Consider the following 115,343-nt stretch of genomic DNA (forward strand, 5'->3'; position numbering starts at 1 on the left):
AAAAGCAAACGCGATTCAGGCGTCGCGGCAGAAACGCGCTATACCGGCAGCGGTCTCCCGGCTGATCTCCGGACAGGCGATAACAAATACATCGCTGCCGTGAATGGTGCCCATCAGCTGCACGCAGCGTGCCGGCACACCGGCGCGCAGCAACAGGCGATAAAACTCAATGCCCTCGTCGCGCAGTGGGTCGCACTCATTAACACTGATCACCACCGGGGGCAGGCCGCGCACATCGTCCTCGCTGGCAAAGGCGGGCCAGGCCAGCGGGTCACGCTGTTCAAAGGCCTCTATACCGTAGGCCATTGCTCCCGTGTTGTTGTGCAGGTCCAACAGCAGGCCGTTGTTCTCCACCGATGAAGGGTACTGCTCCTGAGGCCAGGCTCCGGCGATGTAAGGGCACAGCGCATAGAGGCCCCGCACCAGGTCGGCCTTGCCCTCGCGCAGCAGGCGCATGCCGGTGGCGAGAGTGAGGTTGCCGCCACCGCTTTCGCCGGCAATGATGATGTGTGCGGGGTCGATTCCCAGCTCGCCGGCACTGTCCGCGAGCCACTTCACGCCGGACACACAGTCATTCAGGCCGGCAGGATAGGGCGCCACCTCCGGCGCACTGGACGGCGTCACGCAATTGCGGAAATCCACCATCGCGACCGCCACGCCCTGGTTGGCGATCAACTTGCCCCAGGCACGGTAGATGCCATTAAAGCAGGACATGGATTGCATGCCGCCGCCGTGAATGTAATACACGCAGGGCAACGTCTCATCGGATTGCGGGCGGATGAACTGTACCTTGATCGTGTTGCCATCAGGCGCGGAGGTGAATTCGCGCTCGCTGATGTCCAGCCCTGCCGAAGTGGCGACCTGGTCATTATCCACCAGTTCGAACAGCGCTACCGTCTCCTCCATCCTGGCCAGTGCCCTGGGGCTGGTGGCGCGGGCGAGGTACTCCTCCCTGGAGGCCACATCTTCCTGCGGCTGCGGTGGCACCGCGCCCATGATTTGCTTTATGCGCGGGTCGATTCGGGGGTCCTGTTCGAGTTTTGACATCATTTTTTTCCAGTCAACATGAGCGGGCACAAGCCTAGCAACGTTTGCCCGTGCAAAGGAACCCCCGGAGCATTTTTCAGACTATCGCGTTAAAAACGCCGCACAAAGAGGCTATGATGGCGCACCAGCACTGAAGACGAACAGCAATGCCAGCACTTGATGTATTCAGCCAGCACCTTGCCGGCCTGATACCCGCCACCGGCCAGTCGACGTTTCCCGCGCAACTCGTGGCGATGTTGCGCGCACTGGTGCCGGTGGACGACGCCAGCATCATTTTCTACCCGGAGCGGGACCTGCCGGTGGTGGAGTACTTCGAGGAACACGAGACTGCCGGGGGCTCGACACTGGACGTGTTCGCCAAGGGCGCTTTCCTGCTCGACCCTTACTATCTCGCCGCCACACGCGACCGGCAGTTCGGCGTCTTCCGCCTGCGTGAACTCTCGCCCTCGGGCTTCAAGGACAGTGAGTACTACAAGACCTGGTACCGCAATTGCGGTTACCAGGACGAATGTGGGTTTCTCATACCCACCTCGGAACAGGGCTTCGTCAATATCGCCCTGGGCAAGACCGCGGCCCGGGCCAGCTTTACCCAACGCGAGCGCAAGCTGCTGCAGGACATTCATCCCTCGGTGGCAGCGCTGTGCCAACAGCACTGGGCGCAAAGTGAAGGCAGCAAGGATGGCGTCGACCTGCGGGCACAACTACACAGCGCACTGGAATCCTTTGGCTCCAGCCTGCTCACGGAGCGGGAAACCCAGGTTATCAACCTGGTCCTGCACGGCCACAGCACCAAGACCGTGGCCGACAAGCTGTCGATTTCCATGGAGACCGTCAAGCTGCATCGCAAGCACGCCTACGCCAAACTCGAGGTCTCCTCGCAGGCGGAACTGTTCTACCTGTTCCTCGACTCACTCATGAGCGCCAAGGACTACGCCGGCGGCGACACGCTGGTCGCCTACCTGCAGCCACCAGCGCGAAGCCAGACCTGACATCATGACCCAAAACACTTCTGACGCAGCGCTGCAGTCGCTGCTAAAAAACGGCTTCAGCGCGCTGTCACGCGGCGACTTTGCCAGCGCCGGTGACTGCTGTCGCGAGATCTTGCAGGCACAGCCGGACCTGCCACAGGGTCATTTTCTCGTTGGCCTGCTCGGCCTGGAGAGCAAGGACAGGAAAACCGCGTTCAGCGCATTCCAGTCCACGGTCAGGCTTGACCCCGATCACGCCGCGGCATGGGCGCAACTGGCGCGGCTGTACATGACCGAGGGGCAGGTCAACCGGGCCGACGCGGCGCTGCGCGAAACCCTGCGCATCAAGCCGGGTGACCCCATGGTGCTTGACCTGATCGGCACCACACTCACCCTGATGGGCGAGCACAGCGCAGCCCAGGCTTTCTTTGCCCGCGCCAACCAGCAGCAGCCGAATTTCCCGCCATTCATGCAAAACCTGGCCAACAACCTGGTCTATCACGGCGACACTGCAGACGCCGACACGATTTTCCGCGACATCATCCGCCTGCAGCCAGACAGCCCACAGGCGCACTGGGCACTGGCCAGCTCCACCCGGGCGGAAGATGACAGCCATATACAGGCCATGCAGCAATGCGTGGCGCGACGCGGCGACGACCCGCGCGCCAATGCCTTCTATTACTATGCCATCGGCAAGGAATTCGAGGACCTGCAACAGTGGCCCGATGCGTTCGATGCATTCGCCAACGGCGCCGCCGCCCGGCGCGCTACCGTCGACTACGATGAAGCAGCGGAAATCGACATGTTTCGCTGCCTGGAGGAAACCTATACGGCGCAGTGGCTTAGGGAAAATGCCGGCGGCAATCCCGACAGCTCACCCATTTTCGTACTTGGCCAGCCACGCACCGGCACCACACTGGTAGAACGCATTATCACCAGTCATTCGCAGGTTCACTCGGCCGGTGAGCTACAGCAGTTCGGCCTTGGGCTCAGGCGACTGGCGGACTATCGCAATCCAAAGCGCTTCACCGCGGAGTTGTTCACCGCTGCAGCGGAGCTGGACGCCGCCAGGCTGGGCGCCCTCTACCTGCAAACCACGGCCAAGATGCGCGGCAATACGCCGCGTTTTGTTGACAAGTTGCCGCAGAACTACCTGATGATCCCGCTGATTCTCAAGGCGCTGCCCAATGCCCGGATCGTACACCTGGTACGCAACCCGATGGACGCCTGCTTTGCCAGTTTCAAGCAACTGTTCGCCGACGCCTACCTGCACTCCTACGAGCAAGGCGAGATGGCCCGCCATCACGCGCGCTATCGCCGGCTGATGCAGACCTGGCGCGAACGCTTTCCGGGGCGCTTCTTCGATATCGAGTACGAGGACACGGCCCGCAACCTCGAACCCAACGCGCGCGCTTTGATCGACTACCTGGGCCTGCCCTGGGAAGATGCCTGCCTGGAGTTTCACCAGCAGGCCGGGGCCGTCACCACAGCCAGTGCGGTACAGGTGCGGGAACCCGCCCATACCCGCTCCATCGGCCGCTGGCGCCGCTATGAAAAGCAGCTGCAGCCCATGCTGGACGCGCTGGGGAAAGAGGGAATTACTGTGGAATAATCCCCATTCCGTGCGCCTACCCCATAGGGGTATATTATTGGCTGGCCACATTGGCTAGTTTAAAGTCGCAAAATATACAAGCAGGCAACCCGAAGCAGGCAGCCTGCATAATCATTAGCACCGCCCGTAAGAGCGCTCACATCCAACGCAATCAAATGGGGATACCATGACTCGCAATCCGGCAAAATCGTTGCCCACCGCAGCAACACCCAACGGCAAAACCAGCCTGGCCATGGCCGTTTCGGCAGCTGTGTTCGCCTCGGCCATCAGCACACCCGCCTTCTCCCAGACCCTGGAAGAAGTCATTGTCACCGCCACCAAGCGCAGCGAATCGGTACAGGATGTACCGCTGGCGATTACCGCGCTCTCCGGCGAGTTCATGGAAGACGTGAATCTCTCGGACGTGAAGGACCTGGTGACCTACACCCCTGGCGTCACCGGCAACAGCCAGGACAGCTTCATCGATGCCATCAGCATTCGCGGCATCCGCACCCAGGATTTCGGCGTCGGCCTTGACCCCTCTTCCGCGTTCTTCAAGAACGACCTCTACGAAGGACGCAACGGCTCAGCGGTGACCAGCCTTTACGACCTGGACCGTGCGGAAGTACTGCGTGGGCCGCAGGGCTTCCTGTTCGGCCGTAACTCCATCGGCGGCGCTTTCAGTGTGCACACGCGCCGCGCCGTGATCGACAGCACAGAAGGTTTCGTTAACCTGGACGTGGGCGAACGCGACCGCGCCGTGGTCGATGGCGCCATCAACGTACCGGTCAGCGACAACTTTGCCATGCGCCTGGCGGGCCTGTACTCCCAGGAAGATGGCTTCGTGAAGAACAACTTCCCCTCGGAAGACCTGATCGAACATGAAAACTGGGCGTTGCGCTGGTCTACCACCTACGAGACCGGCAACCTCGGCATCTACACCATGGTCGAGTACGAAGAGCGCGAGCAATCGGGTTCTGTCTACCGCGCGGTGACCGAAGGCGATGTCTGGGACACGCTGGAAGCGGCCCTGGGCCCGATCGATGTGCGCGGCTCGGATGAAGAAGTGGACGTGGACCGCTCCGGCGGCGACAACGACGACTCCGACATCCTCACCCTGGGGCTGCGGGTGGATTATGAGTTCGACTTCGCCACCCTGACCTCCAACACCGGGTACAAGGATCACGACTACTACTACAACGAAGACTATGACGGCACCCCGCTGAACCTGGAGACTTACCGCCAGGACCAGGAAGGCGACTACTTCCAGCAGGAGCTGCGCCTGACCTCCAACGCGGAAGGGCCGCTGTCATGGTATGCGGGTGTTTCCTACTACAAGGAAGACCTGACCACCAAATACCGTTTCGCGGGCGAGGAAGATTTCTTCTGTCAGTACTACGGTTACTACTACAACTCCGGTATGACCTTCTCCGGCTGTGAAGACCTCTACGCCTACTACGGCAGCGAGTTCACCCCCAGCGCCAACGGCCTGCTGGAAGAAACCGCCACCATCAAGGGCAAGTATGAGGGCTGGGGCGCGTACCTGAACCTGGCTTACTTCATCACCGAAAACCTGCAGATCGAAGGCGGTGTGCGCTGGACCGACGACGAGAAAGAGTTCACCACCAACGTCCCCACCCCGGTAAGTGACCTCGGCCCCTACTGGGCTTTCGGTTACTCCACTGCGGAACCCCTGACGGCCAAGGAATCCTGGGATGACGTGACGCCGCGCTTTATCGTCAAGTGGACACCCACCGAAACCGCCCTGCTGTTCGCCTCTTACACGGCGGGCTACAAGTCCGGCGGCTTCGGCACCTTCTCGCTGGCCGACAACCCGGACGGTGACATTGCTATTGGCAACGTGGACATCGTACGCGCCGACGGCTTCCTGCCCGACCCGGTTGACCCGGAAGAGGTCGACTCCTATGAGATCGGCTACAAGGACACCTTCCTCGATGGCACCATGAACTTCGACATCGTTGCCTTCTACTACGATTACACCGACTTCCAGGTCACCGTGGGCACCGAATCCGGCGCCACCCTGATCGAGAACGCGGGTGAAGTAGAAGCCTACGGTGTGGAGAGCTCGTTGACAGCCGGCATTGGCGACTACCTGACCGCCTACCTGACCGTTGGCTACTTCGACTCCGAGGCCAACAAGCTGGGCGACGTCTGCGGCCTGGAAGACCCGCTGGGTTGTGAAGGTACGCACCTGTTCTGGGCCCCCGAATGGTCCGGCTCCTTTGTACTGCATGGTGCCTACCCGATGGGTTCCGGCGCGATTACCGGTGCCTTTGAGCTGACCTTCGAGTCCGAGCGTGGCGGCGGCTGGGAAGAACTGGACGAAACCATGATCGATTCGTACGAGGAGATGTCCCTGCGCGTGGGCTGGGAGTCAGACAACAACTGGTTTGTGGAAGCCTATGTGGAAAACCTCACCGACGAGTTCACCTGGGACGGCATGAACAACCTGGGCGGCAAGGAGCCCAATGCCTTCTTTGGCCCACGCCGGCCGCGCACCTTCGGCCTGCGTACCGGCATCGCCTGGGACTAGACGTTCCCGACATCCGCATCAAGGCGCCGCAAGGCGCCTTTTTTGTTTGTCACCGCGATCGAATCGCACCATGGCGTGGCGACATCATCCGGCACTCGCCAGTGCCATGCTCTGTGCAGTAGCGCTACAGGCAACCCTCGTATTCCAGCACGGTGACCTGCCGGTCATGCTCATCCAACTCCTGCTGTTTGAGAATACTGAATACTTTCTGGAAGTCCTCGCCGAAGCGGGCGCGCACAACTTCGGAACCCTGGAAATACGCCAGCGCATCCGGCCAGTAGCGTGGCAGCGAGGGCGGCACCTGGTCGTAGGCGTTGCCCTCCAGCGGTGTCGGCGGTTCGAGTTCGCCCTCGATGCCATGGAGGATGCCGGCAAGGATTCCGGCGATAACCAGGTAGGGATTGGCGTCGGCGCCGGCGACGCGATGCTCGATGCGCCGCGCCGAGGGCGCATCCGCGGGCACGCGTATAGCGACGGTGCGGTTTTCGTAACCCCAGGTGGGCGCCAGTGGCGCATGCGTGCCGCGCTGGAAGCGGCGGTAGGAATTCAGGTTGGGGGCAAACAGCAGCATGCTTTCCTGCAGCATATCCAGGCAGCCGGCAATGGCCTGGCGCAACAACGGTGAACCCTGGTCAGTGCCGTCGTCAAAGGCATTACCGCCGTCCGCGCCCTGCAGGCTGCAGTGCACGTGCATGCCGTTACCGGGAATATCGGCAAAGGGCTTGGCCATGAAGGTGGCGCGGTAACCATGCTGCCGGGCCACGCCCTTGATCGCGCGCTGCAGCATCACCGCCTGGTCGGCCGCGAGCAGTGCATCCGCGGTGTGATAGAGGTTGATCTCATACTGGGATGGCGCTGACTCCTTGATCAGCGTATCCACCGGTAATCCCTGCGCGACACAGGCATCGCGGATGGCATGCAGCACGGGGGCCTGCTCCGCCATGGCGTCCATACCGTAGGTTTGCCCCGCCGCCAGGGTTCCGCCCAGGCGATCGGATTGTGTGTGTTGGGGCAGCCCGCTGGGATCCATCTCTGCCTGCAGCAGGTGGAATTCCATTTCCGTGGCCATGACCGGCGTCAGGCCGTGTTCCGCCAGGCGCTCTACCAGCCCGGTGATAATCATGCGCGGGTCATAACGGCAGGGCATGCCGTCGATCTGCGCCATGGACATCAACACCTGCCCGCTGGGCCGTTCAGCCCATGGCGTTGGCACCAGGGTGCGAATATCGGGCCGGCAGTAGCCATCCCCGTCACCGGTTGCGAACACCCACTCCTCGCCATCGCGACCCCAGATATCAAATGCCAGCGTGGACAGGGGCATTTTCAGCTGCCCCGCCATCACCTTGTGGATCTTGTCCCGCGTCACCCACTTGCCGCGCAGCCCGCCGCAAAGGTCCTTCAGCATGACTTCAAATATCTCGATGTCAGGGTTTTCGTCGAGGAAGGTTTGCAGTGTTGCTTGGATATCAGGCATGCGCGGTTTCCTGTTGCTGCGGCGTTCAAACACCACTTTTGGGGTAATTTATTGTCCCTATGGCTGTGCCACACTCTACCAACGATCTATCACCCTCGGCCATACCACTTCCGGGTATCAACGCCGCGGGATCACCTGCGTTACACCAGGGAGGCAAGGCAATGAACATGCAAGCGAACAGTGGCAACCTGAAACAGCTGGACCGGTCTCACCACCTGCACCCGTTCACCGACTTCAAGGACTATGCGGAGCACGGCGGCCGCGTGTTTTCGCGTGCCGAACACATCTACATCTACGACAGCAACGGCCACAGGATGCTGGATGGCATGTCCGGTCTGTGGTGCTGCAACCTCGGTTACAGCCAGCAGTCCATCGTTGACGCCGTCACCGAGCAGATGCAGCAACTGCCCTACTACAACAACTTTTTCCAGTGCTCCAACCAGCCCGCCATCGAACTCGCCAAGGCGCTGGTGGATGTCACCGAGGAACGCTTCAATCACGTGTTCTTCACCAACTCCGGCTCCGAGGCCAACGATACCAACCTGCGCCTGGTGAACCGCTACTACCAGTTGCAGGGGCGGCCGCAGAAGAAACTCATCATCAGCCGCAAGAACGCCTACCACGGTTCCACCATCGCCGCCGCCTCACTCGGCGGTATGGGGCCGATGCATGACCAGACCAACGGCCTGGACTACGTGCATCACATCGAGCAGCCACACTGGTTTGAGGTGGGTCCTGACGAGGACCCGGATGCCTTCGGTGTGCGCATCGCGCGCCAGCTCGAGGAAAAAATCGATGAACTGGGCGAAGACAACGTGGCCGCCTTCATTGCCGAGCCTGTCCAGGGCGCCGGTGGCGTTATCATCCCGCCGGACAGCTACTGGCCGGAGATTCAGCGTATTTGCGATGAGCGCGATATCCTGCTGATTGCGGACGAGGTCATCTGCGGCTTCGGTCGCACCGGCAAGTGGTTCGGTTCGGAAACCTATGGCATCAAGCCGGACCTGATGACCTTCGCCAAGGCCGTCACCAACGGCTACCAGCCACTCGGTGGCGTCATGGTCAGCGACAAGATCGTCGACGTACTGCTGGCGCACGAGGGCGAGTTCGCCCACGGCCTGACCTACTCCGGCCACCCCGCCGCTGCAGCCGCAGGGCTGGCGACGCTGAAGATTCTCAAAGAAGGCAATGTGATTGCCGACGCCGCCGCCAATATCGCCCCGCATTTCCAGTCGCGCCTGCGTGAACTGGCTGACCATCGCATCGTCGGCCAGGTGCGCGGTCGCGGCATGTTCGCCGCCGTGGAGCTGGTACGCGACAAGTCATCGCGCGAGAAGCTGGCGCCCGAATCCGCCGGAGCCGTGTTCTGCCGTAACACCGCCAACGAGCTCGGCCTCATGGTGCGCCAGACCGGCAACGCCATGATCATGGCGCCACCATTGATCTGCAGCACCGAAGAGATCGATGCGCTGGCCGACATGCTGGCACAGGCGCTGGATGAGACGGCAAAACACTACGGTGTTTCCTGAGTAGAATATCCAGTCCCGGCCACGCGCCGGGATTTTTTTGTCGATGGCAGGGGCCGTCGTTCGTACAATCAGGCCTGGTAAGTGAGTCATCGCGGCTGTAGCCGCTCCTACAACAACTAGAACAGGTCCCGTAGGAGCGGCTACAGCCGCGATGATTCGAACGGCACTGGCACCCTGTAGGAGCGGCCACAGCCGCGATGTCCAATCAGCAAGGGAACAACAATAAATGTCTGAGCACATAAAGACCCTGAAGCTTCGCGACCTGGTGCTGTTCACCGTGTCCGCCATCCTGCTCGCCGACACACTCACAGCCGCGGCATCAGTAGGCGCGTCTGCAATATCCTGGTGGATCATCCTCGGGGTCCTGTTCTTCGTGCCCTTCGCCATGATCTGCGCCGAGATGGGCTGCGCCTACCCTGAACAGGGAGGCATCTATGCGTGGATTCGCGACGGTTACGGCGGGCGCTGGGCATCACGGGCCACCTGGTGCTACTGGGTCAACACCGCGGTATGGATACCCGCCATTTACATCCTCTTTGCCGGCGTGTTCAAGCAGATGTTTTTCCCCGACCTGTCCATGGCGGCACAGATCGCCATCGGTATCGGCCTCACCTGGGTGGCGGTTGCCGTCAACGTGATCACCCTGGACGTGGGCAAGTGGGTGCCCAATATCGGCGCCATCCTCAAGGTGGCGATCTTCATTGCCATCATTATCGGCGCCGCGGTGCACGTCACCGATGCCGGGATGGCCAATCCACTGACGGTGGAAACCTTGACACCGGACTGGAGCGGCAGCGCCCAGTACATTCCCGCCATCATCTACGGCATGCTCGGTTTCGAACTGGCCAGCGCCGGCAGCGAGGAGATGAAGGACCCCGCACGGGACGTACCGCGAGCCATTTTCATCTCCGGCGTCATTATCATCCTGTTGTACACGCTGGGCACCATGGCCGTGCTGGCGGCTATCCCGGCTGGCGACATCAACCTGGTAGAGGGCCTGGTAGACACCCTCACCCTGTTTTTTGGTGACAGCGCCGCCGGCCGCACACTGGTGCTGCTGCTCGGCCTGGGCGCACTGTTTTCCTTTTTCTCCAATGGCGTAACCTGGGCGCTGGGTTGCAACCGGGCGGCGGCAGAAGCGGCCACCGAGGGTGAATTACCCCGCATTTTTGCCCTTGAGGACCCGCAACGCGGTACGCCGGTGGGCGCCGCCGTGCTGATGGGACTGGTCAGCACCCTTTGCCTGCTGCTCTACGGCTTCCTGGCCGGCACCAACGAAGACCTGTTCTGGTCGCTGTTCGCGTTCAGCGCGGTGATCTTCCTGCTGCCCTACCAGGGCATGCTGTTGACCTTCCTCAAACTGCGGCGGGAAGACGCGGACCATCCGCGACCCTACCGCGTCCCGGGTGGCAGCGGTTCGGCACACCTGGCCGCGGGTCTGTGTATCACCATCCTGGCGCTGTCGATATTCCTGTTCCTGTATACACCCGGCGCCGGCTTCGAATGGGCCGTGGTGAGCGGTGTGGTCGTTACCCTGCTGATCGGCGAGGTGGTCATCCGCTTTGCCGAGAACCATCGCCGCCCCACCCGCGGCGCGGCGGAAACCGGCTAATCCGGAGTACCCGACCGGATCAGGCTGGACTTGATCGCATGCCGACTGGCCTCTCCGGAATCGCGGTTCAAACAGCGAAATTCACTGGCTACCAGCGAGCGCTCCCGCAACAGTCGCGAGAGCACGTCAACCGGTAACGACAGCTCTACATACCTGGACTTCATTATATTCTCCCGTTCTTCGTGGCCTGGTGGCGTCGAAAACTGGCTAATACCCTGGCGGCTGTGCCGGATTCAGCCCGGTGCTGTATCACCTTCCCGCTCTGACTCGAATCTCAGGTAAACGGGCACAGGTCATACAGCACGTTGCCGTGTTTTCGCCCTAAGATTAATGCGAATGGTTATCATTTGTAAATAGGGGTCTACCGCAAGCCGTAAACAGCGCGGGTCCTCGCTTACGACTGATCGAAAAAGTGGCCCCGGGGCGTATACATCCCGTAATCAAACCCGTACAAGCTGATGACGCCGGCCATCGACGCCCGGCAGGGACCCGCAATAGCACTCGCGGGCAAAAGCCGTCATCATTGCCACCCCCAACCAGGAGATTGCTAGAGGCCATGCTTCGTATCCAGCTACTGAGTGTTTTTGCGCTGGCATTATTTGCCCTTCCAACGCTGGCACAGCCGGCTACGGCACCTGTGTCTGTTGAAGTTGCCAGCGAACGCGACATCACCCAGGTTATCCAGTTGTCCGGCACCGTCACCGCGGAGCGTCATGCAGAACTGTCTGTGGCGACCTCGGGACTGGTCACAGCACTGGCCGTGGATGCCGGCACGCAGGTCGATGCAGGCCAGCCGTTGCTGGAGCTGGATGCAGAACTCGCGCAGTACCAGTACCGCAGCGCGCTCGCCGCGGAATCCCAGGCCGAACGCGCACTGGCTGACGCCAGACGCCGCCTGGAGGAAGCGCGCAGCCTGGCGCCGAACCAGAGCATCGCCAAAACCGTGGTGCGCGACCTGGAGGCAGAGGTCGCCGAGGACGAGGCCGCGCTTGAGCGTGCGCGTGCCGAGAGCGGCTATCGACGCGGCATCCTGGCGCGACACGAGCTCAAGGCACCTTTTGCCGGCGTGATCAGTGACCGCAGCGCGGAACTGGGTGAGTGGGTCACCCCCGGGCAACCGGTACTGACACTGATCTCCACTGCAAGCCTGCGCCTGGACCTGCAGGTGCCCGAGGATTACCTGGGCATGGTGGACACAGACACACCAGTGGCTTTCAGCCTTGGCGCGCAGCGGGACAAACTCTACCGCGGCAAGGTCTTATCCCGGGTACCGGCACCCGACCCCAACCTGCGCACCTTCCTGGTACGGGTGGGGCCCGCGGAGTCGATACCGAGAATGCTGCCGGGCATGTCCGCGCGCGCCGAACTGCGGCTGCCTACCGGGCAACGCAGGGTGACTGTGCCGCGCGATGCGGTGTTGCGCTACTCTGATGGACGCATCGTGGTATGGGTGGTGGAAGAGGTCGATGGCGTGCCCACCGCGGCCGAGCGCCTGGTGCAGGTCGGCTTTCGCTTCGATGGGCGCATCGAAATTACCAGTGGCATCAGCGCGGGCGAGCAGGTGGTGATCACCGGCAACGAGTCACTGCGCAACGGCCAGGCGGTCAGCGTTTACCAACCGGAGGGTTAAAACCGTGTTCGAGCATATCGTGCGCAACGGCACACTGGTTACGGTCAGCGTCCTCATCATCGCGGTACTGGGTATTGTCGCGGCCACCCGCATACCGGTGCAGATGATCCCTGACCTCGACGTGCGCACCATCAGCGTGCGCACGGTGTGGCCCGGCGCCACGCCCCAGGACGTGGAAAAGGAGATCCTGATCGAACAGGAAGACTACCTGCGCAACCTGCCCAACCTGAGCCGCATCACCGCCACCGCCTCCACGGGTTCGGCGCGCATCGAACTGGAATTCCCCCTCGGCACCGACACCACCGAGATGATGATTCGCGTGAACAACGCGCTCAACCAGGTTCCCTCTTACCCGGAAAATGTGGACGAACCGCAGATCTTCGCCAGCTCTTACTCCAGCAACGCCTTCATGTTCTTTACCATCACGCCGCAGCCCGGCAACCCCCGGCAGCTGGATATGGACCTGATGCGCGATTTCCTCGAGGACAACGTCAAGCCGCGCATGTCCAGTGTTCCCGGCGTATCGGATATCACCATCTGGGCGGGCTCGGAGCGACAGATCCAGATTCTGGTCGACCCCGCGCGACTGGCCCAGCGCGGGCTCAACCTCATGGACGTGCGCAGCGCCATACGCGAGCGCAACCGCGATCGCTCCGGCGGTGACCTGGAGTCGGGGAAACGCCAGTACCTGTTGCGCACCATCGGCCGTTTTGCGGATCTTGAAGAACTGCAGCAGCTGATCATCACCCGCCGCGGCGACACCATTATCCGGCTCGGCGATGTCGCCGATATCCGCATGGACCATTTCGAGAAGCGCGGCACCTCCAGTTTCAACGGCTCCCCGGGCCTGATGATGGGGGTACGCCGCGAATCCGGCTCCAACGTGATCGACATCAAGCGGCAGATGATCGCCGAGGTGGAACTGCTGCAGAAGCAGGTGATGGCACCGGCGGGCATGGACATACGCCTGATTGCCGACGACGTGGTCTATGTCGAGGACTCCATCCGCACGGTATGGCAGAACCTGTTCCTGGGCGCTTTGTTCGCCACCGTGGTGATGTACCTGTTCCTGCGTTCCGGCCGCGCCACGCTGGCCGGCGTGATCGGCATTCCGCTGTGTGTGATCGTGGCTTTTCTCGGCCTGCTGCTGGCGGGGCGCACCATCAACGTGATCTCCCTGGCCGGCATCGCCTTTGCGCTCGGCATGACCCTGGATAACAGTATCGTGGTGCTGGAAAGCATCGAACTGGAACGGCGCAAGGGTGCCGAGCGTTTGCGTGCGGCGGTGGAGGGCGTGAGGAAGGTCTGGCCGGCGGTATTCGCCTCGACCATGACCACCGTGCTGGTGTTCCTGCCGGTGGCGTTTATCGAGCAGGAGGCGGGGCAGCTCTATTCCGACGTCGCCATCGCCATCTCCGCCGCCATCCTGGCCTCCATGCTGGTGGCCATTACGGTACTGCCCACGGCGGCGGCGCGGCTCGAGTTTGTCAACGAGGCCAAGCGCACTGGCAACAGCGGCGCCAGTGACGGCAGGCTGCGTGCGCGCACCCTGGCGGCAGTGGAATGGCTGCTGCAGACGCCGCGCCGGCGCCTGGGCACAGTACTGGTCGCCGCGGCCACCAGCACCGCCATCATCATGCTGCTGACACCGCCGGCGGAGTACCTGCCCGAGGGCGAGGAGCCAAAAATTTTCGCCAACATGAGCGCGCCGCCCGGCTACAACATGGCCGCCATGACAGAGATAGGCGCCGAGGTGGAACGTTATTTCCTGCCGCACGTGGACGCCGATCCGGAACTGTACCACCGTGGTGAAACCGAGGTGCCGGCGATCAAATACATGAACCTGCGCGTGATGACCGACAGCCTGTTCGTCATTGCCGAGCCGGTGGAGCCGCGCGACATCGAGGACCTGATGGACGTGCTGGGCGAAAAATTCAGGTCTTTCCCCGGCATGCGTGCCTTCGCCGCGCGCGGCTCCATTATCACCAGTAACAATGGCGGCACGCGTTCCATCAACCTGGATATCTCCGGGCCGGATCTTGAGTCCATTTACCGGGTGGCGCAGCGCGCCGAAGAGCGCGCCCGGGAAGTGTTCGACAAGCCGCGCATCCAGAGCCAGCCGCGGGCGCTCAGCCTGGCCCAGCCGATGATGCAAATCCGCCCACGCTGGGAGCGCGCGGCGGAACTGGGCCTGGGAGCGGAGGCGCTGGGCTACACCATTTCTGCCATGACCGATGGCGCCTATGTGGACGAGTTCTTCATGGGCGACGACAAGATCGACATGTACCTGTACAGCGATTCGGGACTGGACGTGGAGATGGACAACCTCAGCCAGCTACCCCTGTATACGCCGCTCGGTAACGTGGTGCCGCTGGGAGCCCTGGTTGACTTCGAGGAAACCATGGACACCAGCAGCATCCGCCGCGTGGGCGGGCGACGCACTGTCACCCTGAACATCATTCCGCCGCGCGAGGTGCCACTGGAAAGTGGCGTCGTCCAGGTCCAGGATGATGTGGTGCAGTACCTGCAGGAACGCGGTGACATTCCCTCCGACGTGAATATCGTCATCTCGGGCGCGGCGGATCAACTGGACGCCACCCGCGAGGCACTGCTGGCCAATTACCTGGTCGCGTTGTTCATCGTCTACCTGCTGATGGTGGCGATCTTCAACCACTGGGGCTATCCGCTGCTAATCCTCGCCTCCATACCCCTGGGCATCGCCGGGGGCATTGTCGGCCTGTCGCTGCTAAACGGCGTTGGCGGCCTGCTGCCACTGGTAGGCTTGTCGGAAATCGTGCAGCCCTTCGACATGATCTCCATGCTGGGCTTTCTTATCCTCATGGGCACCGTGGTCAACAACCCGATCCTGGTGGTGCATCGCTCGGTAGAGAATTTCAACAATGGCGACACGCCGCTGGCGGCCGTGGTGGAGGCGGTGCATGCGCGCTTGCGGCCAATTGCCATGTCCACGATCACAACACTGTGTGGCCTGGCGCCGCTGGTACTGTTGCCGGGCGCAGGCACCGAGCTGTATCGCGGCGTCGGCGCCATCGTCCTGTTTGGCATCCTTGGCGCCATGCTGGTCACCCTGACCATGCTGCCGGCCCTCACGGTGATGACACTGGAGTTCCAGGCCCGCCGCGCCGGCCGCCCCGTGCCCGCCTGACTCACCCGGCCCCGTCGTCGCTGTGCTCGCTGCACAGCTGCAGCCAGCGACGCAGGGTTTCGCTGTGAAACTTGTCCCGGTGCAGGATCAGGTTGAGCTGGCGGCGAAAATCGCGCTGGGGCACCGCCAACGGTACCAGGGAGCCGCGGGCAAAGGCCTCGCGCAGGCTGATGCGTGACAGGCAACCCACGCCCAGCCCCGCTTCCACCGCGCGCTTGATGGCCTCCGTGTGCTGCAACTCCATGCTGATATCCAGCCCGGTGAGAATACCGGCCATAGCGCGTTCGAAGACCTGGCGGGTGCCCGAACCGGGCTCGCGCACAATCCACGCCTGCTGCTGCAACTGCCTGTCGGTCACCCTGGCACGCTGCGCCAGCGGATGATCGGGTGCGGCAAACACCTGCAGCTCGTCATCGCGCCAGCGCAGGGTCTCCAGGCTGCGGTGGCTGACCTCCCCTTCTATCATGCCCACGTCGAGCTCAAAATCTGCCACGCGGTTGACAATGGCGCGGGTATTGGCGACATGCAGCGACACATCCGTCCCCGGGTAGCGCTCGCGGAACTCGGCAATCATCGGCACGGCGAGATAATTGCCCACGGTCAGGGTCGCCCCAAGCCGCAGTGAACCCGCGGTATCCCCACTCATGGCCTGTTCCAGGGCCTCGGCCTGGGCCAGCAGGTTCTCCGCCTGGGGGCGCAACTCCCGCCCCAGCTCACTGAGTTGCAGGCGCTTGCCCACACGATCAAACAGCTGCACACCGAACTGGTGCTCCAACTCCTTGAGCGCGCCGCTGGCGGCGGACTGGGACATGGATAACTGTTGCGCCGCACGGCTGATGTTCTCGTCGCGGGCTGTGGCCAGGAACACCTGTAACTGCCTGAGGGTAAATCTCATATCTGCATTTCCGATTACATATATCTAATATATCGTTTTTACAGATATCTGGACAGTGCCTATCATGCCCCCCGTTGAACACAAATCAGACCCGCGGGTGCCGGACCGGCGCGCGCGTTGCAATGCAGCACGGGAGAACACCATGGCAACACTGCTCAGGGAACAGGTGACCGAAGTACACCACTGGACCGACCGCCTGTTCAGCTTCAAGACCACCCGCGACCGCGGTTTCCGTTTCAAGAACGGGCACTTCACCATGATCGGCCTCGAGCACCAGGGCAAGCCGCTGATGCGCGCTTACAGCCTGGCCAGCGCCAACCACGAGGACGAACTCGAATTCTTCAGCATCAAGGTGCCGGACGGCCCGCTGACCTCGAAGCTGCAAAACATACAGCCCGGAGATGAATTGCTGGTGAACAGCAAATCCACCGGCACCCTGGTGCAAGACAACCTGCTGCCGGGCAAGCACCTGTACCTGATCGCCACCGGCACCGGCCTGGCGCCCTTCCTCAGCATTATCCGCGATCCGGAAATTTACGCGTCCTATGACAAGATCATCCTCACCCACGGTTGTCGCGAGGTGGACGAACTGGCCTACCAGGAGTTGATCACCGAGCACCTGCCCCGGCATGAATACCTGGGCGATGATGTGCGCGAGAAGCTGATCTACTACCCCACGGTCACCCGTGAAAAATACATCAACAACGGCCGCCTCACCGACCTGCTGCGCTGCGGCAAACTGGAGCGTGACATCGGCCTGCCACAGGTGGACCCGGAGCAGGATCGCTTCATGATCTGCGGCAGCCCCACCATGCTCAAGGATATTTGCGGGCTGCTGGACCAGCGCGGCTTCAGCGAATCACGCAATGGGCACATTGGCGAATACGTGATCGAGCGCGCGTTTGTTGAAACCTGACCCCGGCTAGGGCGCGACCCTGCCGACCGCAAGCGGGAAGTAATCGTAGCGCTGGGTACCGACGCTGGCTTCCAGCATCAGCCCGCCGCGCACTTCCACGAACATGGCCACGTCCGGGTTGTAGCCGGGCGTGACCGCCTTGCCAACGGTGGCCACGCTGGCGTTGGCCTGGCCGGTGAACTCAAAGCGACCGCGCTTGAACTGGTCCAGGGCGGACTCGCTGCGGAAGAACAGAATCTTGCGGTCACCCTGAAGCCCCAGGTTCGCGCCCACAAAGGCTTCGACCATCAGCGCGCGGCCCGTTACTTCTCCGCCCTCCAGCAGCCAACCGGTACCGAACGCGCCGCCAAAGCCGGTGCCGGCACGCCAGTTGGCAGGGAATACGGCATAGGCCAGGGCCTGCTCAAAAAACGGGGTCAGTTCCTCGCGGGCGCGAAATGCTGCCAGCGCGTCGTCTACCGCCTGCGCGCGCTCCTCGTCATAGACCACCGGCTGCATGACACAGGCACTGGTAAGAAACAGTATCAGCACGACAAGACCGTGTTTGCAGCTTTTCATCGCTTGCACTCCAGGTGACCGGTGACCACGTCTGAGCCACCGGAAACGTTCCCCAGGATATCGACCCTGCCGAAGATGCCAGAGCGATGCACCAAGGTGAGGCCACTGTAACAGTGCCGCCACCAACCGCGATCACCGAAAAGATTGCGCAGCGGGAAATCCACCGTCGCCTCCAGGTAGTTGAGGAAATGGGAGGTGTCGCGGTCGCGTTTTTCCTGCTTGACCTGCTCCACGATAGGCACGCTGTCAGCATAGGAAAAACCGTAGCCAAACCCGTAGCGGAACAGTTCGCGATTGCTCCACGGCGAGTAGCCCGCACCCATCAGCATGATATAGGGGTTAATCTCCCAGAAATCGTCCTGCAGATCATTTTCCAGCCTGCGGTTGACCGAGACCCTGCCCCATACATCCAGGCGCTTGCCGTCCAGTGCCAACTTGCTCAGGGTGAGTCCGGCCAGGTAGGTGTGCACGTCGTCACTGCGTTTGAGCTGACCGCGATGCACCGTGTGGAAGGTCTCTTCCGCGGTATAGCCGTAATTGACGCGCCAACTCCATTCCCCTTCCCGTTCTGCATCGCGCCGGCCCGACTGGCGGTCATCAAGAACATTTCCGAATGCGTAGGCCAGGCCGATGGTGGTCGCGGGCAGCCAATCCTCATCTACCAGCGGCGAGTCGGCGACCACGTCGTCGAGACGGTCTACAGAGAGATTGGCAAACAGCCGCAGGCGCTTGGACATGCGATAGCTGGTGTTGACGCCGGCTCGCCAGGTTGTGGATGCACCCGGTCGATAGACCGGCAGGTCGTCCCGGGCTTCGCCCGCTGAAACACCGTAGTAATAGTCGGTGAGCGACGCGTCCCAGTGCACATAGCTGGCAAAAGGCGAGATGGTCCATTTTTCACCCACCCAGGTGAAGCGGTAGGTCAGGTCGATTTCCTCGCCATTGTGGCGATCCAGGGTATCGGTCAGCCAGGTTAATGAAACCTTGCCCCAATCCCCTGTCACACTGCCGCGAAGGCCACCGTCCAGGCTCTGCTCACGCTCCTCCACCCCGGCAAAAAAATCGTCGCGCTCGGGCTCCAGGCGGTCGAAGCGATAGGCGATCAGGGCGTCAACAGTGAAGCCCCCGGTGTCAATGAGGTGTACGCCTGCGGCACTGCCATGGGAAAAGAGGTACTTGCCCTCATAGAAGTAGAACGGCAGCAGGTCCGAGTCCTGTTCCGTCTCCTTTGAGGATATGTCGTCTATACCGCGATAGGGGCTGTTGCCAAAACGCCAGCCAAATCCCAGGCCCAACGTACCTTTGGGGATGTCTCCCGTGGCAATCTCGGTGACTGGATTGGTGGCGGTGGCCCACGGGGCACTGGCTGCCAGGCAGGACAACAAGAGAGCGCGAACAACGCCCACAATGGGTCGCACGCTAATCCGCACAAAAGACCCTGTTTTTTATCAGACGGCTGATTTTCAACTCCGATGGGCTACACTAAAGGCACGATATCCTAGCCGCTCGCGAGGCCATAACAAAGTGAATAAACGCCCACTCTTGACCCTGATCACCACATTCCTGTTGGCCAGTGCACCGGTGCACGCCCAGGCCCCCGCGCCCGGCAAAGCCAGTCTGGACGAGGCCTGGCCAGCCCAGACCCGCTTTTCCCCCTATGCCGGGCGCAACTTTCCGGGCCAGGTCTACTGGGGCGATACCCACCTGCACACCTCCATGAGTTTTGACGCCGGCGCCTTCGGTGCCCGACTGGACCCCCACGATGCCTACCGTTTCGCCAGGGGTGAGGAAGTCACCTCTTCCGGCGGGCTGAAGGCGCGGCTATCGCGCCCCCTGGATTTCCTGGTAGTCGCGGACCACTCCGACAACATGGGCTTCTTCCCCACCCTGCTGGGCGGTGAGCCATCCTACCTGGCCAACGCAACCGGCAAGCGCTGGTACGACATGGTACAGGCCGGCGGCGAAACTGCCGTCAACGCGGCGCTGGAGATTATCGCGTCTTTCTCCGACGGCAGTTTCCCGCCGGAGCTGGCGTCGCTGCCCGGTTCCCCGGTGTACAGCTCCGCCTGGAAGCTGGCCATTGACGCCGCGGAACAAGCCAACGACCCCGGTCAATTTACCGCTTTCATCGGTTACGAATGGACCTCGAATACCAACGGCGCCAACCTGCACCGGGTGGTGATCTACCGCGACGGCGGCGACGTGGCCAGCAAAAGCCTGCCCTACACCACGCTCAAGCCCGCTGGCAGTGACAACCCCACAGATCTCTGGAAGGAGCTGCAAAGCGTGCACGACCGCACCGGCGCTAACCTGCTCGCCATCGCTCACAACGGCAACCTCAGTAACGGCATCATGTTTCCGCTGGTGGACTCCTTTACCGGTCGCAAGATCAACAAGACGTACGCACAGACACGTATGAAATGGGAACCGCTGTATGAAATCACCCAGATAAAGGGTGACGGCGAAGCCCACCCCTTCCTGTCGCCCAACGATGAGTTCGCCGACTACGAGACCTGGGACATGGGCAACCTCACCCTGACCGAGGTCAAGACTGAGGACATGCTGCAATACGAGTACGGGCGTTCCGGTCTCAAGCTGGGCCTGCAACTGGAGGACAAGCTCGGCGTGAACCCCTACCAGGTCGGGTTTATCGGCTCTACCGACAGTCATACCGCGCTGGCCACCGCCGCCGAGGAAAACTTTTTTGGCAAGCACTCGGGCACAGAGCCCGGCCCCGAACGCATGACACACCCGGTGGGCTGTTTCGGCGACATGTGCATCTTCGGCTGGCAGCAGGCCGCAAGCGGCCTGGCCGCGGTATGGTCCACGGAGAACACCCGCGGCGCGCTGTTCGACGCCATGAAACGTCGCGAGACCTATGCCACCACAGGCTCACGCATAGTGGTGCGCTTTTTCGGCGGCTGGGAGTTTGACGCAGACGATGCGCGCTCCCGCACGCCCGGTGAGGCCGGCTACAGCAAGGGTGTACCCATGGGCAGCCTGCTGGGCAAAGCGAGAGGCGACGCACCAAACTTCCTGGTGGCCGCGCGCAAGGACCCATTCAGCGGCAACCTCGACCGCATCCAGATCGTCAAGGGCTGGCTGGACCGGAAAGGCAAGCCGCAAGAGCAAGTGTATGACGTGGTCTGGGCAGGCGAACGCCAACCCGGGAACGACGGCAAGCTGCCGCCGGTGGGCAATACCGTGGATGTGGCCAATGCGACCTGGACCAATACTATCGGGGCGCCGGAACTGATCACTGTATGGCAAGACCCCGACTTTGACCCCGAACAGCGCGCTTTCTACTACGCCCGGGTTCTGGAGATCCCGACCCCACGCTGGACGGCCTATGAGGCCAAACGCTTCACCGGCGCCGAGGTCCCGGAGGGCACACCCATGGTGCAGCAGGAGCGGGCCTACACCTCGGCGATCTGGTATTCGCCCTGATAACCCGCTCCTACAGTCATTGTCGCCCTTGATGTCAATGCAAGTGACCGCTTCCGCCTACTGAGCCCGGTCTGTACTGCTCTATAATGCACGGAAAAATAATGGAGCAAACGCCATGAGTGAAGACAGAATGATACTCAACAAGGCCAACATGGGCATTACCGAGGGGCTGCCCCTAGAGGCCAGCACGGGTGGTATCGATGAGCTGCGCAAGAATATCCAGATGCTAATGGATATCGAGGCGATCAAACAGCTCAAACACGCCTACTTCCGCTGCGTGGATACCGCCAACATGGACGAACTGGCCACCCTGTTCCACGAGGATGTGACCGTGGATTTCAAGGGCGGGGATTACCACTGGCAACTGCAGGGTAAAGACGAGTACCTGAAGAACATCGGCTTTTCCTTCAGCAAGCAGTCCATCGGGCAGCACCACGGCCACCACCCGGAGATCCAGATCCTGTCCGAGACCGAGGCCACCGGTATCTGGTATCTCGAGGATCGCTTCTGGGTGCTGAATCACAAGGCCTTCACCGAGGGCACTGTGCTGTACTGGGACCGCTATGTGAAAGAGAACGGCAAGTGGCTGATCCGGGAAACCCGCTATGAGCGCCTGTTCGAGTTCAGCGACATCCTGGATGAGGCGCCCACCCCGAAATCACACTACCTCGGCACCCACGGTACGGAACCGCAGTTCTAGGCTGCAATCGCCAGGGCCGCTCACTTCATCTTGCAGGAGCGGCCACTACCGCGATACGAGGCTAAAACGCCACGGCGGGAGGCGTCGAAGCTAGCCCAGTGCATCCTCGGCGACGAAGTACTTGGGATCCTCAATCACGTTGACCTCCACCAGGTTACCGGCCTTGCGCAGCAACTGCTTGCACTCTGCCGAGAGGTGGACAAGGTGCAGGGTCTTGCCGGCATTGAGGTAGCGTTCCGCCAGCGTGTCGATCGCCTCCAGACCGGAGTGGTCACAAACCCGCGACTCGGCGAAATCGATCACCACGTCGTCATTGGCCGCGGCCGGGTCAAACTGTTCCAGGAAGGAGGTGACAGAGCCAAAGAACAGCGGGCCGCTGACCGCGTAGACAGTCGAGCCCTTGTGGTCTTCCATCGCCTTCACCTGTACCTGCTTGGCGTGTTCCCAGGCGAACACCAGCGCCGACACAATCACCCCCACGACCACGGCCATCGCCAGGTCTGTGGCAACCGTCACCGCCGACACCAGCACCAGCACCATCGCGTCAGACTTGGGCACCTTGCGCAGTACCCGGAAGCTGGACCACTCGAAGGTGCCAATCACCACTATAAACATCACCCCGATCAGTGCCGCCAGCGGGATCTGTTCGATCAGCGGCGAAGCCACCAGGATAAATGCCAGCAGGAACAGGGCCGCTGAAATACCGGACAGGCGACCACGCCCGCCCGAGTTCACGTTGATCATGCTCTGCCCGATCATGGCACAACCGCCCATGCCGCCGAAGAAACCCGTCGCCACATTGGCGACGCCCTGGCCAACGCACTCCTTGTTACCGCGACCGCGGGTCTCGGTAATCTCATCCACCAGGCGCAGGGTCAGCAGCGATTCGATCAAGCCAATCGCGGCGAGGACTACCGCGTAAGGGAAGATGATAACCAGCGTTTCCCAGTTCAACGGTACCGAGGGGATATGGAACTGTGGCAGTCCACCCTTGATGGAAGCGACATCGCCCACCACCTTGGTATCCAGGCTCATGCCCACCACCAGCAGGCTTACCACCACAATGGCGGCCAGTGACGACGGGATGGCCGTGGTCAGGCGCGGCAGGAAGTGGATGATTGCCATGGTCAGCAGCACCAGGCCGCAAAGCATGTACAGCTGCTGGCCCTCAAGCCAGGCAACGTCAATAATCGAGCCTTCCATGAAGGTACCGGCCAGCCAGCCGGGCTCGCCGGGGGTGCCAAACTGGCCCAGCTGGGCGAGGAAGATGACGATTGCCAGGCCGTTGACGAAGCCCAGCATTACCGGGTGCGGCACCATGCGGATAAACTTGCCCAGGCGCATGGCGCCGGCGGCGATCTGCAATATGCCCATCAATACCACGGTGGCAAACAGGTATTCCACGCCGTGGTCCGCAACCAGCGCCACCATCACCACCGCCAGGGCGCCGGTAGCACCGGAAATCATGCCCGGACGGCCGCCAATGCAGGCGGTGATAAGGCCCACCATAAAGGCCGCATACAGGCCCACCAGCGGTTCTACCCCGGCGACAAAGGCAAAGGCTACCGCCTCAGGCACCAGGGCCAGTGCCACGGTGAGGCCTGAGAGCACGTCATTTTTAACGGTCGCGACTTTACTCGGGTGAATCTCGAACATCGGGTTCTATACCTAAAACTGTCATGCGCGGACCTTGCGGTACGCGGCAAAGAAGAAAACCAATCAGCGGAGGAGTTGTTATGCGCGGATGGGGAAGGCGGCGAATTCTAGGCTATCCGGCGCAGCTCCACCAGCCCGGCCAGCGTGAAAAATAACAACCGGGACCAAAGATTCGCTGGGCCGGGTTCACTGGTGAATGACCAATTCACTACAACTATCGCACAGTAATATCCGCATATTGCGACAGCGATGGTGGTACAGTGCTGCAGCAGTTTCTACCCCGGATTGAACGCCGGGTTGACTCGCCCCCTCTGCCCTCACACGCTGGAAATCCATGAACACTGTGTCTTTAAAAGACTATAAAACCGCCCGCTGCATCCTGCATACCGAAGACAAGTTCCTGCTGGCAATTCACCATCACACCAAAGCCAAGTCCAAAGGCAAATGGGGGCTGCCGGGCGGTCATACTGAATCCGGGGAGCATCTTGAAGATACGGTCAGACGCGAGCTGACAGAAGAGCTGAAAATTCATGTCGGCGACCTGCACAATATAGGTGACTACCCGCACAACAACCGCTGGCATCGCATTTACGGCGCCGAATACCATGGCCAGATTCTGTCATTCGATCGTAAGGAACTGCAGCAGATCGCCTGGTATTCCCGGGATCAGGTTTTCAATCTGCATGCCTGCCAACAGTTACATGCTGGCTGGGAGTACGCGGCAATTTGCGAGTTCCAGGACATATTGAATCCCGCAAAACCAAGTTAAACCGCCAGCCAATAGAGAGTTGTCTGCAGGTGGTTTGCAAATTTGCATTGGGATACGCGCGCCACCCCCGCCAAACAGCTTTACGACAACGACACGACAATTGTGCAGTTTCCGGCCGGTAAATACCGTACCCTGAGTTGATAAACCGATATCGAGCATATGAGGCTGGGCATGGCCAGAACCAATTATTCATTTGAAAAGCGGCAGAGAGAACTCGCCAAGAAAAAGAAAAAGGAAGAGAAACGCGAGCAGAAGGAAGCGGCACGTCGCAGCAAGCTGGACAGTGTCGAGCCGCCCCCTGCAAGCGATGACCTGCCTGTCAACTGATCCCCCGGCTCCCATCCGACTGACTGGCGCGACACGCGATAAAGGGTTGGATGACGCCTGCCATACGCCGGCGCGAGTACCCGTTTGTTCACTGCGGCAAGATTCCAGCGTGAACGCTGTTCCCGAAAGTCACCGCTTTAGTGAGCACTTTCCTGTACACTGGTGCCCTGACAGAGTTTCCACCACTACCTTCCTCCACTCAGCCTCATCCTCCGTCAGCAACTGACCGTTGTCAGGATTCCAGCCCCAAGGCTGTACAGACGGATAACGACACAACACGCCACCTGAAAAACGCGTTTTTTCACCATGCTCGAATGTCGGGCAGGGAGAGCACCACATGACGACTGTTCAACCATCACTTCCGATACCGGCAAGCATTACCTTGCTTCTACTGTTATTACTTTTTCTCCCGGCTGCGACTGTTGCAGAAGACGCAGCCGTCACTGTGCCGAATCACGCAACAGCCAAAAACTACGGCAAGGGATGGGAGTGCAACCAGGGTTTTCGCGAGGCCGGCGACGGCTGCGATCCGATTGTAATACCGGAAAACGCTTATCCGACCAACGCCATTTACGGCAATGGCTGGAAATGCGAAAGAGGGTACCTGGAGAGCGGGGGCGAGTGCCTTGCCATCAAGGTGCCTGCCAATGGATACCTGGCGGACAGGTCCTTCAAGCCGGGCTGGAAATGCGAGCGCGGATACCGGGCGACCAACAGCACCTGCACCGCGATCAAGGTGCCAGAGCATGGTTACCTGACCAATAGCGATTACGGGTCTGGCTGGAAGTGTGAACGCGGCTATCGACCCATCAGCGGAGAATGCATCGCCATTGAGGTGCCGGAGCATGGGTACCTGATCGATGCCCCCTATGGGACTGGCTGGAAGTGCGAACGCGGCTATCAAAAACATGAACAAGCCTGTCGTCCCGTGCAGGTTCCGAAAAATGCCTTTCTCAACGCCTCGGGAGACGGCTGGGATTGTGCCCGCAACTACACCCGGTCCCGCGACACCTGTGTATTCCGATAATCGCTAAACCGATGGTCATGAGCCGTGACCTGCAAGCAGCCCGGGGCGGAGGTTTGGCGGCGGACCGGGGTTTGGTCGTGGCCCAGGCCAGATCGCGGCTGTGGCCGCTCCCGGGGCCATTGAAGGCAGTGAAATCCCGACAGGACTATTCGGGCTGGCGCTGCAAGGTAGCCGATGGTAACTCGCCAAAAGCCACTCTGTAGTCGGCGGCGAGCTGGCCCAAGTGACGGAATCCGTGGAGCCGGCCAAGCTCTGCAACCCCGATGAGACTGGCATCACTGTGCAATAGCGCCCGGTTCAGCCTGTGCAATTTCAGCGCCTTGATGTAAGTCGCCGGGCTGACACCCAGCACGTCCCGGAACGCATTCTCCAGGGTTCTTCTCGAGGCACCGGCAACCGATGCAAGTTGTGCCACGCTCATGGAGCTGCCCTGCGCCGCCGTAATTTCGCGCACGGCCCTGTCGAGAACCAACCAGCGCTTGCCACGGGGAACCACCGGCTCGCGAACCTGGCTGGCTTGCAGGCATGCCAGCACCAGGTACGCCATTTCCCGCTCCACCAGCGCAGCGAACGGCGGATACGATGCTCGCTGTGTTGCCACCTGGCCCGGTGCGTATTGCGCCAGCAGCTGCCGCAACCGCAACAGTGGCGCTCCGCCATTGGCGCAGAAACCGCGCTCATCCGGCATCAATCTATGTAGCGGCTGATCAAAATGACGCTCCGCCACATCACTCAGCAGCGCTATTGGCAGGGTTAAGTGCAGGGTGTCGAGGCCCGCGCTGGAAACGGACTCGAAATCGCCGGCCAATGGCATGACCAGCAGGCTGTGTGGCGTTACCGACTCGCCACACCAACGCCATGATTGCGGCCCGACCCCGGTCGCCAGCAGCGAAACCGTGCGGTAGCCTGGCGCAACCGCACCGCGCTGGTAAAAACGGGCTGGCAGCACAGCGCGGCTGATCACCACCGACGATCCGGCAACCTGCTCAAGAAAAAATGGCGCAGTGGCCCGACTGAACTGGCAGAAGTCGAGTTCCCAGCCCACAGCCTGGGCCGCCAGCTCTTCAAAGAGGCGGAATTCGGCTCTGATCAAACAGCCGTTTGTCGCTGACTCACCCAAGCTGAAAACCTTTTTTGCGCAATATTGATATCTGCACCGCATTATAGCCCAGCGCGGTGGCCGAGTGAGGCGAGATCACCTAGGCTTGCGGGGAATCAAACAGTATTTATGACTCAGCTTTTGATGTTGGTGGCCTTGGCCGGTTCTATCAAACCGGTTTTGGGTGTTTGTGTCCGATACTGGAAATTTCGGGAAATTTACTTGGCAGCATCTGGTGCGTATTTGAGCAAAGTGGGTTACCACCAGAGCGCCAGCCAGTAATTCCTAAAGGAGATTATAAGGTGAAGATAAGATCATTTTTAACGACGGTAGCCTCAGTGGCCCTGGCTGCCGGTTCATTGGTGTCTAACGCCAAGGACATTGTTCACGACGCCGAGCACTATGTGCTGCTGGCACAGTACAAGGACAAGTGGGCGGCGCAGGATAAAACGCTGGACCAGAAGCTTGTCGAGCTGGAAAAGAAGCACGGTAAGCGACCGAATATCATTCACATTATGTGGGACGATACCCCGGTCGGCGAGATAGGAATTCCGGCCATCCAAAAAGTACGTGGCTGGGAAACGCCCAACATGAACCAGTTGGCCGCCGACGGCATAAATTTTATGCGCATGTACACTGAGCCCTCATGTACACCGAGTCGGGCGGCGGTGATGACCGGCCGTCACGCCAAACGCAACGGCATGTATAACGTGGGTTTTCCCTATGAATATGGCGGACTGGCTGCCGAGGAAGTAACCATTGCAGAGGTGCTGAGCGAAGCAGGCTATGCCACGGCCTTTTATGGCAAGTCTCATTTGGGAGATGTGGAGTCCAGCTACCTGAATAATCAGGGCTTTGATGAAGCGTTGTGGACCCCCTACAACCAGGTACCCAGCTTGTATGTACCCCGCGCGCAGATCGGCGCCTTGTCAGCGGCCGTCATGTTTCCTGAAATGTTTGGTGAAGACCCCTATGACATCGATAACGGCTGGAGGCCCGATGGTTATGTCTGGGCTTTGGAAGGCAAGAAGGGAGGCCCGGTTCGCGAAGTGGGTACACCACCTAACCACGATGATTACGTGGCTTTGGAGGACGAGTTCTGGAAGCGCGCGTCGGAGTTTGTGCGCAAGAACGCAAAAAGTGACAAGCCTTTCTTTGTCGCACTGTGGCCCCAGTTAACCTCCTTCATGGGGTTTCCCGACCGCGTGACAGCCGGCGGTGGTTTGTTGCAGGAAGCGCTGGCCCGCATGGATGTCAGGGTCGGCAAGTTGATCAAGGAACTGGAAGCACTCGAGATTGACGACAACACCCTTGTCATTCTGATGGCTGACAATGGCCCCATGACGCATAATGGCCCACCGGGAATGGTGGAAACGCTATACACCGGTGGCAAGGGCGACTACACAGAGGGTGGAGTGCGCGTCCCCGCTATTGCTTACTGGCCGGGGGTTATCGAACCTGGTCAGATCATAGGCGATATCATTCACGAGACCGACCTGTTCACTACCTTCGCTACCCTGGGCGGCGCTACCAAGCATATCCCGCGAGACCGTATTATCGATGGTGTAAACCAGACGGCGCTGCTCCTGGAAGGCGATACGCAGAGCCGCCGGGACTATGTGCATATCTACACGGGTCCTGTATTGGCGGCCACCGTAAAAGGGCGTTACAAGAAGCATTGGACCGGTGCAAAGCCGGGTCTGTCCGGTCCTGAGTTTTACGACCTCTACAGTGACCCCAGGGAAGCTAGTGGCCAACTGCTGCCCATGTTCCCGGCCAAGAGTATGTTCAATATCATGAAGGTCCGTCACCTGCTAATGAAAGAGAAGTACCCCGACAAGGGCCAGAACCGCGACTTCCCACTGAAAGGCATCGAGAATGCGCGGCCTGAAACTATTGAAGCTAGCAAAGGCAGGGTTCTCTCTGGCGATGCGCCTTTCGATCCGAAAGACGTTATCCAGAATTTGCCGGAATGGGACAATGTGGACCGTGGCTGGGGTCTGAGCGAGTAATACCGCATCTATGGTCTAAGGGCCCTCGCCATGGCGGGGGCTTTTTTTGCCTGCACATCGAATAAGTAGATGCGTAAAAAAACGGGGACAGACCCCGGTTGGTTAATCGTGTCCTGCCCCCAGCTTCCCCTATCGTGATCTGAGCGTGAGTGCGTTTGGAGAATGGAGTAGAGCAGTGGTTTGAACCTGAGCGGCAGATTCGCTTGGTCTGAATAAATTCATTTGTCAGTACCCACTGGCGATGTGAGCGTTGACGAGCGTGACGCTCATTCTTTTAGATGTTGCTCAAGGAAGCTTAACAATTCACGGTAAAGCTCGTTATTGGCTGACTCTAGACAATAACCGTGGCCTCCGCGCTCGTAGTATTGGCTGTGCACATCGACTCCGGATTGCTCGAGGGCGGCTTCCAGTGCCCGGGCGTGCTCAATCGGGGCGCGCTGATCATTCCGGAACCAGAGGCCAGCAGCGAAACCGTGCGGTAGCCTGGCGCAACCGCACCGCGCTGGTAAAAACGGGCTGGCAGCACAGCGCGGCTGATCACCACCGACGATCCGGCAACCTGCTCAAGAAAAAATGGCGCAGTGGCCCGACTGAACTGGCAGAAGTCGAGTTCCCAGCCCACAGCCTGGGCCGCCAGCTCTTCAAAGAGGCGGAATTCGGCTCTGATCAAACAGCCGTTCGTCGCTGACTCACCCAAGCTGAAAACCTTTTTTGCGCAATATTGATATCTGCACCGCATTATAGCCCAGCGCGGTGGCCGCGTGAGGCGAGATCACCTAGGCTTGCGGGGAGTCAAGCAGGTCGTTAGTCATGATTCAGCATCCGACGCCATTTCTTACACTCCTGATCGTAGTGTTGGTCGGCAACTTTTACGGTCATACAGCCGCAGCAGCCGACAACCTCCCGGAAGCACAGTATCGCGTGCTGGCCTGGGAAGAGCTGGTGCCAGAGGACTGGGAGCCACCGGTCATACCCAGGGCCCATAACGAGGCCCGGGCAACCCCGGTCGATCCAGCAGCTGCGGTGGCCTCACTTGATCAACAACTGGTGGCCCTGCCGGGATTTATGAAACCGGTGGTCTTTGCAGAGAACCAGGTCTCTGAATTTATTCTGGTGCCACTGCTGCCGCATCACACCCAGCATCACGCTCACCTGGACGTCAACCAGATGGTCTACGTGAAGCTGCTGGAGCCTCTGCGTGTAGAAAACCCGATGACCCCGTTGTGGGTAATCGGCACCATGACGGTGCAATCGGTCTTCACTGACGAGGGGCCCGTCGCTTACCGCATAGCCGACGGCGTCACCACCGAGTACGAGTATTAAGCTCACACCTTGATAGACAGGAGAATCAAAGTGAAAACAACACTAAAAGCCACCCTGGCATCCATGCTCTTGGCCGGCTCGATGCAGGTTGCTGCCGAACCGCCCGCGGTACAGGAGCCATCCTCGCCGGAAGCCATCCAGAAGGCCCTCAGCGGCGGCGTGCCCATGGGTCGCTGGAAAGAGGGCCTGCTGTTTGAGGGCATCAGCCCGCACCCCTGGCTGACCAGCGCAGCAAACTGGTTCCCCGGCACCGAGGAAGTCCAGCCGCACGAGATGCGCATTACTTTCATGGGAACTTCGCCCACTATTCGTCCTGGACAGATGAACACCTCAATTTTTGTTGAGCTAGGCAACGGCGATAACTTTATTTTCGACATTGGCGAAGGGTCTGTTGCCAACTACACCGCCGCGCGCGTCGCCCTTAACCAGATGAATAACATCTTCATCACCCACCTGCACGTGGATCACTATGGCTCCCTGCCCTATGTGTGGATGTTCGGCACCTGGTCCGGCGGCTGGCACAAGCCCATTACCGTACACGGCCCCTCCGGGCGTACCCCCGAGTTCGGCACCAGGGCCATGGTTGAAGGCATGAGACAGATGACCGCCTGGCACCGTGACGCCTTCAGCGTGTTCCCCGTCGGCAAAGGCTGGGATATCCAGGTGAAGGAGTTCGATTTCGCCGACAACGGCGGCACTGTCTATGAGCAGAACGGCGTCAAGGTTATTCACTGGCAGCGCTCCCATGCCAAGGACGGGGCCTCTGCCTATCGCCTCGACTGGCAGATCAACGACGAGGAATCCCTTTGCTTCGTCTGGACCGGTGACGGCCGCCCCAGTGAGCTGGACATCAAGTACGCCAAGGGCTGCGATGTTTACGTTACCGAGCTGCAGCAGGAAGTAGTGGAAATCAACTCCGGCGTGCAGGGCGTGCCACCGTTCCTGGCCCGCTACACCATCGATACCCACCACACTCCGGGCTATGCCGTTGGTTATCTTGCCGACAAGATCAAGCCGCGTATGCTGATGACCACGCACATGACCTTTGACCCCTGGCTCAACGAGGAGACGGTAGCTGAGGTACGCCATCACTGGGACGGCCCCTACCACTTCGGCGCCCCGGACGGCATCGTGGTGAACGTCACCACCGACCAGATCTGGGTACGCGAGGGCATCCTGCCGGACTTCCCCAACCAGCGCGCGCCGCAGCAGGATTTCACCAACGGCCAGTTGATTGTGCCGATGCCGCCCACAGATCGCAGCAAGATCCAGAATGCCTGGGTGCGCGAACAGCAGATCGATCCCGACAAGTACTACCCGAAAGGCTACAAGCCCGAGTTGCTTGAGGAGTGGCCGGCTGAGACCGATATCGTGGCACCTGTAGAGGCCCTGCCGGAAAACCTGCGCAAGAGCATGGGTGGACACTGGGAATTCACCCAGAAAAACCGCAAGGCGCTGGAAGAAATGAACAAGTAGTTTTTTTCAGAGCTGACAGAGGGCCCTGCGGGGCCCTTTTTCACGCCTGCCCTTCGCGCCCCTGATCCAGGCAGGCAGCATCGCTGAAACCTGGCGCGACCATAGAACGGTCGATACTGGGTAAGATTCTCTGACCCGCGACCTGGACCAGCTCGCGGCTGTGGCCGCGCCTGCGGTGTATCCGTCTGGTGACAGGTGGGTTTAGGGACTAGACTGTTTGGGAACCCACGGCGAGAGACGACAAACATGGCTCTACTTATTGCAGGTGTACTGTTGTGGTCAATCGTCCACCTCGTCCCCGCCATCGCCCAGGCGCTCAGGCAGTCACTGCTCGGCAAGCTGGGAGAGAATGGCTACAAGGGCCTGTTTTCCCTGCTGCTGATCGCCGCCATCCTGATGATGGTGTTCGGCTGGCGCAGTATCGACCAACCCACCTACCTGTACACGCTGCCGCTGTGGACCCGCCACCTCGGTATGCTGCTGGTACTGGTGGCCTTCATCCTGTTCGTGGCATCGGGCATGGCCACGCGCATCAAGCAGGTCCTGCGCCATCCGCAGCTGACCGGGGTGCTGATCTGGGCGGGAGCCCACCTGATGATGAACGGTGACAGTCGCTCGCTGGTGTTATTTGGCGGCATGGGTATCTGGGCCCTGCTGGAGATCGTACTGATCAACCGCCGCGATGGCGCGTGGGTGAAACCGGAAGTACCCGGTATGGCGCAGGAAGCAAAGCTGCTCGCCATCAGCCTGGTGGTATTCGTGGCGGTGGTTTTCGCGCACCCGTGGCTGGCTGGCGTCGCGATTCGTTGATCAGAACTGCCCCAGCGCCTTGCCCACCGCCTGGAAAAAAGCCATGCGCTGCTCGATACGCTCCACGGTCACCTCGTCCTTGGCCAGCTTGACGGCCAGGGTGAGCTGTTCCATGGCGGGCTGCATGGCGCCATTGAGGAAGAAATACTCCGCGCGGGATTGATGCAGCCCCAGCCGATCGCCTGCCAGGCCCTGGATTTCGGCCAGCCAGTACCACAGTGTGGCATTGGTAGGCTTGCGGCGGGCGTGCTCCTTCAACAGTTTGTCCGCCTCGGTGTAGCGGCCGGCCTTGAAATAGGTCTTGCCCAGCTGGATAGTCACCGGATGGTTGCCGGGCATGATTTCCAGGCCGCGCCGCAGCTTCCTGATCGCCTCGTCATAACGCTCCTGCTCAAGGTCGATTTCGGTTTCCGCCAGGGCATACGCCAGGTTGTCGGGTTTGAACTCGCGCATGGGTTGCAACAGCGCGCGGGCCTCTTCGTATTCGCCGTTTTCAGTTAGCGCCAGCACCAGGCCATACTGGGCGGCAACGGCCTGGGCGCCGTGGCTCTCCTTGCGCAACTTGCGGAAGTGACTCACCGCCTCGGCAGAATCATCAATGAAACTCAAATCGGCGCGCGCTCGCATCAGCTGGAATTCGGGGTTGTCCTGGTACATGCGCCGGGGATACTGGGCCGCCCTGTTGCGGGCATCGGCAATACGCTTTTCAGTCAGTGGGTGGGTGAGCAGGAACTCGGGAGGCCGCGAACCGTAAACGCGCGATTGCGCCTGCATGATTTCGAACATGCCGGCAGAGCCGTGGGGATCCAGGCCTGCCGCTACCAGGTTCTGCATACCAATCCTGTCCGCCTCCTGTTCATGCTGGCGACTGTAACGCAACGAGGCATCCTGCGCCGCGGCCTGGGAACCCGCCATGGCGGCCATACCGGCGTCGCCGGCGCCGGCCGCGGCGGCCACCAGGCCGGTGAGCAGGCCAACCATGGCCATCTTCTGCGAGCGCTGGGCGTTCTCCATCCCGCGAGAAAAGTGGCGCTGGCTCAGGTGCGCCAGTTCGTGACCCAGCACCGAGGCTAACTGGGACTCATTCTCCGCCGATAAAATCAAACCGGTATGCACACCCACTACCCCGCCGGGCACGGCGAAGGCGTTGATAGTCTTATTGTTTACCAGCACGATTTCGAGGCGCCGCTCGCGCAGCTGGCTGGTCTCGGCCAGGCGGTACACCAGACTTTCAATATAATCCTGCAGCTGCGGATCGCTGACCAGTGGCGCCTGCCGGCGAAACTGCATCAGCCAGGCGCGCCCCATCAGGTACTCCTGCGACAGCGGTACGGCATTACCCTCACCAAAGTCTGGCAGGCCCTGCTGCTGGGCGTGAGTGGGCATGGCGAAGCCCAGCAGGCATAGGGCGATGAAGAAAACGCGGGACATGGTCAGGTTACTCTCTTTGCATTGCTTGATTTCAACACCAGCACCCGCTCGCAGCTGTGGCCGCTCCTACAGGGGCTCGTGACATCGGGTTACAGCGGGGCCGTCATGGTGAAGCCGATGCCGATGCGATGGTGGTTTGGTCATAATCGATAAGGCTCGCGGCTGTGGCGGCTCCTGCGGGTGCTGGTGTCACCGGGTTACAGCAGGTCGGTCATGGTGAAGCCAATGCCGATGCGATTGGTGGTTTCATCATAATCGATCAGGCTTTCACCGTAGCCGTTGAAATACTGCACGTAGCCGCGGAAACGTTTGGTATTGGGCAGGGGAAAAGTCCAGTCCAGCTGGATAGCGCCCTTGTTTTCGCTATTCAGGTTATTGCGCAGAGTGAAGCCGAACTGGTGTTCATGCCACTTCCACACACCCTGCAGATCACCGTAACCCATGTAGTGGTACATACGCGGGTTGTCATCGTCTTCCTCATCTTCCGGCAGGCGATACCAGGCCCGACCGGTAATCAGGATATTATCGCGCTCAAAGGAAGCGCTGCCGATAATACGGTTCCAGCTGCGTGAGAGTAGCTCGCCGCGACCGTTGGACTGGTGCGTCAGGCTCAGGCCCAGCATGGTGTTGTTAAAGCCGAATATTTCCCAGTCGTTGTCAAAAGCCAGGATCGCTTCCGGCTGGTAGTTGGTCTCCCGGAACGGTGCCGATTCCTCGGAGTTGTAGACCTGCCACCAGTTCTCCTGCGTGTAGGCCCCCCACAGGTTGGTGCCCTTACCGAGGATATCGCGCCAGATGATAGCCTTGAAACTGATCTGGAACTTGGCCTCCACATCGTCCATCTCCGCGTCGGGGTACAGGTCCGTCCACGCCTCCTCGTTGATATTGGAGTTGTAGGTGACCGGCAACAGGTAGTTGCGCCGGTGCGGTGTCACAATCCAGGGGTTCTCTGCCAGTTTTTCCTCGGCGTCCAGGCGGGCGGCGAACAGTTCGTCTTCCTCAGGCGGCGCAGGCAGTGCGGCGGCAGGGGCTGCGGGCTCGTCCGCGGATAATTGTTCAGCCTTCTGCTCAATGGCCAGCGTGTCATAGCAGGCCAGGCGCTGCAGGTCATCCTCTATCAGCGCGCACTCTGCAAGCGTGGCTGCGGCGGCGGGATGAATGACAAACAACAGGCCAAGCGCAGCAAACGGGCCATACACTGATTTCATATTCGGAGTCTCGGCAAACGAAAGCGCAATCATACGCCTACAGCGGCGCGCGCCCAAGCGGATCAGCCAACGGTGGCGGGAATATCACCCTGCTCACCGCGCACGGCAAGCGACGGTAAGCGCTTCACACCCCGCCACGCAGATACTCGGCCAGGCGCTGCTGCGCCTGGTCACCGAACAGGATAGCGCAGGCTTCCTCCAGCCCGGGAGCATGCTCGATGTCTCGACGCCGAACCACCTGTTCGATCTTGGAGCGTCGACGCATGAAATCCTCCAGCTTGACGATCATCTCGCGACGACCCGCCAGTTCGATTTCACAGCGCGTGTACTCGGCATTCTCAATCAACAGGCTGGCACAGGTCTCGTCTTCACGGATTCGCTCCAGCAAGCCAAAAGCCGCGGTACCATAGCGACGCCAGAAACGCTCCGACAGGGGCTCCGAGGAACTGGGGTCGGTCAGGCTGTCCAGGTTCATCAGCTTCGCCTGCAGCATGAACTCGGCGCGCTCCTCGGCAGAGGGCTCCCCGTACCAGACATTTTTCGGATAGGGGACGATGACCCCCATGGCCGCCACTTTGTCCACGACCTCGTCACCCACGTTGAGGCAGTCCGTCAGCTTGCCGCCAAAAATGGTGAGGTGCCGGTGCAGCTCGCTTTGTTCGATGACATGCTTGCGCGACAACTGCACCCAGTCTGCCTCGCCTGACATATCTTCCGTGGCCAGGGGGCGCACGCCGACCCGCTCCGCCACCACGTCGTCCATGGTCAACGGTTTGTCCAGGTCGAGCAGCGCGTTGACGTTGTCCAGCACGAACTGGCGATCCTCATCGGTCACGCCCACGTCCGGGTCCGACACCTGGGTGTCCGTGGTGCCGATACAGGTCTTCGGTCCCATCGGGATAAGGAAGAACAGGCGCCCATCGCTGGCAAAAAACGTCAGCACGCGCTGGTTATCGGTCACCCTGTCAACGATAAGGTGAATGCCCTTCGAGAGCAGGTGATGGTGGCGAGTACGCTCACCGCTTATCTGGTTGTGCTGGTCGGCATAGGGGCCACAGGCGTTGACCACGACCCGGGAGCGAATCTGCAGGGTGTTACCGCTGATGGTATCCCGTGCGTTGGTATACCACAGCTCCCCGACGCGCCGGTTGTCTACGGATTCCACGTAGTTGGCCGCAATGCAGCCGTAGTTGAGCGCAGTGCGGATGAAATTGAAAACGAAGCGCGCGTCGTTGTCGTACAGATAACAGTCCGAATATTCCAGCCCGCCGGCAGCGTTGGCGGTATTGACCACGGGCTCCATGCGCTCCAGCTGGCGACCGCTGAAATAGCGCGGCGGCCGGGTCTGGAAACGGCCCATGATCCAGTAGAGTACCGCGCCGAGGTAGACGAAAAACGCAGGAAACCGGAAACCGCGCTGGATGGTGGTGAAAAAACGTATCTCTTTCACCGTGGACGGGTACGCCCGCATCAGTTCATTGCGGGACTTGCACAGCTTGTTGACCAGCAGGTACTCATGGCTCTCGAGGTATTTGATACCGCCCCAGGCCAGGTTGGAAGAACTGGAACTGACGCCACTGGCAAAGTCCTCGCGCTCAATCAGCGCGACCTTGACCCCGCGCCCTGCCAGCGCCGCGGCAGAGACGGCACCGTTGATGCCACCACCGACAATGAGCACGTCATAGACCTGCTCGCCAAGCTTTTCCAGATTGGTATTGCGCAAGCTGACTGCCATGAATCCCTCCCCCTCGCAGCGCACACTCTACAAGTTCCAGTGTGACTCGCAAAGCGCAACGAAGCGCGTGGCAGCCCGGCTCAATTGCTTGCCCGCGCGGTAGTAGATGCCAACCTGCTTGTCTATCGAGCCAAAGGAGACATCGTCAATGATATGAAACGCTGCGCAATCCGGGTGCTCCTCAAGCAAGCGCCGGTCGATAAAGGCCACACCCATGCCCTCGCGCACCATATGAATGCGCAGCTGCAGGCTGCTGACTTCCCATACCGTACTGAACTGGTCGCGCAGGCGCTGTATTGAAGGGCGCAGGTCCGGGTTGTCCAGGGCCGAGGTTATCAGGGGCGTCTGCTTCAGCGCGTCGGCATCACCCTGTTTCATCTCTTCGAAACGGGGGTGGCCCGGGCTGACCACGAGGTGCCTGGAGTCGGTGTACAACGGCACCGTGGCAAAGGCCTGCATGTCTTTCTGGAAAGGCCCGAAACCCAGCTCCACATTGCCGGCCAGCACCGCGTAAATGATATTGCGCGCCGGCATTTCCATCACCTGCATGCGCACCTGCGGGTATTCGCGGTAGTAGGCGCTGGTCAAGCCGGGCGCATGGAACCGGTTGATGGACGCGCTGAGGGCCAGGCTCAGGGTTTCGGACTGCCCCTGGCGCAGCTGGGCAATATCTTCCAGGGTCTGCTGCTCGCCGGTGAGTACCTCGAAGGCATGGTCGAACAGGCGACGGCCGGCATCCGTCAGGCGTAAATCCTTGCCGCGGCGGATCAGGGGGGTACCGAGTTTGTTCTCCAGCCCGGCAACCGCCTGGCTGACCGCCGACTGGCTGATATGCAGGGACTCCGCCGCGCGCCGGAAGCCGCCTTCCTCGATGACGGCGCGAAATGCCCGTAACTCACTGTTTTCAAAGCGCATATAAGGCCCGCTAATACATTGATAAGTAACATTAACCCACCTGATCATTTTCGTCGCTATACTGTGAAAAATTACCATTTTCGAGAGTCCCAACCCATGTCCGAGAACTCCTCCCTATTTTCCGCTGACCTCGCCGGGGTCGTCGTAGGCGAAACCGCTATTTCCGACGTACAGGGAGACAGTGGCCTGCTCAGCTACCGCGGTATCGACATCAATGACCTTATCGGCACGCCATTCCTGCACGTTGCCTGGCTGGTGATATTCGGGGACTGGCCCACGGAGGCCGAAAAACGCAATCTGCGCACCTTCATGTGCGACCACGCGAGGCTGACTCACCCCGAGCAGGACCTGCTGGGACATGTGCCGCGCGACCTGCACCCCATGCTGATGTTGCAGGGCGTGGTGCCGCTGCTGCAGATGCCGGAGGAGGAGACGCTGGGCAAGGGTCTGGATGCCGAGCACGGCCTGTTTATCGCCGCCAAGATTTCCGCGCTGATCGCCGCCCACTACCGGCTCAGCCAGAACAAGGTCATCCTGCACCCCACCGCAGGTAAGCTGCGCCACGACAACTTCCTCACCATGTTCCACGGCAAGGCGCCCAGCCGCGAGCAGGTGCGCATGCTGGACGCCGCGCAGATCCTGCAGATGGAGCACAGCTTCAATGCCGGCACCTTTGCCGGGCGGGTTTGTGCCAGCACCCTGGCCCCGGTGCAATCCTCCATCTCTGCGTCCATCGGCACCTTGTTCGGGCGCCTTCACGGCGGTGCCGACCAGGCAGCCCTGGAAATGGCCATGGAAATCGGCAGCCCGGAGAAAGCCGAGGCCTACGTGCAGGAATGCCTGGCAAACAAGGTAAAAATCATGGGCATGGGCCACCGGGAATATCGCACCGTTGACCCACGCGCAAAAATCCTCAAGCCGATGGCCATGGAACTGTGCACCGACCCCGAGAGCAAAAACCTGCTGGACACCCTGGTGGCAGTCGAAGCCGCCTGCCAGAAAGAGTTCGGCAGTCGTGGCAAGGAGATCTGGGCCAATGTCGAGTTCTACAAAGGTGCGGTATTCCACAGCCTGGGCATCCCGACACACTATTTCACCGCGATGTTCGCCATGGCGCGCGTCTTCGGCTACGTGGCGCACTTCCTCGAGTTCCGCCAGGACAATTGCCTGATTCGCCCCCGCGCGGCCTACACCGGCAAACCCACTGCGGCCCGGGACCAGTCCGCAGCCTGAGCGCACCCACCGGCGCGGCCCGGGGGCTGCGCCGAGTGAGCTCCCCGATTGCATGCGCAGGCCGGTCCCCGTATAACGTTCACAACGCTCTTGTTGCAGGACCTGTTATGCGCCTGATCCTTCCACTGCTGCTGACGCTGCTCGCAGCCTGTGGCGATCCCTCCGCCAACCAGGCACTGGGCACGCTTGAGCGTGACCGCATCGTCCTCAAGGCCACCGCCAACGAAATCGTGGTCTCCCAACCCATACCAGAAGGCACCTTTGTCGTCGCCGGCACCTTGCTGGTGCAGCTGGATGCAACCCGGCAACAGGCCATCGTCGCCAGGGCCCGGGCCGAAGTCGGGCGCGCCGCCGCGCAACTGGAAGAACTGCGCAACGGCGCCAGGCCCGAGGACATTGCCGCGGCCAGTGCCCGCGTCGCCGGCGCCAGGGCTGCCCTGGTAGAAGCAAGGGCAAGCTATGCACGGGCCACTTCACTGGTCCGGCAGCGGCTGGCAGCGCAGGCACAACTGGACAAAGCCCTGGCCGGGCGCGATGCCGCCGAGGCCAACCTGGAGTCGGCGCAAGAGGAATTATTGCGCCTGACCAACGGTACGCGGCAGGAGCAACTGGATGCCGGCGCCGCTGCACTACAGGCGGCAGAAGCACAACTGGCGCTGGAACAGCACATGCTCTCCGAGCTGAGCGTCAAGGCAACGCGCGATGCATACCTGGACAGCCTGCCCTGGAATGTGGGCGAGCGCGTCAGCCCCGGCGCCACACTCGCCATCATGCTTGCCGGCAGCCATCCCTACGCACGGGTGTATGTGCCCGAGCCGTGGCGGGCCCGGCTGCACGTGGGCGACGTGTACCCCGTGCACGTGGACGGACTCGACGACCCCCTCCCCGGGCGCCTGCGCTGGATTGCCAATGAACCCGCGTTCACGCCCTATTACGCCCTCAATGCCAGTGACCGTGCCCGCCTTGTGTATATGGCCGAATTCGATATCGAGGACGGGGACTCCCTGCCTACCGGGGTGCCTGCGCAGGTGCTGCTGGGCGATGAATGAGCCGGCGATCCTGACCCGCGGCCTGAGCAAGCGCTTTGGTGAACTGGTCGCGGTAGACAATATCGACCTGGACATCCAGGCCAGGGAGATCTATGGCTTCCTGGGGCCCAATGGGTCAGGCAAGACCACGGCAATCCGCATGCTCTGCGGGCTACTCACCCCATCTGCGGGCAGTGTCCGGGTACTGGAGCTGGATATTCCCGGCGACGCCGAACGGCTGCGCCGCCGCATTGGCTACATGACCCAGGCGTTCTCCCTGTACGACGACCTGAGCGTGGAGGAAAACCTGGGCTTCCTTGCCCGGATACATGGCCTGCCACGCTACCAGGGCGGGCGGCGCATCGAAGAACTGCTGGACCGCTACACCCTGCGCGGCATGCGCGCGCGACGCGCCGCGGACATGAGCGGCGGCCAGCGGCAACGGCTGGCTCTGGCCGCCGCCACCCTGCACTCTCCGGACCTGCTGTTCCTGGACGAGCCCACATCCGCAGTTGACCCTGAAAACAGGCGCGATTTCTGGGAAAAGCTTTTCGACCTGGTGGACGAGGGCAAAACCATCCTGGTTTCCACACATTACATGGACGAAGCCGAACGCTGTCACCAGCTCGCGATCCTGGATACCGGGCGCCTGCGCAGACAGGGTTCGCCCGCGCAACTCATGGCGGAGCTGGACAGGCGGGTGGTGGAGGTGCGCGGCCACAATCTTCGCCAGGTCAAATCGCGCGCACTGCAAATACCCGAGGTTGAATCGGCGGCGCAGCAGGGCATGCAACTGCGTGTGCTGATGAATGCACAGAGCGCGGGCTCTGCCATCGACATCCTGCGCAATAGCCTGGCAGATGCGGACCTGGAAATGGTGCTGGCCCGCCCCAGCCTGGAAGACGTCTTCGTTGCCAGCACGCAGGACGCTGCACCGTGACCGGCAGTGCCAGGCGCATCATGGCGGTGGCCGACAAGGAGTTGCGGCAGCTGTCGCGCGACCGGGTAACCTTCGGCATGGTGGTGATGATTCCGCTGATCCAGTTGCTGCTGTTCGGCTATGCCATCAACACCATGGTGCGCGACATACCGGTGGCGATTGTCGACCTGAGCGGCAGCGCGGCGGCCAGGGTTATCACCGAGCAGGTGCGGGTAACACAGGTTGTGGATATCGTGGCGATCTACGATACGCCGGCAGAGGCGGAGGCCGCGGTTGTCGCCGGCACTATTCGCGCGGCGCTGGTGTTGCCCCATGACCTCACCCAGCGACTGGTAGCGGGTGACACCGCGGGACAGTGGATAGTCGACGGCTCCGACACCATGGTCGGCTCCGCCCTGCTGGGGCTGCGCAGCATGCCGTTGCAAATCGAGGCCGGCACACCGCAGGGCGCGTACAGGCCTGCCGGTACCACCTTTGAAGTGGCCCTGTTCTTCAACCCGGAGCGCCGCTCCGAGGTCAATATCGTGCCGGGACTCACCGCGGTGATCCTGACCATGACCATGATCCTGTTCACCTCTGCGGCGCTGGTCAGGGAACGTGAGCGCGGCAACATGGAACTGCTCATCACCACCCCGATCTATCCCCTGGAGCTGATGATCGGGAAACTGATCCCGTATATTTTTGTCGGCATCATACAGATCACGATCATCCTCGGGCTGGGCCGGCTGGTGTTTGCGGTGCCGTTCAATGGCCAGTTCACAGACCTGGTCGTCATCACCCTGGCCTTTATCGCCGCCAGCCTGACCCTGGGCCTGCTCATCTCCACGGTGGCGAGGACGCAGATGCAGGCCATGCAGATGACCGTATTTATCCTCATGCCCTCGATACTGCTGAGCGGCTTCATGTTCCCCTACGATGCCATGCCGCTGCCGGCCCAGTACATCGCCGAGGTGCTGCCGGCAACGCATTTCATCCGCCTGATCCGCGGTGTGTACCTGCGCGGTGCGGAGGTGGAACAACTGCTACCCGACCTGCTCTGGCTGGCCGGTTTTACCGTGCTGATGCTGCTGATCGCCACGCTGCGCTTCCGTAAAACCCTCGATTAGGGCGCAGCCGCAGGCGCCAGCTGATAGGTTTCGAACTTTTCCCGGGCGCGCAACAGGTCAATATTGCTGTCCTCGCCCTCCAGCTTCAGTACCGCATCGAGTTTGTTGTAGCGCGCATAGATCATGCCTTCCCGCCCACCGGGATAAAATCCGGCCCTGGCTGCAATTTCCGCCTTATCCCCCAACATCCTGGCGTCAACGATGCGCAGGTGCTGGCCGTCCAGCTCCAGGCTGGCAGCACCCTCGATATCGGTGACGGTCAACATGCGGGACAGCCAGCCCGGTGACCTGCGCTGGTTATTGAACAGGGTCACCAAAGGACGGGTATCACTGACACGCAGGTCAGTCTCCGCCCGCAGGTGCAGCGGCTGCCCCAGGTGCGCCCGCGCCTCGCTGAAATGCACCTGCGCCGCCCATAATTGATCCTCGAAAGTCTGCTCTGCGCCAACCACGCGGACCTCGTCCAGGGTTATCCTCGAACCATCCAGCGCCAGTTTCAGTTCCCCCGGCGCCCCGCCGGACAGCACCAGGTCAACGGCGAGATCCGCGCGCAGGTCCTGGCCTTCTACCTGCAGGGCCAGGCCCTCTCCATCCAGCTGCAATCCACCCTCCATATTCTGGAGGCCGGCAAACACATCTGCCTGCAGCTGCGCCGTCCCGCCCGTCAGTTTTACCCCGGCGGTCTCGGGCAGGTAATCGTTGAGCACGGTGACGTCGACGAGGGAAGCATCATCAATCAGCAGCTGCAGCGTGCTGTGCTGGCGCCGCCGCTTATAGCTATCATCGTGCAACAGGGCATTGGCGTCAGTGCCGGCTTCGACAACGATGTAGTTGCTGCCGGTAAACGTCAGCTGCAGGCTGTCACCCTCGAGAAAAGGCGCCGCGTCGGCATCACGGGTAACTGTCAAAGCCTCATAGGCAATATCCAGCGCCAGTGGCGTGACCTCCACCCCGCTGCTGCGCAGGTCCACCGCGCCCTGGCCCCGCAACTGCATGTCATTGATCGCTACCGAGAGATCGGTGGCCTTCACCGACAGGTCGGTTCCCTCGAGAAGATAACCCAGACTGTAGTGCAGGCGCCCGCGCACCCTGCCGGCGCCATCGACAACCAGCTCACTGAGGTTACCCGTGAACAGGCCGATAAACCCCAGACTCTCTGCCAGCAGGTCGACCTCGATGTCGCCGTACAGGAACGGCATCATGCTGACGCCTTTGTGCTCTCGCGGCACGAAAGGCTCGAAGCCCACGCTGCCGGCAACTTTGCCGCCGTGGAACAGTTCCTCGGCGCCATTCAGAAGCGCAGGCTGCAGGTCCAGGTCCATGTCGCGCACATCCAGGCTGAGGGGACCACCGCGGCTGCGGTAGGCCAGATCGACCACCGCCTTGCCAGAGCCGGAGCCACTGAGATTGTAAATCCAGTAGCTCAGCTGCCCGCTGACGCGGCCATCGTCGATGCGCACGGTCCAGGGCCGCCTGTGCTTGCGGGGGGAGGTATCGGCGGGCAGCATGTCCCGGTCAGCAATTGGCGGAAAATAGCCACGGATTGCGGTGTAGTCCTTATCCGCCCTCAGTCGGGGCCGCTGCCGATAAGTCACATCGGTAGCATCCAGTGCGCTGAGATGCACCCGCTTGGCAAGCAACGGCAGCAGGCTGATCGCGCCTGACGCCGCCTCTGCGCGCACTTCCCACTGCTGCCGCCAACTTTGGCCGTGGGCGTGAATCCCGCGCGCATGCACCCGCCAGGGAAACCAGCTCCAGGCGCTATCCCAACTGACGTGGAATTTGTCGGGCCGAATGCTATTCACCACATCCTGGGTGAAGTCTACGCGCAGCGCTGCATTGACCAGCAACAGGTAGAGCAGCTCCGCAAGCAGCAGCCATTTCAGGACCCTCAGGCTGACAGACAAGGGCCGGGTCATCGCTCTACCCACGTTGCCTGCAGGCCCCGGCGGATTGAATGCAAGGTAACTATTGCCATATTTGCCTCGTCAACTCCCTGTTCTTACGGACTAAAATGTCACCCCAGAAACACAACAGCTACTTTAACGGCAAGGAGTCCCCCAATGTTGAAAAAATTTCTGATTGCAATGTTAGTAAGCACTGCCAGCACCCTCGGCGCAGGCCTGGCCCACGCCGACGCGACCGGCCTTTTTATTGCCGGTGGTGTCAACTACGCGGAACTGGACGCTTCCATTGAGGAAGACTTCGACCTGGAAGATGGTCTCGAGGCACTGTTCGACGACAAAGCGGTGGGCTACAACCTCGGCGCCGGCTATCGTTTCAACAAATGGCTGGCCGTCGACGCCGCCTACTGGGACCTGGGTGAATTCAAGTCCGACAAGCTGACCAACGGGCAGAAAATCGGCTTCGACACCTCGATCTGGACAGTCGGCGGCATTGTCTCAGTGCCTCTGTGGATTCTCGACGTCTATGGCCGCGCAGGTGCCGCCATGTGGGACGTGGACTCGCGCTTTATCGACGCGGACGGCACTGATCTCTACTACGGCGCCGGTGCCGCCCTGAACGTGTTTGGCAGCATCGACCTGTACGCGGAATATGTTCGCTTCGATGCCGATGAAGCCATCGACACCATCAACCTGGGCATGCGCTTTACTTTCTGAGTGCTGCCCTGCGCGCGCCCCGCATCACCGGGGCGCGCAAACACCCCGCCAGGCGATTTGGATCAATGCTCTCCCTGTGCCGCGTGCTATATTAGTTAATCCTAAATTAGCCGGGGTACCCCATGATCTTCCGCCAGCTGTTTGATTCCGAGTCCTCTACCTACACCTATATCCTCGGCTGCCCGAGAACCCGGGAAGCCATCGTTATCGATTCTGTTTTCGAGCAGCACGCCCGCGACGCAGCGCTGCTGCGCGAGCTGGACCTGCAGGTGCGCTATGCGCTGGATACCCATGTGCACGCCGACCACGTTACCGGCGCCTGGCTATTGCGCCAGCACCTGGGCGCCCGGTCGGTGCTGTCGTGCCAGGCGGGCGTGGAGGATGTGGATGTCATCGTCGACCAGGGCGACGAGCTGGCCTTTGGCGACCTGCGCGTCGAAGTACGCGCTACCCCGGGGCATACCGATGGCTGCCTGACCTTTGTCACCGGCGACCGCGATATGGCCTTCACCGGCGACTGCCTGTTGATTCGCGGCGCCGGCCGCACTGACTTCCAGGCCGGGGATGCGCACCTGCTGTGGCGCAGCATCCGCGAACAGATATTCACCCTGCCGGATGATTGCCTTATCTACCCGGGGCACGATTACGATGGCCGCACTGTGTCCACCGTGCTGGAGGAGAAAACCTTCAACCCGCGCATCGGCGGTGAAGCCCGGGAAGAGGATTTTGTGGGTTATATGCAGAATATGAACCTGCCGCATCCGCGCCTGATCGATATCGCGGTACCGGCCAACCTCAAGGGCGGCAAACCCGACGACGACCAGGCCAGCGCTGAGGCCGACTGGGGGCCAGTCACAGTGTCCTTTGCCGGCATACCCGAAATCCAGCCCGAATGGGTGGCACGCAACCGCGACGCCGTGCTGCTGCTGGACGTGCGCAGCGAAGGAGAATACGCAGGCGAACTCGGGCACCTGCAGGATGCACTGCTTATTCCACTCGACCAGCTGCGCGAGCGTCTGCAAGAGGTGCCCCGGGAGCGACCCGTGGTCACGGTTTGCCAGTCAGGCAAGCGCTCTGCCATGGCCGCGCAGATACTGATCAAAGCCGGCGTGGACAGGGCGGCCAACCTGGCCGGAGGCATGATCCAGTGGGACCGGCTCGGCTTGCCGGTCGCGGCCGGCTGAAACGGGCGCGTTCCGCCGCGCCCTAGTTCAGCGCCGGCGCCAGCTGCAGCGCCAGGGCCGGGAGCACGGCCGGGTCGACGGTGCCTCGCGGCCCGAGCCGGTACACCAGGCTGCCCGAGGTTTCAGGCGCCGCGGCCTGCGCATTCACTTCCCACCCGGACGGCGCCGCTGACGCATCCCAGTTACCCTCGCGAAACTGCGCAAACGCCTGTTCCGTCTGTAACACGATAATGGCGGACTCTATGCCGGCAGCGAGATTATCCGCCCGGCGCCCCGGCAGCGATTGATAGAACGCGTCCCTGCCGGTCTGGTTATCACGCAGGATGCCAGCCACGTCGCGCGTGGACACCAGGCCGAAATCCAGCCCCGTGCTGGCGACGAGCGCATAGCCGCGCGCCTCTTCAAGGATCTTCTGCGCCTCCGGCTGCAGCCGGAACAGGTTGCCCAGTGCCCGCAGCCTGGCATCAACCAGCACCTGGCGGGTGGCTGCCACATCCGCTTGCCCGAGGTCATCCGCCAGCGCGCCCGGTGACAGCGTTATCAGCAGCAACGACAATATACTGCCCAGCAATACTTTCATCATAGTTGGCCTGTGTGCACGGTTTGCAAAGAGTGTAACCCCAAGGGCATAGCCTGCCCACCACCGACCCCATGAACAGGCCCCGCATCCGGTTGAGGGATATCAGTCACCGTTCGTCTCACCCCGAGCCCTGTTTTACCCCTATAATGTGCCAACGCGATAACTGACCCGGTTAAAGAATGATAAACACTGTTTCCAGGCTGCTGGCCGCCCTGCTTGTAACCACATTCCTTGCCGCCTGCACCGGCGGTGAATCCAACGTTGAGATCGGCAACCGCGAGGGTATCCTGCATTTCGGAAACGGCTCCGAGCCCCAGGGCCTGGATCCACACGTGGTCACCGGCGTGCCGGAAAACAAGATCGTTCGTTCCCTGTTCGAGGGCCTGGCGGTGAAAAACCCCTGGACGCTGGAACCCGAGCCCGGTGTGGCCGAATCCTGGGACATCTCCGAAGATGGCAGGGTCTACACCTTCTACCTCAACCCCGAGGCCAAGTGGTCCAACGGTGAACCCGTCACCGCCGGCGACTATGTCTGGTCCTGGAATCGCGCATTGCACCCGGCCATGGGCAACCAGTACGCCTATATGCTGTTTCCGGTAGTGAATGCGCAGGCCTTCGCCAGCAAGCAGATAGAGGACTTCAGCCAGGTCGGCGTCAAGGCGCTGGACGAGCGCACCCTGCAGGTCACGCTCAACGAAGCCACGCCCTACTTCCTGCAACTGATGGACCACTACTCCACCTTCGCGGTGCATCCCGAGACCATTCTCAAGCACGGCAAGATGACCGACCGCTATACCAAGTGGACCCGGGTGGGCAACATGGTCAACAACGGTCCTTTCAATCTCAAGGAGTGGAAGCTCAACCGTCGCATCGTGGTGGAGAAGAGCGACACCTACTGGGATCGGGACAAGGTCAGGCTCAACGGCGTGGTTTACTACCCCACGGAAAACATCGTCTCGGAGGAACGCATGTTCCGGGTTGGGCAGTTGCACACCACGGGAACCGTGCCGCTGGATAAAATCCCCGTCTACCAGGCGATGGAGAACACACCCTACGTGCAGTCGCCCTACCTGGGTACTTACTACTACCTGATCAATACCAACCGTGAGCCGCTGACCGACGTGCGCGTGCGCCGCGCGCTGTCACTGGCTATTGACCGGGTCAAGCTCAACGACACCGTACTGCAGAAATCCAATTTCCCCGCCTACAGCATCACCCCGCCGGGTACCATGGGCTACCAGCCGCCGAAGCTGTTCGACTATGACCCGGAACTGGCGCGGTCACTGCTGGCGGACGCCGGCTACCCCGACGGTGAAGGCTGGCCCGAGGTCGAACTGGTCTACAACACCAGCGAGGGCCACCGCAAGATCGCCGTGGCCCTGCAGCAAATGTGGAAGGACGTGCTGAATATCAAGATCACCATCGCCAACCAGGAGTGGAAGGTCTACCTGGACTCGGTGGATACCATGAACTTCGACATCGCCCGCCGCGGCTGGATCGGCGACTACGTCGACCCCAATAATTTCCTTGACCTGTTCATCACCGACGGCGGCAACAACAATACCGGCTTCGCCAACCCACGCTACGACGATTTGATCCTGAACCTGGCGCCGCAGGCGGACACCCAGGAAGAACGCTTCCGCCTGTTCTACGAGGCGGAAACGCTGTTGATGGAGCAGATGCCCATTCTCCCCATCTATACCTACACAAATAAAAAACTCAAACACCCCAGCGTCAGGGACATGCCGTCCAACCTGATGGATTCGCTGAACCTGAAGTACGTCTGGCTGGATGCCGACTGGGACAAAGGCGCGGAGAAATGAATAACGATTCGTCTTACCCACGCAGGCGATGGTCCGCCATCGCGGAATCCGGAAAGCCAACTCGCTTCACCCGAGCATCTCTGGATTCCGCGATGGCGGGCCACCGCCTGCGCGGGAATGACAGAGACACCATGGAGACCAATTAATCATGTGGCGATTTATCGGCATCCGCCTGTTACAGGCAATTCCCGTGATCCTGGTCGTGATCACGGTGACCTTTTTCCTGGTGCGTGTCGCCCCGGGTGGCCCCTTCTCCGCGGAAAAGGCGGTGCTACCGGAGGTCAAGGCAGCGCTGGAAGCGCAGTATCGGCTGGACCTGCCACTGTTTCAGCAGTATGTCGCCTACCTTGGTGACCTGGCCCAGGGCGAATTCGGGCCCTCGTTCAAGTATCCCGGGCGCAGCGTGAACGAACTGATTGGTGCCGGCCTGCCGGTGACGGCTGAACTCGGGCTCTATGCACTACTGGTCGCGGTTGTCATCGGCGGCATCGCCGGCGTGATCGCCGCCCTGAAACCGAATACGGCACAGGACTACATACCGATGACAGCGGCGATGATCGGCATCTGCATGCCCTCCTTCCTGCTGGGGCCGCTGCTGGTGCTGGTATTCGGTATCTACCTGGACTGGCTGCCGGTATCCGGCTGGGGTGACATACCCGGCGACAAGATACTCCCCGCCATCACCCTGGGTTCCGCCTACGCTGCCTATATCGCGCGCCTGTCCCGTGCCGGCATGCTGGAAGTGATGTCACAGGACTATATCCGCACCGCCCGCGCCAAGGGCCTGCCCGAGTGGCAGGTAGTGGTGAAGCACGGTTTGCGTGGCGGCCTGATTCCGGTGGTGGCCTTCCTCGGGCCCGCCTTCGCCGGCCTGCTGGCAGGTTCCTTCGTGGTGGAAACCATCTTCCAGATTCCCGGGCTGGGGCGCTTCTACGTGCAGGCCGCTTTCAACCGCGACTACACCATGATCCTCGGTACCACCGTGTTCCTCTCCACCCTGATTGTCCTGTTCAACCTGTTGTCGGACATCCTTGCGGCGTGGATGAACCCGCGCCTGCGCGCCCAGTTCGGGGAGAATTGAGATGACTACCGAAATCATTACCGACATCGCCGAAGCGGAACAGGGCTCCTCCCTGTGGCACGACGCCTGGCTGCGCCTGCGCAAGAACCGCCTGGCCCTCGCCGGCGGCATCATCCTGGTCGCTTTCTCCATCATCGCCCTGCTGACGCCCTGGATCGCGCCCTACGCCTACGACGCCCAGAACCTGGACCTGGGTGCCACGCCGCCTTCGGCGCAACACTGGTTGGGCACCGACATCTTCGGCCGCGACCTGCTCACACAGATCATGTATGGCGGCCGCGTATCGCTGGCTGTGGGCCTGATCGCCACTTCGGTGGCGCTGCTGATCGGCGTCACCTGGGGCGCCGTGGCCGGCTACGTCGGCGGCAAGGTGGATGCGGTGATGATGCGCCTGGTGGACATCATGTACGCCCTGCCCTTCATGATTTTCATCGTGCTGCTGATGGTGGTATTCGGGCGCAACATCCTGTTGCTGTTCCTCGCCATTGGCGCGGTGGAGTGGCTAACCATGGCCCGCATCATGCGCAGCCAGGTGCAGCAGTTGCGCCAGCAGGAATTCGTGGAGGCGGCCATCTCCCTGGGCCTGCCTCCCGGGACCATCATTCGCCGGCACCTGATTCCCAATGCCCTGGGGCCGATCATCGTCTACACCACGCTGACCATTCCCTCGGTGATGCTGCTGGAGGCGTTCCTGAGCTTCCTCGGCCTCGGCATCCAGCCGCCGCAAACCTCCTGGGGCCTGCTGATTTCCTACGGCGCCGAGACCATGGAAGAATTCCCCTGGCTGCTGATTTTCCCCGGCCTGGCCCTGACCATCACCCTGTTCTCGCTGAATTTCCTCGGTGACGGATTGCGCGACGCACTGGACGTGCGCAGGAGTAAAGACTGATGAGCCTGCTTGAAGTCAACGACCTGGCGGTAAGCTTTGTCACCCGCATGGGCACCAACCGCGCCGTGGACGGCATTTCCTTCTCCGTGGATATCGGCAAGATCACCGCCATCATCGGCGAATCCGGCTCCGGCAAGTCCGTGGCCTGCTACTCCATGCTCGGCCTGGTACCCATGCCCCCGGGGCGCATCGACGGCGGCAGCGCCCTGTTCGAGGGCCAGGACCTGCTGCAGATGAGCGAGGACCAGTTGCGGGAAATTCGCGGCCGCGACATCGCCATGATCTTCCAGGACCCGATGACCTGCCTGAACCCGTTCATGACCATCGGCAAACAGTTGATGGAGCCTTTGCTCTATCACAAGGATGTCAGCAAACAGGACGCGCGGGCACGGGCGCTGGAGCTGCTTGAGGAAGTGGGTATCCGCGACCCGGAAACCACCTTCGACAACTACCCGCACCAGTTTTCCGGCGGTATGCGCCAGCGGGTAATGATCGCCATGGCGCTGATCAACGAACCCAAGCTGCTGATTGCCGACGAACCCACCACAGCGCTGGACGTGACCATCCAGGCGCAGATTCTCAAACTGATCGCGGACCTGCAGAAAAACCGCGATATCGGCGTGATCTTCATTTCCCACGACCTGGCCGTGGTGGCCGACATCGCCGACCAGATCGTGGTCATGCAGCAGGGCAAAATCGTCGAGGGCGGCGACTCCGAGCACATTTTCCACCACGCCGAGCACCCCTACACCAAAAAGTTGCTGGCGGCGATTCCCGCCGACAGCAAGGCGCCCATGCCGGGCGAACCCGAAACCCTGATCGCCGTGCGCAACCTGTGCACCTGGTTTGAACAGGGCAAGGGCAAGGAACCGGTAAAAGCCGTCAACGATGTCAGCTTCGACATCAAGCGCGGCGAGGTGCTGGGCCTGGTGGGCGAATCCGGCTCCGGCAAATCCACCATTGGCCGCTCCATCCTGCGCCTGGTGCCGGTGACCTCCGGCGCGGTCGACTTCGACGGCACTGACGTCACCGGCCTCGAGGGCGGCGAGCTGAAACGGTTCCGCCGGCGCATGCAGATGATCTTCCAGGATCCCTTCGCCTCACTGAACCCGCGCATGACCGTGTTCGACACCCTGGCGGAGCCGCTGCTGCTGCACGGTATCGAGAACCGCAAGTCGGTCGCCAGTGGCGTACTCAAGCTCATGGACGACGTGGGCCTGGCGCGCAACTTCGTACGCAAGTACCCGCACGAGTTCTCCGGCGGCCAGCGCCAGCGCATCGCCATCGGTCGCGCCCTGGCCACGCGGCCCGAGTTTATCGTCGCCGATGAACCCGTGTCCGCGCTGGATGTCACCATCCAGGCGCAGATACTCGACCTGATGCAGGAACTGGGCAAGGAGTACGGGCTGACCATGCTGTTCGTGTCCCACGACCTGGCGGTGGTGCGCCACCTGGCGGATCGTATCCTGGTACTGTACAAGGGCGAGATCGTGGAGCAGGGTACCGGCGAGGAACTGTTCGAGCGGCCGCAGCAGGACTACACCCGGCAGCTGCTCAGCTCTATCCCCGGCAGGGCGCTGCTGGAATGAAGCTCTCTGGCGACGCGACATGTACGCGGTGATTTTTCGCGCCCGCGTCGCGCAGCTGGATGATGCCTACGCAAGTATGGCCGCGCAGCTGCGCCAGCTGGCGCTGGACAGCCACGGCTGCCGGGAATTCCGCAGCTGGTTGCAGGGCGACGAGGAAGTCGCCATTTCTTATTGGGACGACCTGGACAGTATCGCCGCCTGGAAGCGCCACCCGCTGCACCGACAGGCCCAGGAGGCGGGTAAGACCAGGTGGTACCGGTCCTATTCAGTCGACGTAGTCGAGGTAGTGCGGCATTACGACCATGCCCAGCCCTGATCACCACCGCGTAATCCAGCTCATCCGCGAGGCGGCCAGCGAGGACATCATGCCGCTGTGGCGCAACCTGCAGGATCACCAGGTCGAGGAGAAGCGCCGTCACGACGTGGTTACCGAAGCCGATCACGCCTGCGAGGAACGCCTGAGCCGCGAACTGGCGGCGCTGCTGCCCGGTTCACTGGTTGTCGGCGAGGAGGCCGTACACGCCGACCCGGGTGTGCTGGCGGCGCTGGATTCCGTGCGCCCGGTCTGGGTCATAGACCCCCTGGACGGCACCAATAACTTTGCCGCCGGCTTTGGTCCCTTCGCGGTAATGGTCTGCCTGGTACAACAGGGATCAACGCTGGCGGCCTGGATCTACGACCCACTGGCTGACTCCATGCTCGCGGCCGATTCCGGCGCGGGCGCTTACCTGGACGGTGAAAGACTGGAACTGCAGGCTTTTGACGGTGACGTGTGCGACATAAACGGCGCCCTTTCCACACGCTACCTGGCCGAGCACCTCAAGCCCGATGCGGAACGCGGCGCGGCGCAACTCGGTATCACCCGGGCCAGCGGCTGCGCCGGTTACGACTATCGCGCATTGGCAACCGGCGTTTACCAGTTCGCGTTCTACTACCGCACCCTGATATGGGATCACGCCCCGGGTGTGCTGATCTGCACCGAGGCGGGAGCGCGGGCGGGCCGTTTCGACGGCCGGCCGTACCGCCCGAATTCAGGCGATGTCGGCCTGCTCACTGCCGCGGATACGCAGACCTGGCGCACCGCTCGCGACCTGTTGGTGCCATCCGCCGGCGCAGCATAATCCCGTCGCACGCGCTGGTGTAATCAGTCGAGGTGGCGCTGGCGCAGCGCCAGCTTGTTGAGCTTGCCGGTGGCGGTCAGCGGAATGTCCTCCACAAACACTACCTCGTCAGGCAGCCACCACCTCGCGACCTTGTCAGCGAGAAAATCGATGATCTCGGCCTTGCCGGATTCGCGCCCCGGCTTGAGTTTAACGATAAGCAACGGCCGCTCCTCCCATTTCGGGTGCGGCATCCCGATCACCGCGGCCAGGTCCACATCAGGGTGCGCCATGGCGGCGTTTTCCAGGTCCACGGAACTGATCCACTCTCCGCCCGACTTGATCACATCCTTGGCGCGATCGGTGATCTTCATAAAACCGTACTCATCGATCGTGGCAACGTCGCCGGTGTCGAACCAACCCTGCTCGTCCACTGCCGGCTCATCGGCGAGATAGTAGCGCTCTACCACCCAGGGGCCGCGGACCAGCAGTCGGCCAAAGGCCTCGCCGTCATGCGGCAGTTCATTGCCCTTGTCATCGACGATCTGCATTTCCACGCCAAATGGTGGACGACCCTGCTTCAGGCGTTGCTGTAGCTGTTTTTCCGCGTCCCATTCGGTCATCGCTGGCGTCAAGCGACACACGGAACCCAGCGGGCTCATCTCGGTCATGCCCCAGGCGTGAATCACCGTCACTCCGTACTCGCGATCAAACACCTCCATCATGCTGCGCGGCACCGCTGAGCCACCGATTACCACCTCGCTCAGGTGGGGCAGCTCGCGGCCGGTTTCTTTCAGGTAGGCGAGCAACAGGTTCCACACGGTGGGCACCGCCGCTGAGAAACTGACCCGCTCGCCGTCCAGCAATTCCCAGATACTGGCGCCGTCCAGGCGCGAGCCGGGCAACACCAGGCGGGAGCCGGTCATGGGGGCGCTGTAGGCGATACCCCAGCTGTTGGCATGAAACATGGGCACCACCATCAGCACCGACTGCGCCGTGGACAGATTCATGGAATCCGGCTGCGCGGCGCTTATCGCATGCGCCAGGTTGGAGGCGTGTGTATAGGCCACGCCCTTGGGATTTCCCGTGGTACCGGAGGTGTAGCACAGGGAGGACAGGGTATCCTGCGGGAAACCGGGCCAGTTCATCTCTGCACTGTGACCTGCCACCAGTTCCTCGTAACAGTACACCTGCTGCGGGACGTCCAGTTGCGCCGGCATATGCTCGGCACTGGTCATCACGATCAGTACTTCAACGCATTCAAGTCGATCGGCAATGCCCTGCACCACGGGCAATATGTCCAGGTCGACCATCAGGAAGCGATCCCCCGCGTGGCGGATAATGTATTCGATCTGGTCGGCATAGAGTCTTGGATTGACCGTATGGCAGATGGCGCCCTGGCCGGCCACGGCGTACCAGGCCTCCAGGTGGCGATCGGTGTTCCAGGCCATGGTGCCAACTCTGTCCTGGAAGCCCAGCCCCAGCGCAGCGAGGGCATTGGCCAATTGGCAGGTTCGCCGGTAAACCTCGCCATAGCTGGAGCGGCGCAGGCTGCCGTCTTCCACAGCTCGGGTAATCACCTCGACATCCGCGTGATAGCTGGCCGCGTAGCGCAGCATGTCGATGAGGGTTCGCGAGTCTTCCTGCATGTAAGTGGTCATATTATTGCTCCCTGTAAAATCCGTGCCCCGGACCGCTGGCCACCAATCGCCCCAGCCATCAACTTCGGGGACCGTGTATTTATGCTATGTTCAAACCCTGAACCCACTCGCCAGGAAATCAAGCATGAAAGGTTTGTATCAATTTGTTGCCGCTTTGGCTATCTGTTTGGCCACGCCATCGGTGATGGCGGACAAACTCCCGGACACTACCCATGACGGCCTGGCGCGTGTGCCCGACACCAAAGTCGAGGCCGTCTATATGCGGCCGGGCGCAGACCTCGGCGAGTACGACAAGATTGCGATGCTGGAGGCGTATGTCGCTTTCCGCAAGAACTGGCAGCGCGACCAGAACCGCCAGGCCATGACCCTCAGCGAGCGTATTTCAGACGAGGACATGCAAAAAATCCGGGATGCGCTGGCGCAGGAATTCGCCACGATTTTCGCCGATGAACTCGTTACCAAGGGCGGCCACACCCTGGTGAAAGAGGGCGGTGCGGGCGTGCTCATTCTGCGACCAGCCATCGTCAACCTGGACATCGCCGCGCCAGATACCATGTCAGCCGGCAGAAGCCGCAGCTACACCACCACATCCGGGCAGATGACACTTTACCTGGAGCTGTACGACGGTTTGACCGGCGACATTATCGCCCGCATTGTCGATCCGAAGGCGATTGACGACGGCTTTATCCACTACACCAACCGGGTCACCAATAAAGCCGACGCAGATCGCATCCTGCGCCGCTGGGCGCGACTGCTGAATGAGCACCTGGCAGAAGTCAAAAGCCAGGATGGTAAAGACGGCTGAGCGCGAACCCGCTGCAGCGGTTTTCACACCGGGATATTATTCCACCCTGTTCGAGGACCCTGTCGGCATCCGCATCAAGGTGAATTTCGTGCCCGTAAAGGGCACCCGGAAAACAGCACCTCCTGACACCAAAACCCTGAGGAATCTGCATCGTGTTACGCCTGACCCTTGGCTTCCTTGCCGGCGCGGCCCTGACGGCCGTGCTATACACCGTACTGCCACTATTCAGTTCGCCGCCGCCATCGCCGCTGATCAGCGAGGCTGCACAACAGTCGATGGCCCGCGTGCGCGAAGACCTCGCGCCGCATATGGGAGCGTACCTCAGCGGAGACGTACCCGAGCAACGCGCCATTCTCGATGAGCACTTTTATGCGCCGCGTATCGCGATTGCCAGACAGCGTTATCCGGTGACGGAAACGCCGCTGGAGATCAATGGCGTTTACACCGAGGTATTCACCCCGGCCGGGGGCATTTCCCCGGCTAATGCCGGGCGCGTACTGATCAACCTGCACGGCGGCGCGTTTACCTATGGCGCCCGCAGCGGCGGGCGACTGGAATCGATACCGGTGGCCGCGACCGCTGGCATGAAGGTCATCAGTGTCGACTACCGGCAGGGGCCGGAGCACCGTTTCCCGGCGGCCAGTGAAGACGTGGCCACCGTGTACCGACACCTGTTGCAGACCTACGCGCCAGAGAATATCGGTATCTTCGGCTGCTCTGCGGGAGGCCTGCTCACCGCCCAGTCGGTGGCCTGGTTCGACGCCAACGACCTGCCGCAACCCGGAGCCATCGGCATCTTCTGTTCCGGGGCGGGCCAGTATGGCACCGGGGACGCCGCCGTGATCACCAGGGCCTTTGGCACCGCGCTGGGCGAGGATGGCGAGGTGGCCTATTTTGAGGGCCAGGATCTCGGTGACCCGCTGGTGCTACCGCAGGATCACCCGGCCCTGCTGGCACGTTTTCCGCCCACACTGCTGATAACCAGCACACGGGACGGCGCCCTGAGCACGGCTGCCATAACCCACCAGCGCCTGGTGGGCGCGGGCGTTCGTGCCAACCTGCACGTTTATGAGGGTTTACACCACTTTTTCTTTGCCGACACCGACCTGCCCGAGTCCGAACACCTGTTCCAGGTGATCGCGCGCTTCTTCGACAGCGAACTGGGAGGCGGCGGCAACACTGGTGTCGCACCGTGAAACGTCGCACACTATCGCGCAGGCAATAGAAACAAGGAACTGAAGCAGTGGACCTGAGCAACAAGCACGTGGTCATTACCGGCCCGACCTCTGGCATAGGGCTCAGCGCAGCCCGGGAACTGGCCGGGCGCGGCGCACAGCTGACCCTGTTGTGTCGCAATCCCGACAAGGCCAACGCGCTGGCGGAAGGCATCGTCGCCGACGGTGGTCACGCTCCCGACCAGGTGCCAATGGACATGAGTCGTCTCGACAGCGTGCGCGCAGCGGGCGCGGCGGTACTCGAACTTGGCCGTCCGGTGGACGTACTGCTGAACAATGCGGGCCTTATCAATACCCGGCGCGTGGAAACGGAAGACGGCTTTGAGGAAACGCTGGCGGTAAACCACTTCGCGCCTTTCCTGCTCACCGGGCTGCTGCTGCCTGCGATCCTCGACGCCGCCCCGGGTGCACGTATCGTCAACGTCGCTTCGGATGCGCACAGCTTCGTCAAAGGCATGGATTTCGATGATATGCAGGCGCAGCAGCGCTACAAGACGTTTCCGGTGTACGGGCGTTCAAAACTGGCCAATATCCTCTTTACCCGCAGCCTGGCTGCACGCCTGCAGGGCCGGGGCGTCACCGTGAATTGCCTGCACCCGGGCGCCGTGTCCACCAATATCGGCAAGCAGAACGGCGGCCTTACTGCCGACGTCATTCACTGGCTGTTGAAACCCTTCTTCCGTAATGCCGACAAGGGCGCGGAAACCTCGGTGTACCTGTGCACCAGCGACGAGGTCGCCAACATCAGTGGCGCCTACTTCCAGGACTGCAAGCGCATCCCCGCGAAGCCCTGGGCAGAGGATGACGCCGCCGCCCAGCGCCTGTGGGAATACACCGAGGAGTGCGTCGGGTTTCGCTACCCCGAATAAGCTGCCACATCGAGCCTGCTACCAGGCCGCTACCGTGCCGTCCTTGCGCATCTCCGTGGCGCCGGCATAGCTGCCTTTTTCGCGGTCAAGCCTGATCGCCTGGTAGCCGCCAAAGCGCACGCCGCTGTCGTCTATCTCCACCTTGTGACCCATTGCGCGCAAGCGCTCTACAGTGTCGGCGGACACCCCCGGCTCGAGGTACAAAACGCCCAGGGGGTCCTTGTCGATACCCGTGGGCTGGCGCCCCCCGTCATGCATGAACCGGGCGGCATCGCCCGCTTCCTGTACGTTCATACCGAAGTCCAGCATGTTTACCAGTATCTGCACATGGCCCTGGGGCTGCATGCCTCCGCCCATCAGCCCGAAGCTCATAACCGGTTCGCCGTCCTTCATCAAGAAGGCCGGGATGATCGTGTGAAACGGGCGTTTGCCGGGCTCGTACACATTGGCATGGCCAGGTTCCAGTGAGAAAAGTTCGCCACGGTCCTGCAACATGAACCCCAATCCGTCCGGCACCATGCCGGAGCCCATGCCCCGGTAATTGGACTGGATCAGTGACACCATCATGCCGTTCTCGTCGGCCACGGTGAGATAGGTGGTATCCCCTTCGCCTTCCAGTTTGGGCTCGCCCGGACCAACGTCGGCGGTCACCTGCGACGGGTCGATCAGGGCGAAGCGTTGTTTACCGTAGTCGTCCGCGAGCAGACCATCCACCGGTATGTCGGCAAAGTCCGGGTCGGCGTAGAAGCGCGCCATATCCTCAAACGCGAGACGCTTGGCTTCCACCATGTAGTGAAAAACCTCGGCGGAACCGCGTGACCACTGCGCCAGATCGACGTTCTTGAGGATGGAGAGCATCTGCAGGGCAGCGAAACCCTGCCCGTTGGGGGGCAGTTCGTAGAGGTCATAGCCGCGGTAGCGCACACTGCGGGGGCTCACCCACTCGCCGCGGTGTTCGGCGAAGTCCCGGTAGGCCAGCCCGCCCTCCATGGGCGCAAAATAGTCGGCCATGCTGCGGGCCAGGTCACCGCGATAAAACGCGTCCCTGCCGTCCAGGGCAATGGCTTCGAGTGTCGCTGCCAGGTCCGGGTTGGCGAATATGTCGCCCGCCTCCGGTACGCTGCCCCCCTTGAACCAGGTGTCCCGGATATTGTCGAGGTGCGGGCTATCGGCGTATTTCTCGGAGAAAAACGCCCAGGAACGGTCCAGGTAATAAGCGATCACAGGCGTGACCGGGAAGCCTTCGCGCGCGTAGTCGATGGTCGGCGCCAGCACCTGGTTCATGGGCAAGCGGCCGAAACGCTCGTGAATCGCAAACCAGCCATCAACGGTACCCGGCACCGAGACCGACAAGGGACCGTGGGAGGGGATGCCCTCGTGGTCTTGCGGCAGTTCGCCGCGCGCCTTCATGGCGTCTATACGCGACTGCAACTCGGCCAGGCTCTGCCCCATGGGCGAACGGCCGGAGCCGTTATAGCCATAGAGCTGTTTGCTCTTCGGGTCCCAGACAATGACGAAAATGTCACCGCCAATGCCGTTACCGGTGGGCTCCATCAGGCCCAGGGCAGCGTTGGCAGCAATCGCCGCATCAACAGCGGAGCCGCCTTCCTTGAGGATATCCAGCGCCACCTGCGAAGCCAGCGGGTGCGCTGTCGCAGCCATACCGCGGCTGCCGTAGACAGGACTGCGCGACCACTTGGCACCTACCGGCCTGCCGCCGGCACCCAGTTCAGCGCTCACGTCGCTCACCTCCTCCTGTTGCGTTTCTGTTGCGGCACACGCCTGCAGCAGACTCAGCAATGCGGCCAGCCCCAGTATCTTGCATAGTAGTCTCATCATCAGTCCGTCGTAAGCAGAAAAAGCAGGCGTTATCATAGCCCACCTGTGCTTACGCGCCGAGCCCGGCGCCAGACCACCTCCCACCGGACGGGGCAGGCGCAGAGTTACCTGGCGCGCCCCCGCAGGAGAAATCCGGACACCAGGGCCTGGCTGATCGAAAAATCCAGCCCCAACCGAGCGCTGGCGTCATTGCCGACAGGCCCAATTGCGGCACAATAAGCCGTTGTCATTATCGTGGAGACGGATATGAACCCCGACACCCTGTATCAACAACCGCTTATGCCACACCTGCTCATCGAGGGTCTCAACCGCTACAACGACGAGCCCTGCCTGTACCTGGGAGACAAGGTCGCAAGTTACCGCGATGTCCGCGAACAGACCAGCCAGCTGGTGCAGGCCCTGCAGAGCAAGGGGCTGGGCGTCGGCAGCCGTATCGCCATCATTTCCACCAATCGCCCGGAAGTCCTCTCCAACATCGCCGCCATGCAGCTCAATGGCTGCGTTGGCACACCGCTGCATCCGCTGGGCTCACTGGACGACCACGCCTATGTCCTGGAAGCGGCGGAAATCGACACCCTGATTTTCGATCCCGGCGCCTTCAGTGAACTCGCCGCAGCGCTGCAGGAAAAAGTGGCCGGCCTGCGAAACCTGCTCGCCTTCGGACCGACGGAGGTTGGAGAAGACTATCTCGCGCTGGCAGCCGGATTCTCGCCACAGCCACTGCAAGCCCCCGACATCGGGCCGGAAGACATCGCCTCGGTGAACTTCACCGGCGGCACCACCGGCAAACCCAAGGGCGTGATGAGCCCGCACCGGGTCAGTGCCACCATGACCCAGATCCAGATGGCGGAATGGGAATTTCCCGATGAACTGCGCATGCTGATCGCCACGCCGCTGTCCCACGCCGCCGCGGCTTTCTTCATACCGGTGCTGCAGAAAGGCGGCGCGTTTTACGTGATGCAGGGCTTCGGCATCGACGACTTTTTCGACATGGTGCGCGACCACAGGATCACCTGCACGATGCTGGTGCCGGTGATGCTGTACTTCCTGCTGGATTCGCCGCGCGCCACCGACGGCTCCATGGACAGCATGGAGACCATCTTCTATGGCGCATCCCCCATGAGCCCCGCACGCCTGCAGGAAGGTCTGGAAAAATGGGGCCAGGTCTTCTACCAGTTCTTCGGGCAGTCGGAGTGCCCCATGGTGATCGCCAACATGCGCAAGCAGGATCACGACCTCGCCAAACCCGAGCGTCTGGCCTCCTGTGGCCGCCCCACTCCCTGGGTGCATATGGCCCTGCTCGACAGCGAGGGCAAGCCCGTGCCCGACGGCGAACCCGGCGAGATCTGCGTGCGCGGGCCGCTGGTGATGGCCGGCTACAAGGACATGCCCGAGCAGACAGCCGAGGCCTTCGCCGGAGACTGGCTGCACACAGGTGACGTCGGCCGCCTCGACGAAGATGGCTTTCTGTACATCGTCGATCGCACCAAGGACATGATCGTTACCGGCGGTTTCAACGTGTTCCCGCGCGAAGTGGAAGACGTACTGGCAACCCACGAGGCCGTCGCCCAGGTTGTCGTGGTGGGAGTACCCGACGAGCAGTGGGGCGAAGCGGTGAAGGCCGTGGTGGTACCCAAACCTGGCGTGGAGACATCCGCCGAGCTTGCCTCCGCATTGCAAGCGCTGGTGAAAGAGAAAAAAGGGTCGGTGCAGGCACCCAAATCAGTAGATTTCGTAGACGGAATCCCCCTGACCCCGGTCGGCAAGCCAGACAAGAAGGCCGTGAAAGCGCGCTACTGGGAAGGCAACGAGCGCGGTGTCGGATAAGAACCTCCTCCGGACCTTGCGATCGAGGCAGCGCTGCCGGCCTGATGCTTCGGTGCAGGAGCGTCGAAGGCCATGGATGGCCTTCGCCGAGCTGCCACGGACGGCGCTTTTGCGTCTCCAGCACCGAAGCATCAGGTCGGCAGCGATGCCGATAAAGCGGGGAGCGATCCTTATCGCCGCAGCAGCAGCGCTGGGCGCCTGCTCTCCCGTCGAAGATCCCACCCTGTTCCCGCCGTACTCCGAATCCACCGCGAAACCCATCCCAGAAAAGCCCGCCACCGACTACAACGCAGCGCGCAACCTCTACTGGGGCGACCTGCACATTCACACCAGCTACTCCACCGATGCCTACATCAACGGCGTGCGCGCCACCCCGGACGATGCCTACACCTTTGTTCGCGGCGGCGAAATCCGCCACGCCGCCGGCTACGGCATCAGCGCGCAAAGACCGCTGGATTTTGCCGCCGTCACCGATCACTCCGAATATCTCGGCGTGCTGCGTGCAACCACACCCGATGTACCACTCAACCGGCGCGAGCTGCGCGATCGCCTTTTAAAAGACGGCCCGCTGCAGAATACCTGGATGCAGTTTCGCAGCATGTGGGGCTTTGACCTCGAAAACGCCGCAGTGCCCGGCTGGGAGGACATTTCAGCGGCCGCCTGGCAGGAGATTGTGGCCACCGCCGAACGTCACAACCAGCCAGGACACTTCACCAGCTTTGTCGGCTACGAATGGACCTCAATGCCCGGGGAGCGCAACCTGCACCGCAACGTCATCTATCGCGGCACCAAAGTACCCCGGCTGCCGTACAGTTCGGTCGACTCCGAAGATCCGCGCGACCTGTGGGCAGCACTGGAGGCGCAGCGGGAACAGGGCATGGATAATTTCGCTATACCCCACAACGGCAACGTCAGCGACGGCCGCATGTATGACCGGGTGATGTTCGACGGTGGGGCGATGGACGCAGATTACGCCAGCGCGCGCATGCGTAACGAACCACTCAGTGAAATCTTCCAGGTCAAGGGCTCATCCGAAACCCACCCCCTGCTTTCCGACGAGGACAGCTTTGCCGGCTTTGAAATTTACGACACCCAGCTGTCGCAGAGCCAGGACGACTCCAGGGCCAGCGGCAGCTACATTCGCGATGCCCTGCGCACAGGGCTGGAAATGTCCCACAGCGAGGGCTTCAACCCCTATCGCTTTGGCGTTATCGGCAGCTCCGACGGGCACAATGCCAGCTCTCCGGTAGAGGAGAATAACTACCACGGCAAGTTGCCGCTGCTGGATGCCAGCGCCGGTGTGCGCATGCGGCAATCGCTGTGGCTACCCGAGGGCATGCCCGGGGGCGCACGCTGGAGCGCCGCCGGACTCGCCGCCGTGTGGGCGGGGGAAAACACACGCGATAGCCTGTTTGACGCCATGCGCCGCAAGGAGACCTACGCCACTTCGGGCCCGCGTATCAGCGTGCGTTTTTTTGCCGGCTGGCAATATCCCGATGACCTACTGCAGCGCGACAGGTGGATTGAACGGGCCTACAGCGGTGGCGTACCCATGGGTGGCGAACTGGCCGGGCAGCCCGGTGGCGCACCGCGTTTCGCCATCTGGGCCATGCGCGACCCGCAAAGCGGCAATCTCGATCGCATACAGGTAGTGAAAGGCTGGGTAGACGCTGAGGGCTTGTCACGGGAAAAAGTCTTCGACGTGGCCTGGTCGGGAGAGCGCGAAGCCGGTGCGGACGGCACAGTGCCACCCATTGGCAGTACTGTTGATGTCGACAATGCCACCTACTCCAACACTATCGGCAGCGACCAGCTAGCAGTGCTGTGGACCGACCCGGAGTTCGACGCCGGTGTCGAGTCCTTCTACTACGCGCGGGTTATCGAGATTCCCACGCCGCGCTGGACGACCTTTGACGCCAGGGCGCTGGGCCTGGAAGCGCCGGTACCCGGCAGCCTGCAGGAACGGGCGGTGACTTCCGCAATCTGGTATCGCCCCTGATCACAGAATGCAAGTCTGGACAGTGCGCGGCCGAAGCGTGACCATGTGCGACTGCCTGGACTAACGGATCACACATGCTGAGCCATACAGAAGAAGCCTACCGCGGGCTGCGCTACCCTTTCGGTCGCAAGCCGGACATTGAGCCCGGCACGCCGGAGAAAATTGCCGAGGGCGTTTACTGGGTGCGTTTCGCCATGCCCATGTCGCTGGACCACATCAACCTCTGGCTGCTGGAGGACGACGATGGCTGGACCGTCGTCGACTCCTGCCTGGGCATAGACAGTGCCAGGGAAACCTGGGAGCACCTGTTCCAGGGCTTCATGCAGGGGAAGCCGGTCAAGCGTGTGATCTGCACCCACCTGCATCCCGACCACGTCGGCCTGGCCGGATGGCTGTGCGAACGCTTCAACTGCGAGCTGTGGATGTCGCGTGAAGAGTTCCTGATGTGCCGTGCCATGGCCGCGGACACCGGACGCGCCGCGCCCGATGTGGCCCTGCGGTTCTATCGCGCTGCCGGGTGGAAGGAAGAGTGGCTGGAACACTACAAACAGCGGTTCGGTAACTTCGGCCGCGCCATACACCCGCTGCCAGACAGTTTCCGACGCCTGGTGAACCGGGAAACCATCACCATCGGGGAGCACTACTGGCAGGTCATTGTCGGCCGCGGCCATTCCCCCGAACACGTGGCCTTGTACTGCCCCGGCCTGAAACTGTTGATCTCAGGGGACCAGATTCTGCCGCGCATTTCGCCGAACGTGAGTGTGTTTCCCACCGAGCCCAAGGGCGACCCGCTGAAAGAGTGGCTGCGTTCACAGGCGGTAATACGCGACGTCCTGCCCGATGACCTGCTGGTACTCCCTGCGCACGAGGCCCCCTTCATGGGCCTGCATGTGCGCCTGAGCCAGATCATCGAGGCGCACAAGCAGGACCTGATCAAGCTGTTCAACTTTATGGAGCAGCCCTGCCGCGCGGTGGACTGCTTCCCGGCCCTGTTCAAACGCAAGATCGACGCCGGCAATATCAGCCTGGCCACCGGGGAGACACTGGCTCACCTGAACTGCCTGCTTGGCAGGGGCAGGATCACCTGCACCCGCGACGAGCACGGCGTGGACTGGTACCAGCAAATTCCGGAAACCGCGGACTACGACGAGTAAGCCTTTGCTGCATTGCTTAGCAGTCGTCATTCCGGCGATGTTTTTCCCGGTACTCACCGGGTGTTATCCCGGATCATCGTTTGAACGTTCGGCGGAAATTCGCTGGACCGCTGAAGCCGAGGAGTTCGGAGACGTCGTTTACGCTCACGTCGCTGTTGCGCATGTAAAGAGCAGCCTTACCCAAATAGACATCGTCACGGCAGGAAGACCCCTACATGGCATCCACCATGTGTATGGTCTGGGAGTGGTTGCTCACGCCGCCTTTGGTGTACCACAACTACCATCTTATTCATCACCTCTATCCCCCCTTACCCTTCCATAAGATGCACAAAGTTTGGTACCTGAAATACGATCAACTGAATGCGCACGATGTCAGCTATCAAACGGCTTTCACCATGACGCCCGCAAATATCGAACTGCACCGCAACTTTCACCAGCGATAGGGGCACAGGGTATGAAACAGTGGCAGCGTTCGTTCTGCACTTTTGTTTACGACAAAGAAAAGGGCTAGCCCGAGGAGGGAATTCCCCCGGGAACGAGATTTAAGGACATTCCGGACGACTGGTGCTGACCGGAATGCGGAGCCAGCAAAGCTGATTTCATGGAGATCTAGATCCTTCAACCAATCGCCATGGGCATTGGTCGGTACCGAAACAATAGTGCCCGCGTATATGGGTTGAGGACCGCTATCACCTCAAAGCAGACGATAGGAATCTAGGAGACTTTGCCGAATCCTACTTAAATCTGACAAACGCGGCACCGGTACCCGTGAGTTCGGCATCCGCTTGCAGTTTGGCATGTATTCTTTTAGCTGTGGGTTTCCCCGAGGCAGGCGCCGTACCATATCGGGATACTTCAAAAACAAAACCATCGACCTCTGTCCCGTCGATTTTGCGGCCAACTGCGGGTCTCGCTACTGCCGTTATAGTGTCGGTATCAATTGCTCCCCACATCACATCTCCGCTGTAGCTCGGATAATTCATAGAGCCTCTGCTCAGCTCGCCTTTGGGAATCTCTGCCGACATTGCATCGACAAGCATACGATCGACTACCGCTGCCGGTAATGCATAAACGTTGCCCCCATGCTTATCAACCGAGGTAACCGTACTCCCTGTGCAGGCCGTGAGTAATAGGGATGCCAACAAGGCATAAATGCGGAACTTCATATCATATATACCTCTAAGCTAGGCTTAGTCACAGTAAGCACGCATATCGTGCAGCGCCTGATCGATTACTTGGGAACTACCCCCAATTGAGAGCTGGTCTCTCGCAGCTTTACATTTCCTGGCAATCTCTAACCGGTGGTCCTGGTGTTCCTCGGTGCCTTCTTGTTCACAGTGAATTGAAGACACAGGTCTTAGATTATTGTGTTTGCCATCTTGCTCGAGCGCTGCACAGTGACCTATCGCCAGATCAGGTCGTTCAACAGCAATTGCAATACTCTCACCATCACTCATGCGAATCGTATAGAGGTAGACTCGGCGATCGGCCTCTATAATCGAAGTTACTAAAAAGCCTGCAGTAGCTCCACCAAGTGCCCCAGATAAACTATCATCAACTATTACCCCAATAACGCCACCAATGATTGCGTTTCGGGCTACTGCGGATTCCTTGGTCGTGACCTCAATTCCCGTAATCTGCCCATATCGCAAGGAGAGCGATGGTGTATCGGCAAACGACTGTCCGACGAAGAGCAACGCCGCAAAGGACAAGAATAATCTGGCTCCAAAATCGCGCATTTGATACCTGTGAGATTTCTGTGTTGCGAATAGTTTGTAACAGGACTTTAAAGGAGCACACAAAGAACTACAAGCCAACCCAAGAGACAGATGCCGGGCTCTAAAATTCTGGCTGCTACTAGGCGAAAGCGGACTTTGGAACCCTGGGGCGCTTAATGTCCGCTTTCACCTGCGGATTCAAACGGTCGAAGCAACACATGCCTCAAATCTAGCAGCTGGTGTTTCATAGTCCAAGGTCTTCCGTGGGCGAGTATTTAGCTGCCTAGCTACGCGATTCAGTTCAGCCTGGGAGTGAACAGATAAATCCGTACCCTTCGGGAAGTACTGTCTGAGCAGTCCGTTTGTATTCTCATTTGAACCGCGTTGCCAGGGGCTCTTGGGGTCGCAGAAGTAAACCTTTATGTCTGTCGCCAAGGAGAACTTTTTGTGGCCTTTCATCTCTGTGCCACGATCCCAGGTCAGCGTTTTGTAGAGATCTGCTGGTAGCTTCCTGGCTTGCTTTATCAAGGCATCGACCACTGTTTCCGTATCTTTACTTGGTACCTTTGCCAGCATGACATAGCGTGTATGTCGCTCAACCAGCGTTGCGATATGGCTTCCGTTGCTTCCAGCAATCAGATCGCCCTCCCAATGACCTGGTACTGCCCGATCCTCAGCTGAAGCGGGCCTTTCTCGAATAGTAGCCGCATCGGGTATCTGACCAAGCCCCTTGTTTTTGAGCGTATTACGCCGTGGGCGGCGGATGGTTCGTTCTCTCCGCAAATGCGACATGAGTTCCTTCTTCAACACCCCTCGAGCTTGTATGAACAGGCTCTTGTAGATCGTCTCATGTGACACATGGAAGTACTCGTTGCCCGGATATTCTCGTCTCAACCAGCCGGCAATTTGTTCGGGAGACCACTGTTGCTCTAGCTTCGCCGAAATAGCCCTGATCAGCCGAGGCTTGCCCTGTAGCTTACACGGTTTAGGGCGCTTTGCTCGCGCCCAAGCGGCCTCGTCTGCTCGATTGGCTCTGTAGCCAGCGCGACCGCCATTGCGTTGAACTTCGCGGCTGACGCTGGAGGGAGAACGGCCAAGCTCTGTGGCAATAGACCTGAGTGAAGAACCGCAGGCCAAACCCCTGGAGATAGTTTCACGCTCTTCGAGCGATAGACAGCGTGGGGACCGAACCCTGGGCGGCGGCCGGAACCCTCCATTCTCAGTGAGTATGCGACTTATCGACGGGTGGTGCCGACCGAAAGAGCGGGCGATGTCGTGCATCGACTCACCTGCTTGCCATCGATTCCACATCTCGACCTTGTCAGCTTCGCTGTAGTAAATCCGAGTTCTTTGTTTCATGTGCACCACTCCTTCTCCAAGCTAAGAGATTAGAATGTTGCGTCGACCGTTTGAATCCGCACCTCAAAGAGGGCATTAGCATTGGCTATATTTCATGTGCTTGTATGTCCGTTTACTGTCACCCGCGAGGCTCCATACCCTGCAGTATTTTTCTCGCAAATCTCTGTGCAACTGTAGTCATCAGTATCACCAGAAGTATCGTAGTCCAGAGAGGCATTGTTGGTACTGATTGCACAGTATCGGAGGGCGAAGTATCGGGAGGGGTATTACTGATGATATATGTCACAGCATCACCGGGCCAGGCAAAAGAGTAAGTTCCCGGGGACAAATTTAACCCTGCGAGAGTTTGCCCCGTCCAAGTAGACCTACCAGTGATGGGCGCTCCAGATACATAGGCGTCAGGTAAGAATATGCCGCCGTCGATGGCCGAGACATCTATACCGAAAGACTGCCCCGAGGAAGAGTCCGCACCGGCAAAGACTGGCGGGCCAAAAGGCGCGGCGCTAGAGAAGGTGACGTCATACACAGATCGTGGCACGTTACCCAGAATTGCAATAAATGTAGTTCCATCATTAAGCAATCCAGATGGCTCACCTCCCGGGCTGGGGCCAGTAAGACCTGCTGTATCGATCGTACCGCTTGCTTCTGCAACAACCTCGCCCCCCTGCTCAAAAATGTTGACGGTTACTGCAGCCCATGTGAGTTGAGCGCCTAATGAAAGCAAAAATGCTAATACCGTTCTAATCACCATGTAAGCCACCAGATTTCTCGATTCAGATTGACATGCTCTATTGTTCTCTAAGTTACGGGCCATTGGGAAGTCATTTTTGGCTTGGGGCGCTCGTGCTCAGAATTTATAACATGACCTTCAATTTGGTTAACCCGAATGTCCCCCTCTAGGCGAAAGCAGACGTTTCCGCGGAAACGCCTTGATCGACCAGTAGTGTTTATGTCCGACCGCTATCACCTCGTTATTGCCGTTCCGTTTTATTTTAGAACGATAGGTATTAGAGCCCACCGCAGCGAACCACCGACCAGAGCTCCACCTGAGACCTTGCCGCTTTTCGTTGGGAAGGTTTCCGGCACAAAAGCCCTACACCAGCAAGGAAGCCACTAGAGAATTCGTCGGTGTAGAGTTGTTCGAGCCGGGTTTCGAAGGTCAACAAGAATCATCTACAAGACCAGCAATCCAAGGACTGACCGCAGGCACTGTGCCAGCCTGCATCCACGACCTTAGTCAGGTTCCGCGACCATTCTCTGGATGATCAGTTACCTCGACACCCTATTTATATTTCCCATAGTTTCTTCGCCGTCCCCTTCATCGCTGCCAGCGACGAGCCCGGCGGCCACAGTCGTTTTTCGCCGCGCCGACCACCAGCCTGGCCTTCTCACGGGAATCGACAATCCCCTGCTCAAACAGGCCTCGCGAAGCACGGATATTGCAGCGCACATACGTGCCCTTGTTGCGCCAAGGCTCGGTCTCTCCGCGGGGCGAACCGCACGGGCAGGCTTGCTCAACGGAGCAGCCGTTCTCCCGATCAACCGCGGCACCGGGTATAGTAAATTCGCACTGGTCGGTCGCGCCCAGAACGCCGTCGCTGTCCACGTCCTCGTCGCAGGCATCACCGGCGCCATCGCCGTCGAAGTCCTGCTGCGAGGAGTTCATCACCGCGGGACAGTTGTCCAGGCTGTCCTCGACGCCATCGCTGTCGGCATCAGCGAAGCAGGCGTCGCCGCGACCGTCCCCGTTGCTGTCGGTCTGCTCGGGGTTGAAGGTGGCGGGGCAGTTATCGTCTTCATCGCTGATGCCGTCGTTGTCAGCATCGTCGTCACAGACATCGCCGATGCCATCGCCGTCCGCATCGTCCTGGCCCGGGTTCGCAACCAGCGGACAGTTGTCGTCGACATCGCTGATGGCGTCGTTGTCGTTGTCCGCGTCACAGGCATCGCCGATGCCGTCCCCGTCCAAGTCTTCCTGCAGCGCATTGAAGGCCGTTGGACAGTTATCTTCATTGTCGGACACGCCGTCGTTGTCAGCATCGTCGTCGCAGGCATCACCGACGCCATCGTCGTCTACATCGTCCTGCATCGGGTTCGCTACCAGCGGACAGTTGTCTTCAGGATCCGCGATCTGGTCATTATCTTGATCGGGAGATACCTCGCAGGCGTCACCAACACCATCCGCATCGCTGTCGCTCTGGTCGGCATTGGGTGCGCTGGGGCAGTTGTCTACTGTGTCGTCGACGCCGTCACCGTCGCCGTCCAAATCCACTTCACAGGCGTCACCGACGCCGTCTCCATCGGTATCGGTCTGGATGATGTTGTAAACATTCGGACAGTTGTCGATGACCTGTGTGCCGGGAATGGTGTAGACGTGATCGCCATCGACGTCGTTCTCACAGAGGTCGCCCACCCCGTTGCCGTCGGAGTCGGCCTGGTCGGGGTTGAAGTGGCTGGGGCAGTTGTCGAAATCGTTGTTGAGCCCATCACCGTCACGGTCGAATTGGCAGGCGTCGCCGAAATTGTCGCCATCGCTATCGGCCTGGTCCGGATTGAAGGTACGCGGGCAGTTGTCGGTGCGACCCAGGCCAAGGCCTCTCAGATAGTTGTTCTGGAAAGCACCCGGTACACGATCGTTTTGAACCAGTGGACCGACATGCCCGTCGCCATCGATATCTGCATCGCAGCGGTCACCCAGCCCGTCGCCGTCGAGGTCCTCCTGACCGGCATTGTCGCGATATGGGCAGTTGTCGACGGCGTCATCCACGCCGTCCTCGTCGCTGTCATAGACGTAGGCATTGTCGCAGACGTCACCGAAGCCGTCCTGGTCAGCGTCTCGCTGCCATTCGTTAGCTATGCTCGGGCAGTTGTCGCTGGCGTCGGGCAGGCCGTCGCCGTCTGTATCCGTGCCGTCCGGCACGCTGCGGTAGATAGCCCGCACCACGACGTTGTAGGTGCAGGGTTCAGGAATGTAGTAGTCGTAGGCGGGGAGCTCCGCTTTCCAGACGAACACAAATTGGCGACCGCGGATCTTCGACTGTGCGCAAGCCGGCAGATCGGGCTCTTCGATCCTTTCGAAGACCAGGCGCCGACCGCTCGCATCCAACGCGGAACCGGAAAGAATCCTGGTGATCTCGATCCGCCCGTAGTTTTCTCCTCTGGCACCACCGGCGCCATAAAAGGTTACGTAGGACTCCCCAATGCCAGCTCCCCCCTGCGGGCCATTGCTTGCCCGCCCGTTGCCGGAGTTCTGGTAGAGCGGGTCGAATCCGCCTGGGCCCGGGAGCGCCGGGAGCGATTGATTAGAGCCAGAAAAACCATCGCCTATGTAATCACCACCCGGTGATGCTACTCCAAACAAGGTGCCGTTCGTGTTGTTGTAATTGAGCGTGTTGAGAAGCCCATTTTGTACGCTGACTGCCCGCACGTCGGTGGAACGCCGGTAAACCTGAGCCACAACGGCTACACCGTTTTCATCAAAGGCGTCGACGGTGATCGTCGGAGTTGGCGTCAGCTGCGAATGTGCCGGATTCACGTAGCAAGCGGTGCCGAGGGCCACCAGACAACAGGACCGTAGCATCGTCGATGCCCAGCGACTCAGTGTTGCCGGGGCAAATTGGCGAGAGTCTTTGCCCCTGTAACTGGGCGAATCGTTAGTGTGCACGCTGTGCTTCCTCCATAAAACCGTTTTGGCGCTTTACTTAGCCATAGCTAATATAGATCGAAAACACCGAGCCTGCAAAAGGGAACGGTGGAGTTTTTTTAACCATCTCCTACTCACATTAGAGTGGCTGCCCCCGGGCATGCTATACTAGGTGGCGGGGTAGCTCCGGCAGATCCATTATGGGGCGTCACAGCGTGCCACACTCCTTTGCCCACATTTTCATATGTAACGTTTTTCTGCTCCAAAGTGAGAGTAGATGTGAGCAGATGCTTAACAAATATTTCCTCCGGCCCCTTATCCCCTCTATCCCCTTATCCCACTCTCGAACCGCTGGTATCCAGCAGTGTCGGCTTCCACCTCATCAGGGACGAGTGCTGCAGATGATTAGGGCCAGGGTAGAGATCTACTTCGGGGTCAAAATGGTCTTTTCATGCTGTCAACCAGAGGACTACTACGGAGTACACGGCGAACAGAGGAGATAACCATGTGAAGGCGCGGGGCACGAAAATCATCAATACAGTGATGGCAATGCCAATGGCTGGGATAGCCAGTATCAACGGCAGTGGCGCCGTAGTCTGTGCAATTGCGAGATTGACGTAGGGCCCTATACACAGGTAAATCGCCATCGATAGCGCTGAGAGGCGCCCGAATCCCTCGCTGTGCCTAAGGAAATCGAGCTCATCATCGTCGCCATCGTCGTCGGGTACGGGCAGTGCCATCTCTGAAGCACCATAGATAAAGATTCCTCCCAGTACCAAGATAAGGAAATCTACGAAACCCCACTCCTCCACTTCGCGTAGCCCCCAGCCTACCCACCAGAACTGCAGGATGAACGCCATTACACTTAGCGCCCAAATCGCGGTGGGCCAGTGGAATGTTACACGCGTGTGGACGCGGACCAAGATGGCGACATGGTGCAGCAGTCTCGTGATCGCAAGGCCCAGGATGATAGAGACGGCAACAAATACATATTCGTGTTGGGTCATTACAGCTATACGCTTCTCAAAGTTAGCAACAGGGTGCCGCTGAGACATGCAGCGGTCAAGCAGGCCCGCTGATAGGCGAAAGCGGACTTCATAACCCCGGAACGATCCGATTCTTTACCAATGCTCCACTTCCAGCCTTCATTAATTGCCGTATCCCGTATCAGTTATTCGTTGAAGCAGGGGTGACCAATACAATGTAGATAGCCGGCTTTCTAAAAACACCCGTTCGGTAGTTTGAGGAAATCAGCAATACGTCCAGGCGGCAGAATTGATAATATCCGGGAGATTCCATGTGATGTGTGATTTTCTATCACCTCATGCCATCAGTTTCGGTGAGGGTGATTGTCAGTACCTAATGGAGGACTTTTCCATCTTCGCCATCAGCTACTACGCCATCGGACTGATCGGGTACGCGAGGCATGCCGCCCACGGCGGCCAGGGCTGATGCGCCAGCCGCGCCCGGTAAGTATGTGCAGGTGGCAGCCGCCGCAACCCACTCGACTCAGGCCGCGTCCTCGCGCTTCTCTTCCAGCCGCGCCACCAGGCGATCCCGCGGGAAATAAAGCAGGGTGGCGATATCAATCAGGCTGTGCACGATCTTGCTGGCCTGATCGCTGTCATTGATCAGCGACGTGGCCATCACCTGGGTGATCTTACCTTCAAGCAGCAACTGGTTTACCCGCCCAGAGGCCAGTACGTCCAGTTCCTTGGCCTTCTCACGCTGCTTCTCGAGTTTGCGAATATGTCGCAGGGGTGATTCCGACTCGCTGGCCCGGTGAATCTCGCGCATGACCTTGAGGATGCGCCGGCGAATGGCATTGTACTCCTCGATAATCGACTCGTTGCCAGAACTCATGAACAGCACAATATTGTCATGTAACGACTGCATGCGTTTCACCGTGCGCACCAGCATACGGTCGGCAATGAGGATGTTGCGCACGATTTCAACCTCTTCCTCACTGAGGTCGCATTCGCTCTGCAGCCGGGTCGCGTACTCGAGAATGGCGCCGTACACGGACTTGATCCGGGTCTGGTACAGCTCGTCGATATTGACAGGTATCGGCTCACTCCACTCCAGCACCTGGCGCAGGCGCACGCCCTTGTCGAGGTCTTCACGGTGGACACTGAGTCCGTGGGCGATCGCCTTGTAACCGGCGTTTTGCAACAGGCGCAGCGATTCGTCGAACAGGGCCTTGATCCCGGTCTGGGGATATTCCAGCGAGATGTTGCTAAGGAAGACCGGCTGGTCGATTGCAGGCTCAGGGGCTTTCTCTTCCGGCACCATCCAGCTGACGATGGCGGCGATTTTCTCTACGAAACCCAGTAGCAGCAGCGTATTCACAATATTGAACGCCGTGTGGTAGACCGAGAGCGCGACCGGCACCGCCGCCGACTGCACCAACGGCGACGCTCCTTCCGTGCGCTGCATAAACACATCGACCAGGTGTATCGAGGGATAGAACACCAGCAGCGCCAGCAGTACACCGGCAAGGTTGAAAATGAGGTGGGCGCGGGCGGCGCGCTTGGCCTGGTAATTGGCAATCAGCGCCGCCAGGTTGGCGGTGATAGTGGTGCCCACGTTCTGCCCCAGCACCATCGCCGCGGCCATATCGAAGGGAATCCAGCCCTGCCAGGTCATCAACAGGGTCAGCGCCATGGCAGCGCTGGAAGACTGCACCACCAGTGTGAGCACGGCGCCAATGGCCAGGAACAGTAGCACCGAAAGAAAGCCCATACTGGTGTAATTGGCCAGGAAACTGAGTATCTCCGGATTGCTGCGAATATCCGGCACGGAGTCCTTGAGAAACTGCAGGCCGATAAACAACACCGCAAAGCCGATGATGAAATAGCCCCACTGCTGCCAGTGTTTCTCGCTGCGCAGGCTGAGCAGGAAACCGATACCCACCAGTGGCAGGGCGATAGCACTCATGCTGATCTTGAAACCGAATATGGATATCAGCCAGGCGGTGACCGTGGTGCCGATATTGGCTCCCATGATCACACCAATGGCTTCCACCAGGGTAAGCAGCCCGGCGTTGGTAAAGCTGACCACCATCAGCGTGGTGGCGGAGGAAGACTGGATAATGGCGGTGATACTGAAGCCGGTGAGTACGGCAAGGAAGCGGTTCGATGTAGTGGTGGCGAGTATGGAACGCATGCGATCGCCGGCCAGTTCAATCAGTGCATCGCTCATCACCCGCATGCCGTAAAGGAACAGGCCCAGCGCGCCCAGTAGGGTCAGCACATCACCAAAGCCGTAGTTCATGCGCTAAACCTGGTGGGCACAGCGGTCATAGATCTGCACCAAACCTGCCTGCCCCGGCGCAGGCAATAATAGCAGCAGGTAAAGCAACCCCCTGCTGGCGACATGTGTCCGAGGCCACCAAGCTGTCAGTGACATAACCACTCCCTGTCTAAAAATCAGGGTACGGTTGTAACACGGTATGGCGGCTCAAATCATTGATTCAGCACAGCATCAGGCGGCGGGACGCAGCGGCTCCTGCTCCGCCGGCTCCTCGCGAACGAAGTCGTCCGGGTCCGGTTGCTGCAGCTCTTTTTCCCACTGTTGCCAGGAATAGGGCCACATTGCAGGGTCGCCGTCATCGTCCAGGTACCAGCTCTGGCAACCCCCGACCCATACGGTATTTTTCATGCCCTCGCGCAGGTAATCATTGAACCGGCGTTTGGCTGCCTCGGTAGCCTCTACCACTGGCAGCTTACCCGCACGCCACTGGTCTATCAGCTTGAGTATATACGCGGCCTGCACTTCACTCATGGCGATCACCGAGTAGTTACCGATCGGCGTGTTGGGCCCCAGCATCAGGAAGAAGTTGGGGAAGCCCGGCAGGCAGACGGAGCGATAAGCCTGCACCTTCTTCGACCAGGCCTCGTCGATGCTCAGGCCATTGCGCCCGCGCAGGTCCATCGGGCGCATGAAATTAAAGGGATGGAAGCCGGTTGCCAGAATCAACACATCCAACTCGTGGGTTACCCCGTCACTGGTCACCACGCCCTGCTCACAGATACGCTCTATGGCGGTAGTTTCCAGGCTCACATTCTCGCGCTGTATCGCATCGTAGAAGGTGCTGTTGATAATCAGGCGCTTGCAGCCCACGGGATAATCGGGCGTCAGCCGGGCACGCAGTTCGGGGTCGCGCACGCTCTTGCGCAGGTTGCGCTTGGCCGACCAGCTCATGTAGGCATGCTGCAACTTGCTGCCGGTTACCGCCTTGCTGAAGGTGTTGCGCAGCACGAAGGCATAACGCCTGCTGAGGGCGGCCAGCTTCTCCTGCTTACCGCGGAGGCTGGCCTTGTCACGCTCGCTGTACTCCTTGTCCGGCACGCGGATGATCCACTGCGGGGTGCGCTGGAACACGGTCAGCTCGCCCGAGGTCCTGGCTATTTCACCGATCACCTGGCAGGCGGTGGAGCCGGTGCCGATAATACCCACGCGCTTGCCGGCGAGGTCCACGTCGTGGTTCCAGCGAGCGGTATGCCACATCTTGCCCTGGAAGGTATCCAGGCCCTTGATATCGGGATAGGCCGGGTGATGCAGGATGCCGGTGGCGGAAACCACGAAGTCCACCTCGAGAAAGTTGCCCTGGCTGGTGGTTAGCTGCCATTTACCATCCACGTAGTGGCAGGTCTCTACAGCTTCGTTGAAACGTATCTTGCCGGAGATCCCCTGCTCGTCGGCGACCTGCTGGAAATAGGCCTGGATTTCGGACCCGCGCGCGAAGCGGTGGCTCCATTCCGGGTTGCCACGGAAACTGTAGGTGTACATGTGCGCCGGCACGTCACAGGCCACCCCGGGATAGGTATTTTCACGCCAGGTGCCACCGAGCTGGTCGGCTTTCTCCAGGATAGTGACATCCTCGATACCTGCTTCACGCAGTTTTATCGCCATCAGGATACCGGTCATACCGGCACCGATTACCGCCACCGACGGGTTCTTGCTGTTACTGGCCTGCTGCATCTTCGCTCACCTCTGCTGTTTAATGTTTATACAGCTACTGTAAGCAGCGGCACGGGAATACCCAATATGACACAGGGACAATTACTTATGATATTCGGACATTACCCCTTGCCCTGTTTCCGGCTATCGCATAGTCTCCAAGGCTCTGTACCGGGACGACCAGATGGGTAAGAAGAGCGATACCAGTCATCATATAAAGGCCCTGCCTACGGCGATGAAAGCCATGCAGGCGATGGGATTCAGCGCCAGCGACTGCCTTGCGGGGACGGACCTCAGCGAACAGGATATTGCCCGCCCGGGCAACGTACCTTTCACCCTGGAGCAGGAATTTCGCTTCCACCGCAACCTGCTGTCACTTACCGATAACCCCATGCTGGGCCTGTTACTGGGCCGCGAGTACCTGCTCGAGTCATACGGATTGCTGGGGTATGCATTCATGAGTGCACCGACCCTGCGCCAGGCCATGATTGTTATCCGCAACTATGGCCCGCTCACGTTCACCCTGTTCGACATAAGCTTCCTGGTAGAGGGCGATCGCGGCATATTGCGCCTGGCACCCGACATCGAGATTCCCGATGACCTGCTGACCTACTACGTGGACCGTGACCTCACCGCTGCCGTCAGTGGCAGCCACAACGCGGTGCGCCAACCACTGCAGCCGGTACACATCCGGCTGATACACAACAGCGTCAATCGCCGGGACATCTACGAGCGTCACTTTGGCTGCCCGGTGTCGTTTGCCGCACCGGCGGCGGAGGTGCAGATTGATGCGGCGCGGCTGGACGAGACCCTGCCCCTGAGCGACCACGAGACCAGTTCCATCTGCCAGCAGCAGTGCCGCCTGCTGCTGGCGCGCATGCAATCGGGTAGTACCTACGTGGACAAGGTCAGGCAGCTGATTGTCGCGCGACCGGGCTACTTCCCCGACATCGACTATGTTGCGGAAAAACTGAACATGACCAGCCGCACCCTGCGTCGCAAGCTGTCGCGCGAGGGTAGCAGCTACCAGGACATCCTCGCCGAGGTGCGCTACGAGCTGGCACGCGAATACCTGGCCACTTCGACCCTGCCATTGGAAGAAATTTCACAGTTGCTGGGCTACAGCGCGCCGGGAAATTTCAGCAACGCTTTCAAGCGCTGGCACGGTGCCTCACCCCGGGAATACCGCCAGACCGCGTCACGCTGAGCGCCAACGTAAAAAGAAATTAGCAGTGGCGCAGGCATTCCTGCTAACATTGCCTGCTCTTCCAGCGGCACCCCAGAATGCTGCGGACTGAATCACCGTTCATAACAAGTTGTTGCGCATTCGCCAACAACACCGACACGCAGACACTTAACGCCCCTCTCGAGGAACGACGTGTATGAGTCAAATGGTTGATTTGGTTATTTTTGGTGGCACCGGGGATCTCTCTACCCGCAAGTTGTTGCCTGCGTTATATCAATTGCATCGCGATAAGCTGGCCGATCGGCTGCAACGGATCATCGCCACCGGTCGCGGCGCCATGGATACCGCCCAGTTCCTGCTGGAAGCGCAGAAGAACCTGCAACGCTTCCTGCCCGCGGACGACTGGGACGACGCTGTCTGGGACAGCTTTCGCGAGCGCTTGCACTATGTGCAGTTGGACGCGAACCAGCCACAACACTACGCCGAACTCGCAGCGCTGCTGGACCAGGGCGAGACCACCAGCAGGTTGTTTTACCTGGCGACACTGCCGTCACTGTACGGGGATATCTGCCAGCAACTCAAGGCCGCCGGCGCCGTAAACGATGCCTGCCGCGTGGTGCTGGAAAAGCCCCTCGGCCATGACCTGGCCTCCTGCCGCACCATCAATGAACAGGTTGCCGCGGTGTTTGACGAGGAAGCCACGTTCCGCATAGATCACTACCTGGGCAAGGAAACGGTGCAGAACCTGCTGGCGCTGCGCTTTGGTAACCCGCTGTTTCATCCCATGTGGAACAACACCTTTATCAACAGCGTGCAGATTACCGTTGCCGAGGAGATCGGCGTTGCCGGCAGGGGCAGCTACTACGCCGACACCGGCGCCCTGCGCGACATGGTGCAAAACCACCTGCTGCAGGTGCTGTCGCTGGTGGCGATGGAGCCGCCATCCAGCCTGAAAGCGACAGACATCCGCGATGAAAAAATGAAGGTGCTGCGCTGCCTGGAACCCATCACTCTGGGCAACGTAAAAGAGCGCACGGTGCGCGGCCGCTATGCCGCCGGGGCCGTAAGCGGCAAAGCCGTCAAGGGTTTCCTCGAGGAAGACGCCTTTCACGACGCCCTCAACACGGAAACATTTGTAGCCTTGAAGGTGGGCATCAACAACTGGCGCTGGGCGGGCGTACCGTTCTACCTGCGCACCGGCAAGCGGCTCAGTCGTCGCTACTCGGAGATCGTTATCGAGTATCGCCGCCAGCCCTTCTCCCTGTTCGCCAATGATCCCCAGGAACTCACCAATAAACTGGTCATCCACCTGCAGCCCGAGGAAAGTATCAGCCTGCACACGGTGAACAAGAAACCCGGCCTCACCAACAAGCTGCGCCTGAAGCCGGTGGAGTTGCACCTGACCGACGACTCGCAGGAAAAACACAGCAGCTACGACGCCTATGAGCGCCTGCTGCTGGACGCCCTGCACGGGGACCAGACCCTGTTCATGCGCCGCGACGAGGTGGAAACTGCCTGGCACTGGATCGACTCCATCATCGCCGCCTGGGACGAGAACGGCACGCCGATAAAGTCCTATAACGCGGGCACCATGGGTCCCAACGCAGCCACCGCGCTGGTGGCGGTGGATGGGCGCAGCTGGCATGAGTGAGCACTTGTTTGACCACGCCGATACCCGCGACGAGGCACTGGCGAAGCACATTGCCGACGCGCTGCAGCGGGACATCAGCGCGCGCGGCGCGGCCAGCATTGCGGTGTCCGGAGGGCGCAGCCCGCGCGGGCTGTTTCTCAAGCTCGCAGCCAGGCCACTGGACTGGAGCCGTGTGCACATCACCCTGGTCGATGAACGCTGGGTGGATACAGCGAGCGCTGATTCCAACGAGCGCCTGGTGCGGGAGACGCTGCTGCAGGGCCCCGCCGCAGACGCCAACTTCATCGGGCTGAAAACCGCGCATGCGGATCCCCGCGAGGCCATCCCGGCACTGGTTGCAGCCCTGGCCACCATGCCTCTGCCACTGACCTGTGTGGTGCTGGGCATGGGCGACGACGGCCACACCGCCTCCTGGTTCCCGCAAGCCAGCAACCTTGGCGCGCTGCTGGACCCTGATAACCCCGCGCCGGTGGCGGTCTGTGACCCGGTCACGGCCCCGCACCTGCGCATGACGCTGACGCTCCCGGTGGTGCTGGCTGCAAGCGAAATCATGCTGTATATCACCGGCGATGCAAAGCGCGAGGTGCTGGCACGCGCCGCAGCGGCAGACTACCCGGTGGCCGCAATCACCGCGCAACAACACAATCCGGCAAGTATCTGGTGGGCACCCTGATGACCGATCCCCGACTTCACGCCATTACCGAGCGTATCATCGAACGCAGCCGCGACACGCGGCGCGACTACCTGGAACGGATGGCGGCGCAGCGGGCCCAGGGGCCGCGCCGCGGCACCCTGTCCTGCTCCAACCTCGCGCACGGCTTCGCCGCCTGCAACGAGCAAGACAAGCAAAGCCTGAAACTGACGGAAGCGGCCAACATCGGCATCGTCAATGCCTACAATGACATGCTGTCCGCGCACCAGCCGCTGGCAACCTACCCGGACCTGATCAGGGAGGCCGCCCACGGCATGGGCTGCACCGCCCAGGTGGCGGGAGGCGTGCCCGCAATGTGTGATGGCGTCACCCAGGGCACCGCGGGCATGGAGCTCAGCCTGTTCAGTCGCGACGTGATTGCCGGCGCCACCGCCATCGCCCTGTCCCATAACATGTTCGATGGCGCGCTGTGTCTCGGTGTCTGCGACAAGATCGTACCCGGGCTGCTCATCGGTGCCCTGTCCTTTGGCCACCTGCCGGTCATTTTTGCGCCCGCGGGCCCGATGACCTCTGGCCTGCCCAACAAGGAAAAAGCGGCCGTGCGCCAGCTCTTCGCCGAAGGCAAGGTCGGCCGCGATGCACTGCTGGAGGCGGAGTCCGCGGCCTACCACGGCGAAGGCACCTGCACCTTCTACGGCACCGCAAACAGCAACCAGATGCTGATGGAAGTCATGGGTATCCACATACCCGGGGCTGCATTCGAACCCCCCGGTACGCCCTTGCGCGACGCCCTGACACGGGGCGCCGCAGAACGCCTGTGCAGGATCACCGCGCTCGGCAAGGAGTACACGCCGCTGGCCAGCGTGGTCGACGAGAAAAGTATCGTCAACGCCATTGTTGCCTTGCTGGCGACCGGTGGCTCCACCAACCACAGCATTCACTGGGTCGCCATCGCCCGGGCCGCAGGCGTACTCATCGACTGGCAGGACTTTGCCGACCTGTCCGCCATCTCCCCGTTGGTGGCGCGTGTCTACCCGAACGGCAGCGCCGATGTAAATCATTTCCACGCCGCCGGCGGCAGCGGCTATGTGATTCGCACACTGCTGGACAACGGCTTGCTACACGAGGATGTCACCACCAACTGGGGGCAGGGTCTTGGCCACTACACCCGCCAGCCCCAGTTGGCAGATGGGGTGCTGCACTATGTGGACGGCGCCGCGAACAGTGCCGACGCCGCGGTACTACGGCCGGCCAGCGCGCCATTTTCTGCCGACGGCGGCCTGCGCCTGCTCAAGGGCAATCTCGGGCGCAGCGTGATCAAGGTCTCTGCCGTGGCACCCGAGCACCGGGTCGTCGAGGCGCCGGCACAGGTCTTCGCCAGCCAGGACGAACTCAAGGCCGCCTTCGAGGCAGGAGCACTGGAGCGCGATGTGATAGCGGTGGTACGGTTCCAGGGCCCCGCCGCCAACGGCATGCCTGAGCTGCACAAGCTGACACCCTACCTGGGAGTGCTTCAGGACCGTGGCTTCAAGGTCGCGCTGGTCACCGACGGACGCATGTCGGGCGCATCCGGCAAGGTACCTGCCGCCATTCACCTGACTCCGGAAGCACTCGCAGGTGGAGCGATAGCCAGGGTGAAAGACGGCGATTTACTGCGCCTGGACGCGGATGCAGGCACCTTGCAATGCCTCGTGCCCGAGCAGGAATGGGCTGAACGCGAAGCGGCGGCACGACCGACGACGGAGGCAGAGCATGGCACTGGCCGCGAGTTGTTCGGATTCATGCGCCGCGCGGTGGGCGATGCGGAGTCCGGCGCCAGCGTGTTCTAGCCGGCGCGCGGTGCTGGCCGGCGCATGTCCCCGCTACGCGGTGATCTGGTTGAGGATGGCCAGGGTGCTGTCCTCGTCGAGCAACCTGGGCACGGGGTAGTCCATGCACTCGGCAACCGCGGCGTCGGCGAGCGCGGCGTGGTCCTCGCGCCGAATCAGGTCGGAACGATCGGGAATACCGACCTGGGTACGCAGTTCGCGCACAGCGGAGATAAACTTGTGCGCGAGCTGGGCCTGGGGCTCGCCCTGCGCACCGGCACCGATGACCACCGCCAGTTCCGCCAGCCGCGGCTCTGCCTCCTCGCGACAGTACTCCAGCACGTGCGGCAACACCAGGGCATTGGCCAGGCCATGGGGTATGCCGTAGCGACCACCGATCTGGTGAGCGATGGCATGAACGCTACCGACAAATACTTGGTTGATGGCCATACCGCCGTAGAACGCCGCCAATGCCATGCCCTCGCGCGCGGCGAGATCACTGCCATCCTGGTAGGCATTGACCAGATGCCGGAACACCAGCCTCACCGCCAGGCGCCCGTCCTGCAGCCGGGAGCCACGCTCCCATACGCCGATATAGGCTTCGATGGCATGAGTTAATGCGTCCATGCCGGTGGCAGCGGTAATGTGCGGCGGCAGGCCCAGCATCAACTGTGGGTCCAGTGCCACTGCCGCGGGTAACAGCGTGGGGCCGGACAACACACTCTTGCTGCGGGTGCTGGCATCCTTTACCACCGCGCCCGCGGTGGCTTCCGACCCGGTACCGGCGGTGGTAGAGATGGCGTAGATCGGTAGCGCCTCGTGCTTGACCTTGCCCAGGCCAGCCCAGTTACGCGGGTCTTCACTGGAGGTGGCGCAGGCGGCGATCACCTTGGCACAGTCCATGGCAGACCCCCCGCCGATGGCCAGCACGGCCTGGCACTGCTCGGTCCGCAGCAGTGCCACCCCCGCCTCGACTTGCTCATAGGTCGGATCCGGCTGTACACCGTCATACCAGGCCACGGGGACCCCGGACTCCAGCAGTGCTGCGGCGGCCTGGTCGGCGATGCCAAGATCGCGCAAGGGCTTGTCCGTGACCACCAGTATCTTGCCCGGATCAAGACTGGCAATGTGCTCGCACAGATGCCGGCTGCTGCCGGGACCCGTGAAGGCTACGTGGCGGGTATCCCCCATAAACGGGGACAGCACCCGCAGCATGGTGAGGTAAAGCTTGTGTCGAACCCTGCGCACCAGGTTGGCCATGATTACGTCCTGTCAGCAATGTGTTTATGCCGCAATAGTAGCAGGAAAACCCGCCGCCCCCCCGCCTGCGTCGCGGCGCCTAGGCCAGCAGGCCCAGGGGCAGGTCTGCGGAGGCCGGGTCATAAAAACGCGCCACGTTGGGCAGCACGGTATCCAGGTCACTCGCCGGGACACCGAACCACAGCGCCAGTTCGGCAAAATACTCTTCTACCGCGGTGGTCGGGGCATAGATTCCGCGGCCCACGTCCAGCGGGCTGCCGGGGTAAATCTCGGGGTAGGTGCCGTAGAAACGACCGCCATTCACGGCACCGCCCATGACGATGTGGTGCCCGCCCCAGCCGTGATCGGAGCCCCTGCCATTGGACGTCAGCGTGCGCCCGAAATCAGACGTGGTGAATGTAGTGACCTGCCTGGCCACACCCAGCTCCCGCAGCGCATTGCGAAAGGATAGCAGTGCGTTGCTCACCGCCGGCAGCATCGCTGCCTGGTTGTTCAGCAATTCGTCGTGGTGGTCCCACCCGCCTACGGTGACAAAGAACACCTGGCGTGGCGCGCCGATCTGTTCGCGCACGGAGATAATGCGCGCTATCTGGCGCAGTGAGGTCGACAGCGGGTCCTCAGCAAACACCGTCGCCAGCGGCGCCGCGGACTGCATGGCCTGGACAAAGTACTGCTGCGCTTCAATGCTACCGGCCAGCCGGTCGCGGTACTCGCCGCGCAACAGGTGCCCCGGGCGCGCACCGAGCAGGGAGTCGATGAACTGCCGGCGCAGCTCACCCACGTTGGAGCCGTCGTTGTAACCGTTCAGGCCAATAGCGCCGTCCCCCTGAGGAGTCACACTGTACTCGGCTACAGTGCTACCGCTCTGGAATATATTGTTCCCCGACAGCGAGATGTTCATGGATATACCATTGCTGGGGTTCGGCCCCTGCAGCAGGTCAGCCATACGCCCGCCCCAGCCCTGTGCGGAGCGCTGGTCGGAAATCGCCGTCTGCCACTGCTGAATCTGGTCGGAGTGGGAGAACAGGCCCAGTGGTGCAGCGGCGGTGCCCGCTGCCAGTGCCTGGGCGTCAAACGGCTCCAGCAGGGTGCCGACGTTGCAGAGCATGGCCGCGTCGCCCTCCGCGAACAACTGCTGCAGTCCGGTCATGCCGGGGTGCAGGGCAAAACGCCGGCCGCTATCGGCAGTGCCTGCCAGTGGCAGCAGCGCGTCCCGTGGCAGCGCCAGGTCCGAGCGGATGGACTGGTACTGCCCGTACTGGTCGCTGTCATCGGGCACCAGCATGTTGAAGGAATCGTTACCGCCAGCCAGCAGGATGCAGACCAGCGCACGGTAATCACCGGCTCCCTGTGCGGCCACCGAGCGGGCCAGGCCAAGCTGCAGTATTGAAGAGGCTGCGGTGACCGTGGCCAGGCCGCAGCTGTGGGCGAGAAATGTCCTGCGCTTCATCATCATTGCCTCCTTACAATTCCACGGCCTGGTCGGGCGAAATCAGCACCAGGTAGATCGCTGCGCGTACCCTGATCTCGAGGTCCTCGATCTGGTCTATGGACGCGCGGATACTGTCTCGCGTGGCGGGTGACAGCGTGCCGTAGGCCATTACCAGGTCGAGCCGGTCCAGCAGCGCCGCGGTATCGTCTGCCAGCGCCAGGTATTCATCGAGGTTCGCCCGCGCGGGCTGGAACGGCGGCAACGGCAGGTCGTTCCAGTTATCGCTCAGCACGGCCTCATCGAGGAGGTTGGAAATAGCGATCACAGTGGTGCTGTTGGTGATCTGGAACTCCGGCGCCACCAGGCCGGCATCGCCAATATCGCCGAGCGGACTGTGATTGGGCAGGTAAAAATTGAACACACTGGGAGCCGACAGCGGGTGCTGCCCGATCCGTTGCTGCAGCGCATAGCCGGCGTTGGCGAAAAAGCCATCGGGGCTGGACACGTTCAGCTGCCGGACGGCCGCAAGCAGGCGCAGCACGGGCTCACGCAATTTGCCGGCAGCACCATCGATTTCCGGAAGCGCCGTGGCCTCCGGGTCGAGCAGAACCGCGCGCAGCACCGCGCGCATGTCGCCGCGTTCACCGCCATCGAGACCATTGAACGCTTCCGCCACCCGTTGTACGTAAGCCGGACTGGGATTGGAGGTGACCAGTCGCTGGATCAACTGGCGGCCGATAAAGGGGCCGACATTGGGGTGCTGGAACAGGTTGTCGACTGCGTCCTCGATGTCCTGCATGCCAGCCTGGCCCGCAGGGATCACCTGGCCGCGCAATAAACGCTTTGACTCCCTGTCGTGGAATGCCTCGAACATTTCCATGGGCACGCGGAAATTGGGTTCGCGGCGCCAGAACGGCCCCTCGCTATCGCCGAAGGTAAGGCCGGTGAAGACGCGCGCGAACTCGCGGATATCGTCATTGTCGTAAGTGGGAATCAGGCGACCCCGATCATCGCGCTTCTCGGTGCCGTCCAGGTTCAGCTCATAAAGGCCGATGGAGAACAGCTGCATGACCTCGCGGGCATAGTTCTCGTCCGGATAACGGTTGGCCTCGGGATCGGCCAAAGCATTCCCCAGGTGACTGAGATAAACGCCCATTGAGGGATGCAGGGTCACCGCCAACAGCAGGTCGCGGTAGTTGCCAAAGGCATGTTTGAGCAGGGTGTCATAGTAGTTGCTCAGCGCATGCGGTTGCGCCAGCAGGGTGTTGAGGCCGTCAGACACCACGAAAATCTGGCTCAGTGCGTAGGCCACCCGCTGGCGCAACTGGTCAGGTGCGGTCGCGCTCTGCTGCCACCAGGCCAGGCGGCGGAACACCACCTGTAGCTGGTTAATGCGCTCCTCCAACTCAACGAAGTCACCCGCCGACTGCCGGCGCATCAACTCGGCTACCAGCGGGTCGTGCCGACTGATCGGCAGGCGGAACTGCTGTTCCAACCACTGGGCCTCGCCACGTTCATGGATTTCCTGGATACCGGCATAGTTCATGCCGAAGGTGCTGCGCGAGGCCAGGCGTGCTGCGGCTTCAATGCCGCTCAGCTGTGGGGTCGGTGCAGGTGCCGGGTCCGGATCCGGGTCGGGCGCCGGGGCGGGAACCGGGCCAGGCAAAGGTGGCGCGCCGGAGCCCCCGCCGCTGCTGCCGCCACCGCATGCAGCCAATCCCAACACCAGGCTCAACAGCAGCGCAAAGCGAATCGTGTGCATATCGCCCCCTTATCAGCTTTTTTGTCACCAGCACGACATTCAGCATAGCGCTGTCGCCGGTAAGGCAATGTGATGTCGCGTTAAGATTTGTAATGCCCGCTAAGGCCGCCGGGAGCAAGTCTTATCCGCCGAAAAGTCCAGCTTACTGGCGCTGCATGCGCAGGATTTGCTGTATCAGGCGAATTGCGTCGGCACTGAGCTGCTCTGGCGAGTCGAAGTTGTCACGCCATATGTTTTCCGGTTGCGCTGCACCGACACCGGAAGCGCGAGCCTCCACCACCAGCCAGCCCTGGTAATCCAGAAAATCCAGCGTGGCGAAGGTCTCGGAAAATTGCACCTGGCCGCGACCGAGTTCACCGCGATGGCTCTCGCCCAGGCGCACATGCACCAGGTGATCACCCGCCGCCGGCAGCGCCCGGGCGGGATTGAACTCTTCCAGGTGAGCATGATAGGTGTTGTAGAGGACACCAATATTTTCCGCTCCGACATCCCGGCACATGCGCGTCGCCGCGTCTGCGGTATTGATCAGGTGGACATCGAATCGGCTCTGGAACTCCAGCGCGAGGGTGATACCCAGGCCCGCTGCGTGATCCGCCACGGCGCGCAGGCAATGGCGGCTCCACTCCCATTCGCGATCAGTGGGGGGCCGGCCACTGAAAACGCCCTGCGCCTGGAACAGGCCCCCACACAGCATGCTACTGCCGACCAGCGCGGATTCTTCCAGTCGCTCCACGAGGTAGCGCACCGCGGCATCGCGCACCGCGCTGTCCGGCGATATCGGATTGGCCTCGGGCGGCAGCGTGACACTGGTGATAGCCGTCATATCCAGGTCACGCAGCGCCACACTGATAAGCCGCAGCGCAGAGTGCCCCTGGCCCGCCACCGGCAGTTCGACGCCCTGGTAGCCCTGGGCCGCGAGCTGTTCCAGCACCGGTATGATCTCTGCTCCGGGCGCCTCAGCCCAGAGCCGTAAATCCATGCCTAAACTGACGTCCACCTTTACTCCACCTTTGCCACTGCAGGGCGCGAGTACGAAGCATTACAGATGCGGCCGCAGGTTGCCACAGCGAACGCGCGCGGCCAGCGGCTCTGCTACACTGCCCCAGAGACCAGGAGGATTCGACCTATGACCCGTTTTATTTCCTGCACAGCGGCTATGGCAGTGACGCTATTCGGCATTGCCGGCGCAAACGGTTCCGAGCGTATGGAAGACGGCAAGCGCGCCTACGAGAGGGTCTGCGCCGCCTGCCATGCCACCGGCGTGGAAGGCGCGCCTGTGGTCGGCAACAAGAGCGACTGGCAGCAGCGCTCGGACCTGTGGGAGGCGGTACTGGTTGAGCACGCGGAGAAGGGCTACCTGAAAATGCCGGCCCGCGGTGAGTCGGATTACCTGACTGACTATGACGTCAGCGCTGCAGCCGAATACATGCTGACCCTGACCCACCCTGAACTACCCGCCGACTGAAGCGTCACCGCTCCGTGCTCGGCAGCGCCAGCAATGCGCACAGGCCGATTACCGGCAACACTGCCAGCCCCTGGATAACCAGCTGGTAGCTGCCGGTCACGTCATAGACATAGCCGGCCAGCGGGGGCCCCGCCAAACCCAGTGGCAGGAACATGGGTGATTGTGCGCCATTGACCTGGCCGATGATCTCGGGCGGGAAATAGCGGCTGTTGAGATAGGGATGCAGGGGCAGAAAGGACCCGCCGCTGAATCCCAGCAACGCCACACAGGCGATAATCATCGGCCCGCTGCGGGCATCGGCCAGCAGCAACAGGCCGCAGGCCGACACTGACAGGAGAAACGCCACGATCCAGCGTATATGCTGTCGCGCCCTGTCCACGAGGCTGGCCACGATAAGCTTGCCGCCAAAGCCGGCACTGCCCGCCACGGACAGGAACAGGCCGCTCTCCACGGCAGAGAACCCGCGATTGGCGAATAGTGGTGGATAGCAGATTGCCAGCAACAGCGTGACCGCCAGTGCCATCGCCACGATGACCCCGACCAGCCAGAAAGCCCTGCGCCGCAGTATCTCGCCACTGACCCGGTTTGAGGTGTCAGACACCGCGCCGACGATTCCCGGGGCCAGCGCCGCCAATATCCAGGCCCAGAGAATTACCATCATTGCGATAGCGAGCAGGGCCAGGGCGGTACGCCACTCCACCCACTGCAATATAAAACCGACGAAGACAGGCAGGGTCACCGACGAGACACTGATACCCAGGGAGGCGATCGCCAGCGCCCTGCCCTCCCGACCCGGATACTGTTTTACCATCAGCGCATTGATCACCACCGGGCCATAGCAGACCAGGCCCAGGGAGAACACCAGGAAGCAAAGCGCAACCATGACAATACTGTCGGCCTGGCTGAGCACCAGCAGTGAGCCCATGGCGACGGCGCTGCCCAGTAACAGCAGGTGCCGAATGGACCAACGGTCCACCACGCGGCCGACCAGGGGGGAGAGCAGGCCCGGCGCCAGCAACATCATGACCGGGGCCATGTTGATCAGGGCCACGCCAACGCCAAACTCCTGCGACAGCGCGGGAACAAAAAAGCCGAATATGGAAAGCAGGCCGACGCCGAGGCCAAGGCAGGTCATCCCCGCCATGGCCGGCATCCAGAAGCGCAGCCCGTCAAGGACTGCGCCACGGCTCATCACGGCGCCGGGCCGGGCAATTTAGCCGCGTCGCGGCCCGCCGTTTTCTCCGGGCCAGCGCGAACCGGATATGGTATCCGCATAGGGCAGGAATGCTTCCGCATCCAGTTCACCCGCCAGGGTGATCTGCCGGTCAAGGAAAATGGGCCACCACAGGTGGGCCGACACCTGCTCGCGCATGGGCAGCAGACTTGCCAGCGGATCCCAGGGACTGTCGCGTAGCAGCAGTTCACCCTGCACTTCTTCTTTCCAGGCGGTGCCGTACTTGCTCATCACATGCACGACGTGGGGCGGGAAGTCGAAGCCGGTGGCGGGGCCACCCACGCTGACTGCCCGCGAGTACTTTAACCACCACTCGTTCTGCACCCACTCTTCCTCGGCCTCTACCGGGCCGGTGGAAACGCCCTTGAACTCCACGAAGGTATAACCCTGGTGAATACAGCGCGCCGTGACCTGGGGACCGAGCCGGTAATACTCGGTGGTGCAGGGGTACTTGGGCTGGCCGTTGGTTTCCTGGCTGATGAATATGGCCGACTCCTGGTCGATGCCGTAACCGAGGGTGTATTCGCCCTCGGTGCCGTTGTAGTCGGCATCGACCGTGGTAACGATGCCGTACTCGGGTTCGTCCGGAACCGGGAAGTTGTAGATGGTGAGATTAACGTGCGGTTTGGCACCGGGATCGATGCCGGGTGGCAGCAGGCTGGCGATCGCTTCCGGGTCGGTGCGGTACACGATTTTCAGCATAGGCCAGTTGACGATATCGCCGGGGTTGCCCTGGGGGGCGCCTGATTGGTTGCTCATTTCACCTTTCCTTTTTATTGCTGCGACCTGCACCCTCGTCGTTCCCGCAGAAACGGGACGCCAGAACAGGTGAGGCCTGGTCACTGAACTTGCTGAACTCTGCTATAACGGCACGCCGCCTGCGCGGCAATGACGGTGCAGGCAAAGTCACCAGCTCCTGTTACCCCACCATCGCCGGGACCGGCGTGGTGCGGTTGAGTATCATTTCTGTGCGGGCGCGAATCTTGGCGTCGGTTTCCGCGGTGGTTTCCAGCAGCCAGAAGGCATCCTCCTGCAGGCCCTGAACCGCCATCTCCGCCACTTCGTCAGGGTGCGTTGTCTGTAACTCGATGCCATACTCGGCGGCCATTTTCTTCATATCTTCCACCGAGTTGATGCCGGATTCATTGCCCTGCACATCCTTTTGCAGCGCCTCGGGGCGCACCCTGCCTGAATTGAACAGGCCGGTGTCAACCACGTGGGGGCCGGGAAACAGTGCGCTCACCTTCACCGGCAGCCCGCCGGCCTGGCACTGGTAGTGCAGGTTTTCGGTGATGGCGTGCACGGCAGCCTTGCTCGCGGTGTAGATCGGAGCATCCGGCAGGATCAGGTAGGCACCGTTTCCTGAGCCGGTCACCACAAAATGTGCTTCCTTGCCGGAGGCCACCAGTCGCGGCATGAACGCGCGGATGCTGTTGATCACGCCCCACACATTCACGTTCAGGCACCACTGCCAGTCTTTTTCCGAGTAGTCCCACATGGCGCCGGTTTCGCCGGCACCAATGCCCGCGTTGGCAAACACCAGGTCGAGTCCGCCCAGTTTGATTTTAGCCGCATCGGCCAGGGCGCCCAGGCTGTCCACGGAGGTTACGTCACAGTGCTCCACAATGGCGTCGATGTTTTCCGCGGCGAGGTCCTCGACAATCCGGGCCATGGCGGCCTCGTCCACGTCACCAACGGCGATCTTTGCGCCACGTCGACCGAGCGCAAATGCCAGTGAGCGCCCAACACCGCTGGCGCCGCCGGTAATCAGCGCCACTTTATCGTTGAAGTCCCTCAAGCGATTTCCTTCTTGTCCTGTGAAGTGAGGTAAAACTGTCGCACCCACTTGCGGAACGTGACCAGGGTTTCGTCGCCCTTGCAGAACACCGGGCGACGCTTGTGTACTTTGTTGGCCCAGATGGGATAGTCGTCACTGAGGCCGTCGATAATGCCTTTCATCACGTCATCACCGGCGAAATCCTCGATCTCCTTGCGCACGATAAGCGTCCAGCGCATAAAGGTCTGGTGGCGATCAATAGGCTGCGCGCTGTTATACATGATCATTTCGGCGCCGGGGCCGTAGGTTGTGCGCACCATGGCGAAACCGGGGCTGTAGGTGGTCGCGTGCAGGTGCCCGGGGTAGACGGCTTCGGTCATTTCCGAGTGCAGGTGCATAGTGCGGCCGTCGGCATCAATGGTGACTTCCGATTGCGGAACTGACTGCTGCTTGTGCACGTACTGGAAGTGCACCGGATCGCATGAGTTCTCGCAAATGTCCTGTACGTGTGCGGGCACCAGGTGCTCGGTGTAACGCGGGGTGGTCCAGTTCGGGTCCCCCAGTTCGGGCAGATCGGGCAGCCCCCACTCCGGGGCCGTGTTCTCCGGGTGAAACCAGACATAGATTTCGCCGTTCTTCTCTTCCGTGTGCCAGGTGCGCAGCTGGGCACGCTCGGGAATATCCTCACAGTAGGGAATATGTGAACACTTGCCGTCGTCGGCATTGAACTGCCAGCCGTGGAAAGGACAGCGGATCGTCTCGCCTATCACCCGGCCCTCATGTCCGAGGTGCGCACCCAGGTGTGGGCAGAACGCGTCGTGCACGGCAGGTTTACCACTGCGTGTGCGGTACAGCACCAGTTCCCGGTCGAAAGACTTGATCGGCTTTACCTCGCCGATCGCCAGCTGGTGCGAGCGCTCAACGGAATACCAGCCCATGGGGAAGTTCGGGGTGGTACTGGTTTGTGACTCACAGGATTCCACGATAGTCATGGCATTTCTCCGCTATCTGCGTGTTCAGTTAAAGATTGATATATCGGGACCAATTTCGTCAGCCACCTGCTGCAGCCGCGCCCGATCCAGACCATAGAATTCCACCGCGTTTTCACCGAGGATCTTGCGCCCATCCGCCTCGGGCAGGCCACCGAAGGTAGCGCTATAGTAGTCACGCGTGTGCGGCCAGGTGCCTTCCGGATGCGGGAAATCACTGCCCCACATGATTTTTTCCAACCCGATTTCGTGGCGCAACTCGATGTCGACACGTTTCACGCAGGACGCGCCGATACCCACGTTACGGGCAAAGTATGCGCTGGGCGCCATGGACAGATGACTCTTGAAATCGCCGAGCTTGGCAGAGATGTCACCCTCGTTGTACTGGAAATCCATCAGCCGCAGCCAGGGTGGCAGCATGAACATGGTACCGCCTTCCACAATCATTGCCCGCAGCCGCGGGAAACGCTCAAATACGCCGCCCCAGATCATGAAGGTCAGCGGCCGGTACAGCCACCACATCACCTCCGAGACATAAATACCCATCGCCCCGGGCAGTTGCTCGCGCGCGTCCTCTGCCGGGAAGCCACGGCCGAAATACTCCGCGTGCGGCGCCGGCCCCGAATGGAAATGCACAATCACCCCGAGGTCCTCGCAAATTGCCCAGAAGGGATCGTATTTCACGTGGTGGTAAGGATCATTGTCGTACCACATGGTGGGAATCATCACCGAGCGCAGGCCGTTATCAACGCACCAGCGCACTGCCTCAACCGCCTGCTCCACATCCCACAGCAGGGGAATGGAGGCGACACCGATATGGCGCGCGGGGTCGTTGGCACAGAGCTCCGCCAGCCAGCGGTTATGGGCCATCGCTCCCGCCCACTGCAGTTCGGGCACCATGTCTTTCGGCGACAGCCCCAGGCCCGCGCCAAACGGCGGGGTGTTTTTTTCGGTAATACCGTCGGGAAAGATGATTTCCGCGGCGATACCGTCGCCGGCGAGCATCTTTTCCCGCTCTCGGTAATCCCAGGCCCCGGTCAGCTCCTGCTTGATGGGCGCGCGCCAGGCGTCGTTGATTTCCTTGATCAGGAACATGGACTCGGACTTGTCCATCATGTCCACGGTAACGGGTACCGCCATATCGAGCATTTCGTGGTACTTGCTCTCCACGTAGGGCTTGTAGTCGGCGATCGGCAGCCCGGCGTGGCAGTCGGTGGATACGACCAGCAACTTGTCTGACATCTTTTCACTCACCTGTCGATTTTATGGTGTCGGCAATGCGCAACAAACGCGCAAGCTTGCACATTTGTATACAAAATAGTTTAATGCTTTTACGAATGCAACCGCATTACGGATTATTCATGGACATCATCGACGCCCCTGTAGGCCGCCGGGAAAAACGCAAGCAGGAGATTCGCGCACGTATCGAGGACGCCGCCTACCGGCTGTTCCAGCGCTACGGGATCGAGGAAACCAGCATCGAGCAGATCTGCCAGGAAGCAGACGTGGCGCGGCGCACTTTTTACGGCCACTTTCCCAACAAACACGCCCTGCTCGGCGGGCTGGGCATGAGCCGCCTGTACAACCGCGCCGAGCCCATGCTGCATGAACTCATGACCACCCAGCGCTCCACTCGCGGGCGCCTGCAGGCGATGATCGACTATATCGAGGCCGGCTTTGCCGGCATGAACGGGATCGACCGCCAACTCATCCTCGTAGGGCCCACCGCGTTTGCGGAAGACCAGGAGCGGCAGCGAGAGATCGGCAGCTCAGCGATGGCCCACTTCACCCAGTTGATCCGCTCCGGCGTCGAACTGGGCGACGTGAACCCGGAATTCTCTCCGGAAATGCTTGCCACCACCGTGGTCGGCACGCTGAATACCCTGACCATCAACTGGTGCCTCGACGATGACTACCCCGTATTTGCCAAACTCGAGGAAGCACGCAGGCTGTTTGAAACGCTGATCTGCAAAGACAACGCATAGGTCCGCAGACATCATTGTCCGCGGCTCCCCCCGCGTGCATGCTGCCGAATTCAGCTACCCGGAGCAACACCAATGGGACCACTCGCAGGCCTCACCATTATAGAAATAGCCGGCATCGGCCCCGGCCCCTTCGCCGCGATGTCACTGGCGGATATGGGCGCCAATGTCATTCGCGTCGAGCGGCCCGGCGGCGGCTTGTTCGCCGCACAACAGGATACCCGGCTGGACCTGCTTAACCGCAACAAGCGCTGCATCGCGGTAGACCTGAAAACCGAAGCCGGCGTCGACACCGTCTTAACCATGGTGGAACAGGCCGATGCGTTGCTGGAGGGCAACCGGCCCGGCGTCATGGAGCGACTGGGGCTCGGCCCCGACACCTGCCTGCAACGCAATCCGAAACTGGTGTACGGTCGCATGACCGGCTGGGGGCAGCAGGGCCCGCTGGCACACGAGGTGGGGCATGACCTCAACTACGTTGCGCTCACCGGCGCCCTGCACGCCATGGGCCGCGCGGGTGAGAAACCGGCGATTCCCCTTAACCTGGTTGGCGATTTTGGCGGCGGCGGACTGATGCTGGCCTACGGTATCGTCTGCGCCTTGCTGGAAGCAAAAAACTCAGGGCGCGGGCAGGTTGTGGACGCGGCCATGATCGACGGCGCCGCGACACTCATGACCAGCGTCTACGCCGCCAACCAGGTCGGCTTCTGGAGCGATGAACGCGGCACCAATGTGCTGGACTCCGGTGCGCACTTCTACGAGGTCTATGAAACGGCCGACGCCAGGTATATCAGCATCGCCTCTGTCGAACCCCAGTTCTACGCCGCCCTGCTGGCGGCACTGGGGGAGGACATCGAAGGCATGGAAAACCAGTGGGATATGGCCAACTGGGCCAGCTTCAAGGAGCGACTGGCGGGCGTATTCAAGAACAAGACACGGGATGAGTGGGACGCGCACTTTGCCGATGCTGACATTTGTTATGCCCCGGTGCTGTCGATGGCGGAAGTCCGCCACCATCCGCACCACCAGGCCCGCGGCACCTTTGTCGATGATGGCGAGGTCTGGCAACCAGCCCCGGCGCCGCGCTTCAGCCGCACTCCCGGTGCCGTCAGCAGACCACCGGCAGAGATTGGCGCGCATTCGCGCGAGATACTCGCCGAGTTCGGCGTTGATGACCAACGCATCGACGCACTGCTGGATTCAGGCGCAGTAAAACAGGCCGACAACTGAACGAAACACCCAGGAGAGAACCAATGTACACACCGGAAGCGATTCATTTTGGTGCCGACGACCTGCCCTTTGTCGACATCGGCGATGGCAGCATGCTGAAAGTACTGCAGGTAAAGCGAGGCGAGGGCCTGTGGATTATCGAAAACATTTTCAAGGCGGGCTATGAGGTGGAGAAACACAAACACACCGGACCGGTGTGGGGTTACACCACCTCTGGCGCCTGGAAATACAAGGAGTATGACTACGTCAATCGCGCCGGGTCTTTTCTCTACGAGCCCGCAGGATCCGTGCACACGCTGCAGTGCATCGAGGACGACACCCGCGTCTGGTTCCACATGCATGGCAGCAACATCAACCTGGACGCGGACGACAACATCACCTCGGTGGTAGACGGCGAGCTGACACTGGAATTCTACTATGCCATGTGCGAAGCCCAGGGCCTGCCGCGGCCCAGGGTGCTGGTGGAATAACCGTGGCCATCGATATCTACAACCCGGACAACTACACCGCAGGCATACCCCACGAACAGTTTGCCTGGCTGCGGGACAACGCGCCGGTGTACTGGCACCAGCACCCCCAGGGCGGTGGTTACTGGGTAGTGAGCCGCCACGCCGACGTGGTCACGGTATCGCGGGATTTCCGCACCTACTCCGCGGAACAGGGCTTCGTGCTGGTGGATGATCTCCCCGATGACATCCTGTCCATGGCCCGCAACCAGTTGCTGGGTATGGACCCGCCGCGGCACGCCCCGCTGCGACGCGCGGTCATCACCCGCTTTACATCGAGCAGACTGCAGCAACTGGAGCCCGGCATTCGCGCTATCGCCCGCGATATCATGGCGCGCGCGCGCGACCTGGGTGAGGTCAACTTTGTCGAGGACCTGGCCGGCGACCTGCCCACCGCCGTGATCTGCTCGCTACTGGATATTCCCAGGGACATGTGGGCGCAGATCCGGCGCTGGTCAGACCTGCAGACATCCGCCTCCGACCCCGACCTCGGCGGCACCCCGGACGAGGTCAACCAGGCCAGCGTGGAAATGGGCACCTACGGCTTTGAACTCGCCTGCGAGCGCAAGGACCGGGGCGGTGAGGACCTGATCTCCCTGCTGATCAACCAGGAGGTGGACGGGCAGAAGGTGACGGAAGCCGAGTTTGCCTCCCTGTTCATACAGATCACCGTGGCCGGCAACGAAACCACCCGCGGCCTGATCAGCAGCGGCCTGTACCAGCTGGCCAGTCGGCCGCAGCTCTACCGCGAGCTCGAAAGCCACCGCGGGTTGATCCCCTCTGCCGTGGAAGAGATGTTGCGCTGGACCTGCCCACTACACTATTTCCGCCGCACTGCGACGGCGGACGCGGAACTTGCCGGGCAGGCAATCAAGGCGGGCGACAAAGTGGTCATGCTATACAGCTCCGCCAACTTTGATGAACGCGTATTCGACAAGCCCATGACCTTCGATATCCACCGCGACCCCAATCCGCACCTGGCGTTCGGCCACGGCATTCACCTGTGCCTGGGCGCCAACCTGGCACGCCTGGAGGCGCGGATATTCCTGGAGGAGTTCTTCGAACAGTTCAGTGGGCTGGAACTGACCGCCGAGCCCACGTTCATTCGTTCGAACCTGGTCCACGGTTTCAAGGACATGCCGGCGAGATTACTACCGCGAGACTGAAGCCGGTTACTGACTGGCGCCCCAGCGCGCACTGAAGCCGCGGGTATCCACGTGCACGAAACCGCCGTGACGGGCGTTTTTACGATAGCGCCCCACGCCGCCGTGCAGCCGCTGTTCACCGGAACCGGCCATGTACGCTTCGGCAATGCCGGCAAGCAGTTCCACGTCGGCCTTGTCGCGGCGCCCATCCCGGTTCAGGTCATCCATTCTGCCGTCGCCATCGGCGTCCACGAACAGGTCCATGGCATCACCGTAGACGTGGCGGCTATTGGCGACGTTGCCGATCTTGCGGTTATACCAGGGCGTGCGGTAGGCGCTGATCACCCCGAATGTCTCCACGGCGTAGCCCCGCTCCCGCACCGCGCCCAGCAGGCCCTCCAGCAACACCAGCAGTGATTCCCGCAGTGCCAGGTACTTGGGGTAACCGCTGCGCTGCTTGCACAGGAACTGACGCAGTTGAAAATGCGGCGTCAGCTGCAGGTCAAGCATGTCCTCGGTGACCTCGATAAACCCGGCCGGCGGGCTGTAAAACTGCGGCAGGCGCGGGTTTCCCGGAGGTGCCGGCCCCATGCGATAGCCGTTGAGGCGCCCGTCCACGACCGCAGTGGCCGGGACGGTGACCAACAGGTTGATGTGCATTTCCCCGGCTCCGCCGCTCACCCGCAGGGGATACAGGCCCGGCTCGGCGGGCACCTGCAGCAGCCACCCTCCTGCCTCGCGCACACCGGCTGGCGCGCCCGCCATACTGAGTTCGAGACCGCTCTCCATGCCGAGGTGCACACGTTCCCCGGGGCTCGCCACCAGCACGGCCGGGCTGAAATCCACGGCCAGGCCCCGCATCTGCACCACCGGCACTTCCGCTCGTGCCTGTGTACAGCAACAAATCATTATCATGCAGATGACAAAACGCATTTCACCCTCTCCCGGGCGGCGCATTGAGCGCGGCCAGCGCGGCCGCATCCTTGCCGTACACATCAGCGTGAAACTGTAACTTGTCGCCACGGGTGGGGCTGGTGGTCCAGTACATCAACATGACATCCACTTCGCGCTGCAGATAGACACGATACTGCTGCTCGCGGCTGTCCACCAGCGCGTTGATCTGCTCCAGTGACCAGTTGTCCGGATCGTTGAGCAGCACCTCGGCGAAAGCAAACGGGTTCTGGACCCGCACACACCCCGAGCTGAAAGCTCTCGAGCTGCGTGAAAACAGTGCTTTCGCCGGGGTGTCGTGAAGATAGATCGCGTGCCGGTTGGGGAAGATAAACTTGACCCTGCCCAGCGCGTTGTTTGCCCAGGGTTGCTGCACCACCCTGAACGGGAAGTTATCCGGGCTGTAGGCCGACCAGTCCAGGTCACGTGGGTCGACCTGCCTGCCGCTGCGGTCGTAAAGGTGGTAACGATTATCGATTGCGTACTGCGGATTGGCCCTGAAAGCCGGAAACAGGCTGCGGCGAATAATGCTGCGCGGCACGGTCCAGATCGGATTGAACTCCAGGTACTTCAGCCGCGCGGTAAAGATCGGGGTCTGGTGCTCGATGGTGCCGGTCATAACCGGGGTCTCCCACAACAACTCACCGTCACGCAGGTAATACAGTTCAAAGCCGGCAATATTGACGATAATGGCGTCCTCGGCGGTTTCACGCGAAATCCAGCGCAACCTGTCCATATTGACGCGCAGGGAATCGACACGCTGGTCCCAGGTCATGTTGAGGAAAGCGTAACTCTGCCTGCCAATAATTCCGTCCACGTCGATACCGTGATCACGCTGGAAGCGCCTCACCGCGGACTCCAGCGCGTCATCGTAAACCGTCGATCCGGCAGGAGCTTCAGCGGAAAGGTATCCGAGCCGGGCAAGACGCTGGCGCAGCGGGACCACATTGGCATGGCTCTGGCCGGGCTTCAGCACCACATCATCGGCCACCGCCACAAAGGTCTCTGCAGCAGCCAGTTCACGAAAGTAGGCGAGCGCTGCCTTCATCTGCAGATAGAAGTTCTGCCCGGGCCTGGCGCGCTCCACGAGATCAAAAACGCTGCCTGTAGCGATCGCCGTGCGCAGACTTTCCGACACCCGCCCCGGCTCAAAGTCGAGGCGGTCATAGTTAAAGGCGGGATCCAGCTGCTTCGGATCGACCTTGCCCTGCAGAAGGTGGCGGATGAACAGAATCAGGCCGTCGCTCAGCAACACATCAAAGCGCGCCCGCAAGCGGTCGCGATTTTCCCAGGCTTCATACTGCCGCTGCCACAGCGTCTGCAGGGTCGGGTAATGGTAGTCCGCAGGGTTGAGTCCATCGGCAGCAGCGGCGCCGAGCAGGTCCAGTATGCCTCTCACCTGCTCCCGATCCTGCCAGGCCGGCTGGTAGTCATTCCCGGCATAGAAATCGGCGATGATCTCGGGTTGGTTTACCACCCCGCCGGCGGGCAACTGCCCGGCGCCATCCATCAACAGGTGCTCGGTTACCTGCATCAATTCCTGTTGCAGGTCTGCCCTCGCCGCAATCGGCAGTAGCAGTGGCAGCAGTGTCGCGAAAATTACAAGCTGTCGCATGGGCGATGCCGGATAGCCAGAGTTGCCACGCAGGTTATCTGCTGTCGGGGGCTGTGACAAATTTCCAGATTTTGTCTGCTCCCGGCATCCCGCTGGCGGACATCTCAGGTTATGATTACGGGTTTCCCACAGCATAATCGAGAAAAATCATGGCGGCTTTCGGCACACAATTCACCACGGAAATGGTTATCAGTCGATTCGGGGATGGGCAGTGGTCCAATCTCGAGGTGGTGCCGGTGCAACCGTTCTCGATGCACCCGGCAACCCATGTGCTGCACTACGCCAGCGAGTGCTTCGAAGGCCTGAAGGCCTATCGCACTGCAGCGGGCGGCATACATCTGTTCCGACCCGACCGGCACGTGGCTCGCATGCTCAACAGCGCTGCGCAGCTGCTGCTGCCCGCGCCTGATGAAGCGGCGCTGAAACGCTCACTGCAAATGGCCGTCAGTGCCGTGGCCGATGAGATTCCCGCCTATCCGGGGGCGTTGTACCTGCGCCCCACACTGCTGGGCACGGAAGAAGACATCGGCGCCGCTGCGCGCCCGACCAGCAAGGCGCTCTACTATGTACTGACATCGCCGGTGGGCGATTATTTCAGCGGCGGCCTGCAGCCCCTGCGGGTGAAAGTGGACGACCAGGCGCAGCGCTCTACCCCCAACTTCGGGGCGGTGAAGACCGGCGGCAACTACGCCGCCGCCATGCGCCAGGTGGTGCAGGCCAAACAGGAATTCGGGGCCGACCAGGTCCTGTTCGCCCCCGGAGGGGTGGTGCAGGAGACCGGCGCCGCCAACTTCGTGCTGATCGACGGCAACGAGTTGCTGACCAAACCCCTGGATGGCTCCATCCTGCCGGGGGTGACGCGCGACAGTATCCTGCAGCTGGCGCGCGACGCCGGGCTGACGATCTGTGAGCGCGATTTCAGCGTCGAGGAACTGCTCGAGCGCGCACCCGGCGCGGAAGCCGCCCTGACCGGCACCGCGGCCGTGCTCACGCCGGTGGGCGAGCTGGTTTACCAGGGCAGCACCATTAAAGTCGGTGACGGACAGATGGGGCCCTGGTCCGAGCGTTTGCGCGAGCAGCTGTGTGCAATCCAGAGTGGCGCCGCAGAAGACCCACACGGCTGGCGCGTGCCGCTGGAGACTTAACATGAGCTTGCCACAGCGGCGTTACGTCGCGATCAACGCCGAAGACCAAAGTCTGTCCATTGCCCGGGACGACTGCCCGGCTCCGGGCCCCGGGGAGCTATTGATCAAGGTGGCGGCGGCCGGGCTCAACCGGGCAGACCTGCTGCAGCGACAGGGGCTCTACCCGCCACCCGCTGACGCTTCCCCCATTATGGGCCTTGAAGTGGCAGGCACTGTTATCGCCATGGGCGCGGACGTCAGCGGCTGGCAGACAGGTGATGCGGTCTGCGCATTGACTCATGGCGGCGGCTACGCCGACCACGCGGTGGCGCCAGCCAGCCAGGCGCTGCCGATTTCAGACAGCATTGGCGTGGAACAGGCTGCAGCCCTGCCGGAGGCCTTGCTGACCATGTGGCATAACGTATTCCAGCGCGCCGGGATGCACGCCGGAGACAAGGTGCTGATTCATGGCGGTGCCAGCGGCATGGGTACCCTGGGCATTCAAATGGCCAGCGCCCTTGGCGGTGAGGTCTACACCACCGCGGGCACAGCGGACAAGTGCAAGGCCCTCGAGGCACTGGGCGCCACCAGGGCCATTAACTATCGTGACGAGGACTTCGAGCAGGTCCTATCCGAGATGGGGCTCAGGGATGCGATCGACATCATCCTCGACATGGTCGGCGGCGACTTTATCCAGAAAAATATCAACGTGGCCGCGCCGGAAGGCCGCATCGTCAACATTGCCTTCATTCGTGGTTTCCAGGCCGAGATCAACTTCGTGCCGCTACTGTTGAAGCGAATCACCCTGAGCGGCTCCACCCTGCGCGCCCAGAGCTTCGAGCAGAAAGCGGTAATGACCCGGGAAATTCGCGAGCACATCTACCCTCACCTCGAGAGCGGCGCTATCAAACCGGTGATCGATCGTGTATTTGAACTGGAGGATGTGGAACAGGCGCATGATTACATGCAAAGTGGTGCCCACATGGGCAAGATCCTGCTGCGGCCCTAGGGGCGATGCACCCTGGCTGGCTTGCCCCCCGGGACACCCCGCCAACTTCTCTACCAAGGAACCACTATGCAGACTTTGAACGACCACGTAGCCCTGGTTACCGGTGCCGCTTCCGGAATTGGCCGTGCCACCGCACTGCGGCTGGCGGACGCCGGGGCAGCTGTGTTTCTCGCCGATATTGACGTCGATGGCTTGCAACAGACGGCAGCGAGCCTGCCCACGGGAAGTCGCAGCGAGGTCATGGCACTGGACGTCACCGACTCCGCCGCCTGTGACGCCGTGGTAGAGGCCTGCGTCAACACTTTCGGCAAGCTGGACATACTCTGCAATATAGCCGGCATTCCGCTGTGCGAGCATATGACCGAGATTACCGACGCGCAGTGGCGTCGCGCCACCAGCATCAACCTCGACGGCGTATTCTTCATGTGCCGCGCCGCCATGCCCCACCTGCTCAGCAGCAAGGGCAATATTGTCAATATGTCCTCCAGCGCCGGACTGGTGGGGCAGGCCTACAATTCGGCGTACTGCGCCACCAAGGCGGGCGTGCTGATGTTCTCCAAGGCCCTGGCCATGGAGTACGGCAAACAGGGCGTGCGGGTGAACGCGGTCTGCCCCGGTTTTGTCAAAACCCCTCTGACCGCGGCATTCAGTATGCCCGAGGGCGCCGATATGGACCTGGTAGGCAAGCTGATGCCGCTCAGCGAGGGTGCCGAAGCGGAAGAGATCGCCGACGCTGTGGCCTATCTCGCGTCGCCGGCGGCACGTTTCGTCAACGGCATTGCCCTGCCCATTGATGGCGCCCAGACTGCAGGCTGAAGCCCGGGGCTTGCATGCAGGCACCGCAGTGGTGATGATGGTCAGCGTGCCTTTCGCCCATGAACCTTTTGCGATCCCGACCTGAGCTGATGACCCGACTAAATACACTTGCCCTGCTGTTTTGCCTTTTTTCCGTCTCCGCCTGCAGCGAACCACCGCCGGCGAATACTGCTGCTGAGCCGGGTGCCGTCAGCGCGGACACCGCCAGTATGGACGCCCCGGGCACGAATGCCCCGGGGCAAGCCGACGCTCCAGCATCGCTTGCACCGAGCCCCGACGAGGAGGCGCTTGAAACGCCAAGAGTATTCGGGGAAGCCTGGACGGGTGATCTCGACGTCATGGAAGAGCGCCGGGTTATCCGCATGCTCACGGTCTACACGCCCGGCCGCTACTACCTGGAAAGTAACGGTGAGGAAAAGGGGCTGGTGAAGGAAATGGCCAGTCGCTTCGAAGACTTCATCAACAAGGAGCTGAAGCGCAAGACCGTAAAGGTGAACGTGGCGATTATCCCCATGGCCCGCGGTCAGTTGATACCCGCACTGCTGGCAGGCCAGGGTGACATCATCAATGCCGGACTCTCCATTACACCGGAACGGGACGAACTTGTCGATTTCAGTATCCCGGTAAGCAAACCGCTGTCCGAGGTGCTTATCACCGGACCCACGGCAGAGCCACTGGCCGACATTGAGGATCTCTCCGGCAAAACGCTGTATGTGCGCCAGTCCAGTAGCTATCGCGAGAGTGTGGAGGCCCTGAACCAGCGCCTGCAGGCAAAAGGTAAAGCGCTGGTGCATATCGAGCCGGTGTCCGAGTTCCTGGAAGATGACGACCTCATCGAGATGGTAGACCGGGGCCTGCTGCCCTGGGCAATTGTTGATGATTACAAACCCCTGCTCTGGAAAGACGTATTCGCCAACATTACCGTGCGCGACGATATCGTGTTCAGGGAAGCGGGGCGCATCGCCTGGGTCTTTCGCGAGGACAGCCCGCAGCTGGCAGCGGCGCTGAACAAGTTCCTGAAGCAGAACCGCGAAGGTACGCTGATCGGCAACGTACTCAGGAATCGCTATATCCGCGACTTCGACTGGGCCGCCAACGCCCTCGATGATTCCGACTACCGTCGCTTCCTGGAACTGGAGCACCTGTTCGAGAAGCACGGCGAGAAGTACAACGTCGATTACCTTATCGCTGCGGCACAGGGCTACCAGGAGTCACGCCTTGACCAGAGCGCACGCAGTGCCGCCGGGGCCATCGGGATCATGCAACTGCTGCCCTCGACTGCCCGCGACAAGAACGTCGGTATTCCTGATATCCACGAGGCCGACGCCAACATCGAGGCCGGCATCAAGTACCTGGACTTCCTGCGCCAGCGCTATTTCAATGACCCGGAAATCACCCGTGTAAACAAGACGCTCCTCGCCCTGGCGGCGTACAACGTGGGTCCTTCTCGCATGATCAACCTGCGCAACAGCGCGGCGAAGAAAGGCTACGACCCCAACGTATGGTTCGACAACGTGGAGCTGGTCGCCGCCCGGGAGGTCGGTCGCGAGCCGGTGCAATACGTGGCCAATATTTACAAGTACTACCTCGCCTATCGTTTCAGCCTCGCCCAGCAGGCTCGCCACGCCGAAGCCCGTGCGCGCGCGGGCATGAGTCCCTATCGCTCCGAGGACTAGTGCTGCACTTCCGGGCTTTCGAGGCGGGCGGCGGTGTCAGCCATGCGCGACTGCAGCCAGTAGATTTCGTAGTCGTTGCGCAATCCGCCCTCCGCCGCCTCCAGTAGCGTCGCCAGCGCGCTCTGGCGTAGCGCCAGGGCACCTGCGTCCGCCGGCTCCGCGGCCAGCATCACCTCGATCACGTGCAGGCTCCTGACCGCCTCACCGGCAGCAAGATAACCCTCGGCAAGCTCACGTAAGCCATCGTTGCCGGCCAGCCGGGCCAGGTCAGCGTATATCTCCCGCGCCGGCACGGGGTAGAGCTCGGTGGTGCTGTCGAAATGGAACCAGGTCATGTAGTAGTCCCAGATACTGCGCACGGCCCAATCCACTTTGCCGTGATTCTGCACCAGCTCCAGTTCCGGGGGCAGCGCAATTTCACGCATCAGCTGGTACACCGTCTTGCCGGCGTTCATCCCGGCAACCGTCTGGTCGTGAACATACTGCACCGCGTCGCGTATGCGCTGCATGTCGCTGGCAATTGTCTCGGCGCCGGACGTAGGGTCGAGATGACTGGGCACCACCGTTTCAATCCCCAGTGGCAACAGGAAATCGAGCGACTTCACATACTCAATGGGCTTACGTACTTTCTCTCCGCGCATGGTGAAAATATTGGGGAACTGCGGAAACTGCGGGCCGAAAAAATCGCCGCTGAGCAGCATTTTCTGCTGTGGCAGCCACATCACCAGGTTGTCGGCGCCCTCGGCACCGGGAGTACCGAAGACCTCAAACTCTACGCCGCCCAGGCTAAAGGCGAATTTTTCCCAGTCGCCAACGGTGAGCGTGGGTTCGATACCGCCATAACGCATCATGGCGATGTCCGGGCGATCCTCCCAGGCAGGCATCCACGGAAACAGGGTGCGATTGCGACCGTACTGATAGGGTTCCAACTCGGAAAGATAGCGCTGCTCTTCGACAAATGCCTCGTGGGTGATAATGCGCGTTTGCGCATCGGCAAAGAAGCGCGTGCCGCCGGTATGATCCGCGTGTGAATGACTGAGTACGATGGTGTGCACGGGCGCATCCGATACCGCCTGCAGTGCCGCCAGCTGCTTGGGCGTTTGCAATACCAGGCCGGTGTCAAACACCACGTTCCCGGCACTGGTAGTGACCATGATCACATTGCCCACACCCGTGGCCATATACACATTGTCGCTGAGCTTGCGCACCTCAACCGGCCGCCTGATCAGTTCCACGGCACTGCCATGAGTTGCATCATCGTTCATTTCACCACCCAGGCGACGCGTCGCGGCATCACCGATAGCATCCAGCGCGGCCAGTTGCGCGGTTTTCTTGATGCCACTGCCGGCCTCCTCATCGAGGTATAGCCAAAGCGCTCCCAGTGACAGTGCAGCAAGCAATACAAGCAGTACTACCCTGGCGCGGCCACCGCTGAAAAATGGGTTTCGATAGGTCGTTGTCATGGTGCCTCCTCAGCGGGCGCTACGAAAAGGGGTGACGACCAGGCGCGCTGCTGGGCTGGCGCCAGGCAGTCATCTTCTGCCGGGGTACGGTAATCGCCATAGCAGGGGTTCACTGCCACGCAGTTGCCCTGCTCATCGTACTCACAGCGCAGGTTGTCTGCATTGATCATCGCGGTCGTCTCCTGAATGGCGCGGGCGTAATACACCACCTCGCGCGCTTCATCGCGGAAGGCCTCGTCAACGAATTCTGCTGTGCACTCGAGGACGCCAGGCTCGCAATCGAAGGTCCGCCAGGGATCCTCCACCAGGGTCTCGACGGCTTCACCGGGGTAACTTTGCCGACGAATACGCACAATCTCAATGCGATCCATCTGCCAGCGTTCGTCACCTGGGTTATAGCATTGCCCTGCACACAACGAGGCAACGCGAGCCTCGCCCAGGCCAGTGTAGGCGTGTTCAGGGCAGCCGGGTTGCTGCTTGAAATCACCGATCGCGCTGACCCGGAAGCGTGGGTTGCCCGTAACCAGCACCTCTGACCCCATCGGCACCTCGTTGCCGCCCTCTAGCAGGTCGAACCAGAGCAGGATGCGGTCACCGGATGTGGCATACACTTGGCGACGCTTGAGGCTGTCCCAGATCGCGTGGCGATCTCGACCCTGGCTGTGGGCTGCGACCAGGCCACCGGTGAGCCAGAATGAATTCTGCCTCTCCATATTGCGCGAATTCTGCAGGCCCACGCTATTGTCCGCATCCAGGGCAACGGAGAAAGGCTCGGGATCACGCTGATCGCCCACGCGCCGGGCCAGGCGCGGATTTTCGGCGCCAAAGGACTCGGTCATGAACTTGCGCGCGACCTCCTTGTAGCCGGTACCGGGCTGGCTGCGGTGATTGTCACTGGAGCCAATAAAACCGAAGCGAAAATTCAGTGGTCCCTGGCCGGGCTGGAAACCGGTGATGGCCAGGGCATATTGCGCTGAGGTGGCGGGCCGGTGATCCATCGGTTCGTTAAAGCAGTCGCTACAGGTACCACAGTTCAGCCAGTCCACAACCTGCTGTCCCGGCACGGTGAGGTGCCCGGAGTTGCCGGCGTCAACGAAGTTCTGTCTCGCCTCGAACTCCCTGCGCTGGCACTCTGCCGGGCTCTCGCCAGACGCCTCACAGCGCCGGCGTATTATCTGCCCGGCGCGATGACAGCACGGCATATAGTCATCCCAGGGCTCCGGGCAAACCAGGCCACCGTCATCACCGCTTACCGCCGCGCGCCAGCGGCGATACTCTTCGGCGTTGCCGTGACCGGAATATATTTCAAACAGTATCTGGCGGCGGGGGTCGTGCTGCTGCAGATTCAGTTGCTTGTCGAAGCGCGTTCCGGCTGGCGTATTCATGCCCCAGGTATTGCCGTGTGGAATGACCAGGCTGTCAAAGCCCCACTGATCCAGCTTGGTGAACAGCTCTCTGGGGTCGCTGGCGACCTCCAGGCAATCGTCTGGCAGCGCCTTCACATTCACGCCCTGCTCACACAGGGGGGTGTCAGCTATTTCGTCGTAATAGCCCTGTATGCCCAGGTAAAATTCGCGATTTTCGAAATCCATTAGTGACATCATCAACTGTGACACCCGACCTATGGGTGCCCGCGACAGCCTTTCGCGTGGTGCCGCAATGGCGCGACTCGGCACCGAGCCTTCCGCCGTGTCCAGGAAGATGACGTTCTTGTGGCCATAATGCGTAGCCGGGTCAGTGCTTACCTGGCTCCATTCCCACCCCAGGAACGCGACCAGGTCGGGATTGTCGGAGTCGCCGGCAGCGGCGTTGCACTCGCGAATACTCTCACGCGTCTCCGCCCAGCGCCGCGGCGTCAGCCCTTCCGCGTGGTCGTTGATAGACCAGAAATCCAGGCCGGAGCAATAGCGGGCAAAGTCACAGGCGTCGGCGGGTGGATGCAGACCGGTACCTCCGGTCAGCGGCGTGGACATAATGAAAGCATCCGGCGAGAACGTGGTGTGCACATGCAGGTCGCCAAACAGTATCTGGCCTTCTACATCGGGGCGAACCGTTGCCTGGCGCTGTGCCCGCTCCTGCAACACAGTGTCCGCGAGCGCCGCACCCTGGATCTGCCCCCTGCCCTGGGGTTCTTCGCATCCGCACAGGGCGATCATTGCAAGCAGCATCGCCAGCGACCCGGCATTGCACCATCTCATGGCAAACCTCGAGAAGTTAATGCGACCATATTACATTTATAGCAGCCTGGCAGCCAGTGCTGTTGCCCATGGGTCAGTGAGAGGTACGAATTGGCAAACCGCAGCACCTCGGCCGGCAGTTTGTGGGCGGGGATAGGAAATGCAAACACCCCTGCCACCATTCATAACGGCACAGGGGTGCGAGTTGCTACAGCGAGGTCACACGCGGGCGACCGGCTTACTTCCGGGCTGCGGCCTTTTTCTTGGGTGCGGCCTTCTTCTTGGCAGCGGCTTTTTTCTTGGGTGCTGCTTTTTTCTTGGCAGCGGTTTTCTTTTTCGCAGCAGCCTTCTTCTTGGGGGCAGCCTTTTTCTTGGCCGCGGTCTTCTTCTTGGCCGGCGCTTTTTTCCTGGTATTGGCTGAAGCCTTCTCCACCATGGCGGCTGCCTGGTCTGCAGCCTTTGCCTTGCGCTGCTCGAGGATCAGGTCCGCCCTCACCGAGGTGTAGCGCTGCGCAGCCTCATATGCAGCCTTGGCAATACGCCCTACCGACTCGGCGAGTTCCTGAACCTGTTTTCTCAGTTCATCCACCTTCTTCTGGTTCGCCGGAGTGGCTTTCTTTTTCAAAGCTGCCCGCGCTGAACTCAAGCGCTTGTTCGCCGTGGTGTGACGCTTGCGCGCGGCCTGCAACTCACGCTTGGCTTTGGCATGAGATTTTTCTGATTCCGCTACCAACTTCTTGCGAAGTTGCTCAACTTTTTTATTAGCCTGGGAGGCCATTTTTGTGGCCTGGGCCAGTTCTTTTTCCAACATTGCTGCTCTCGCTCTGTTCACTCAGGAAGTACCGCAAAAGTAGTGTAGGCTTAAACTGCGTATAAGTAACGTACATTTTTTGACCTGCATCATGCCGGGCTGCAGTTTCATTGATAGTGTCAACGTAATCAAAAATTATCAGCGAATACCCTGGAGAATAAACACATGAGCGTTTCAGAATCGGGCGTTGTTATCGACTACTACAGCGACATACTGTGCGTGTGGGCATGGATAGCACAGCCGCGTCTTGATGAACTGGAAAAACAGTGGCAAGGGCATATTACCGTCCGCCATCATTTCGTCGACGTTTTCGGCGACTGTGAAAAAAAGATTCCCCAGAGCTGGGGCGCCGAAGACGGCTATGAAAAGTTCGGTGAACATGTGCAGCATTCGGCGCAGCCTTTCGAGCTGGCGACGGTACACCCTGACCTGTGGCAAACCATACGCCCGCGCTCATCGGCGCCGGCACACCTGCTACTGCGCGCCGCGGCCCTGGTCGAGTCGGAACAATTGCTGGCCCGGCTTGCCCTGCGCATCAGGCGCGCATTTTTCTGCCAGGCACTGGACGTCAGTTCACTGGATGTGCTGCTTGAACTTGCCACCGAAGAAGGCGCCGATGCAGGCCAGTTGCAGCGTGCTGTCTATGACGGCAGCGCGATTGCCGCGCTGATGACTGACCTGCGCCAGGCCAGCGATCTCGGCGTGCGCGGCAGCCCCACCTGGATTCTCAACAGCGGGCGACAGGTACTGTACGGTAACGTCGGTTATCGCATTCTCAACGCCAACATTGAAGAACTGCTGAATAATCCCGCCGACGAGGCAAGCTGGTGCTGATGCGCTGATTTCCAGTCATCCACCCTGACAAATGCGCCAAGCATAAAAAAGCCACCCGCAGGTGGCTTTGCGATGCAGTCGGCAATAACTACTTGGTCAGTTCCAGCATAAATTTCGCCGCTTCCAGCAAGGTCTCGTCATCGAGATGACCCTGCGGCGGCATCTCCGGATAATCGTCCCGCTTCTTCACCGGGCTGGCAGCGTAGGCCGCGATGCCTTCCGGATTGTCCATATACAGGGCCTGTATGATCTGCGTGGGCGGCCCGATCATACGTGAACCGTAGGCGTGGCACCCGGCGCATACGCCGTAGTAGGCCAGCTTGCCCTTTTCCATGTTGCTCTCGTTGAGACGCGGCGGCACCGGTTCGGGCAAGGTGTAGGTCAGCACGCTCTTGGTGTTGGCAAAATCACACTCGCCGTAGTTGTCCAGTCCGAGGGTCCGGTAACGCTCCGGGTTGAGGATGCAGCCGTCATCCATGCCCACGGTGTCGACGATATCAGGACCGCGCGTCAACATCTGTGTGGCCAGGATGGCGCGCACCACGGGTGCCGGGTTGTTGCCATTGTCCTGCATGATGTTGTTGAGGATCTTGGGACGATTGGGATTGGGGTCCGCATCCTGGTCCTTGGCCGCGTTGCCGGCCAGTGAGAAGTCGGTAAAGGTGATACCCACGGAATCATTGCCGCTAATGATATTTTGCTCCACCACGACATCGTCGCAGGCCATCACCAGCACGCCGGTGCCGGACGGGATATTGGAAACCAGGGATCCGGGAATGGCAAAGTTCTCGTGGTTGTTGTCGACCACAAAGTTGTTTCGAATAATGACATCGCCGCAGGTCTTGATGGGCAGCCCGGGCGTTATGAACGCGAGAATACCGCCGGTGTTGTTGTACACAAAGTTACCTTCCACCAGGGCGGCACGGCTGTTCTCGATCTCGATACCGGCGACGCTGTCAAATACCTGGTTGTAAACCACATCAACGTTATCGGACATGCCGACATAGATAGCGGCGTCTTCGATACCGGAGATAACGTTGTGGGCCACGATACCGTTCTTACCCAGCTGCGGGAAAATGCCATACACACCGGTGTCGACGATAATGTTGTTGCGGATGATGTAGTTGTTACCCGCCTGCCCCATGATGGCGTTGCCCTTGTACTTGGTGATGTACAGGTTCTCAACCGTCACCCCGTTGCCGGAGTACAGCACGGCATCGTTGCGCACGCCCTCGCCATCCATCACCGGGTAGTTGCCCCGCTCGATCACACCGGAGAGCGTGATATTGTCCTTGTCGATATAAACCGTTTCCCTGTAAGTGCCGGGCATCACCTTGATCACGGCGCCGGGCTGTGCAGCCTTGACTGCATCCTGGATGGACTCACCGTCCTTGACCACGATCAGCTCACCACTGGTCGGTGTTTCCCAGGCGCGCACGCTTACCGCGCCTGCCGCTGCGGCGACTTCTGCAGCACCGGTAGAGGTGAATTCCGCCTTGGGTGCAGTAGGCACCTTGATAACAGTGGGTTCCGGTTGATTCGACTTGCCGAGGTAGTAACCCCCGCCAAGCAGAACCAGGGCGCCGACGATGGCTACGATTTTATTCATGGTCTTCTTCTCCGTTGTTGATGTCGCCGGCATCGGCAACTTCAAAATGCACCAGCCCCAGCCCTGATGGCAACTGCCGGGGTGGTTCAGGTTTGAAACTCTCGTCCGTCAGGGTTTTGAGGAAATCCACCAGCCGGTCCAGTTCCTCATCGGTCAGGTTCGGTTCCCAGATGTGCCAGTGTATCTTCAATTCTTCGCCTTCGGGTACCGCGTGACCACGCCCACCCGTGTAGAACGCCACGGCCTCGCGCAACGTAGCAAAGCGACCCGAGTGCATATACGGCGCGGTCAACTCTATATTGCGCAGTGTCGGCACCTTGAACCCGCCGCGCTGGGTTGGTTCGTTCAGGGGCACTTCCGCACCGGGGTCAAAGGGCATGCCTACGGGCTCCGGCGTGCCGAGTACCGCGATCTGCTGATTGGTAAACAGCGGGGGTGTATGACATTCGGCACAGCGGGCGACAAAAGAACGGAAGATGTTCAATCCCTCTATCTCGGGCTCCGTCAGGGCATCGGCGTAGCCGTGTGCATACTGGTCGTAGCGACTGTTAAGCGAGATCAGGGTCACCTGGAACGCGGCTATGGCCGCGTAGACCTGGTCCAACCTGATCTGCGCATCCGCGGCCACGAAATCTTCGGGGTAGGCCTGGGCAAACAGCTGGCGGTAGGCCGGTAGACCGTTCAGGGTCTCCAGCAACAATTGCGGGTCACTGCCCATTTCATGTTTGTCGAACAGGGGGCCCAGCATCTGCCCCTCAAGGGAGGTGGCGCGTCCGTCCCAGAAGAAACTATTGAGGAAAGCCACATTCCATAGTGTCGGCGCCGAGCGCGGCAGCACCGAGCCGTTGATACCCACACTCCGACCGAGCCCGTCGGAAAAGCCTTTGTCAGGCGCGTGGCAGGTGGCACAGCTGACCGTGCCATCACGGGACAGCACCGGGTCGAAGAACAGGTAGCGGCCGAGATCGGTCTGTTGCGGTGTGAAGCCGTCCCGCCACTGTGGCAGACCGGTTTTCAGGCCACCGACCCCGGCGTCCTGCAAGGATGGGTACATCTGGTAAAGGCTGCGCAACTCACAGTGGCCGGCAGTCAGCTCAAACCCCGGCGGACAGTCGTCATTGAGCACAATCGGCTCACCCGCGGCACCGGCGCCAGCAGCAGCGCCAAGCAGCAGGGGGATAAATATGAGCTGCAGCAGGTGTTTCACGCTCAGTCCTGTGGCGCCAGGCTACGCAGGTAGGCAACCACATCTTTCACTGCCTGCTCGTCCGGCAACACTGCCGCCATGGCGCGCATCTGCCTGCCAGTCTTGTCCTCGGGATGAGAGCCGCGATGCCCGCCACGGAATGAAAGCAACTGCGCCTGCGTGTACCAGTCGTCAGCACCCACGAGTCGGGGCGAGTTCAGCGCCGGGTTACCCACCCCACCTGCACCGTGGCAAGCGCCACAGAACTGGTTGTAATAATCTGCACCCATTGCCACATCACCGGACACCGTCACCGGCGATGACGGGCTGTCCAGGCTGGCTATATATGCGGCCACGTCGGCGATGGCCTTGGCATCCGCCAGGGTGGCAGCCATCGGCGCCATCTGCTTGGAGATGGCAGTATCACCCTCTCCTCCGCGTATACCGTCGCGGAACTTCTGCAATTGTGCTGCTATATACACCGGTTCGAGGTGATTGAGGCGCGGCGCATTCAGGGCCTGGTTGCCCTGGGCACTGTCTCCGTGACAGGCAATGCAACTGGCATAGCTCGCCTTGCCAGCGTCCAGGTCGTCAGCGGCCACAGCGCCGGCAAACACTGCCAGGGCGAGGGCAGCTACCATCTTTTCGAGTAAATTCATTGCGGGTTCTCCACTTACAGGGGGCGGGCAACCAGAATGCGCTTGTATCCATCCTGACCGCATATAATAATTCCGAACATGAAATGTAGCTGAAAATAACAACAAGCCCGACCTATTGCCACGGCGGAGGGGACAAGCGCCGTACCCTGAGCTAGACTCAGGCGAACCGCCACGGCATCGCGGGCCTCGATATCAACCAGAACAAACAGGGAAAGCAGATGGAATACACCCCCGGCGAACACAGTATCAAGTGCCCCAAGTGCGGCCACGGAATGAAAGAAGTACAGTATGGCGGCGACGTGGTCATTGATCGCTGTACCCACTGCGAGGGCATCTGGTTCGATGCTGGTGAAGCCGAGCAGCTGAAAGGCAAGTGGATGGGCGACGCACTGGATATGGGCGACCCGGACGAAGGCAAAAAGTGGGATGCCGTCGAGGATATCGCCTGCCCGCGATGTGGCAAGGACATGCAAAAGCGCTCTGACCCAGATCAACCACATATCTGGTTCGAGGAGTGCGATGAGCACGGCATGTTCATGGATGCGGGGGAGTTTACCGACTACAAACACGAGACCTGGGCAGACTGGTTCCGCAGCCTGATCAAGGGCTCTCGCTGAGCCGACACGCCCACAGCAAAACCATAAAAGGGCGACTCGGTCGCCCTTTTTTCTAATACACAATGTAAGTCAGTACTTACATCTAAAGACAGGTTTCCATGAGCAACAACACCGATGACGTGCGCATTGGCAGCGCCAGGCCGCTGATCACTCCCTGGGTGCTGGCCGATGAACTACCCATTAGCGAACGTGCTGTCGCCACCGTGGACAGCGGCCGTCGCAGCATCGAACGCATTATGTCGGCGAAGGATCCCAGGCTGCTGGTGATCGCGGGGCCCTGCTCCGTGCATGACCCCGAGGCACTGCTCGAGTTTGCGCGCGGATTCCAGCTCGCCTGCGCCGAGCTGGACGATGCAATTTACCCTGTACTGCGCGTCTATTTCGAAAAACCGCGTACGGTTATGGGCTGGAAAGGCCTGATCAACGATCCGGACCTCGATGGCAGCTTCCATATCAACAGGGGCCTGCACCTGGCCCGGAAAGTGCTGCTGGATGTGGCCGAAATGGGATTGGCGTCAGCGAGTGAATTTCTGGACACCACCTTCGGCCAGTATTACGCCGAGCTGGTGAGCTTTGGCGCCATCGGCGCACGCACCGTGGAAAGCCAGATCCACCGCGAACTCGCCTCCGGACTGTCCATGCCGGTAGGCTTCAAAAATGGTACCAATGGGGAAATCGGTGTGGCAATCGACGCCATCCGCTCCGCCAGCCACAGCCACTGGTTCCCGTCCCTGACCAAGGAGGGCACCCCGGCCATCCTGCAGTCCACGGGTAATGCCCACGGCTACCTGATTTTGCGCGGCGGTAGCCAGACCGGGCCCAATTACGGACCCGAGGCAGTGCAGGCGGCTGCGGTTGCCCTGGCCGATGCGCAGCTGACACCGTCACTGATCGTCGATTGCAGTCACGGCAACAGCGCCAAGGACCCGCGCAAACAGGCGCAGGTCGTGTCCAGCCTTTGCGAGCAGATGCAAACCGGACAACGCGCCATCCGCGGGGTGATGCTGGAGTCGCACCTGCTGGAGGGCAACCAGCCACTGGGTGACGGCACTGGCCTCGTGTACGGGCGCAGCGTGACCGACGCCTGCCTGTCGCTGGAGGACACCGTACCGCTGCTGCAACAGCTGGCAGCGGCAGTGCGCATGCAGAATCAGTAACCTGTTAGCCTCGCTGCCGGGGAACCGCGATAAGCGTTATTTATTGCGTGGATAGTTCAGCCGCAGGGTCCGCGCCTGTTAGACTACGGCCTTTGCTGACAGAGGAATCCGACCTTGTCCAACCTCGACTATGACCTCTTCGTTATCGGCGCCGGTTCCGGCGGCGTTCGCGCCGCGCGCATGGCCGCCGGATTCGGTGCCCGCGTGGCGGTTGCCGAGGACCGCTATATGGGTGGCACCTGCGTCAACGTGGGCTGCGTACCGAAAAAACTTTATGTTTACGCTTCGGAATATGGCAAGGGCTTCACGGACGCACGCGGTTTTGGCTGGGAGGCCAACCAGCCCGAGTTTAACTGGAGCACGCTCCGGGACAACAAAAAAACCGAGATATCGCGCCTGAACGCCATCTACCGCAATCTCCTGGGCGGCGTGGAAGCAGACCTCATTGACGGCCGGGCCAGGATCACCGGCCCGAACTCGGTCGCAGTAGGCGACACCGAATACAGCGCTGGCAAAATACTGATCGCCACCGGCGGCTGGCCGCACATACCCGAATTTCCAGGCAGGGAGCTGGCGGTCACCTCCAACGAGATCTTCGATCTTGAGACCTTCCCCAAGCGCCTGCTGATAGTCGGCGGCGGCTATATCGCGGTGGAATTCGCCGGCATTTTCAATGGCCTGGGCGCCCAGGTCACCCAGCTTTATCGAGGCCCGCTGTTCCTGCGCGGCTTCGACGAGGACATTCGCCATCACGCGGCCAGGGAAATCGCCAAGAGCGGCGTGGACCTGCGCTTCGACACCAACGTCACGTCGATCGAGCGCGGCAGCGAAGGCTTGCAGGTGACCCTGACCGATGGCAGCGTGATCGAAACGGACACCGTGCTCTACGCAACCGGTCGTAAACCCAATCTCGCCGGACTGGGACTGGAAAACGTGGATGTTGCCCTCAACCCGGACGGCACCATCGCCGTGGACAAGCAGTTCCGCACCAACGAGGCCACTATTTACGCACTGGGCGACGTGACCGGAGGCATGGAGCTCACACCGGTGGCGCTGGCCGAGGGCATGGCCTTTGCGCGTCGCGAATTCGGTAATATGGACGCCGCGCCGGAATATGACTTCATTCCCACCGCGGTGTTCTCCCAGCCCAACATAGGCACAGTCGGTTTCACCGAGGAGCAGGCCAGGGAGGCTTTTGGCGATATCGCCCTGTACAAGTCCGAATTTCGACCCATGAAGCACACCATCTCCGGACGCGATGAGCGCAGCTTCATGAAGCTGATTGTGGACACGGCGACAGATCGTGTCATCGGCGTGCACATGCTGGGCCCAGACGCCGGGGAGATCATGCAGGGCATTGCCATTGCCATGAAAGCCGGCGCCACCAAGGCCGTGTTCGACAATACCATCGGCATCCACCCTACTGCAGCCGAGGAGTTC

Annotated in this window: 95 protein-coding genes and 1 pseudogene (1 of these 96 running past the window's edge); 55 read left to right on the top strand and 41 right to left on the bottom strand. The window is 60.9% G+C overall.

Annotated elements, in window-relative coordinates:
• Positions 1-15: 15 nt before the first annotated feature.
• Positions 16-1,047: an alpha/beta hydrolase gene (locus tag F0M18_RS14515; RefSeq protein ID WP_149612176.1), complete on the bottom strand. Its 1,032-nt coding sequence runs from the start codon at positions 1,045-1,047 to the stop codon at positions 16-18.
• Positions 1,048-1,193: 146 nt separating this feature from the next.
• On the opposite strand from F0M18_RS14515, the gene F0M18_RS14520 reads away from it, so the two are divergent.
• The 3 genes from F0M18_RS14520 (at position 1,194) to F0M18_RS14530 (ending at position 6,160) form a co-directional block, all read left to right on the top strand.
• Positions 1,194-2,036, top strand: a complete 843-nt coding sequence (locus F0M18_RS14520; RefSeq protein ID WP_149612177.1) for a helix-turn-helix transcriptional regulator — start codon at positions 1,194-1,196, stop codon at positions 2,034-2,036.
• A gap of 4 nt (positions 2,037-2,040) precedes the next feature.
• On the top strand, positions 2,041-3,627 hold the full coding sequence (locus tag F0M18_RS14525) for a tetratricopeptide repeat-containing sulfotransferase family protein (protein ID WP_149612178.1): 1,587 nt from the start codon (positions 2,041-2,043) through the stop codon (positions 3,625-3,627).
• A 166-nt stretch (positions 3,628-3,793) separates the two neighbouring features.
• Positions 3,794-6,160, top strand: coding sequence for a TonB-dependent receptor (locus tag F0M18_RS14530; protein WP_149612179.1), 2,367 nt, complete (start codon positions 3,794-3,796; stop codon positions 6,158-6,160).
• Positions 6,161-6,284: 124 nt separating this feature from the next.
• Here F0M18_RS14530 and F0M18_RS14535 read toward each other — a convergent pair whose 3' ends face one another.
• Positions 6,285-7,634, bottom strand: a complete 1,350-nt coding sequence (locus F0M18_RS14535) for a glutamine synthetase family protein (RefSeq protein WP_149612180.1) — start codon at positions 7,632-7,634, stop codon at positions 6,285-6,287.
• A 161-nt stretch (positions 7,635-7,795) separates the two neighbouring features.
• On the opposite strand from F0M18_RS14535, the gene F0M18_RS14540 reads away from it, so the two are divergent.
• The gene (locus tag F0M18_RS14540) at positions 7,796-9,163 is read left to right on the top strand and encodes an aminotransferase (RefSeq protein ID WP_149612181.1); all 1,368 of its coding nucleotides are present in this window, start codon (positions 7,796-7,798) and stop codon (positions 9,161-9,163) included.
• Between the two features lie 226 nt (positions 9,164-9,389).
• Positions 9,390-10,775 carry an APC family permease gene (locus tag F0M18_RS14545; RefSeq protein ID WP_149612182.1) on the top strand — a complete coding sequence of 462 codons (1,386 nt, stop codon included), beginning with the start codon at positions 9,390-9,392 and terminating at the stop codon, positions 10,773-10,775.
• Here F0M18_RS14545 and F0M18_RS19985 read toward each other — a convergent pair.
• A complete protein-coding gene (locus tag F0M18_RS19985; protein WP_188109733.1) occupies positions 10,772-10,939 on the bottom strand; it encodes a hypothetical protein in 168 nt (55 codons plus the stop codon). The two genes, F0M18_RS14545 and F0M18_RS19985, sit on opposite strands and share 4 nt — an antisense overlap.
• Positions 10,940-11,331: 392 nt before the next feature.
• Here F0M18_RS19985 and F0M18_RS14550 point away from each other — a divergent pair, with 392 nt between their 5' ends.
• Complete coding sequence (locus F0M18_RS14550; protein WP_149612183.1) at positions 11,332-12,405, top strand: efflux RND transporter periplasmic adaptor subunit; 1,074 nt, start codon at positions 11,332-11,334, stop codon at positions 12,403-12,405.
• A 4-nt stretch (positions 12,406-12,409) separates the two neighbouring features.
• A complete protein-coding gene (locus F0M18_RS14555) occupies positions 12,410-15,571 on the top strand; it encodes an efflux RND transporter permease subunit (protein WP_149612184.1) in 3,162 nt (1,053 codons plus the stop codon).
• A gap of 1 nt (position 15,572) precedes the next feature.
• Here F0M18_RS14555 and F0M18_RS14560 read toward each other — a convergent pair whose 3' ends face one another.
• Entirely contained in the window at positions 15,573-16,466 is an 894-nt protein-coding gene (locus F0M18_RS14560) for a LysR family transcriptional regulator (RefSeq protein ID WP_149612185.1), read from the bottom strand.
• 142 nt (positions 16,467-16,608) lie between these two features.
• On the opposite strand from F0M18_RS14560, the gene F0M18_RS14565 reads away from it, so the two are divergent.
• Positions 16,609-17,382, top strand: a complete 774-nt coding sequence (locus F0M18_RS14565) for a ferredoxin--NADP reductase (RefSeq protein ID WP_149612186.1) — start codon at positions 16,609-16,611, stop codon at positions 17,380-17,382.
• A 6-nt stretch (positions 17,383-17,388) separates the two neighbouring features.
• Here F0M18_RS14565 and F0M18_RS14570 read toward each other — a convergent pair whose 3' ends face one another.
• The gene (locus F0M18_RS14570; protein WP_149612187.1) at positions 17,389-17,940 is read right to left on the bottom strand and encodes a lipid-binding SYLF domain-containing protein; all 552 of its coding nucleotides are present in this window, start codon (positions 17,938-17,940) and stop codon (positions 17,389-17,391) included.
• Positions 17,937-19,358: a MipA/OmpV family protein gene (locus F0M18_RS14575; RefSeq protein WP_188109734.1), complete on the bottom strand. Its 1,422-nt coding sequence runs from the start codon at positions 19,356-19,358 to the stop codon at positions 17,937-17,939. The genes F0M18_RS14570 and F0M18_RS14575 overlap by 4 nt, the downstream gene beginning before the upstream one ends.
• Before the next feature lie 106 nt (positions 19,359-19,464).
• On the opposite strand from F0M18_RS14575, the gene F0M18_RS14580 reads away from it, so the two are divergent.
• Both F0M18_RS14580 and F0M18_RS14585 read left to right on the top strand, forming a co-directional pair.
• Positions 19,465-21,387 carry a DUF3604 domain-containing protein gene (locus F0M18_RS14580; RefSeq protein ID WP_262500962.1) on the top strand — a complete coding sequence of 641 codons (1,923 nt, stop codon included), beginning with the start codon at positions 19,465-19,467 and terminating at the stop codon, positions 21,385-21,387.
• A gap of 115 nt (positions 21,388-21,502) precedes the next feature.
• Positions 21,503-22,087, top strand: a complete 585-nt coding sequence (locus tag F0M18_RS14585) for a nuclear transport factor 2 family protein (protein WP_149612190.1) — start codon at positions 21,503-21,505, stop codon at positions 22,085-22,087.
• 90 nt (positions 22,088-22,177) lie between these two features.
• Here F0M18_RS14585 and F0M18_RS14590 read toward each other — a convergent pair whose 3' ends face one another.
• Positions 22,178-23,743, bottom strand: coding sequence for a SulP family inorganic anion transporter (locus F0M18_RS14590; RefSeq protein ID WP_149612191.1), 1,566 nt, complete (start codon positions 23,741-23,743; stop codon positions 22,178-22,180).
• A gap of 334 nt (positions 23,744-24,077) precedes the next feature.
• Between F0M18_RS14590 and F0M18_RS14595 the strand changes: the two genes are divergently transcribed.
• From F0M18_RS14595 to F0M18_RS14600, 3 genes are all read left to right on the top strand, one after another.
• Positions 24,078-24,512 (top strand): NUDIX hydrolase, encoded by a 435-nt coding sequence (locus F0M18_RS14595; RefSeq protein ID WP_149612192.1) that lies wholly within the window; start codon positions 24,078-24,080, stop codon positions 24,510-24,512.
• A 171-nt stretch (positions 24,513-24,683) separates the two neighbouring features.
• On the top strand, positions 24,684-24,839 hold the full coding sequence (locus tag F0M18_RS19990; protein ID WP_188109735.1) for a hypothetical protein: 156 nt from the start codon (positions 24,684-24,686) through the stop codon (positions 24,837-24,839).
• A gap of 337 nt (positions 24,840-25,176) precedes the next feature.
• Positions 25,177-25,866, top strand: coding sequence for a hypothetical protein (locus F0M18_RS14600; protein ID WP_149612193.1), 690 nt, complete (start codon positions 25,177-25,179; stop codon positions 25,864-25,866).
• Positions 25,867-26,011: 145 nt separating this feature from the next.
• Here the strand turns inward: F0M18_RS14600 and F0M18_RS14605 are convergent, their stop codons facing one another.
• On the bottom strand, positions 26,012-26,959 hold the full coding sequence (locus F0M18_RS14605) for a helix-turn-helix domain-containing protein (RefSeq protein WP_188109736.1): 948 nt from the start codon (positions 26,957-26,959) through the stop codon (positions 26,012-26,014).
• Positions 26,960-27,267: 308 nt separating this feature from the next.
• Between F0M18_RS14605 and F0M18_RS14610 the strand changes: the two genes are divergently transcribed.
• Positions 27,268-28,977 (top strand): sulfatase-like hydrolase/transferase, encoded by a 1,710-nt coding sequence (locus F0M18_RS14610; RefSeq protein WP_149612195.1) that lies wholly within the window; start codon positions 27,268-27,270, stop codon positions 28,975-28,977.
• Between the two features lie 266 nt (positions 28,978-29,243).
• Here the strand turns inward: F0M18_RS14610 and F0M18_RS20195 are convergent, their stop codons facing one another.
• Positions 29,244-29,528 (bottom strand): alpha/beta hydrolase family protein, encoded by a 285-nt coding sequence (locus tag F0M18_RS20195; protein ID WP_149612398.1) that lies wholly within the window; start codon positions 29,526-29,528, stop codon positions 29,244-29,246.
• A 259-nt stretch (positions 29,529-29,787) separates the two neighbouring features.
• Here F0M18_RS20195 and F0M18_RS14620 point away from each other — a divergent pair, with 259 nt between their 5' ends.
• The 3 genes from F0M18_RS14620 to F0M18_RS14630 all read left to right on the top strand — a co-directional run bounded on the left by F0M18_RS14620 (position 29,788) and on the right by F0M18_RS14630 (position 32,586).
• A complete protein-coding gene (locus F0M18_RS14620) occupies positions 29,788-30,300 on the top strand; it encodes a DUF3299 domain-containing protein (protein WP_149612196.1) in 513 nt (170 codons plus the stop codon).
• A gap of 30 nt (positions 30,301-30,330) precedes the next feature.
• Positions 30,331-31,776 (top strand): guanitoxin biosynthesis MBL fold metallo-hydrolase GntH, encoded by a 1,446-nt coding sequence (gene gntH, locus F0M18_RS14625; RefSeq protein WP_223177990.1) that lies wholly within the window; start codon positions 30,331-30,333, stop codon positions 31,774-31,776.
• 246 nt (positions 31,777-32,022) lie between these two features.
• Positions 32,023-32,586 (top strand): NnrU family protein, encoded by a 564-nt coding sequence (locus F0M18_RS14630; RefSeq protein ID WP_149612197.1) that lies wholly within the window; start codon positions 32,023-32,025, stop codon positions 32,584-32,586.
• Here the strand turns inward: F0M18_RS14630 and F0M18_RS14635 are convergent, their stop codons facing one another.
• The 4 genes from F0M18_RS14635 to F0M18_RS14650 form a co-directional block, all read right to left on the bottom strand.
• Positions 32,587-34,017, bottom strand: coding sequence for a M48 family metalloprotease (locus F0M18_RS14635; RefSeq protein WP_149612198.1), 1,431 nt, complete (start codon positions 34,015-34,017; stop codon positions 32,587-32,589). It abuts the gene before it with no gap.
• Between the two features lie 197 nt (positions 34,018-34,214).
• Entirely contained in the window at positions 34,215-35,225 is a 1,011-nt protein-coding gene (locus tag F0M18_RS14640) for a phospholipase A (protein ID WP_188109737.1), read from the bottom strand.
• A 124-nt stretch (positions 35,226-35,349) separates the two neighbouring features.
• Entirely contained in the window at positions 35,350-36,960 is a 1,611-nt protein-coding gene (locus F0M18_RS14645) for a glycerol-3-phosphate dehydrogenase/oxidase (RefSeq protein WP_149612200.1), read from the bottom strand.
• Between the two features lie 27 nt (positions 36,961-36,987).
• Positions 36,988-37,875, bottom strand: a complete 888-nt coding sequence (locus F0M18_RS14650) for a LysR family transcriptional regulator (protein WP_188109738.1) — start codon at positions 37,873-37,875, stop codon at positions 36,988-36,990.
• A gap of 96 nt (positions 37,876-37,971) precedes the next feature.
• Here F0M18_RS14650 and F0M18_RS14655 point away from each other — a divergent pair, with 96 nt between their 5' ends.
• From F0M18_RS14655 to F0M18_RS14670, 4 genes are all read left to right on the top strand, one after another.
• Positions 37,972-39,108, top strand: coding sequence for a citrate/2-methylcitrate synthase (locus F0M18_RS14655; RefSeq protein ID WP_149612202.1), 1,137 nt, complete (start codon positions 37,972-37,974; stop codon positions 39,106-39,108).
• A gap of 107 nt (positions 39,109-39,215) precedes the next feature.
• Positions 39,216-40,157, top strand: coding sequence for an HlyD family secretion protein (locus tag F0M18_RS14660; protein WP_188109739.1), 942 nt, complete (start codon positions 39,216-39,218; stop codon positions 40,155-40,157).
• Entirely contained in the window at positions 40,150-41,076 is a 927-nt protein-coding gene (locus F0M18_RS14665; protein WP_188109740.1) for an ABC transporter ATP-binding protein, read from the top strand. Before F0M18_RS14660 ends, F0M18_RS14665 begins: the two co-directional genes overlap by 8 nt.
• Positions 41,073-42,182 (top strand): ABC transporter permease, encoded by a 1,110-nt coding sequence (locus tag F0M18_RS14670; protein ID WP_262500964.1) that lies wholly within the window; start codon positions 41,073-41,075, stop codon positions 42,180-42,182. Before F0M18_RS14665 ends, F0M18_RS14670 begins: the two co-directional genes overlap by 4 nt.
• On the opposite strand, the gene F0M18_RS14675 is transcribed toward F0M18_RS14670, so the two are convergent.
• Complete coding sequence (locus F0M18_RS14675; RefSeq protein ID WP_188109741.1) at positions 42,179-44,089, bottom strand: AsmA family protein; 1,911 nt, start codon at positions 44,087-44,089, stop codon at positions 42,179-42,181. The two genes, F0M18_RS14670 and F0M18_RS14675, sit on opposite strands and share 4 nt — an antisense overlap.
• Positions 44,090-44,245: 156 nt before the next feature.
• Between F0M18_RS14675 and F0M18_RS19995 the strand changes: the two genes are divergently transcribed.
• Positions 44,246-44,803 carry an outer membrane beta-barrel protein gene (locus F0M18_RS19995; RefSeq protein ID WP_188109742.1) on the top strand — a complete coding sequence of 186 codons (558 nt, stop codon included), beginning with the start codon at positions 44,246-44,248 and terminating at the stop codon, positions 44,801-44,803.
• 122 nt (positions 44,804-44,925) lie between these two features.
• Positions 44,926-45,987: an MBL fold metallo-hydrolase gene (locus F0M18_RS14685; RefSeq protein ID WP_149612205.1), complete on the top strand. Its 1,062-nt coding sequence runs from the start codon at positions 44,926-44,928 to the stop codon at positions 45,985-45,987.
• Between the two features lie 22 nt (positions 45,988-46,009).
• Here the strand turns inward: F0M18_RS14685 and F0M18_RS14690 are convergent, their stop codons facing one another.
• A complete protein-coding gene (locus F0M18_RS14690; RefSeq protein ID WP_149612206.1) occupies positions 46,010-46,570 on the bottom strand; it encodes a lipid-binding SYLF domain-containing protein in 561 nt (186 codons plus the stop codon).
• 176 nt (positions 46,571-46,746) lie between these two features.
• Here F0M18_RS14690 and F0M18_RS14695 point away from each other — a divergent pair, with 176 nt between their 5' ends.
• The 6 genes from F0M18_RS14695 (at position 46,747) to F0M18_RS14720 (ending at position 53,070) form a co-directional block, all read left to right on the top strand.
• Entirely contained in the window at positions 46,747-48,390 is a 1,644-nt protein-coding gene (locus tag F0M18_RS14695; protein WP_149612207.1) for a peptide ABC transporter substrate-binding protein, read from the top strand.
• 148 nt (positions 48,391-48,538) lie between these two features.
• On the top strand, positions 48,539-49,471 hold the full coding sequence (locus F0M18_RS14700) for an ABC transporter permease (RefSeq protein WP_149612208.1): 933 nt from the start codon (positions 48,539-48,541) through the stop codon (positions 49,469-49,471).
• Between the two features lies 1 nt (position 49,472).
• Positions 49,473-50,360: an ABC transporter permease gene (locus tag F0M18_RS14705; protein ID WP_149612209.1), complete on the top strand. Its 888-nt coding sequence runs from the start codon at positions 49,473-49,475 to the stop codon at positions 50,358-50,360.
• The gene (locus F0M18_RS14710) at positions 50,360-51,949 is read left to right on the top strand and encodes an ABC transporter ATP-binding protein (protein WP_149612210.1); all 1,590 of its coding nucleotides are present in this window, start codon (positions 50,360-50,362) and stop codon (positions 51,947-51,949) included. Before F0M18_RS14705 ends, F0M18_RS14710 begins: the two co-directional genes overlap by 1 nt.
• A gap of 19 nt (positions 51,950-51,968) precedes the next feature.
• Positions 51,969-52,265: an antibiotic biosynthesis monooxygenase family protein gene (locus F0M18_RS14715; RefSeq protein WP_149612211.1), complete on the top strand. Its 297-nt coding sequence runs from the start codon at positions 51,969-51,971 to the stop codon at positions 52,263-52,265.
• Positions 52,252-53,070 (top strand): inositol monophosphatase family protein, encoded by an 819-nt coding sequence (locus F0M18_RS14720; protein WP_149612212.1) that lies wholly within the window; start codon positions 52,252-52,254, stop codon positions 53,068-53,070. Before F0M18_RS14715 ends, F0M18_RS14720 begins: the two co-directional genes overlap by 14 nt.
• Positions 53,071-53,093: 23 nt before the next feature.
• On the opposite strand, the gene F0M18_RS14725 is transcribed toward F0M18_RS14720, so the two are convergent.
• Positions 53,094-54,710, bottom strand: coding sequence for a long-chain fatty acid--CoA ligase (locus tag F0M18_RS14725; RefSeq protein ID WP_149612213.1), 1,617 nt, complete (start codon positions 54,708-54,710; stop codon positions 53,094-53,096).
• A 124-nt stretch (positions 54,711-54,834) separates the two neighbouring features.
• Between F0M18_RS14725 and F0M18_RS14730 the strand changes: the two genes are divergently transcribed.
• From F0M18_RS14730 to F0M18_RS14740, 3 genes are all read left to right on the top strand, one after another.
• A complete protein-coding gene (locus F0M18_RS14730; protein WP_149612214.1) occupies positions 54,835-55,515 on the top strand; it encodes a DUF3313 family protein in 681 nt (226 codons plus the stop codon).
• A gap of 152 nt (positions 55,516-55,667) precedes the next feature.
• Positions 55,668-56,711: an alpha/beta hydrolase gene (locus F0M18_RS14735; RefSeq protein WP_149612215.1), complete on the top strand. Its 1,044-nt coding sequence runs from the start codon at positions 55,668-55,670 to the stop codon at positions 56,709-56,711.
• 47 nt (positions 56,712-56,758) lie between these two features.
• Positions 56,759-57,619: an SDR family oxidoreductase gene (locus F0M18_RS14740; RefSeq protein WP_262500965.1), complete on the top strand. Its 861-nt coding sequence runs from the start codon at positions 56,759-56,761 to the stop codon at positions 57,617-57,619.
• 18 nt (positions 57,620-57,637) lie between these two features.
• On the opposite strand, the gene ggt is transcribed toward F0M18_RS14740, so the two are convergent.
• Positions 57,638-59,455, bottom strand: a complete 1,818-nt coding sequence (gene ggt, locus F0M18_RS14745) for a gamma-glutamyltransferase (protein ID WP_149612404.1) — start codon at positions 59,453-59,455, stop codon at positions 57,638-57,640.
• Positions 59,456-59,704: 249 nt separating this feature from the next.
• Between ggt and F0M18_RS14750 the strand changes: the two genes are divergently transcribed.
• From F0M18_RS14750 to F0M18_RS20200, 5 genes and pseudogenes are all read left to right on the top strand, one after another.
• Positions 59,705-61,285 (top strand): AMP-binding protein, encoded by a 1,581-nt coding sequence (locus F0M18_RS14750; protein ID WP_149612216.1) that lies wholly within the window; start codon positions 59,705-59,707, stop codon positions 61,283-61,285.
• Positions 61,286-61,430: 145 nt separating this feature from the next.
• Positions 61,431-63,284 (top strand): DUF3604 domain-containing protein, encoded by a 1,854-nt coding sequence (locus F0M18_RS14755; RefSeq protein ID WP_149612217.1) that lies wholly within the window; start codon positions 61,431-61,433, stop codon positions 63,282-63,284.
• Positions 63,285-63,358: 74 nt separating this feature from the next.
• On the top strand, positions 63,359-64,438 hold the full coding sequence (locus tag F0M18_RS14760; RefSeq protein WP_149612218.1) for an MBL fold metallo-hydrolase: 1,080 nt from the start codon (positions 63,359-63,361) through the stop codon (positions 64,436-64,438).
• Positions 64,439-64,653: 215 nt separating this feature from the next.
• A complete protein-coding gene (locus tag F0M18_RS14765; RefSeq protein ID WP_149612219.1) occupies positions 64,654-64,881 on the top strand; it encodes a hypothetical protein in 228 nt (75 codons plus the stop codon).
• A 68-nt stretch (positions 64,882-64,949) separates the two neighbouring features.
• Positions 64,950-65,009 (top strand): annotated as a pseudogene (locus tag F0M18_RS20200) (rubredoxin); the annotation flags it as partial.
• Positions 65,010-65,172: 163 nt separating this feature from the next.
• Here F0M18_RS20200 and F0M18_RS14775 read toward each other — a convergent pair.
• The 5 genes from F0M18_RS14775 to F0M18_RS14795 form a co-directional block, all read right to left on the bottom strand.
• A complete protein-coding gene (locus F0M18_RS14775; RefSeq protein WP_149612220.1) occupies positions 65,173-65,604 on the bottom strand; it encodes a hypothetical protein in 432 nt (143 codons plus the stop codon).
• Between the two features lie 24 nt (positions 65,605-65,628).
• On the bottom strand, positions 65,629-66,177 hold the full coding sequence (locus F0M18_RS14780; protein ID WP_149612221.1) for a hypothetical protein: 549 nt from the start codon (positions 66,175-66,177) through the stop codon (positions 65,629-65,631).
• Positions 66,178-66,354: 177 nt separating this feature from the next.
• The gene (locus tag F0M18_RS14785) at positions 66,355-67,515 is read right to left on the bottom strand and encodes an IS30 family transposase (RefSeq protein ID WP_149612222.1); all 1,161 of its coding nucleotides are present in this window, start codon (positions 67,513-67,515) and stop codon (positions 66,355-66,357) included.
• Positions 67,516-68,833: 1,318 nt separating this feature from the next.
• On the bottom strand, positions 68,834-71,095 hold the full coding sequence (locus F0M18_RS14790) for a thrombospondin type 3 repeat-containing protein (RefSeq protein WP_149612223.1): 2,262 nt from the start codon (positions 71,093-71,095) through the stop codon (positions 68,834-68,836).
• 512 nt (positions 71,096-71,607) lie between these two features.
• A complete protein-coding gene (locus F0M18_RS14795) occupies positions 71,608-72,165 on the bottom strand; it encodes a hypothetical protein (protein WP_149612224.1) in 558 nt (185 codons plus the stop codon).
• Between the two features lie 295 nt (positions 72,166-72,460).
• Here F0M18_RS14795 and F0M18_RS14800 point away from each other — a divergent pair, with 295 nt between their 5' ends.
• The gene (locus tag F0M18_RS14800) at positions 72,461-72,610 is read left to right on the top strand and encodes a DUF3422 domain-containing protein (protein ID WP_149612225.1); all 150 of its coding nucleotides are present in this window, start codon (positions 72,461-72,463) and stop codon (positions 72,608-72,610) included.
• A 57-nt stretch (positions 72,611-72,667) separates the two neighbouring features.
• On the opposite strand, the gene F0M18_RS14805 is transcribed toward F0M18_RS14800, so the two are convergent.
• Both F0M18_RS14805 and F0M18_RS14810 read right to left on the bottom strand, forming a co-directional pair.
• On the bottom strand, positions 72,668-74,431 hold the full coding sequence (locus F0M18_RS14805; RefSeq protein ID WP_149612226.1) for a Na/Pi cotransporter family protein: 1,764 nt from the start codon (positions 74,429-74,431) through the stop codon (positions 72,668-72,670).
• Between the two features lie 210 nt (positions 74,432-74,641).
• Positions 74,642-76,141: a flavin-containing monooxygenase gene (locus tag F0M18_RS14810; protein ID WP_149612227.1), complete on the bottom strand. Its 1,500-nt coding sequence runs from the start codon at positions 76,139-76,141 to the stop codon at positions 74,642-74,644.
• Between the two features lie 163 nt (positions 76,142-76,304).
• Here F0M18_RS14810 and F0M18_RS14815 point away from each other — a divergent pair, with 163 nt between their 5' ends.
• The 4 genes from F0M18_RS14815 (at position 76,305) to edd (ending at position 81,438) form a co-directional block, all read left to right on the top strand.
• A complete protein-coding gene (locus F0M18_RS14815; protein WP_149612228.1) occupies positions 76,305-77,327 on the top strand; it encodes an AraC family transcriptional regulator in 1,023 nt (340 codons plus the stop codon).
• 175 nt (positions 77,328-77,502) lie between these two features.
• On the top strand, positions 77,503-78,957 hold the full coding sequence (gene zwf, locus F0M18_RS14820) for a glucose-6-phosphate dehydrogenase (protein ID WP_149612229.1): 1,455 nt from the start codon (positions 77,503-77,505) through the stop codon (positions 78,955-78,957).
• Positions 78,950-79,630, top strand: a complete 681-nt coding sequence (gene pgl, locus F0M18_RS14825; protein WP_188109743.1) for a 6-phosphogluconolactonase — start codon at positions 78,950-78,952, stop codon at positions 79,628-79,630. The genes zwf and pgl overlap by 8 nt, the downstream gene beginning before the upstream one ends.
• On the top strand, positions 79,630-81,438 hold the full coding sequence (gene edd, locus F0M18_RS14830; RefSeq protein ID WP_149612231.1) for a phosphogluconate dehydratase: 1,809 nt from the start codon (positions 79,630-79,632) through the stop codon (positions 81,436-81,438). The genes pgl and edd overlap by 1 nt, the downstream gene beginning before the upstream one ends.
• Positions 81,439-81,471: 33 nt before the next feature.
• On the opposite strand, the gene F0M18_RS14835 is transcribed toward edd, so the two are convergent.
• The 4 genes from F0M18_RS14835 to F0M18_RS14850 form a co-directional block, all read right to left on the bottom strand.
• Positions 81,472-82,677 (bottom strand): iron-containing alcohol dehydrogenase, encoded by a 1,206-nt coding sequence (locus F0M18_RS14835; RefSeq protein ID WP_149612232.1) that lies wholly within the window; start codon positions 82,675-82,677, stop codon positions 81,472-81,474.
• Between the two features lie 79 nt (positions 82,678-82,756).
• Positions 82,757-84,127, bottom strand: a complete 1,371-nt coding sequence (locus F0M18_RS14840) for a DUF1501 domain-containing protein (protein WP_262500966.1) — start codon at positions 84,125-84,127, stop codon at positions 82,757-82,759.
• 13 nt (positions 84,128-84,140) lie between these two features.
• A complete protein-coding gene (locus tag F0M18_RS14845) occupies positions 84,141-85,871 on the bottom strand; it encodes a DUF1800 domain-containing protein (protein ID WP_149612234.1) in 1,731 nt (576 codons plus the stop codon).
• Between the two features lie 142 nt (positions 85,872-86,013).
• Positions 86,014-86,868, bottom strand: a complete 855-nt coding sequence (locus F0M18_RS14850) for a sugar phosphate isomerase/epimerase family protein (protein ID WP_149612235.1) — start codon at positions 86,866-86,868, stop codon at positions 86,014-86,016.
• Positions 86,869-86,997: 129 nt separating this feature from the next.
• Here F0M18_RS14850 and F0M18_RS14855 point away from each other — a divergent pair, with 129 nt between their 5' ends.
• Positions 86,998-87,336, top strand: a complete 339-nt coding sequence (locus tag F0M18_RS14855; protein WP_188109744.1) for a c-type cytochrome — start codon at positions 86,998-87,000, stop codon at positions 87,334-87,336.
• Between the two features lie 4 nt (positions 87,337-87,340).
• On the opposite strand, the gene F0M18_RS14860 is transcribed toward F0M18_RS14855, so the two are convergent.
• The 5 genes from F0M18_RS14860 to F0M18_RS14880 all read right to left on the bottom strand — a co-directional run bounded on the left by F0M18_RS14860 (position 87,341) and on the right by F0M18_RS14880 (position 92,578).
• Positions 87,341-88,528: an MFS transporter gene (locus F0M18_RS14860; RefSeq protein WP_149612237.1), complete on the bottom strand. Its 1,188-nt coding sequence runs from the start codon at positions 88,526-88,528 to the stop codon at positions 87,341-87,343.
• A gap of 21 nt (positions 88,529-88,549) precedes the next feature.
• A complete protein-coding gene (locus F0M18_RS14865; RefSeq protein ID WP_149612238.1) occupies positions 88,550-89,329 on the bottom strand; it encodes an acetoacetate decarboxylase family protein in 780 nt (259 codons plus the stop codon).
• 160 nt (positions 89,330-89,489) lie between these two features.
• Entirely contained in the window at positions 89,490-90,368 is an 879-nt protein-coding gene (locus F0M18_RS14870; RefSeq protein WP_149612239.1) for an SDR family NAD(P)-dependent oxidoreductase, read from the bottom strand.
• Positions 90,365-91,339, bottom strand: coding sequence for a Rieske 2Fe-2S domain-containing protein (locus F0M18_RS14875; protein ID WP_149612240.1), 975 nt, complete (start codon positions 91,337-91,339; stop codon positions 90,365-90,367). The genes F0M18_RS14870 and F0M18_RS14875 overlap by 4 nt, the downstream gene beginning before the upstream one ends.
• A 24-nt stretch (positions 91,340-91,363) precedes the next feature.
• Complete coding sequence (locus F0M18_RS14880; RefSeq protein WP_149612241.1) at positions 91,364-92,578, bottom strand: amidohydrolase family protein; 1,215 nt, start codon at positions 92,576-92,578, stop codon at positions 91,364-91,366.
• A 119-nt stretch (positions 92,579-92,697) separates the two neighbouring features.
• On the opposite strand from F0M18_RS14880, the gene F0M18_RS14885 reads away from it, so the two are divergent.
• The 4 genes from F0M18_RS14885 to F0M18_RS14900 all read left to right on the top strand — a co-directional run bounded on the left by F0M18_RS14885 (position 92,698) and on the right by F0M18_RS14900 (position 96,220).
• On the top strand, positions 92,698-93,321 hold the full coding sequence (locus F0M18_RS14885) for a TetR/AcrR family transcriptional regulator (protein WP_188109745.1): 624 nt from the start codon (positions 92,698-92,700) through the stop codon (positions 93,319-93,321).
• Between the two features lie 72 nt (positions 93,322-93,393).
• Complete coding sequence (locus tag F0M18_RS14890) at positions 93,394-94,548, top strand: CaiB/BaiF CoA transferase family protein (protein WP_149612243.1); 1,155 nt, start codon at positions 93,394-93,396, stop codon at positions 94,546-94,548.
• Positions 94,549-94,571: 23 nt separating this feature from the next.
• Positions 94,572-95,018, top strand: coding sequence for a 2,4'-dihydroxyacetophenone dioxygenase family protein (locus F0M18_RS14895; protein ID WP_149612244.1), 447 nt, complete (start codon positions 94,572-94,574; stop codon positions 95,016-95,018).
• Between the two features lie 2 nt (positions 95,019-95,020).
• Positions 95,021-96,220 carry a cytochrome P450 gene (locus F0M18_RS14900; protein WP_149612245.1) on the top strand — a complete coding sequence of 400 codons (1,200 nt, stop codon included), beginning with the start codon at positions 95,021-95,023 and terminating at the stop codon, positions 96,218-96,220.
• A gap of 6 nt (positions 96,221-96,226) precedes the next feature.
• Here the strand turns inward: F0M18_RS14900 and F0M18_RS14905 are convergent, their stop codons facing one another.
• Together F0M18_RS14905 and F0M18_RS14910 are read right to left on the bottom strand one after the other, a co-directional pair.
• On the bottom strand, positions 96,227-97,132 hold the full coding sequence (locus F0M18_RS14905; protein ID WP_188109746.1) for a D-Ala-D-Ala carboxypeptidase family metallohydrolase: 906 nt from the start codon (positions 97,130-97,132) through the stop codon (positions 96,227-96,229).
• Between the two features lies 1 nt (position 97,133).
• Positions 97,134-98,765 (bottom strand): L,D-transpeptidase family protein, encoded by a 1,632-nt coding sequence (locus tag F0M18_RS14910; protein WP_188109747.1) that lies wholly within the window; start codon positions 98,763-98,765, stop codon positions 97,134-97,136.
• 149 nt (positions 98,766-98,914) lie between these two features.
• Between F0M18_RS14910 and F0M18_RS14915 the strand changes: the two genes are divergently transcribed.
• The 4 genes from F0M18_RS14915 to F0M18_RS14930 all read left to right on the top strand — a co-directional run bounded on the left by F0M18_RS14915 (position 98,915) and on the right by F0M18_RS14930 (position 103,390).
• Entirely contained in the window at positions 98,915-99,910 is a 996-nt protein-coding gene (locus F0M18_RS14915; protein ID WP_149612248.1) for a branched-chain amino acid aminotransferase, read from the top strand.
• 1 nt (position 99,911) lies between these two features.
• Entirely contained in the window at positions 99,912-100,898 is a 987-nt protein-coding gene (locus F0M18_RS14920; RefSeq protein WP_149612249.1) for an NAD(P)H-quinone oxidoreductase, read from the top strand.
• A 66-nt stretch (positions 100,899-100,964) separates the two neighbouring features.
• Positions 100,965-101,714 (top strand): SDR family NAD(P)-dependent oxidoreductase, encoded by a 750-nt coding sequence (locus F0M18_RS14925; RefSeq protein WP_149612250.1) that lies wholly within the window; start codon positions 100,965-100,967, stop codon positions 101,712-101,714.
• A gap of 89 nt (positions 101,715-101,803) precedes the next feature.
• Complete coding sequence (locus F0M18_RS14930; protein WP_149612251.1) at positions 101,804-103,390, top strand: MltF family protein; 1,587 nt, start codon at positions 101,804-101,806, stop codon at positions 103,388-103,390.
• Here the strand turns inward: F0M18_RS14930 and F0M18_RS14935 are convergent.
• The 3 genes from F0M18_RS14935 to F0M18_RS20000 form a co-directional block, all read right to left on the bottom strand.
• Positions 103,387-104,853, bottom strand: coding sequence for an MBL fold metallo-hydrolase (locus F0M18_RS14935; RefSeq protein ID WP_149612252.1), 1,467 nt, complete (start codon positions 104,851-104,853; stop codon positions 103,387-103,389). The genes F0M18_RS14930 and F0M18_RS14935 overlap by 4 nt on opposite strands.
• Positions 104,850-107,051: a DUF3604 domain-containing protein gene (locus tag F0M18_RS14940; protein ID WP_149612253.1), complete on the bottom strand. Its 2,202-nt coding sequence runs from the start codon at positions 107,049-107,051 to the stop codon at positions 104,850-104,852. The genes F0M18_RS14935 and F0M18_RS14940 overlap by 4 nt, the downstream gene beginning before the upstream one ends.
• 217 nt (positions 107,052-107,268) lie before the next feature.
• A complete protein-coding gene (locus tag F0M18_RS20000) occupies positions 107,269-107,841 on the bottom strand; it encodes a hypothetical protein (RefSeq protein WP_188109748.1) in 573 nt (190 codons plus the stop codon).
• 165 nt (positions 107,842-108,006) lie between these two features.
• Here F0M18_RS20000 and F0M18_RS14950 point away from each other — a divergent pair, with 165 nt between their 5' ends.
• Positions 108,007-108,675: a DsbA family oxidoreductase gene (locus F0M18_RS14950; RefSeq protein WP_149612254.1), complete on the top strand. Its 669-nt coding sequence runs from the start codon at positions 108,007-108,009 to the stop codon at positions 108,673-108,675.
• Between the two features lie 88 nt (positions 108,676-108,763).
• On the opposite strand, the gene F0M18_RS14955 is transcribed toward F0M18_RS14950, so the two are convergent.
• Genes F0M18_RS14955 through F0M18_RS14965 form a run of 3 tightly spaced genes read right to left on the bottom strand, consistent with a single transcriptional unit; the run spans position 108,764 to position 112,129 of the window.
• The gene (locus F0M18_RS14955; RefSeq protein WP_149612255.1) at positions 108,764-110,284 is read right to left on the bottom strand and encodes a parallel beta-helix domain-containing protein; all 1,521 of its coding nucleotides are present in this window, start codon (positions 110,282-110,284) and stop codon (positions 108,764-108,766) included.
• Positions 110,277-111,482, bottom strand: coding sequence for a cytochrome-c peroxidase (locus F0M18_RS14960; protein ID WP_394349409.1), 1,206 nt, complete (start codon positions 111,480-111,482; stop codon positions 110,277-110,279). Before F0M18_RS14960 ends, F0M18_RS14955 begins: the two co-directional genes overlap by 8 nt.
• A gap of 11 nt (positions 111,483-111,493) precedes the next feature.
• Positions 111,494-112,129: a c-type cytochrome gene (locus tag F0M18_RS14965; protein WP_188109749.1), complete on the bottom strand. Its 636-nt coding sequence runs from the start codon at positions 112,127-112,129 to the stop codon at positions 111,494-111,496.
• Between the two features lie 218 nt (positions 112,130-112,347).
• Here F0M18_RS14965 and F0M18_RS14970 point away from each other — a divergent pair, with 218 nt between their 5' ends.
• The 3 genes from F0M18_RS14970 to gor all read left to right on the top strand — a co-directional run.
• Positions 112,348-112,746, top strand: coding sequence for a zf-TFIIB domain-containing protein (locus F0M18_RS14970; RefSeq protein ID WP_149612258.1), 399 nt, complete (start codon positions 112,348-112,350; stop codon positions 112,744-112,746).
• Between the two features lie 98 nt (positions 112,747-112,844).
• Positions 112,845-113,903 carry a 3-deoxy-7-phosphoheptulonate synthase gene (locus F0M18_RS14975; protein WP_149612259.1) on the top strand — a complete coding sequence of 353 codons (1,059 nt, stop codon included), beginning with the start codon at positions 112,845-112,847 and terminating at the stop codon, positions 113,901-113,903.
• Between the two features lie 114 nt (positions 113,904-114,017).
• Positions 114,018-115,343 carry the 5' portion of a glutathione-disulfide reductase gene (gene gor / locus F0M18_RS14980; protein ID WP_149612260.1) on the top strand. 33 nt of this gene lie beyond the right edge of the window, so only the first 1,326 of its 1,359 coding nucleotides appear in the window; its start codon is at positions 114,018-114,020; the stop codon falls past the right edge of the window.

This window comes from Pseudohalioglobus sediminis, from assembly GCF_008370495.1.
Taxonomy (GTDB): domain Bacteria; phylum Pseudomonadota; class Gammaproteobacteria; order Pseudomonadales; family Halieaceae; genus Halioglobus.

What these genes read in the sequence shown, in the direction of transcription:
- F0M18_RS14515 (WP_149612176.1), bottom strand. Translation starts at nt 1,047, where the DNA reads ATGTCAAAACTCGAACAGGACCCCCGAATCGACCCGCGCATAAAGCAA.
- F0M18_RS14520 (WP_149612177.1), top strand. Translation starts at nt 1,194, where the DNA reads ATGCCAGCACTTGATGTATTCAGCCAGCACCTTGCCGGCCTGATACCC.
- F0M18_RS14525 (WP_149612178.1), top strand. Translation starts at nt 2,041, where the DNA reads ATGACCCAAAACACTTCTGACGCAGCGCTGCAGTCGCTGCTAAAAAAC.
- F0M18_RS14530 (WP_149612179.1), top strand. Translation starts at nt 3,794, where the DNA reads ATGACTCGCAATCCGGCAAAATCGTTGCCCACCGCAGCAACACCCAAC.
- F0M18_RS14535 (WP_149612180.1), bottom strand. Translation starts at nt 7,634, where the DNA reads ATGCCTGATATCCAAGCAACACTGCAAACCTTCCTCGACGAAAACCCT.
- F0M18_RS14540 (WP_149612181.1), top strand. Translation starts at nt 7,796, where the DNA reads ATGAACATGCAAGCGAACAGTGGCAACCTGAAACAGCTGGACCGGTCT.
- F0M18_RS14545 (WP_149612182.1), top strand. Translation starts at nt 9,390, where the DNA reads ATGTCTGAGCACATAAAGACCCTGAAGCTTCGCGACCTGGTGCTGTTC.
- F0M18_RS19985 (WP_188109733.1), bottom strand. Translation starts at nt 10,939, where the DNA reads ATGAAGTCCAGGTATGTAGAGCTGTCGTTACCGGTTGACGTGCTCTCG.
- F0M18_RS14550 (WP_149612183.1), top strand. Translation starts at nt 11,332, where the DNA reads ATGCTTCGTATCCAGCTACTGAGTGTTTTTGCGCTGGCATTATTTGCC.
- F0M18_RS14560 (WP_149612185.1), bottom strand. Translation starts at nt 16,466, where the DNA reads ATGAGATTTACCCTCAGGCAGTTACAGGTGTTCCTGGCCACAGCCCGC.
- F0M18_RS14565 (WP_149612186.1), top strand. Translation starts at nt 16,609, where the DNA reads ATGGCAACACTGCTCAGGGAACAGGTGACCGAAGTACACCACTGGACC.
- F0M18_RS14570 (WP_149612187.1), bottom strand. Translation starts at nt 17,940, where the DNA reads ATGAAAAGCTGCAAACACGGTCTTGTCGTGCTGATACTGTTTCTTACC.
- F0M18_RS14585 (WP_149612190.1), top strand. Translation starts at nt 21,503, where the DNA reads ATGAGTGAAGACAGAATGATACTCAACAAGGCCAACATGGGCATTACC.
- F0M18_RS14590 (WP_149612191.1), bottom strand. Translation starts at nt 23,743, where the DNA reads ATGTTCGAGATTCACCCGAGTAAAGTCGCGACCGTTAAAAATGACGTG.
- F0M18_RS14595 (WP_149612192.1), top strand. Translation starts at nt 24,078, where the DNA reads ATGAACACTGTGTCTTTAAAAGACTATAAAACCGCCCGCTGCATCCTG.
- F0M18_RS19990 (WP_188109735.1), top strand. Translation starts at nt 24,684, where the DNA reads ATGGCCAGAACCAATTATTCATTTGAAAAGCGGCAGAGAGAACTCGCC.
- F0M18_RS14600 (WP_149612193.1), top strand. Translation starts at nt 25,177, where the DNA reads ATGACGACTGTTCAACCATCACTTCCGATACCGGCAAGCATTACCTTG.
- F0M18_RS14620 (WP_149612196.1), top strand. Translation starts at nt 29,788, where the DNA reads ATGATTCAGCATCCGACGCCATTTCTTACACTCCTGATCGTAGTGTTG.
- F0M18_RS14630 (WP_149612197.1), top strand. Translation starts at nt 32,023, where the DNA reads ATGGCTCTACTTATTGCAGGTGTACTGTTGTGGTCAATCGTCCACCTC.
- F0M18_RS14635 (WP_149612198.1), bottom strand. Translation starts at nt 34,017, where the DNA reads ATGTCCCGCGTTTTCTTCATCGCCCTATGCCTGCTGGGCTTCGCCATG.
- F0M18_RS14640 (WP_188109737.1), bottom strand. Translation starts at nt 35,225, where the DNA reads ATGAAATCAGTGTATGGCCCGTTTGCTGCGCTTGGCCTGTTGTTTGTC.
- F0M18_RS14645 (WP_149612200.1), bottom strand. Translation starts at nt 36,960, where the DNA reads ATGGCAGTCAGCTTGCGCAATACCAATCTGGAAAAGCTTGGCGAGCAG.
- F0M18_RS14650 (WP_188109738.1), bottom strand. Translation starts at nt 37,875, where the DNA reads ATGCGCTTTGAAAACAGTGAGTTACGGGCATTTCGCGCCGTCATCGAG.
- F0M18_RS14655 (WP_149612202.1), top strand. Translation starts at nt 37,972, where the DNA reads ATGTCCGAGAACTCCTCCCTATTTTCCGCTGACCTCGCCGGGGTCGTC.
- F0M18_RS14660 (WP_188109739.1), top strand. Translation starts at nt 39,216, where the DNA reads ATGCGCCTGATCCTTCCACTGCTGCTGACGCTGCTCGCAGCCTGTGGC.
- F0M18_RS14665 (WP_188109740.1), top strand. Translation starts at nt 40,150, where the DNA reads ATGAATGAGCCGGCGATCCTGACCCGCGGCCTGAGCAAGCGCTTTGGT.
- F0M18_RS19995 (WP_188109742.1), top strand. Translation starts at nt 44,246, where the DNA reads ATGTTGAAAAAATTTCTGATTGCAATGTTAGTAAGCACTGCCAGCACC.
- F0M18_RS14685 (WP_149612205.1), top strand. Translation starts at nt 44,926, where the DNA reads ATGATCTTCCGCCAGCTGTTTGATTCCGAGTCCTCTACCTACACCTAT.
- F0M18_RS14690 (WP_149612206.1), bottom strand. Translation starts at nt 46,570, where the DNA reads ATGATGAAAGTATTGCTGGGCAGTATATTGTCGTTGCTGCTGATAACG.
- F0M18_RS14695 (WP_149612207.1), top strand. Translation starts at nt 46,747, where the DNA reads ATGATAAACACTGTTTCCAGGCTGCTGGCCGCCCTGCTTGTAACCACA.
- F0M18_RS14700 (WP_149612208.1), top strand. Translation starts at nt 48,539, where the DNA reads ATGTGGCGATTTATCGGCATCCGCCTGTTACAGGCAATTCCCGTGATC.
- F0M18_RS14705 (WP_149612209.1), top strand. Translation starts at nt 49,473, where the DNA reads ATGACTACCGAAATCATTACCGACATCGCCGAAGCGGAACAGGGCTCC.
- F0M18_RS14710 (WP_149612210.1), top strand. Translation starts at nt 50,360, where the DNA reads ATGAGCCTGCTTGAAGTCAACGACCTGGCGGTAAGCTTTGTCACCCGC.
- F0M18_RS14715 (WP_149612211.1), top strand. Translation starts at nt 51,969, where the DNA reads ATGTACGCGGTGATTTTTCGCGCCCGCGTCGCGCAGCTGGATGATGCC.
- F0M18_RS14720 (WP_149612212.1), top strand. Translation starts at nt 52,252, where the DNA reads ATGCCCAGCCCTGATCACCACCGCGTAATCCAGCTCATCCGCGAGGCG.
- F0M18_RS14725 (WP_149612213.1), bottom strand. Translation starts at nt 54,710, where the DNA reads ATGACCACTTACATGCAGGAAGACTCGCGAACCCTCATCGACATGCTG.
- F0M18_RS14730 (WP_149612214.1), top strand. Translation starts at nt 54,835, where the DNA reads ATGAAAGGTTTGTATCAATTTGTTGCCGCTTTGGCTATCTGTTTGGCC.
- ggt (WP_149612404.1), bottom strand. Translation starts at nt 59,455, where the DNA reads ATGAGACTACTATGCAAGATACTGGGGCTGGCCGCATTGCTGAGTCTG.
- F0M18_RS14750 (WP_149612216.1), top strand. Translation starts at nt 59,705, where the DNA reads ATGAACCCCGACACCCTGTATCAACAACCGCTTATGCCACACCTGCTC.
- F0M18_RS14755 (WP_149612217.1), top strand. Translation starts at nt 61,431, where the DNA reads ATGCCGATAAAGCGGGGAGCGATCCTTATCGCCGCAGCAGCAGCGCTG.
- F0M18_RS14760 (WP_149612218.1), top strand. Translation starts at nt 63,359, where the DNA reads ATGCTGAGCCATACAGAAGAAGCCTACCGCGGGCTGCGCTACCCTTTC.
- F0M18_RS14765 (WP_149612219.1), top strand. Translation starts at nt 64,654, where the DNA reads ATGGCATCCACCATGTGTATGGTCTGGGAGTGGTTGCTCACGCCGCCT.
- F0M18_RS14775 (WP_149612220.1), bottom strand. Translation starts at nt 65,604, where the DNA reads ATGAAGTTCCGCATTTATGCCTTGTTGGCATCCCTATTACTCACGGCC.
- F0M18_RS14780 (WP_149612221.1), bottom strand. Translation starts at nt 66,177, where the DNA reads ATGCGCGATTTTGGAGCCAGATTATTCTTGTCCTTTGCGGCGTTGCTC.
- F0M18_RS14785 (WP_149612222.1), bottom strand. Translation starts at nt 67,515, where the DNA reads ATGAAACAAAGAACTCGGATTTACTACAGCGAAGCTGACAAGGTCGAG.
- F0M18_RS14790 (WP_149612223.1), bottom strand. Translation starts at nt 71,095, where the DNA reads ATGCTACGGTCCTGTTGTCTGGTGGCCCTCGGCACCGCTTGCTACGTG.
- F0M18_RS14795 (WP_149612224.1), bottom strand. Translation starts at nt 72,165, where the DNA reads ATGACCCAACACGAATATGTATTTGTTGCCGTCTCTATCATCCTGGGC.
- F0M18_RS14800 (WP_149612225.1), top strand. Translation starts at nt 72,461, where the DNA reads ATGTGTGATTTTCTATCACCTCATGCCATCAGTTTCGGTGAGGGTGAT.
- F0M18_RS14805 (WP_149612226.1), bottom strand. Translation starts at nt 74,431, where the DNA reads ATGAACTACGGCTTTGGTGATGTGCTGACCCTACTGGGCGCGCTGGGC.
- F0M18_RS14810 (WP_149612227.1), bottom strand. Translation starts at nt 76,141, where the DNA reads ATGCAGCAGGCCAGTAACAGCAAGAACCCGTCGGTGGCGGTAATCGGT.
- F0M18_RS14815 (WP_149612228.1), top strand. Translation starts at nt 76,305, where the DNA reads ATGGGTAAGAAGAGCGATACCAGTCATCATATAAAGGCCCTGCCTACG.
- zwf (WP_149612229.1), top strand. Translation starts at nt 77,503, where the DNA reads ATGAGTCAAATGGTTGATTTGGTTATTTTTGGTGGCACCGGGGATCTC.
- pgl (WP_188109743.1), top strand. Translation starts at nt 78,950, where the DNA reads ATGAGTGAGCACTTGTTTGACCACGCCGATACCCGCGACGAGGCACTG.
- edd (WP_149612231.1), top strand. Translation starts at nt 79,630, where the DNA reads ATGACCGATCCCCGACTTCACGCCATTACCGAGCGTATCATCGAACGC.
- F0M18_RS14835 (WP_149612232.1), bottom strand. Translation starts at nt 82,677, where the DNA reads ATGGCCAACCTGGTGCGCAGGGTTCGACACAAGCTTTACCTCACCATG.
- F0M18_RS14840 (WP_262500966.1), bottom strand. Translation starts at nt 84,127, where the DNA reads ATGAAGCGCAGGACATTTCTCGCCCACAGCTGCGGCCTGGCCACGGTC.
- F0M18_RS14845 (WP_149612234.1), bottom strand. Translation starts at nt 85,871, where the DNA reads ATGCACACGATTCGCTTTGCGCTGCTGTTGAGCCTGGTGTTGGGATTG.
- F0M18_RS14855 (WP_188109744.1), top strand. Translation starts at nt 86,998, where the DNA reads ATGACCCGTTTTATTTCCTGCACAGCGGCTATGGCAGTGACGCTATTC.
- F0M18_RS14860 (WP_149612237.1), bottom strand. Translation starts at nt 88,528, where the DNA reads ATGAGCCGTGGCGCAGTCCTTGACGGGCTGCGCTTCTGGATGCCGGCC.
- F0M18_RS14865 (WP_149612238.1), bottom strand. Translation starts at nt 89,329, where the DNA reads ATGAGCAACCAATCAGGCGCCCCCCAGGGCAACCCCGGCGATATCGTC.
- F0M18_RS14875 (WP_149612240.1), bottom strand. Translation starts at nt 91,339, where the DNA reads ATGACTATCGTGGAATCCTGTGAGTCACAAACCAGTACCACCCCGAAC.
- F0M18_RS14880 (WP_149612241.1), bottom strand. Translation starts at nt 92,578, where the DNA reads ATGTCAGACAAGTTGCTGGTCGTATCCACCGACTGCCACGCCGGGCTG.
- F0M18_RS14885 (WP_188109745.1), top strand. Translation starts at nt 92,698, where the DNA reads ATGGACATCATCGACGCCCCTGTAGGCCGCCGGGAAAAACGCAAGCAG.
- F0M18_RS14890 (WP_149612243.1), top strand. Translation starts at nt 93,394, where the DNA reads ATGGGACCACTCGCAGGCCTCACCATTATAGAAATAGCCGGCATCGGC.
- F0M18_RS14895 (WP_149612244.1), top strand. Translation starts at nt 94,572, where the DNA reads ATGTACACACCGGAAGCGATTCATTTTGGTGCCGACGACCTGCCCTTT.
- F0M18_RS14905 (WP_188109746.1), bottom strand. Translation starts at nt 97,132, where the DNA reads ATGCGTTTTGTCATCTGCATGATAATGATTTGTTGCTGTACACAGGCA.
- F0M18_RS14910 (WP_188109747.1), bottom strand. Translation starts at nt 98,765, where the DNA reads ATGCGACAGCTTGTAATTTTCGCGACACTGCTGCCACTGCTACTGCCG.
- F0M18_RS14915 (WP_149612248.1), top strand. Translation starts at nt 98,915, where the DNA reads ATGGCGGCTTTCGGCACACAATTCACCACGGAAATGGTTATCAGTCGA.
- F0M18_RS14920 (WP_149612249.1), top strand. Translation starts at nt 99,912, where the DNA reads ATGAGCTTGCCACAGCGGCGTTACGTCGCGATCAACGCCGAAGACCAA.
- F0M18_RS14925 (WP_149612250.1), top strand. Translation starts at nt 100,965, where the DNA reads ATGCAGACTTTGAACGACCACGTAGCCCTGGTTACCGGTGCCGCTTCC.
- F0M18_RS14930 (WP_149612251.1), top strand. Translation starts at nt 101,804, where the DNA reads ATGACCCGACTAAATACACTTGCCCTGCTGTTTTGCCTTTTTTCCGTC.
- F0M18_RS14935 (WP_149612252.1), bottom strand. Translation starts at nt 104,853, where the DNA reads ATGACAACGACCTATCGAAACCCATTTTTCAGCGGTGGCCGCGCCAGG.
- F0M18_RS14940 (WP_149612253.1), bottom strand. Translation starts at nt 107,051, where the DNA reads ATGAGATGGTGCAATGCCGGGTCGCTGGCGATGCTGCTTGCAATGATC.
- F0M18_RS20000 (WP_188109748.1), bottom strand. Translation starts at nt 107,841, where the DNA reads ATGTTGGAAAAAGAACTGGCCCAGGCCACAAAAATGGCCTCCCAGGCT.
- F0M18_RS14950 (WP_149612254.1), top strand. Translation starts at nt 108,007, where the DNA reads ATGAGCGTTTCAGAATCGGGCGTTGTTATCGACTACTACAGCGACATA.
- F0M18_RS14955 (WP_149612255.1), bottom strand. Translation starts at nt 110,284, where the DNA reads ATGAATAAAATCGTAGCCATCGTCGGCGCCCTGGTTCTGCTTGGCGGG.
- F0M18_RS14965 (WP_188109749.1), bottom strand. Translation starts at nt 112,129, where the DNA reads ATGAATTTACTCGAAAAGATGGTAGCTGCCCTCGCCCTGGCAGTGTTT.
- F0M18_RS14970 (WP_149612258.1), top strand. Translation starts at nt 112,348, where the DNA reads ATGGAATACACCCCCGGCGAACACAGTATCAAGTGCCCCAAGTGCGGC.
- F0M18_RS14975 (WP_149612259.1), top strand. Translation starts at nt 112,845, where the DNA reads ATGAGCAACAACACCGATGACGTGCGCATTGGCAGCGCCAGGCCGCTG.